The organism is Brevundimonas sp. (genome assembly GCF_029945885.1).
Classification (GTDB): Bacteria; Pseudomonadota; Alphaproteobacteria; order Caulobacterales; family Caulobacteraceae; genus Brevundimonas.
In genome coordinates this window covers 55,263-166,483 of record NZ_JAQSDK010000014.1, presented here as the reverse complement: position 1 = coordinate 166,483, position 111,221 = coordinate 55,263, and the positions used below count along the sequence as shown (strand labels likewise).

Here is a 111,221-nt window from a genome sequence, read left to right as displayed (position 1 = left end):
GTCCAGCAGCAGGCCGGCGGCCAGGCCCAGCAGACCGACCCCGACCAGGGTCACGACACTGCCGATCCCGACCTTCTCGGACCGGGTCAGACGTCGGCGACCGGCGGGATCGATGATCCGGGATTTTCCGCCGCGACGGGCCATCAGGCGGCCATCCGCGCCAGTTTCTTGACCTTGGCCACGGCCCGTTCGCGTCTCAGGCGCGACAGGTGGTCGATGAACAGCACGCCCTCGAGGTGATCCATCTCGTGCTGGATGCAGACGGCGAACAGACCCTCGACCTCTTCCTCGACCGACTTGCCGTCATAGTCGAGGTAGCGGATCCGCACCTTGCCGGGGCGTTCGACCTCGTCGAAATATTCGGGCACCGACAGGCAGCCCTCTTCGTAGGCGTAGATCTCGTCCGAGGCCCAGAGGATCTCGGGATTGACGAAGAAGCGCGGATTGCGGCGCGACAGATCCTCGTCCTCGCCCTCAACCGGTTCGGGGGCCTCGGTCTCGCCGGCATGAGCCCGGTCGCCCAGATCCATGACGATGACACGGCGGGCGTCGCCCACCTGAACGGCGGCCAGGCCGATGCCCGGTGCCGCGTACATGGTCTCGAGCATGTCATCCATCAGGGCGCGCACGTCGGAGTCGACCTCGGCCACGGGGGCGGAAATCTGCTTGAGCACTGCCGTGTCGGCAGCGTTATCGACGGCGAGGATGCGACGGATGGCCATGCCCTGCAGGTAGGTCGCGCGGGGCCAAAGGTCAAGATTTCACGCCTCGAGGCGGATCCCGACGCGTCAGTCCTCGGCCGGCAGGGGGCGCGGTTTTCGATCCTCGCCGATGGCCACATAGGTGAAAACACCGTCGGTGACCCGAACCGACTCGGCCAGATGCTGGCCCCGGGCCCGCTTCCAGGCCTCGACCTTGACCCGCACCGAGGTTCGGCCGGTGTGGATGACCCGGGCATAGATACTGACCTCATCGCCGACCGAGACCGGCTGCAGGAAGACCATGCCGTCGACGGCGATGGTGGCACAGCGGCCCTGGGCGCGCTCGAAGGCCGGGGTCGCGCCGCACAGATCCATATGGGCCAGCAGCCAGCCGCCGAAGATGTCGCCCTCGGGATTGGTGTCGGCCGGCATGGCGATGACGCGACCGACGGGTTCGCCTTCCGGGCGGGCAGGGACGGCGGCGGGATCGGTCACGACAAAGGGTTCCTGTCTGGCGGGGAGGCTCGGTTCCGGGTCATTGCGTAGCCGCAGCGCCTTTGTCCCACTCGCTGGAAGATGGTACCCCGATCCGAACGAATTTCGCCATACGGGTTCACTAGCACCCTCACATTCGGCAGGGTCAGACACCCTGCCCCCAAATTCTGGATTCTGTTTGCATGACGGCTGCCGCGTTTTCGCCCTCGAGCCTCGCCCACTGGGACGAGATTGATCGCGGCAAGTTTCGCAACGAGCATGAGGTCGTGACCGAGCTGCTGGCCCAGGTGCCTCTGACGCCGGCCGAGCGCCAGACTGTGGCGGCCGAGGCGGTCGAACTGGTCGAGCGGGCCCGCAAGGACAACCATCGCCAGGGCGTGGTCGAGAGCTTCCTGCAGGAGTTTTCGCTGGGCACCCGCGAGGGTCTGGCCCTGATGTGTATGGCCGAGGCCCTGCTGCGGATCCCCGACGAGGAGACGCGCGACCGGCTGATTTCGGAAAAGATCCGTTCGGCCGACTGGGCCAAACATCTGGGCCAGTCCGAGAGCCTGTTCGTCAATGCCTCGACCTGGGGGCTGATGCTGACCGGCAAGCTGGTCGAGGTCGACGAGGACGCCAAGCGCGACCTGCCCAGCTTCCTGCGCCGGGTCGCGGGCCGGATCGGCGAGCCGGTGATCCGCCAGGCCGTGGCCGCGGCGGTGCGGATGATGGGCGAGCAGTTCGTCGTCGGCCGCACCATCAAGGGGGCGCTGAAGCGCTCGGCCCGCGAGGGCTGGCTGTGCAGTTTCGACATGCTGGGCGAGGGTGCCCGCACCAGTGAGGACGCGGCCCGCTATGAGGTCGTCTACGCCAAGGCCATCGAGGCCGTCGGCCAGGTGCGGCGCGACACCGAGGGCATGCGCGGGCCGCAGACCGGCCACGGGGTCTCGGTCAAGCTGTCGGCCCTGTGCCCGCGCTATGAGGCGACCCAGGAACCCCGGGTCTGGGACGAACTGTACCCGCGGGTGAAGCGGCTGGCCCTGATCGCGGCGAAATACGACATCAATTTCTGCATGGACGCGGAGGAGGCCGACCGGCTGGCCCTGTCGCTGAAACTGCTGGACCGGCTGGCCAACGACCCCGACCTGGGCGAGTGGAAGGGGCTGGGCCTGGCGGTTCAGGCCTATCAGAAGCGCGCCCCCGAGGTCATCGCCCGGGTCACCGCCCTGGCCGAACAGTCGGGCCGCAGGCTGATGGTCCGGCTGGTCAAGGGGGCCTATTGGGACACCGAGATCAAACGGGCCCAGGTCGCCGGCCGTCCCGACTATCCGGTCTTCACCACCAAGGTGGCCACCGACGTCAACTATCTGGTCTGCGCCCGCGCCATCATCGACGCCGCGCCGCACCTGTACGGCCAGTTCGCCACCCATAACGCCGTGTCCCTGGCCGCCATCCACCGGATGGCCAAGGCCGCCGACGTCAAGATCGAGTTCCAGCGGCTGCACGGCATGGGCGAGCCCCTGTACGACGCCGCCGAGGCGATCTGGAACGACGAGGCGATGTCGATCCGCGCCTATGCCCCCGTCGGCGGGCATGAGGAGCTGCTGCCCTATCTGGTGCGCCGCCTGCTCGAGAACGGGGCCAACTCCTCCTTCGTTCACGCCCTGCTCGACGAGCGGGTCCCCGCCACCACCGTCGCCTTTGATCCCGTCACCGTGCTGGAAGCCCAGCCCGGTCCCCACCCCAAAATTCCGGTCCCCCAGCATATGTACGGAAATCGTCTGAACTCCCTCGGCCGCGACTATTCCCAGGTCGAGGAACGCGAGCGCCACGCCGTGGCCCTGGAGCTGATCGACCGCGAGAAACTCAACTCGGGCCCGATCATCAGCGGCGTGCTGCGCGCCGGTGAAAACCCGAGCGATGTGATCAGCCCGTCGGACCGCAACAGCGTGCTCGGCTATGTGTCCGAAGCCACCGACACCGAGATTCACCAGGCCATCGAACTGGGCGCGCGCGCCCATATCGTCTGGGACCGGGCCGGCGGGGCGGCGCGGGCCGTCGTGCTGCGCAACATGGCCGATGCCCTCGAGGCCGACATGGACCGGTTCGTCGCCCTGCTGGCACGCGAGGCCGGCAAGACACTGAACGACGGCGTCGCCGAGGTGCGCGAGGCCGCCGACTTCTGCCGCTACTACGCCATGCTGGCCGAGACCCAGTTCGCCGGACCCGAGGTCCTGACCGGGCCGGTCGGCGAGACCAACCAGCTGATGTTGCACGGCCGCGGCGTGTTCGCCTGTATCAGCCCGTGGAATTTCCCGCTGGCCATCTTCACCGGCCAGATCGCCGCCGCCCTGGCCGCCGGCAACGCTGTTCTGGCCAAGCCCGCCGAACAGACGCCGCTGGTCGCGGCCGAGGCCGTGCGCCTGTTCCTGAAGGCCGGGCTGCAGCCCGAGCTGATCGCCCTGGTCCCCGGCCGCGGCGAGACCGTGGGCGCGGCCCTGGTCAACCATCCGGGCATCGACGGCATCGCCTTCACCGGCGGGACCAACACGGCCCGGGCCATCAACATCGCCCTGGCCAACCGCCCCGGGGCCATCATCCCCTTCATCGCCGAGACGGGCGGGCTGAACGCCATGTTCGTCGACACCTCCGCCCTGCGCGAACAGGTGCTGGACGACGTGATCAACTCGGCCTTCGGCAGCGCCGGCCAGCGCTGTTCGGCCCTGCGCATCCTCTATGTGCCCAAGGACTCGGCCAAGGGTCTGATCGAGGGGCTGAAGGGCGCGCTGGCGACCCTGGTGGTCGGCGATCCGGCCGACCCGGCCACCGACATCGGCCCGGTCATCGACGCCGAGTCGCGCGGCATCCTCGAGGCCCATCTGGTCCGTCTCGAAAAGGAGGCCACGATCCTGGCCCGGGCCGAGATCGCCGGGACCGCCAATACCGGTCACGGCACGGGCGACTATTTCGCCCCGACCATCGCCGAGATCCCGACGCCCGACTTCCTCGAGGCCGAGGTGTTCGGCCCGATCCTGCACATCTATCGCTATGACCCCGACGACCTGATGACGGTGGCCGGCAAGCTGGCCGGGCGCGGCTTCGGCCTGACCCTGGGCGTGCACAGCCGTATCGAGGCCTTCGCCGAGGATGTGATCCGGCTGGTGCCGGCGGGCAATGTCTATGTGAACCGCAGCATCACCGGGGCCGTGGTCGGGGTCCAGCCGTTCGGCGGCGAGGGCCTGTCGGGCACCGGACCCAAGGCCGGCGGCCCCAACAGCCTGATCCGCTACGCCTCGGAACAGGCGATCAGCGTCAATATCGCGGCCCAGGGCGGCGACCCGGCCCTGCTCAACCTCTAGAAAACGCCTCCTCCCGGTGCCTCAGGGCACCGGGGCGTAGTCGGACGGCGGATGCGGCTTGAGCCCGCCGTCCAGCAGCGCCTGCCAGGTCTCTTCAGCGGTTTCCGCGAAGCGAAACAGGTTGAGATCCGAAGCCGCAATCAGGTCATTGGCGACGAGGGTCTCAAAGCCGACGACCGACCGCCAGTGCGCCTCGTCGACCAGGACCACCGGGATCGGCGGCGACTTTTCGGTCTGGCGCAGGGTCAGGATCTCGAACAGTTCGTCAAAGGTGCCGAAACCGCCGGGAAAGATCACCAGGGCATTGGCGCGCATGGCCAGATGCATCTTGCGCATGGCGAAATAGTGGAAGCGGAAGGTCAGGTCCGGCGTCGACCAGGCGTTGGGTTCCTGCTCATGCGGCAGGGTGATGTTGAAGCCGATCGAAGGGGCCCCGACCTCGGACGCGCCGCGGTTGGCGGCCGCCATGATGCCGGGCCCGCCGCCGGTGGCGATGACGTTGTCCCGGACCTGGCCGATGTCGCGCATGGCCCCGCCGAGTTGCGAGGCGACAGCCCCGAAGCGGCGCGCCTCGGCATACCAGCGGGCGTGATCGGGAGGTCCGTCCTCGCGCACCCGGGCACTGCCGAACACCACGATGGTCGAGCGGACGCCCCAGGCCCGCAGCGCCTGGTCGGCCTTGGCGAACTCCAGCTGGAAGCGCACGCCCCGCATGGAGTCACTGAGCAGGAAGTCCGTATCCAGAGCCGGCAGCCGGTAGGAGGGCGAGGCCTGCTGGGCCCCGTTGGACGGATGATCAGTCATGGGCCCGGTCTCCCGATGTCGCGGCGGGTGGCGCGGTCAGCAGGGCCGCCTTCATCGCCGCGATCACGGCCAGACGCTGTTCGTCGTCCGCCAGGGCCTGCAGGGATTCGTTCATCGTGCTGAGCAGGTCGGCCCGGGCATTGTACCAGTCCGGTCGGGTCGCCGCCCCGGGCAGCATCCGCGCCGCCCGCCCCTCGACCAGGGTCGCCGTCTCCCGCGTCAGGGCGAAGGTCTGGTCCAGTTCGGGCGCGATCACTACCCCGGCCGCCCCCCCGGCCGCGACCAGATGGCCGGACAGGGCGGCCACCGCATCCGGCTCGCCATGGGCCAGAAAGACCTTGCCGGTGACCGGGCCGCGGGCCTGGAACCAGGCCACCAGGGCCGAGGCGTCGGCATGGCCGGAATAGACGTCCAGGGTGCGGATCCTGGCATGGACGCGGATATCGTCGCCCTGGATACGCACCTGGCTGGGCGAGGCCATCAACAGCCGGCCCAGGGTCCCGGCCGCCTGAAAACCGGTGATCAGCAGCGTGGTCTCGCGCCGCCACAGCAGCCGTTTCAGATGTTTGCGGATCCGGCCCGCATCGCACATGCCGCTACCGGCGAGGATGACATGCCAGTCGCGCAGCCGGTCCAGCCGGTCGCTCTCCTGATAGCGCCGCAGATAGTGCAGCCGCGTCGCGTGGCGCAGCACCAGATAGGGATTCTCCGAGGCGTCGATGTTCCAGCCGCGCTGCAGGAAGACCTCGGTCGCCTCGATGGCCAGCGGCGAGTCGAGATAGATTTCCCCGGCCAGTTCGGGCTCCGCCTCCATCACCGCCAGCAGGTCGAGGATCAGGTCCTGGGCCCGGCCAACGGCAAAGGTCGGCATCAGCAGCGGGCCGCCGGCGGCCCTGGCCAGACGCAACTCCTCGGCGAGGGCGGCGCGCCGTTCGACGAGGTCAAGATCGACGCGCTCCCGGTCGCCATAGGTGGCCTCCATCACCAGATGGTCGACCCCGACGGGCCCGTCCGGGGCCGGCAGGAAGGGCTGGTGACCGGAACCAAGATCGCCCGAGAACAGCAGCCGCACCGGCTTGCCCCCGTCCTCGATGACCAGTTCAACCGAGGCGGCCCCCAGCAGATGTCCGGCGGGCCAGTAGCGGGCCGTGATCCCCGGTACGACCTCGACCTCCTCACTGAATTTCACCGTCTCGAACAGGCGCAGGGTCGGCTCGACATCGGCGGTCGAATAGATGGGTTCGACCCGCGGCAGGCCGCGGCGTTCGTTGCGACGGTTCAGATGGGCGACATCCCCCTCCTGGATACCGGCGGCGTCCTCGAGCATCACCGCGCACAGGTCGCGGGTCGGCCGGGTGGCATAGATGGGGCCGCGATAGCCGGCCCGGACCAGCTTCGGCAGCAGGCCGGAATGGTCGATATGGGCATGGGTCAGGAAGACGCCGTCGATGTCGCGGGCCTCGAACGGAAAGTCGCCGTGGTTCAGGGCCTTCAGCGTCTTGGGGCCCTGGAACAGGCCGCAGTCGACCAGGAAGCGGCCGTGATCGGTCTGCAGCAGGGCGCAGAATCCGGTCACGCAACCGGCGGCACCATGGAAGGTCAGGGACAGGCTCATGGGACGGACGCTCCAGCAGGGCTACCGGGGGTGAGGGCCACCCAGACGGCGGCGGCGGCGAGGCCCAGCGCCAGGCCCCGGCGCAGGGTCTTGCGGGCCGGAACCGACAGATGTGCGGCGGCCCCGTCGGTCCCGAAGACGATCGAGAGGTGCACGGCCACGCTGATCAGGATGTGGGTCCCGCCCAGGATTATCATCTGCACCCGGGCGGGGGCGAAACCGGCATGGATGAAGCCGGGCAGGATCACGACATAGAACAGGACGGCCTTGGGATTGAGGACATTGGCGACGATTCCGCGCAGGACCTGGCGGCCGCTCCCAAAGGGGATGATCGGCACCGCCGCACTGCCCGGTCGCTGCGGCAACAGCCCCTCGATCGCCAGCCAGAACATATAGCCGACCCCGGCCCATTTCAGGGCCCACAGGACCGTGGGTGACCCCAGCGGCGTCCGGGTCAGGCCATAGATCGACACGGCCAGATAGAGGCTGAGCCCGATGGTGATCCCGACCACGGTGAGCAGGCCGGCCATCCGGCCCCGCGCCGTCGAGACCAGGGCGAGATAGCCCATATTGGGTCCCGGGGTGAGTTCGATCAGCACCATGGCCAGCAGGAAGGCCGGCAGGATCAACGGGTCGACGGGCCAGAAGGGCGAAACCGGCATCAGTGGGCGAGCAGCAGGCTGGGGCCGTCGACGTCGTCGAGGAAGGCCCGGGTCGCCCCGCCGAAAATCGCCTCCCTGAGCCGCGAATGGCCCCAGGCCCCGGCCACCAGCAGGCCGACGTCATGATCGCGCGTCCCCTTGATAAGGGCCTCACCTGCCGACGGGCCGCTGACCGGAACCGGTCGGCCGGTTCCGACCCCGTGCAGGCGCAGCCAGTCATTGAGCGGTGTCATGCCGGTGGCCCCGTTCGGCGCGACCGCGCCCCGGGGGGATTGCAGCAGGATCAGGTCCGAGCCCATGGCGATCAACGGCAGGGCCCCGTGCACGGCGCGCCCCGCCTCGACACTGCCGTTCCAGGCGATGGCGACGCGGCCGGACAACCGGTCCGGCTTGCCGCGGGCGATCAGCACCGGCGCGCGCTGGTCCAGCAGGACCTGGCCCAGGACGCGGCCGTCGCGTCCGGGCCCGCCCAGATAGTCCTGGCTGACCACCACCAGATCGGCCAGCACCAGGGCGCGCGCCAGGCCCTCGGCCGGCATCACACTGTGCGGATGGACCACCATCCGCGGTCCGCCCTCGCCCTCGCCGAAGACAAGGTCGACATCGGCGGCGGCGGCACGGGCGGCCGAGTCGATCCGCGCCTGGCAGTCACGCTGGGCCTCGGACAGGGCCTGGGTCACCTCCGGCGACAGCGGTGCCCCCAGGGTCAGGCCCAGGGCCACGAGGTCGAGCGCGGCGTCCGGGTGGATCGGCAGGACATGGGCAACGGCATCGTGCTGAACGGCAAGGGCGGCGGCGAAGGCCAGGGTCACCGCGTCTTCGGGGCCACCGCCGGCGAGGGCCATGATGAGTTTGTAGCTCACGACATTCACTCCCGGTTCCACAGCGTCTGCCCGGACCGCCACTGTGTCAAACTGACCTGACGGGCCCGGTCAGGCTTTGATCCAGATCATCGCCGATGGAAAGACGCCGGGTCTTCACTGGAGGTCCCATCCGAGGAGACCGACCATGACCCAATCCGCCGCCGACAAGCTCAACCAGGACGTCCAGGATCTCGTCACGGAGGTGGCCGACAATCTGAAGGCCGCCGCCCAGAAGACCGGCAAGGAGGCCAATGAAGCCCTGCACCGGTCGTCGGAAGCACTGAGCCGGGCCACCGAACGTCTGGTCGGGGAAGCCCGCAAGACCTCGACCGCAGCCGGCAAACAGGTCGTCGACGAGGTCCGCGCCCATCCGGTGACGACTGCGGCCCTGGTCGCCTCGGCCGTCGCCCTGCTGGGCGTCCTGGTCGCGCGCCTCAACGCCGAGAAATAGCGATCCACCCGTGATCGCCGTCCGGGCGGGAGCTGACGGCTAGAACAGCCGCGACACCCCGTCCGGACCCGCCACATCGCCGATCCCCTCGCCGATCGAGAAGGTCTGCGGGCGGCTGCGGCCGTCGGCCACGGCGACCGGGGCGATGATCAGCGGGGCGACATGGATCACGGCGACCGACTCGCCGCTGGGGCAGTAGACATTCACATCAGGATAGCGGGCGGCGACCAGACGGTTGATGCCCGCGATCAGGTCGGGATCCCGCACCTCGGTGGCCCGACCGGCCAGCGACAGGCCAACGGCGTCACCGCGGTCCGCCTCGCTGCGAATGGCGATGGAGACGCGCGGATCGGCCTGGATGTTGGCCAGTTTCTGACTGTCGCGGGCGACGCTCATATAGAGGTTGAGGCCGTCGTTGACGTAGCCGACCGTGGTCACCTGCGGCCAGCCGTCGGGACGGTTGACCCCCAGGGTCAGCAACCGCTGGGAATCCATCAGGGCCACGATCGCCGCCACGGCCCCGCCGTGGATGGGGGTGATGTCCGTCGTCATGCGTGCGTCCTCCGTCAGGCTCCCGGGGCCGGTCAGGGCCGCGGGGTGTCCGTCGCGTCCGGGATCACCGGCTCAGGCTCGGACTGGCCCATGTCGCCCTCGTCGAACAGGCGGAACTCGTGCCAGACGCCATTGAGAACCCCGAAGGCGACGGCGAGGCCGAGGCCGAGAATCCAGGCAAAATACCACATCAGATCAAGTCCTCGGTTCGGTCAGTACAGGTCGGGGTTGGTCTTGAGGGCGGCGGTGCTCGTCCGGCCCCACAGCACCTTATAGACCCAGGCGGTGTAGATCAGGATCAGCGGCAGGAAGACCACCGTGACCCCCAGCATGATGAACAGGGTCAGATGGGTGGAGGAGGAGTTCCACACCGTCAGGCTGGAGGCGGGATCGATCGAGCTGGGCAGGATGAAGGGGAACATCGACAGGCCGACCGTCGAGATGATGCCGATCACCGAAATCGCCGAGCCGGCGAAGGCCAGGGGTTCGGACCGGCGCCACAGGCCGATCAGGGCTGCCACGACGCCGACCAGGCCCAGCACGGGGGCGGCGACCATCCACGGATACAGGCCGTAGTTGTCGAGCCAGGCACCGGGGGCCGAGACCACGGCGGTTCGCAGCGGATTGGACATGCCCGACGGATCGACAGTCCCGACGATACGGAAGCCGAGATCACCCCAGGCCACAAACAGGCCACCGGCGATGAACAGGACGATTCCGAGCAGGCCGGCGACCGTGCCGAAGGTGCGGGCCCGGGCCGCGACCGGGCCGTGCTCGGCCTTGATGCCCAGCCAGGCCGCGCCATGCAACACCAGCATGGCCACCGACAGCAGACCACACAGCAGGCTGAACGGGGTGAACAGACCCAGCAGGGTACCGTCGTAGAAACTGCGCAGGTCACTGTCGAGGCGGAAGGGGGCTCCGATCAGGACGTTGCCGACGGCCACGCCGAACACCAGGGCCGGCACGAAGCCGCCGACGAACAGGGCCCAGTCCCAGAAGCTGCGCCAGGCCTTGCCGGGCCGTTTGGACCGGTATTTGAACGCCACCGGTCGCAGGATCAGCGCCGCCAGCACCAGGAACATGGCCAGGTAGAAGCCGGAGAAGCTGACCGCATAGACGAAGGGCCAGGCGGCAAAGATGGCCCCGCCCCCCAGGATGAACCAGACCTGGTTGCCTTCCCAGGTGGCCCCGACGGTGTTGATCACCATCCGGCGTTCCTCATCGGTCTTCGCGACGAAGGGCAGCAGGGCACCGACACCGAGGTCAAAGCCGTCCGTCAGGGCGAAGGCGATCAGCAGCACGCCCAGCAGGCCCCACCAGATCAGGCGGAGGGTGGCATAGTCGATGGGAAGTTCCATGTTCGGTATCCTGGAGATCGACGGTCAGGCGACGGCGGGCGCGGGGACGGGGGTCGGGGAGTCGGGGTCGGCGAAGGCTTCCTGTTCGGCGAACGGACCCTTCTTGATCGCGTGCAGGATCAACCCGACCTCGACCACGGCCAGCGCCCCGTACAGGACCGTGAAGCCGATGATCGTGCCCCACAGCTGGGAGACGCTCAGGCTGGAGGCCCCGAGGAAGGTGGGCAGCACGCCCTCGACCGCCCAGGGCTGACGTCCGACCTCGGCCAGGATCCAGCCCAGTTCGGTCGAGATCCACGGCAGGGGGATGGCCAGCACGGCCAGCCACAGGAACCAGCGGGTGTCGTGCTTGCGCAGGGTGCACAGCACAAAGGCGGTGGCGAACAGGCCGATCATCAGGAAGCCGATGCCGGCCATGATGCGGAAGGCCCAGAACATCAGCGGCACATTGGGCACGGTGCTCCAGGCGGCCTGGACCACCTGTTCGGGCGTGGCCTGACGCGGGTCGGCGACATAGCGTTTCAGCAGCAGCGCATAGCCCAGGTCGTTGCGGTGGACCTCGAAATCGCCACGGGCGGCGATGTCGGTCGGATCAGCCTTGATCCGCTCGACCGCGTCATAGGCGAGGACGCCGTTCTCGATCCGGGTCTCCGCCGTCGCGACCAGCTGCAGAATGCCCTCGACCGGCGTGTTGATGCTGCGGGTCGAGATCAGGCCCAGGACATAGGGAATCTTGACCTCATAATGGGTTTTGCGGTCCTTCAGGCTGGGAATGCCGAAGGCGGTCAGACCGGCCGGGGCGGGCTCGGTCTCCCACATGGCCTCGAGCGCGGCCAGTTTCATTTTCTGGTTGTCGGTCAGGGCATAGCCGCTCTCGTCGCCGAGCACGACGACCGACAGGGAGGCGGCCAGGCCGAAGGCGGCGGCCACGGTCATCGAGCGTTTGGCGAAGCCGACGTGTTTGCCCTTGAGCAGGTAGAAGGCCGAAACACCCAGCACGAAGACGGCGGCGATCACATAGCCGGCGCTGACCGTATGGACGAATTTGGCCTGGGCCACCGGGTTGAACAGCACGGCCATGAAGTCCGAGACCTCCATCCGCATCGTGTCCGGATTGAAGGTCGAGCCGACCGGATTCTGCATCCAGCCGTTGGCGATCAGGATCCACAGCGCCGAAAGATTGGTACCGAGGGCGACCATGAAGGTCACGAACAGGTGGCCGACCCGGCTCAGCTTGTCCCAGCCGAAGAACATCAGCCCGACGAAGGTGGCCTCAAGGAAGAAGGCCATCAGCCCCTCGATGGCCAGCGGGGCCCCGAAGATGTCGCCGACGTAGTGGCTGTAATACGCCCAGTTCATGCCGAACTGGAATTCCATCGTGATGCCGGTGGCCACGCCGAGGGCGAAATTGATCCCGAACAACAGGCCCCAGAACCGGGTGATGGTCCGCCAGATCGGCCGGCGCGTCATCACATAGATGCTCTCCATGATCACCAGCATGAAGGACAGGCCGAGCGTCAACGGCACGAACAGGAAGTGATACAGCGCCGTCAGGGCGAACTGCAGGCGGGACAGATCGACGACCGCGAGGTCAATCATGGGGCAGGTCTCCTGAGTGCCGATTCGAACGACCGGTTGACGCCCCGTCTAGGGGGCGCTTTAGGTCTGAACCTTGATCTTGATCAAAGTTTACACCGACGCAGGCACTTACCGACAGTCGATGACCACAATTGATGTGACCCCGACCGTCGAACCGAAGCGCTGGCTGGCGGCTGTTGCCCGCCCGTGGCGGCGGCTGAACGGCCTGGCCACGGCCCTGGTCATCGCCGACATCCTGCCAGCCACTGGGTTTGCCCTTGGTCTGGCCATGGCCATCGGGGCCCTGCAGCACACGCCCGCCGCCGCCGTTCCGTGGCTGGCGGTGGCCGGCGTCAGCCTGGCCCTGCGCGGACTGGTCGCACAGGCGGCCGTGATGACGGCCGGTCAGGGGGCCGCCATGGTCAAACGCCGGGTGCGCGGCGACCTGCTGACCCGGCTGTTCGCCGGACAGCGGCCCGCGGGCGACCCGATGACCGCCGTGGTCGACGGGGTCGAGGCGCTGGACGGCTACTATGCCCGGTTCAACCCGGCCCGGCTGGCCGCGGCGGTCGCCCCGGTGGTGGTCATCGCCCTGTGCGCCGTCGCCAGTCCGGTGGCCGCGGGCATCCTGACCCTGACCCTGATCCCCTTCGCCGTCGGCATGATCCTGACCGGCACGGCGGCTGCGGCCGAGAGCCGGCGGCAGTTCCTGGCGCTGGAGCGGCTGTCGGGCCTGTTCCTCGACCGGGTGCGGGCCCTGCCGACCCTGCTGGCCTTCCAGGCCGAGGCTCGCACCACCGGCGAGATCGCCCGCGCCGCCGACGCGCTGGAACGACGTACCGGCCGGGTGCTGAAGATCGCCTTCCTGTCCTCCGGGGTGCTGGAGTTCTTCTCGGCCCTGTCCGTGGCGCTGGTGGCCGTCTATTGCGGCTTCAACCTGCTGCACCTGCTGCCGTTTCCGGTGCCGGAGACCCTGACCCTGTCGCGGGCCTTCTTCGTCCTGGCCATGGCCCCGGAGGTCTATGCCCCGATGCGGCGGCTGGCGGCGGCCTATCACGAGCGCCAGGCGGCCGAGGCCGCGGCCCTGTCCCTGGCCGCGACCGTCACCTCGCCCGAGACCCGCGCCACCCGGCGACCCGTTCCGGCCGGCGCGCCGGCCCCGGCCCTGCGCTTTCGCGGCGTGACCATCACCTATGACGACGGCGTCAGCCCGGTGCGCGACTTCGATCTGGATGTGCCGGCCGGCGCGATCATCGCCCTGGTCGGGCCGAGCGGCTCGGGCAAGAGCAGCCTGCTGCACCTGCTGCTGGGCCTGGCTCCCCTGGCCGCGGGCGAGGTCGAGACCGACGGCCTGACCCTGTCGACGGCCGGCAGTTTCACCGATCGGGTCGGCTGGGCCAGCCAGGCCCCGGTCGTGGTGCCGGGGACCCTCGGCGACAACATCGCCCTGGCCGCGCGCGGGGCCTCGCGTCAGCGGCTGCAGGCCGTCGCGACCCTGGCCGGTCTGGACGGCGACCTCGACCGGATTCTCGACGAACGCGGCGGCGGCCTGTCCGGCGGCGAGCGGCGGCGGCTGGGCCTGGCCCGCGCCCTGTTGAAACCGGCACCGATCCTGCTGCTGGACGAGCCGACCGCCAATCTGGACGCCGCCGCCGAAGCCGCCCTGCTGCCGGTGATCCAGACCGCGGCGCGCGGCCGCACGACCCTGATCGCCACCCATTCGGCGGCGGTCGCCGCCCTGGCCGATGTCGTGGTGCAGCTGTGACCGGTGTCGCCCGCTTCCGCCGGCTGATGCGCGAACAGCGCCGCCGGCAGGGCGGCCGTCTGGCGCTGGCGGCGGCGGCCGGGGCCGTGGTCACCGCCGCCTCGGTGCTGCTGCTGGGCCTGTCCGGCTGGTTCATCACCGGCGCGGCCCTGGCCGGGGTCGCCGGGGGCGCGGCCATCGGGGCCTTCAACTATCTGCTGCCCAGTGCCGCGATCCGCTTCCTGGCCATTGCCCGGACCGGTGCCCGCTATGTCGAACGGGTCAGTGGCCATGCGGCGGCCCTGAAGGCCCTGGCCCGGTTACGGCCGGCCCTGTTCGACGGACTCGCCGCCGCATCGCCGGGCCGGGTGCGGGCCCTGTCCAGCGGCGAGGCCTCGGCCCGGATGATCCAGGACGTGGATGCGATCCAGACCCTGTTCGTGCGGTTGAGCACACCTTGGGCCGCCGGGGCGGGCGGGGCCATCGCCATCGCCCTCGCCGGACTGGCCGGATCCGGGGCGGCCATCACCGTTGGGATCGGGACCGGGTTGGCGGTGCTGGGCGCACTGGCGATCGGCCGGCTGGCCGCCGACCCTGCCGGTGCCCGGGTGCAGGTCGCGACCGGCCGGTTCAAGGACCGGTTCTCGGCCCTGCAGGCCGCCGCGCCGGAATTGCGCGCCTATGGGCTGGAGAGCTGGGCGGTCGAACAGATCGCCGCCGAGGCCCGGACCCTGGACCGCCGCACCATCGACGCCGCCGCCGCGGCCGGCTGGATGACCGCCTGGCAGGGCATGGTCACGGGAGGTACGGTCATCGGGGTGGTGCTGGTCTCCGCCGGCAGCCCCCTGCCGCTGGTGACCCTGGCCGCCCTGGCTGCGGTGACCGGGATCGAGGCCGCCGGGGCCCTGGTGGCCAGCTTCCGTCAGGCCGGGGCCGCCGCCGAGGCGGTCCGGCGGCTGGGAGAGGTGCTGGACGACCCGGTGGCGGAGACCGGGACCGTGCCGACCGGTGATGCGGTCACCCTTGTCGCCCTCGACCTGACCCTCGCGGCTGGACGGCGGCTGGCGGTCACCGGCCCCTCCGGCGCGGGCAAGACAACCCTGATCGAACGACTGATGGCCCTGCGCGACCCGGTTACGGACGAGTTGCGTCTGGGAGACGTCGACCTGACCCACGCGGATGTCCGCGGTGTGCGGGCGCGGTTCGCCTATGCGGCCCAGGACGTGCGGCTGCTGGCGGGAACGGTTCGCGACAACCTGACCCTGGCCCGCGCCGACGCCGGCGAGACCGATCTGTGGGCGGCGCTCGAGACCGCTGATCTGGCTGATCGGGTGCGGGCCATGCCCGCCGGCCTGGATACGCCCCTGGGCGACAACGGCGAGCGGCTGTCCGGCGGCGAACGGCGGCGGCTGGGTCTGGCCCGGGCCTGCCTCAGGCATGCCGCCTGGCTGGTGCTGGACGAGCCTACCGAGGGGCTGGACGCAGCAACCGAAGCCCGGGTGCTGGAGCGGCTGGACCAGAGACTGGCCGCCCTCGGCCAGGGGTTGATCCTGGTCAGCCACCGCCCCGCCCCCCTGGCGCTGTGCGACCGGACGCTGGTTGTCACCGGCCTGGCGGCAGACGGGCGGATCCTGATGGAGTCGATGCCGGCGCGCGTCGCCGCCTGACGGGTTCAGCCGACCCCGTCGGCCAGAGCGCGCAGGACCTCGGGTTGTTCGACCCGCAATTCCGACAGGGAGACCAGGCGGATCACACCCTGGGTCTTGAGCCGGGTCAGGACCCGGCTGACCGTCTCGATGGTCAGACCCAGATAATCGGCGATCTCGGCCCGGGTCATCGGCAGGTGGACATGGCCCGGAGGGATGGTCCGGGCCGGATCGTGCGAAGGCAGGTCCAGCAGGAAGGTGGCGATCCGTTCCAGCGCCGTCTTGCGACCCAGCAGCAGCATCTGGCTCTGGGCCGCCGCCAGCTCGTGATTGGCCCGGTCGAACAGGGTGGCCTCCAGCGTCGGGCAGTCGCGGATCAGGGCCCGGTATTCGGTCTTGCGGAAGCGGCAGGCCGTGGCCGGTTCGACCGCCTCGGCCGAAAACACATAGGTGTCACCGGTGGCCAGGCCGAGAAAGTCGCCGGTGAACAGGAAGCCGGTGATCTGGCGTCGACCGTCGGCCAGCAGCTTGTAGACCCGCACCGAACCTGAGGTGATGTTGAAGACGTGCCGGGCGGGATCGCCCTCGCGGATCAGGACCGATCCGGCGGCGAAGCTGGCATGTTCGGCCATGGCGTCGAGCCGGCCCAGGTCGGTGTCGTCAACACTGCCGCACACGCTGAGCGCGCGCGCGCCGCAGGTGTCGCAAGCTATGCTGCTGCTTCGCCTGAAACAGTTGGACGGAAAGGTTCTGATTTCCAGCATGGGTCAATCCTGGCCTTGATGATCAATCTAAGCGGGATCGGGGGGAACTGCAAACGTAGCTTTTGACAGAGATCAAGGCGGAGCCGGTGAAAATTCCCTGGATAGGCAAAATGCCTATCGTATCCGTTCGACATCTTGTCGCCGACGACATTGACGACGCCTATGTGCTGGTGCGTCTGGGCTATGCTGATCTGTCGCAGGCCGACTGGCGCAGCATGGCCCTGCATCGGATCGAGGCCGATCCGGCCACCGGCGGCATTCTGACGGCCCGCGACAGGACGGGCCGCCTGCGCGGCCTGCTGCTCTATGCGATTGCACCCAAATTCGCCGGCCGACCCAGCTTGCAGATCGACCGGCTGATCAGTTTCGACCTGCTGGATCCGACGGCTGTCGCCGATGCCCTGATCGCCGAGGTTCTGCGCGTGGCCGAGATTCGCGACTGTGACAGCCTCAGCCTGGTGCGGCCCATGGACACCCCGCCGGACACGGCCGCCCTGGTGCTGGCCTCGGGGGCCACGGTGCTGCACCGGGTGTTCTGACAGGCTTGACCTCGATCAATGCGGATGAAGTCCCGGCGCGATTTTCTGGTGCCACAACAGGAGAACCGCCATGCCTGCCCAGGTCGTCCCCATCATCATCGGAACCGTCGCCGTCTTCGCCGCCTTCATCATCGCGGTGGGCTGGGCGGCGCTGAAGACCGCCCTGCCGCGACGCCGTGACGATCCGTCCTGAGCGGCAGCGTTGACGCGCGGGCCCGGCCGCCGTCCCTAGCGGGCGCTGCGGCCGGTGTCCTCAAGGCTCTCGAGATAGGCGATCAAATCCCGGACCTGCTCGGGCTCGAAGGTGAATTCGGGCATCTCCGGATGGGCCGTGACCAGACCTTCCGCGAAGGATTCCTGCAGGCTGCTGACCGGATAGCGGCGGCCCAGCTCGCGGAAGGGCGGGGCCATGGCCAGCGGACTGTCGCCCACAGGCCCGACGGCATGACAGGCGACACAGCGCGTCCGGACCAGGGCGGCCCCCCGGGCGACAGACCCGCCCATCGACGAGTCGGTCACGGCGATCGCTGACCCGGCTCCCGGGCTCGCGGCATCCGTCGCCGGCATCGGGGCGGTGGTGCAGCCGGCCAGCAGGGCCAGGGCGATGAATTTCACTGGTGACATGATCGGTTCCCTCACTTGATATCCTTGTCCCATACGGGACCGGCAGCGGCATTGATCCCGATCAATGCGGCGGCGACCGCGACCCGGTCTGATGGAAAGGAACAGGAGCCCCGCCATGAGCTACAAGACCCTGATGGTCTATGCCGACGAAGGTCTGGACAGTGATACCCGCATCGCCCTGGCCTGTGACCTGGCAAAGGTCTTCGAGGCCCGGCTGATCGGCGTGTCCGGCAGCGCCCCGGTGCCGCCGCCGGTCGGCGACCCCTATCTGGGCGGGGCCATGATGGGCGAGGCCCTGACCCTGTACCGCGACCTGGCGGAGGCCAATGTGACGCGCGCCGAGACCCGGTTTCACGAACTCGCCGACGGTGAATGGCGCGGGCACATCGGCTTCCCGGCTGAACTGATGATCGAACAGTCGCGCGCCGCCGATCTTCTGATCCTCGGTCGTCGCACCGACCGGGCACCGTTCTACGGCCCCGACCCGGCGGATGTGCTGATGGCCGCCGGCCGCCCGGTCATGGTGGTGCCGCCGGCCGCGCCCCGCACGCCGATCGGCTGGCCGGCGGTGATCGCCTGGTCCGACAGTCGCGAGGCCCGGCGCGCGGTGGCGGCCGCCGTACCGATGCTGCGCCAGACCGGCACCGCCCATGTACTGGAAATCTGCGACGACGAGGATACGGCCGAAGCCCGGGCCCGCCTCGCGGACGTCGTGGCCTGGCTGGGCCGTCACGGTATTGCCGCCGAGGGTGCGGTTCGCGGGCGGGGCGAGGAGTCCTGCGCCGATGCCATCCTGAAATTCGCCGACGAAAAATCCGCCGGCCTGATCGTCGCCGGCGGCTACGGCCATGCCCGACTGCGGGAATGGGCGCTGGGCGGGGTGACCCGGGCCCTGCTCGACCACAGCCCCGTCTGCCTTCTGCTCAGCCATTGATCCCGAAAAGGAATCGTCCATGTCCGCCTTCCAGCATATCCGGCTTGAACTGGCCCGTGATGCCGACCACCCCCACGGCGACGGCGGGTCCGGCTATGACCTTGTGGCCCCGCTGGATGCCGAGGGCCGGCTGGACCTGGCCGCGCTGAACGCCGAGCCGGAACGCTGCCACGTGCGCCGCTTCGTCGATGACGCGACGGTGGCGACCGGCCAACTGCGCCACACCACCGGCGACCGCTGGATCCTCGATCTCGATCCGGGTGACACCGAGGACGTGACCGGCTTCCGCCTCGGCGAGGAGACGTTCGTCCTCGGCGAGTATGTGTCGCTGATGACCGCCAGCGGGACCCAGCACACCTATACCGTCAAGCGTCTGCAGCCCGTCTGATCCCCGGGAGGCCCCGTGTCGCAACGCATCGCTCTCATCGACGGCCACCCCGATCCGGACGCGACCCGGTTCGGCCATGCCGTGGCTGACGCCTATGCGAGCGGGGCCGAACAGGCCGGGCATGAGGTCCGGCGTATCCGCCTGGCCGACCTGGCCTTTCCGGTCCTGCGCAGCCGGCACGACTGGGAGATGGGCGCGCCGGCACCGACCGTGGCCTCGGTCCAGGCCGACCTGCTGTGGGCCCGGCACCTGGTGATCATCCACCCGTTGTGGCTGGGGGCGGAACCGGCCCTGCTGAAGGCCTTGCTGGAACAGGTGTTCCGGCCGGGCTTTGCCTTTCCGGTCGGGGAGCCGACGCTGCAGGGCGGACTGCTGAAGGGTCGGACCGCCCGGGTCATCGTCACCATGGGGATGCCCGCCTTCGTCTATCGCACCGTCTTTCTATCGCATTCGCTGAAGAGCCTGAAGCGCAACATCCTCGCCTTCGTCGGCATCAGTCCGACCCGGGAGACGCTGATCGGCAATATCGAGGGGATCGGCGCGGCTGGCCGGCGCGACTGGCTGGACCGGGTCCGGCGACTCGGGGCGCGGGGCGACTGACCGGATGATGGGTCATCGTACGGGCAGCGCCGCCCATCAGGCGAAGATCATGTCGGCCGCAGACGCGGCCCGGTTGATCGCACCCGGCACTACCGTGGGGCTGAGCGGCTTTACGGGGTCCGGCTATCCCAAGGCCGTGCCCCTGGCCCTGGCCGCACGGATCGAGGCCGAACACGCGGCCGGCCGGCCCTTCAGACTGCGCGTCTGGACCGGGGCCTCGACCGGACCCGAACTGGACGGGGCCCTGGCCCGGGCCGACGGCATCGAATTCCGCCTGCCCTATAATTCCGACCCGATCGCCCGCGACCGCATCAATCGCGGCGAGATGGAATATTTCGACATGCATCTGAGCCAGGTGGCCCCGGTCGCCTGGCAGGGCTTCCTCGGGCCACTGGACACGGCGGTGATCGAGATCGCCGGCATCCGTGCCGACGGGGCCCTGGTGCCGTCATCCTCGGTCGGCAACAACAAGACCTGGCTGGACCGGGCCGGTCAGGTGATCCTCGAGGTCAATCGCTGGCAGAACCCGGCCCTTCAGGGCATGCATGACATCTATTACGGCACGGCCCTGCCGCCGAACCGGCTGCCGATCCCGCTGATCCGGCCCGACGACCGCATCGGCGAGACCGTGTTCCGTTGTGACCCGGACCGGATCGTGGCCATCGTCGAGACCGAGACCCCTGACCGCAACGCCGCCTTCCCGGCCCCGCAGGCCGACGACCGGGCCATGGCCGGCCACCTGATCGCATTCCTCGAACACGAGGTGAGGAAGGGACGACTGCCGGCCGAACTGCTGCCCCTGCAGTCCGGGGTGGGCAATACGGCCAATGCCGTGCTGGCCGGACTGATGGACGCGCCGTTCGAGAACCTGACCGCCTATACGGAGGTGATCCAGGACGGGATGCTGGCCCTGATCGAGAGCGGAAAGCTGCGGGTGGCCTCGGCCACCGCCTTCTCGCTCAGTCCCGAGGCCGCCCATGACCTGAACCAGCGGATGGACCTGTTCCACGACCGCATCATCCTGCGGCCGCAGGAGATCAGCAACCACCCCGAACTGATCCGCCGGCTGGGCTGTATCGCCATGAACGGCATGATCGAGGCCGACATCTACGGCAATGTGAACTCGACCCACATCATGGGCTCGCGCATCCAGAACGGCATCGGCGGCTCCGGCGACTTTGCCCGCAACGCCTATTTGTCGATCTTCATGGCCGCCTCGACCGCCAAGGGCGGGAAGATCTCGACCATCGTGCCGCACGCCTCGCACGTCGATCATATCAACCAGGACGTACAGGTTATCGTCACTGAACAGGGCCTGGCCGATCTGCGCGGCCTGTCGCCGAAACAGCGGGCCGAAGTGATCATCGCCAACTGCGCCCACCCCGATTTCCGGCCGCAGCTGGCCGACTATTACCGGCGCGCCCGGGCCGGCTCCTACGGCCTGCAGACGCCGATGCTGCCGGGCGAGGCCCTGTCGTGGCACCAGCGGTTCATCGACACCGGCTCGATGCGCGGCTGAACCGCGCGCCGGTCGTCAGGCGTCCCAGCCACGATCGCCCTGGACCTGCAGGCCCATGCGCACGAGGGCCGACAGGCTGGCCGCCTCGGTCTTGACCATGATCTTGGCCCGGAACACCTCAACCGTGCGGGGGCTGATCTCAAGATCCTGGGCGATTTCCTTGTTCGACTGACCGCGGATCAGCCCGTCGAAGACCTGGGTTTCGCGCGGAGTCAGTCGCTCCAGCCGCTCGACGGTGGCGGCGCGGGACTGCCGTTCGGCATTGACGTCGATCAGGCGGGACAGACAGCTCCTGACAGACGCGACGAGCTGAACCGGATCGATCGGTTTCTCGATGAAATCGACGACCCCGGCCTTCATCAGTCGCACGGCCACAGGAACATCGGCATGGCCGGTGACCACCACGACCGGCCAGACGGGGCCCCGCAGTTCCATCACGCGACGGATCAGTTCGCTGCCATCGATACCCGGCATACGCAGATCAGTGACGACACAGGCCATCACATCATCAGGCAGCCGATCGAAGAAGTCGCCACCGCTCTCGAAGCCGCGCGCCTGAAGGCCCTCACCCCGGAACAGGGTGATGAGGGAATCACGGACATCGGCATCATCGTCGATGACAAAGACAGACGGCGTCATGCCGACACTCCGTGTTCGGCGATCCGCGCAAGGCTGAAATGAAAACCGGCTGCGCCCGCAGCGTTCGAAAGTACGGCAAGGCGACTGTCGTGATATTTCAGGATGGTGCGGGTCACCGACAGGCCGAGCCCGCGACCGTCCAGGGCATTGTCCATCGAGGGATGCAGGGTCTGGTTCCATGCGTCCGGCGTCATCCCGGGGCCGGAATCCTCGACCGTGATCTCGTAGTGGTCGGTGGAAATGGATCGCCCCCTGACGGTCACCGTCCGCTCCGTCTGTCCGGCGACAGAGTCAATCGCGTTGCGGACAAGGTTTAGCATCGCCTGCTGAATCTGGATACCGTCGGCCAGGACCCGGTCATCCCGGGCCTCGACCCGGACGGTCACAGCGACCCCCGCCGCCGCGCCCATCGCCTTCACCACGGGCCTGAGCGTCCGCATCAGATCCGAGACCCGCTCCGGTCGTCGCTCGCCCGGGCCCGGGATCAGCCGTTCGCGCAGCAGGCGCAGGATGTCGCCGGCCCGGTTCAACTGGGTCCTGACCAGTTCAAAGGCCGGGACTGCGTCATGGCCCGCTCCGGCCCGGCCCAGCTGGGTCTGGCCCGCCTGGAGATAGGCGGCGGCCGCCGTCAGGGGCTGGGTCAATTCATGGGCGAGGATGGCGGTCATTTCCCCAAGGGCATTGGCGCGCCAGCGTCGGTCGAGCCGGGCCGCAAGCCGGGCGGCCGGGGCCTCCCGCACCCCGTCGGCGATCAGGCTGAGGAGCAGGGCGGCGGCCACCAGGATCAGGCCGTTGGCCGGGCCATCCATCGCGTCGGCGCCGGGCGCGATCAGCAGGGCGGCGGCTATCGACAGGGCCATGCCGGTCAGGACCGTACCGCGCCCCGGCAGGGCCGCCGGGACCAGGGCCAGGCCGACGAGCGGAAGCATCCAGACCCGGTCGCCGGCAAGCGGAACCAGACGCCCGGCCAGGACCAGGACCAGGGCCGCAAACGCCAGACAGAGCGCGACCCATCGTCGGGTCCAAAGATCGCGATACGGGTAGTTGGCGAAAATCAGCATTCGGTGAGTTTTCGGCAGTCCGGCCGCTAGCACAAGAGGCAAGCCTCCGCAGACGGATCATCGGTATCGAACCGGCGCGACTGCCGGGCCGACAGCCCGACCTTCCCGGGCTCCGGGAAGGTCGGGCAACGTCAACGTCACCCACAACGGCCAGGTCTCGGTCGAGGGCCAGGGCTCGGTCGGCGGACTGGGCCTCCTTCTGACCGTCTGTACCCTTCCAGTGCAGGCCTGGGCCCAGGACCCGGCCGCAGAGGCTTCGGAGCCGCCGCCGGTCGTCGGCCCCGCCGGTCTCAATGTCGGCATTGATGCCGGAACCGCCTACGACGATAATATCGCCGTCACCCGCAACGGCGAGGTCGACGATGTCATGGCCACCGTCCGCCCCTGGTTCTCATACCGGATGGGTCCGGAGTCGGAGTCGGCATCGAGGCCACCGCCAGCGACCGGGGCTTCATCCGGGCTGACTATCTGGTGACATCCTACGAAGACTATGACGTTCCGGCGGGTGGCGGGAAATTCGACGATTTCTCCAACACCGAAGCCCAGTTCCGCATCGGTGGGGGGGCGTTTCCGCGCGCCGGCGACGGACACCCCTGACCGCCGGGCCACGGATTTTTCGGGGCCCTATGTCGGGGTTGCGGCCGGCCATGGTGCCCTTGCCAGCGACAACCAGGGGATCCGCAGCGGCGGCACCCTGCTGGACGCGACCCGCAGCAGCCACGGATCCACGCTGGGAGGCTTCGTCGGCTACGGCATCGAGTCCGGACGCCTGTATGCCGGGGTCGAGATCAGGTCGACCTGTCGGGCGTCAACTGGAACATCGAACGGGATCCGAGCGGCAGGATCTATTCGGCCGAGCACGACAAGTCCGCCGTGATCGCGGTTCGGGGGGCCGGTAGCTCAGCGATTCCACCCTGGTCTATGGCCTGGTCGAGGCTGTACGGACGCGTTTTGACATCGATCATGCCACCTCCGGTGTGACCGTGAATGCCCAGGAAATGCGGACAGGCCTGCGCCTGGGGGGCGGCCTCGAAATCGGTCTCGGCGAGCGGGTCCGGCTGCGGCTGCGGCTGCGGCCGGCCTACAGCGTGACCGGCTACGGGGACTATGAACTTGCGTACGGATTCAGTGCCGACCGGTTCGAACACCGGGAAGGCCTGGCAAGCGGCGGCCTGGCCTGGAGACTATGAATGTCGTGTAACGAACAGAGAAAAAGTCAAAATTCCGATAACAATTGACACAAATCAAGGAATGTTCACTTCAAAATTGAAAAGTTGAACAAGGCTAACTGTTTAAACCTCATCATTTGGAGATAAACATGTCTATCAGCAATACAAACATAAAGTTGATGATCGCCCGGTCCGCTGACGATGCCCGGGCGATCATCAACTTTGTCCACGAATACGCCCCGCCTGCGGAGTCTCTGTAATGACCCGCCCCCTGCCCGCCCCCCTCCGGAAAGCCGGGATCCTGGCCTGCCTGGGCGCAGCCCTCGTTCTCACCGGCTGCACGACCCCGGGCTCAATCTATCATCCAGCCCCGGCCGGCGTCCAAAACGCTACCGGCTATTCAGAGGTGCGGCTCGCGCCGGACCGCTACCGGGTCACGTTCTCGGGCAACAGCTTTACCTCCCGCGATACGGTGGAGGGCTATCTGCTCTACCGTTCGGCCGAACTGACCCTGCAGTCCGGATATGACTGGTTCCGGGTCATCGACCGGGAGGTGGAGCACCAGACAACCCGGCCCGGGACTCCTGATCCGCTCTACAGTCCTTGGTACGGGTCGAGCTACCTCTACTGGCGGCCCTACTGGCGCTACTACGGGCCACGCAACGGCTGGCGCAACTGGTACCCCTACGGAAGCGATCCGTTCTGGGCCACGAGCATCGACATGCGGACCGTGGAACGGTTCGAGGCGTCGGCCGAAATCGTCATGGGCCGGGGTCCCCTGCCTGCCGGCGACGGGCACGTCTTCAGTGCCCGGCAAGTGATCGACCGGCTGGGTCCGACCGTCAGCCGACCCTAGGACCAGACGCAGCCAGAGCCGCCGGCGATCGCGCATCGCCGGCGGCTTTCGTTGCGACCGCCGCCGCCCGCCGACGCGGGCAGGACGGACCGCGCCGGTCGTCGGCGTGTCAGTCGTTCGTACTGAAGAGAAATGGCGCACCCGACAGGATTCGAACCTGTGACCCCTGCCTTCGGAGGGCAGTACTCTATCCAGCTGAGCTACGGGTGCGTTCGGGCGCTACGCGCCGGAGGGCGGTGCTTAGCGCAGGACGGAGGCGGCCTCAATCCCCCATCCGCACCCCGGGGACCGAAGGCCGTCATCGCAGGGCTTGGCCGGGGCACCGGCGGGCCCTAACCTGGGCCGGTCCGCCGTGGAGTCCGCCGATGCGTGTCCTGATCCTGTCCGTCCTGCTGCTGCTCGGAGCCTGCGCCACTGCGCCGATCATCGCCCCCGCCGACAGCCTCGACCGGATCGCCGCCGACTATGTCGCCCTGATCCTCGAGATCGGTGAACACGAGCCGGGCTATGTCGATGCCTATTACGGCCCGCCGGAATGGCAGGAAGCGGCGAAAGCCCATCCGCGCGACATCCCGGCCCTGGCCGAAGGGGCCGTAGCCCTGACGACCCGGCTGAACGCCCTGTCCGTCGCCGGGGCCGACGCCGCCACCGTGCAACGCCGCAAATATCTGCTGGCCCATGTGTCGGCGGCCGCAGCCCGGCTGCGCATGCTGTCCGGCGAGACCATGAGCTTTGCCGACGAGGCCGAGGCCCTGTTCGGCGTCCGGCCCGAACTGGCCCCGCTGTCCAACTACGAACCGGTGCTGGCCGAAATCGACGCCCTGGTCCCCGGCCCGGGGTCGCTGACCGACCGGGTCACGGCCTTCAAGGCCCATTTCGTCATTCCGAAGGACCGGCTGGAGCCGGTGATCAGCGCGGCCATCGCCGAATGCCGGGCCCGCACCGCCGCCCATATCGCCCTGCCGGCCAATGAACGGTTCACCCTGAGCTTCGTCGGCGACAAGGCCTGGTCGGGCTATAATTATTACCTCGGAGACGCGGCCAGCCGCATCGAGATCAATGCCGACTTCCCGATCCACACCGAGCGGGCGATCGATCTGGGCTGCCACGAGGGCTATCCCGGCCACCACGTCTACAATGCCCTGCTGGAACGGACCTTCGTGCGTCAGCGCGGCTGGGTCGAGATGAGCGTCTATCCGCTGTTCTCGCCCATGTCCTTCGTGGCCGAGGGCAGCGCCAACTACGGTATCGACCTGGCCTTCCCCGGCGACGAGGGCACGCGGTTCGAGGCCGAAATGCTGGCCCCGCTGGCCGGGATCGCGGACGCCGACTTCGCGAAAAAGGCCCGGCTGGGGGCGCTGATGCGGCGGCTGGCGCGGGCGGAATACACGATCGCCGACGACTTCCTGTCCGGTCGGGTGGGCCGCGACGCGACCATCGCCCGACTGGCCCAATATTCGCTGACCACCCCGGACAAGGCGGCCCAGCGGCTGCGCTTCATCGAGACCTACCGCAGCTACATCATCAACTACGGCCTGGGTCGCGACACGGTCCAGGCCTGGGTCGAGCGCCAGGGACCGGATCCCTGGGCCGGGATGGAGACGCTGCTGTCGAGCCAGATCCTGCCGGTGGATTTGATGTGAGGGCTTAGGGCTTAGGGCTTAGAAAAGGACGGGCTGGCACTCGCACCCTCAACCCTTCTACCTAAGCCCTACTCCCTAGGCCCTACCTCTCACTGCGCCAGCATGCCGCCGTCGATCTTGAACTCGGCCCCGGTGACGAATTTGCTCTCGTCGGACGCCAGATAGAGGACGCACCAGGCCACATCGTCAGGCTCGCCGATCCGCTTCATAGGAATGCCGCGGGCCAGCTTCTGATGGGCGGTGGCCTCATCGCCGCCCACCATGGCCACGAACGGATCCAGGATCGGGGTCTTGATAAAGACCGGGTGCACCGAGTTACAGCGCACGTTCCAGTCCTGTTTGGCGGCCTCAAGGGCCACGGTCTTGGTGTACATCCACACCGCCGCCTTGGTGGCGTTATAGGCACCCATGCCGGGAGCGGCGGCGAGGCCGGCGACCGAGGAGATATTGATGATGGCGGCCGGGGCGGCGGCGCGCAGATGGGCCATCGCGTGTTTGCAGCCCAGCATGACGCTGTCGAGATTGACCGCCTGGACCCGGTGCCAGTTCTCGAGGGTATCGCTCTCGGCATAGTGGAGTTCGCCGCCGATGCCGGCGTTGTTGACCAGGATCGACAGCCCGCCCATCGCCGCGACGGCCGACTCGACCACGGCGATCCAGTCGGCCTCGCTGGTCACGTCATGGGCAAAGGCAAAGGCCGACCCCGGCAGTTCGGCATTGATGGCCGAGGCCAGGGCCCGGACCCCGTCCAGATTGACGTCGGTCAGGGCGACCTTCGCGCCCTCGCGCGCCAGCATCCAGGCCATGGCCACGCCCAGCCCCCCGGCCGCGCCGGTGATCAGTGCCCGTTTACCGGTGACCCGGCCCTGTCCTGTCGTGCTCATCTCATTGCCCTCCCAGGCGGGCCGCGGTCTCGTCGATGAACCGGGCCATGCGGATGTCGTTGTCGGTGACGCCACCGGCGTCATGGGTGGTCAGCAGGATGTCGACGCGGTTGTAGACATTGGACCATTCCGGATGGTGATCCATCTTGTCGGCCAGCAGGGCCACGGCGGTCATGAAGGCGAAGGCAGCATTAAAGTCGGCGAATTTCAGGGCGCGCGCGATGGCCGGGCGGTCGCCTGGAGCGGCGGCCCAGCCCGGCAGGCCGACCAGGACTTCCGTAAGGTCAAGGGCTTGAAGCGTCATCGGCCGTCTCCTTGTTCAGTCCCTGCCGTATCCCGCCCGCCCCGCCATCACAAGCGTTTGCGGGACCAGGGCGGTCCCGATACGCCGCGACGACGCGGCCCGGTGACGGCGTCGCCGCAAACGGCTAAACCGCGCGGATGACCGACCAGGCCACATCATCCGGCAAGACCTCATCCTTCGGATTCCGCGACGTCGACGCGACCGAAAAGGTGCGCATGGTGCGCGGCGTCTTCGACAGCGTCGCCTCCAGCTACGACCTGATGAACGACGTGATGAGCGTCGGCGTCCATCGTCTGTGGAAGGACGCGGCGGCGGCGAAGCTGAACCCCCGCCCCGGCGAGACCATCCTCGACGTGGCCGGCGGCACCGGCGACATGGCACGACGCTATGCGAAAATGGCGCGCGCCGCCCAGCAGCGGCGCGGCGGCGAGGACGCCTCGGTCATCGTGCTGGACTACAATGCCGAGATGATCATGGCCGGGGTCGACAAGGGCGGCGAGCCCGAGATGTCGTGGACCGTCGGCGATGCCATGGCCCTGCCCCTGCCCGACGCCTCGGTTGACGCCTATTCGATCAGTTTCGGCATCCGCAATGTCGCCGACATCCCCCAGGCCCTGGCCGAGGCCCGACGCGTGCTGAAGCCGGGCGGACGGTTCCTGTGTCTGGAGTTCTCGCGCCCGACCACCGCCCCGGTCCGCTCGGTCTATGACGCCTGGTCGTTCAAGGCCATTCCCCGTATCGGCGGCTGGATCGCCGGCGACCGCGACAGCTATCAGTATCTGGTCGAAAGCATCCGTCGCTTCCCGGACCAGGCGGCGTTCAAGGCCATGATCGAGGCCGCCGGCTTCAGCCGGGTGACGGTGACCAACCTGTCCGGCGGGATCGCGGCCATCCACCACGGGTGGGCGATCTGACCGGCACGGCCCGCTACCGGACGGCCCCGACGCCGCCTGTCGCCCTGCCGGTGCGCGATCCGCTGGGGGCCAGCTGGCGGCTGATCGGCTGGCTGGGTGTGCTGGCGCGCCACGACGCCCTGAGTCCGCGCGAGATCACCGGCCAGCTGCCGGGCTGGGCCCGGCCGATCGCCTGGGGGATCCATCTGTTTGCCCGGCGCGAGGGCCGCGAGGGCCGCCCCGGCCAGCGGCTGGCCCGGGCGTTCGAACATCTCGGCCCGGTGGCGATCAAACTGGGTCAGGTGATGGCCACCCGCGCCGACATCTTCGGGACCGAATTCGCCACCGACCTGGGCCGGCTCAAGGACCGGCTGGAGCCCTTCCCCACCGCCGAGGCCCGGGCCGAGGTGGAACGGTCGCTGGGCCGCCCGCTGGACAGTCTGTTCACCGATTTCGGGGATCCCATCGGGGCCGCCTCCCTGGCCCAGGCGCATCCGGCCTGGCTGGCTGACGGCCGCAAGGTGGCGGTCAAGGTGCTGCGGCCCGGGGTCGAGCGGCGCGTGGCCAAGGGGCTGGAGTCGATGCGGCTGGCCGCGCGGCTGGCCGATCGGTTCGTACCCCTGTCGCGCCGCCTGGAGCCGCGCGCCTTCGTCGAAACCATCGCCCGCGCCCTGCAGCTGGAACTGGACATGCGACTGGAGGCGGCCGCCGCCTCGGAGCTGAAGGACATCATGGAGGCTGGCCTGGCCGAGGGCAGCGGCCATATGTCGGCCCCGGCCGTCGTCTGGGAAGGCGTCGGCAAACGGGTGCTGACGCTGGAATGGGCCGACGGCATGGCCATGACTGATCCGGGGGCCGCCGACCAGCCGGGTCTGGACCGCAACGCCCTGGCCGACAACATCGTGCGCGCCTTTCTGAGCCAGGCGCTGGACCACGGGGCCTTCCACGCCGACCTGCATGAGGGCAATCTGTTCGCCCGTGCACCGGCCGAGGTGGTCGCGGTCGATTTCGGCATCATCGGTCGCCTCGGCCCGTCGGAGCGGCGCTATCTGGCCGAGATCCTCTGGGGATTCCTCCGCCGCGACTACGACCGCATCGCCCGGGTCCATTTCGAGGCCGGCTATGTGCCGCCGCACCATTCGGTCGAGGCCTTCGCCCAGGCCCTGCGCGCGGTCGGAGAACCGGTCATCGGCAAACAGGCGTCGCAGGTGTCGATGGGCCGGCTGCTGGGCCAGCTGTTCGAGATCACGGCCCTGTTCGACATGCATCTGCGGCCGGAACTGATCCTGCTGCAAAAGACCATGGTCTCGGTCGAGGGCGTGGCCCGGCGGCTGAACCCCGACCACGACCTGTGGGCCGCCGCCCAGCCGGTGGTCGAGCGCTGGATCCGCCGCGAACTGGGGCCGCAGGCCCAGGTTCGCGAGGCGGTGGACGAGGTCGTGGCGACGCTGCGCGCCCTGTCGCAATGGGCCCAGCGGCCACCCGAGCCGACGCCGGTCGTGGTGCCGCCGGTCACCTCGCGCTGGGTGGTGGCCGGGGTGGTGCTATCCCTGTGTCTGGCGACCGGTGCCCTTCTTCTGTCGCTTTGGCAGACGATGGTCTGATCCTCACACCGGAGTTTCGACCATGAAGACCGCCCTCCTCGCCGGCCTGGCCCTTCTGCTCAGCCCCGCCGCCGCCATGGCCCAGAGCGGCTCGGCCGCCGCCTCCCTGCCGAACAGCTTCGACCAGACCACCACCGCTCCCGCCGCCCCCGAGATCGTCCAGGCCATGGCCGACGACCGGTCCGAAGACGCCCTGCGCGACTTCATCGCCGGTGCCGCCGCCGGTGACATCGACACCGCCAGCATGTCCGATGATCTGGTCACGGCGATCACGGCCCAGTCTGACCAGGTCTCCGCGCTGATCGCGAGCTACGGAGCCGTCGAGGCCGTCACCTTTTCCGGCAAGCAGAATGGGGCCGACCTGTTCAGCGTCCTGTTCGCCAATGCCGACACCCAGTGGGTGATCGGCTTCAACGAGGCGGGCAAGATCGCCGTCCTGCTGTTCCGGCCCGCACCGGCGCAATAGGCCGCCCTCAGTCCGAGGTGTCCGGCCGCCCCCGGGCCGATTTGATGCCTGACCGCTTGGCCTTGCCCACCAGCCGCCGTTCCTTCGAGGCCCGGGTCGGCCGCGTCGGCACGCGATAGACCGGGGCCACCGAGGCCGCGTCGACCATGGCCTGCAGCCGGGCGATGGCGTCGGCCCGGTTGCGTTCCTGCGAGCGGAACCGCACGGCGGTGATCAGGATGACCCCGTCCAGCGTCAGCCGGCTGCCTGCCAGCTTCATCAGCCGCGCCCGCACCGGTTCGGTCAGGGACGGCGAATTGCGGGCGTCGAACCGCATCTGCACCGAGGTCGAGACCTTGTTGACGTTCTGCCCGCCCGGTCCGCCCGCGCGATAGAAGCGGAACTCCAGCTCGTCCTCGGGAATGACCAGGCTCACGGCAGGCTCCGCCGGGCGCGCACCACCGCCGTGTCCAGCGCCTGAAGGAAGGCCGAGCGGTCCTTGGGGCCGAAAGGCGGCGGGCCCGAGGTGGCGACCCCGATCGACCGCAGATGCTCGCCGACCAGCCGCCCGGCCAGGGCCGAACCGATCGAGTCCGGCGTAAAGGGCTGGCCATTGGGCATCAGCGCCTGGGCACCGGCCTTCAGACAGCGGTCGGCCAGCGGAATGTCCGAGGTGATGACGATATCGCCCGTCACCGCCCGTTCGGCGATCCAGTCATCAGCGATGTCCGGGCCGGCGTCGACGACGACCTGTTCGATCCACGGCGCGCGCCGGGTATTGATCCAGCCGTTGGAGACGACGAAGACCTGCAGGCCATAGCGTTCGGCCACGCGATACACCTCGTCCTTCACCGGACAGGCGTCGGCGTCGATGAACAGGCGGGGGGCGGGTGTGTCGGGCGGGGTCATGCCCCGCCCTTTATCACTGTCCGTAGGCCGGCGGCATCCCGTTGGCCTGTACCCCGCCGGTGCGATAGCGATCGCGCAGCAGGAACTGGCGGCTGGTCATCGGCTGGGCCGCGCCACCGACATAGACGGCCTCGGCCTGGCTGAGGGGTTCCAGCGGGTCGCCGGACCAGATCACCACATCGGCCGCAGCCCCGGCCTTCAGCTCGCCGAACTGGCCGGCCATGCCGAAGATCCGGGCCGGATTGACGGTGATGGCGGCGATGGCGGCGTCATAGGACAGGCCGTGCGAGACGGCGTTGCCGGCGTTGTAGCGGATATCCCGCGCGCGGTGTGTCGAGCCCTCATTGCCCTTGATGGCGATGACCACCCCGGCGGCCTGAAGGGCGGCGGCGTTCTCCATGCGCGCCGCGCGCATCTCGAGACTGCCCGGCAAATTCGAGATCGGGTTGAGCAGGACCGGAACATTGTCGGCGGCGATCTGATCCGCGACCAGCCAGGCCTCTTCGGCCCCGTCGAGGATCAATTTGACCCCCTCTTCGCGGCCGAGGCGCAGGACCTGCTGGATATCGGCCGCGCGATGCACGGTGACGATCAGCGGCATGGTGCCGTTGGCGACCGGGATCAGGGCCTCGAGATCGGCGCGCGACAGGCTGAGATCGCGCAGACCGGCCCGATCATAGGCCGAGCGGTTGCGGGCGAACAGCCGGACCTCGGCCAGGGTTTCCTTGAACTGGATGAACTGGGCCCCGCGGGCCCCGCCGGCGATGCCGGCCCCGGCCTCGCCGAAGGGTGCGACCATGGCCACACGCGCCTTGACCAGGATGTCATTGCCCTGACCGAGGTGGATGACCGCCGCCTGACCGGCGAACAGGCCGGGTGCCTGCAGCCCGCCGTCACCGACCCCGGCGAAATCAGCATCGCCGTCGTCGCGGTGATTGCCGTCGTTGCCACCCGAATGGCTGGGGGTGACGATGGCCCGGGTTACGCCGCCGAGACGGGCGACGGGCAGGGTGAAGGACCAGGGATCGAGTCCGTAGGAGACGTCAAAGGCGGCGCTGACACTGTTGGCGCTGCTGGACAGGTCATTCGAACCGCGGACCGAGGACACTTCGGAGCCCCCGAGGCCGGAGTCGACAGCGACGAAGCCCGGTGCAACGACCTTGCCGGTCGCATCGATGATCCGGGCTCCGGACGGAGCCGCGCCGGTGCCGACCGAGACGATGCGGCCGTTACGCAGGACGACGGTGCCGTTTTCAATCACCGAAGTGCCGGTCAGGACCCGCCCGCCGGTGATTGCGGTCAGTTCCTGGGCGAGGGAGGGGGTGGCCAGGGCGAGGGCGGCCACGGCACCGAGGATGAGGCGGTTGAGGCGCATCAGCGGGCTCCTTCACGGACGTTGGCGGCACTGATGCCATAGCCGGGCTGGCCCAGTTCGAAATCGGACACGGGCTGATAGGCCGGGTTCATGCGGTCGAAGGTCAGGGCTCCGTCGATGAAGACCTGGTCGGCGCGGGCGTAGATGCTGAACGGATCGGCGCTCCAGATCACCACATCGGCGCGTTTACCGGCCTCGAGGGAACCGGTCTGGTCGGCGATGCCGAGCGAACGGGCCGGGTTGAGGGTGATCCAGCTGATGGCCCGCTCTTCGGAGATGTCCATGCCGATGCGACGTCCGGCGGCCAGGGCGGCCGAGGCCTCCTGGTTCAGCCGCTGGGTCAGTTCGGGATCGTCCGAATGGATGACGGCGCACGAGCCCTCGGGGGCGTCGACGAGGGCGGCATTGGCCTCGACGGCGTCCAGCCCCTCCATCTTGAAGCCCCACCAGCCGGTCCACATGTCGGCACAGATGCCTTCACGGGCCAGCATCGGGGCGACCTTGTAGGCTTCAATGGCGTGGTGGAAGGCGGTGATCCGGTAGCCGAACTCCTTGGCGATATCGATCATCACCGCCATCTCGTCGGCCCGGTAGCAGTGGTTCTGCACCAGGATCGTGCCGTCCAGCACCCCGACCAGGGTTTCAAGCTGGAGATTGCGGGTCGGCGGCGACCCTTCGCCGTCCGCACGCCATTTGTCCCATTTGGAGCGGTATTCCTGGGCGGCGATGAAGGCGGCGCGATAGCCGGCGACATTGCCCATGCCGGTGGCCGGCGACTGGTTGCGGCCGCCGTAGACCCGCGACGGGTTCTCGCCGCAGGCCATCTTCAGACCGTAGGGCGCGCCGGGCATCTTCATGCCCTGCATGGTGATCGAGGGCACATTGCGCACGGTGACGCCGCGGCCGCCGAACAGATTGGCCGAGCCCGGCAGGATCTGAAGGGTGGTCACGCCACCGGCGCGGGCGGTGTTGAAGCCGGGGTCCTGGGGCCAGAGCGAATGTTCGGCCCAGACCTGGGCGGTGTTGGGGCTGGTGGCTTCGTTGCCGTCGCTCATCCCCTGGACGCCGGGCGAGGGATAGACGCCGAGGTGGCTGTGGGTGTCGATCACCCCGGGGGTGACATAGCGGCCACGGGCGTCGACGACGCGGAAGCCGGCCGGCACGGGGGTCGAGGCGTCGCCGACTGCGGTGACCCGGCCGTCGGTGACGATGACCACGCCATTGTCGAATTTCGTGCCGGCCCCGGTCAGGACCGTGCCGCCGACAATGGCCATGTTCTCGCGCGGCATCGGCGCATAGGTCGAGGGGAAGGGATCGGGATTGGCGGCATGGTCGAGACCGCGCGCCAGGGTCCGGCCGTTGCTGGCGGGCGTGGCCGCCGCTGTGTCGGTGGTTCCGGTGGTGGCGCAGGCCCCCAGCGACAGCCCACCGGCGAGAACGCAGGTGAGGACAGCGAGGCTCGCGCCCCGCAGGCGATTGACGATCATCGATTACTCCCCAGAGACCCAACCATCGCCGCCCCGGCGATGTGTGATGAGTGGATTGGACGCCCTCGCCGCGCCGACGTCAAAGCGGGATTCATTACAATCCCGTAAGGCGGGCCCGTACGGCCGCATCGGCCAGACCCTCGATATGAATCATCTTGAGCCGCGACTGGCCGCCGCGCTGCAGCGCCACCGCGGATTTCGGCACCTTGAGGGTTTTGGCGAGAAATTTCAGCAGGGCGGCATTGGCCTCGCCCTCGACCGGCCGGGCACGCACCCGAACCTTGAGGACGGGTCGCCCCTCAACGTCGACATCCCAGCCGTCAATGCGGTCGAGGGATGCACCGGGGGTGAGACGAACAGCGAGGCGGGCGGAGTCGGACACGCCGCTCCGCCCGGCCGTCGTCTAGCCCAGGGCCGTCATCAGTTCCGGAACGGCGACCTTGTAGTCGGCGACGATACCGAAATCCGCGACCTGGAAGATCGGGGCGTCGGGATCCTTGTTGATGGCGACGATGATCTTGGAATCCTTCATCCCGGCCAGATGCTGGATCGCGCCGGAGATGCCGATGGCGATGTACAGGGCCGGGGCCACGACCTTGCCGGTCTGGCCGACCTGGTAGTCGTTCGGCGCATAGCCGGCGTCGACGGCGGCGCGCGAGGCCCCGACGGCGGCCCCCAGCTTGTCAGCCAGCGGATCCATCACGGCATGGAATTCCTCGGCCGAGCCCAGGGCGCGCCCGCCGGAGACGACGATCTTGGCAGCCCCCAGTTCCGGACGGTCGGACTTGACCATTTCTTCCGAAACGAAGCTGGCACCGCGGCCGGCGTCGACGACCTTGGCGGCCTCGATCGCGGCCGAACCGCCCTCTTCCGCCGCGGTGAAGGCGGTCGGACGCACGGTGATGACCTTCTTGCCGTCCGAGGACTGGACGGTCTCAAGCGCGTTGCCCGCATAGATCGGGCGCACGAAGGTATCGGTCGAGACGACCTCGATGATGTCCGAGATCGGCGCGACGTCGAGGGCGGCGGCGATCCGGGGCATGAAATTCTTGCCGTCGGTGGTGGCCGGCGAGAGGATGGCGTCATAGCCGGCGGCCAGACCGACCACGGTCGCGGCCACAGCCTCGGCCAGCTGGTGGCCCAGGGCGGGGCTGTCGGCCGACAGGACCTTGCGCACACCCTTGATCTTCGCGGCGGCAGCGGCGGCGGCCTTGGCTCCGTCGCCGAGGACCAGGACGTCGACGTCGCCGGACAGGGCCAGGGCGGCCGTCACGGTCTTGTGGGTGGTGTCGCGGACGGTGTCGCCGTCACGATCGGCGATGACGAGAACGGCCATTAGAGGACCCCCGCGGTCTTGAGCTTGGAAACCAGTTCGGCGGCGTCCGCCACCTTGATGCCGGCCGAACGCTTGGGCGGCTCGGTGACCTTGAGCACCTTCAGCCGGTCGGCGACATCGACGCCGTAGTCGGCGACCGCCTTGACGGCGATCTCCTTCTTCTTGGCCTTCATGATGTTGGGCAGGGAGGCGTAGCGCGGCGTGTTCAGTCGCAGGTCCACCGTCACCACCGCCGGCAGCGGGGCGGCCAGGGTCTGCAGACCGCCGTCGACCTCGCGGGTCACGGTCGCCGTGCCGTCAGCGATGACCAGCTTGCCGGCGAAGGTGGCCTGGGGCCAGTCCAGCAGGGCCGCCAGCATCTGGCCGACGGCATTGTTGTCACCGTCGATCGACTGTTTGCCCAGCAGCACCAGGTCCGGCTTCTCCTCGTCGACCACGGCTTTCAGCAGCTTGGCGACAGCGAGGGGCTCAAGATCGGCGTCGGACTGGATCAGGATGCCGCGGTCGGCCCCCATGGCCAGGGCGGTGCGGATGGTTTCCTGCGCCTGGGTCACACCGATCGAGACCACGACGATCTCGGTGGCGGTGCCGGCGGCATGATGTTCCTTGCCGTCCCGCAGACGCACGGCCTCCTCGACGGCGATTTCGTCGAAGGGGTTCATGCTCATCTTGACGTTGGCCAGATCAACACCGGTCTGGTCCGACTTCACGCGAGCCTTGACGTTATAGTCGATCACCCTTTTGACAGGGACGAGAACCTTCATGAGCCTACCCATACAAGCGCCGGAATGTTGCGGCACGGAATGGAACGGCCAGAAGGGCCTGTCAATGTAACGTCGGGTCAAGTCACCGTGGTGACCGGTCCCGAAACACGCCGGAAAACGCTATGAAACGCCTGTTGACGATGAAGCGGCTGAGCACCCTGTTTCTGGGCCTGTTCGGTGTGCTGGTGGCCGGAGCCTTCGCCCATCAGGCGTTGTGGGCTGAGCCCGGGGAACGCTGCGAGGCCCGTGGACAGTGGTGGGCCGACGAGGGTCGTATCTGCGCCCAGCCGATCTCGATCGCCGAGATCACCGGCCGGCCCAATCCCGGAGAGCGGGCGGCGGCCTCGGCCGAAAAGAACCGGGAACTGGTGCGGATCGAGGATGAAATCGCCGCCCGGAAGCGCGCCCGCGATGCCGATACCGAGGTCCAGCGCGCGCGGCTCGCCGCCAGTCAGGGCCGCTAGAACAGGCGGCTGTCACTCAACGGGTCGCGCCGGGCTTCCACAGTACGTCACCCGCGCCGTTGGCATTGGCCCGACGGGCGGCGACGAACAGATGGTCCGACAGACGGTTGAGATAGCGAACCGCCGCCGGCGTCACCGTCTCGCCGGTCTCGACCAGCCGCACCGCATCGCGCTCGGCCCGCCGGCAGACGGTTCGGGCCAGATGCAGATGCGCCGACAGGGGGGCACCGCCGGACAGGATGAAGCTGTCCAGCGGTTTCAGGCTTTCATTCATCCAGTCGATTTCAGCCTCGATCCGCTCGACCTGGCTGTCGATGATCCGCAACGCTTCCCATTTCGGGGCCGGCTCATGCGGGGTGGACAGGTCCGCGCCCAGGTCGAACAGCTCGTTCTGGATACGGCCGAGCATGGCGTCGATCCGGTCATTCTGTCCGGAGTGCAGCCGGGCAACACCGATGACGGCATTCAACTCGTCGACCGCGCCATAGGCCGCGACCCGGGCGCAGGATTTGGACACGGCTTCCCCGGAGGCGAGCCGCGTGGACCCGTCATCACCGGTGCGGGTGTAGATCTTGTTCAGAACGACCATTGGCTCTTCCCCGGGGCCCTAGCCGCCGTGTGACGTCTTCCACCACAGGCCGGTCATCAGCAGGATGACCGCCACCGCCTGCAGCACGATACGCAGTCGCATCAGCCTGTTCGAATGCGAACGGGCATAGTCCCCGCCCCGGAAGAGCGAATAGATGCCGAAGCCGAGCGTGACACTCACGGCGGCCACGGCCAGCAGGATCAGAACGGTGAAGACGTTTTGCATGGCTTCGTTCTAGTCCCGCGCGCGTCAGGAAACCAGCCGGTGAGTCCAGCGGCCGGGTGCCGCAGCCCTGGCCGCAGGAATCTGTCGCCCGGCTAAGCGATTGGTCACCATTCCCGGTCATGATGGGCGGTGAGGACGGGCATGACCGACAGAACCATTCGCAACCTGGACAACCTGCACCGCTCGGCGTCGACCGCGCGTCTGCTCAACCTGCTCCGGGTGGCGAGCGATCACGGCCACACCCGCGCCTGGGCCGAAGGCCCCCTGTTCGAGACCGCAATCCTGAACCGCGCCATGATCGTCAAACACCGGCTGCGCCGGGACGAACTGGATTGTTTCGTCGGTCGTCGGCACGTGGCGACCAAGATTATCCTGCCGATCGACACGGCAGATTTGCGGGCGGGTGGTCGGTTCACCTTCGTCAACCAGCTCGGCTTCGAGCGGATCATGAAGGAAGGATTCGGCCTGACGCCTGACCATCCGGACGTCGAAACCCTGACCATCATCGATCAGCTGCCTTCGCTGGATCCCTTCCTGCTGCGCGAACGGCTGCGCCGCAGCGGAATCGAACCGGCCCCCTGCTATTTCGCAATCAGCGAGTCTGACCTGGCGCAGATGTCCAGCTTCGTTGAACAGGAAATTCATCCCCTCGTCAGCCTCAGTGTCGGCGACATCGCGATCATGCCGGGCTCCGTCCAGACCCTGGCCGCCAAGATCCTGTCGGGCGAGCCCGGCGAAAACATGGAGGCCCTGCGCGTCACCCTGCGGCTCTCGGCGGACGACTATCAGGAGGGCATCTTCTGCTGGAAGGGGTTCCTCTACTACAAATGGGTGCTGACCAGCCTGGCGACCGAGATCCGCGACGTGTCGGAAGAGGTCGCCAACCTGCGACCCCGCGGCCGGATCGAACCCGGCCTGATGGACTATCTGGCACGCACCCGCGTTCAGCTGCGAAGCCGGATCCTGCGAACCACCGAGGAGGCCCGGCTCACCATCCAGGTCTATGACACGGCCTTCGCCGGCCTGTCGGTCGAGGGGCAGTCAGGGGCGTTCCGGGACTTCCTGATCCAGGCCCCGTCGATGTTCAGCCGGCTCGGGGAACAGCTTGGCGCACTCCAGCATATCGTCAGCTTCTGGCGCTACCGGTTCGCGCCGGGCCGGGCCCCGGTCGGGGTCGGCGAACTGATCGACATCCTGATGGATTTCGAGGCCGGCCTGCTGGGCTACGGCGAAAGCGACAGCGGCCATTACGTCGCCGCCTGAGCCTCGACCGGTCACCGGAGACGCGCCACTACGGAAAAGGGCCGGCGGTTTCCCGCCGGCCCTTGCCGTATCGTCCGGACGCCCGCCGCGCAGCGCGACGGGCAGGACCGGGCCTAGTAGCGGTAGTGGTCCGGCTTGAACGGGCCCTGGGTCGGGACCGAGATATAGTCGGCCTGTTCCTTCGACAGGGTGGTCAGTTTCGCGCCCAGCTTGGCCAGGTGGAGCATGGCGACCTTCTCGTCGAGATGCTTGGGCAGGACATAGACCTGGTTCTCGTATTTCGACTTGTTGGTCCAGAGTTCGATCTGGGCCAGGGTCTGGTTGGTGAAGCTGGCGCTCATCACGAACGACGGGTGGCCGGTGGCATTGCCCAGGTTCACCAGACGGCCTTCAGACAGCAGAATGATCTTCTTGCCGTCCGGGAATTCCACATGGTGGACCTGCGGCTTGATCTCGTCCCATTTGAAATTCTTCAGGCCGGCGACCTGAATCTCGGAATCGAAGTGGCCGATGTTGCAGACGATGGCGTTGTTCTTCATCGCCCGCATGTGATCGACGGTCAGGACGTCCTTGTTGCCGGTGGCGGTGACGAAGATGTCGGCCTCGCCGGCCACGTCCTCGACGGTGACGACCTCATAGCCCTCCATCGCCGCCTGCAGGGCGCAGATCGGATCGACCTCGGTGACCTTCACCCGGGCGCCGCCCTGGCGCAGCGAGGCGGCCGAGCCCTTGCCCACATCGCCATAGCCGCAGACCACGGCGACCTTGCCCGACAGCATGACGTCGGTGCCGCGACGGATGGCGTCGACGAGGCTTTCACGGCAGCCGTACAGGTTGTCGAACTTGGACTTGGTGACGCTGTCGTTGACGTTGATGGCGGGGAAGGGCAGCTCGCCCTTTTCGGCCATCTGGTACAGGCGGTGCACGCCGGTGGTGGTCTCTTCCGACACGCCGCCGATGGCGTCGCGGATGGCCGAATAGAAGCCCGGCTTCTCCTTGATGTAGCGCTTCATCACCGCATAGAGGGCTTCTTCCTCCTCGTTCTGCGGGTTTGACAGCACCGAGATGTCCTTCTCGGCCTTGGGGCCGAGCACGCACAGCAGGGTGGCGTCGCCGCCGTCGTCGAGGATCAGGTTCGGATAGCCGCCGTCGGCCCATTCGAAGATCTTGTGGGCATAGTCCCAGTACTCGACCAGGGTCTCGCCCTTGGTGGCGAACACCGGCGTGCCGGCGGCGGCGATGGCGGCCGCGGCGTGGTCCTGGGTCGAGAAGATGTTGCACGAGGCCCAGCGGACGTCGGCGCCCAGCGCTTCGAGCGTCTGGATCAGCACGGCGGTCTGGATGGTCATGTGCAGGCTGCCGGCGATGCGGGCCCCCTTCAGGGGCTTGCTGGCACCGAATTCGTCACGCAGGGCCATCAGCCCGGGCATTTCGGTTTCGGCGATGGAAATTTCCTTGTTGCCGTAGTCAGCCAGGGAAATGTCGCGGACGATATAGTCGGTCATGCGGAAACGCTCTTTCGCCAATTGGGAGGATTGGCGGAGCCTATAGCCCGACGAACCTCAGGGGGCAATGCTCATATAAGGATATCCTTATATGATTGGCCGATCGATCGGGGCAGGATTTCGGCATGGGGCGCTTGGCGCGTCGGCGGTGAGCCGCTAGTCAGCGTCCATGGCTGATGACACCGCAATGAACCGTTCCGCCGCTATCGACATGAGCGTTCCGCGCCATGACTGGACCCTCGACGAGGTCGAGGCCCTGTTCGCCCGGCCCTTCATGGACCTGGTGTTCGAGGCCGCCTCCGTGCACCGGGCGGCGTTCAATCCGTCCGAGGTCCAGAAGAGTCAGCTGTTGTCGATCAAGACCGGCGGCTGTGCCGAGAACTGCGGCTACTGCAGCCAGTCGGCCAGTTTCGACACCGGGCTGAAGGCCGAAAAGCTGATGGACGCGACCGCGGTGATCGCCGAGGCCATGGCCGCCAAAGCCGGCGGGGCCAGCCGCTTTTGCATGGGGGCGGCCTGGCGCGAACTGAAGGATCGCGACACGCCGAAGCTGGCCACCATGATTGCGGGGGTCAAGGCCCTGGGCCTCGAGACCTGCGCCACCCTGGGCATGTTGAACGCGGACCAGGCACGCCAGCTCAAGGACGCCGGGCTCGACTTCTATAATCACAACCTCGACACCGGCCCGGAGTATTACGCCCAGGTCGTCACCACCCGGACGTATCAGGACCGGCTGGACACCCTGAAGCACGTCCGTGACGCGGGCATGAGCACCTGCTGCGGCGGCATCGTCGGCATGGGCGAAGCCCGGCGCGACCGGGCCAGCCTGCTGCACGCCCTGGCCACCCTGCCCGAACATCCCGACAGCCTGCCGGTCAACGCCCTGGTTCCGGTGACCGGAACCCCGCTGGGCGACCGGGTACTGAAGACGGGCGAGATCGATCCGATCGAATTCGTCCGCACCGTCGCCGTGGCCCGCCTGGTCTGCCCGCGGGCGATGGTGCGGCTGTCCGCCGGTCGCGAGACGATGAGCGCCGAGATGCAGGCCCTGTGTTTCCTCGCCGGAGCGAATTCCATCTTCGTCGGCGGCAAGCTGCTGACCACACCCAATCCGGAACAGGATGAGGATGCGGCCCTGTTCGCCCTGCTGGACCTGAAGCCGATGGCCGCAGGCGGCGTCCGCGCGGCGGCCTGACGACAGGTCTGCCGGCGTAACCGGACCTTAAGCGGCCGGCCCTATCGTCGCGGCATGGATCGTCGCGCACTTCTCGGGCTTGCCGCCCTGACCGTCACCGCCGCCTCGACGGCAGCCGCACCGGCCCTCGCCCGCAGTGAAGGCGGCGGCGGCGGCTCGACCTCCAGCTTCATCCGCTTCCCGACGGTGACCGCCACCATCCTGCGCCCGAACGGTCGGCGCGGGGTGCTCACGGTCGAGACCGGCGTCGATGTTGCGGACGCTGGACTGCGCGCCCGGGCCGAACACTCCGCGCCGCGTCTGCGCGCCGCCTACAATACTGTGGTCCAGCAGATCGCCGGCCTCATGCTGCCCGGTGCGCCGCCCGACGTCGAACGCATGGTGCGTCAGCTTCAGGCCGTGACGGACGCCACCCTCGGCCGTCCCGGGGCCCGTCTGCTTATCGGCACGGTCATGGTGGCCTGATCCGGCGGGTAGCCCGCGCCGGATCTAGTCCTGCGTCGGACTGACCTGGGCCGTGTCGCCATAGGTCAGGGCCAGGAAGACGTCCTCCAGGTCCGGGTCCTCAGTCGTGATGTCGGCGATGGTGATCCCGGCCGCGCGCACCGCCGCCAGCACCTGTTCAACCGAGGACCTGCCCTTGCGATAGGTCACGGCGAAGGCCCCGTTCGGTCGCGCCGCCACCTCGAACCCTTCCAGCACCGGCGGCGGCGTCTGGGCGATGTCCGGCGTGACGATGACATTGCGGGTGTCCAGCCGGCGCAGCAGTTGCGGTGTCGGCTCACAGGCCACCACCTCACCCCGGTTCATGATGGCGATGGTATCGCAGAGCTCCTGGGCCTCCTCCAGATAGTGGGTGGTCAGCAGGATGGTCACGCCCTCGGCATTGATGCGGCGGACATATTCCCACAGCTGGCGACGCAGTTCGACGTCGACCCCGGCCGTGGGCTCGTCGAGGATCAGGACCGGCGGATTGTGCACCAGCGCCTTGGCCACCATCAGCCGGCGCTTCATGCCGCCGGACAGGGCGCGGACATAGGCGTGGGCCTTGTCGGACAGTCCCAGCGCCGCCAGCAGCTCATCCGATCGGCGCTCGTTGGCCGGCACGCCATAGAATCCGGCCTGGACTTCCAGCGCCTCGCGCGGGGTGAAGAAGACGTCGGCGACGATCTCCTGGGGCACCACGCCGAGGGCGGCGCGGGCGTCACGCGGGTCGCGGTCGATGTCCCGCCCCCAGATGGCCGCTGTCCCGCCGGTCTTGTTGACCACCCCGGCCAGGATATTGATCAGGGTCGACTTGCCTGCCCCGTTCGGTCCCAGCAGGCCGAACATGGAGCCACGCGGTATGACCAGATCGACGCCGCGCAGGGCCGTCTTCGGCGGGGCCTTGCGGGAGCCCGCATAGGTCTTCTCCAGACCGTGAACCTCGATGGCGTTGACGGGCAGGGCTTCAGGTTTGGTCATCAACTGTCCATGCTTCACGGCCCTGATCAGCGCGACGCGCGGCCAGCCACCAATAAATTGACGCCTGTCGGCGTGACGCATAGGTATGCGCGGCGATCCTTTCCGCCAAGGTCACGAGCCGAAAATGCCCCCGCGCCATATCACTGCGATCATCCCGCCACCCGAACAAATCGTGGTCGCCGCCAAACGTGTCGCCTGTGACGGCGGCGGCGGAGCCCTCGGCCACCCGCTGGTCTATATGGATATGGGTGACGGGAATTTCGTCGAATGCGCCTATTGCGACCGCCGCTTCGTGCTTTCGGACCATCCGGTGCCCGAGAATGAGTATCTCGATCCGGCCGCCCGGTCGCCCGAAGCTCACTGAGTCGGCGGAGTCCGGATGCGCTTTCTGCACACCATGGTCCGCGTCGCCGACCTTGACGCCTCGCTGAAATTCTACTGCGACCTGCTGGGTCTGACCGAGGTCCGGCGGATGGAGAATGAGCCGGGCCGGTTCACCCTGATCTTTCTGGCCGCGCCCGCCGACGCCGACCGCTCGGCGGCCGAGCGCTCGCCCGAGCTGGAACTGACCTTCAACTGGGATCCCGCCACCTATGACGGCGGCCGCAATTTCGGCCACCTCGCCTACAAGGTCGCGGACATCCACGCCGCCTGCCAGCGGCTGATGGACGGGGGTGTGATCATCAACCGCCCCCCCCGCGACGGCCGCATGGCCTTCGTCCGATCGCCCGACGGCATTTCGATCGAACTGCTGCAGGAAGGCCCGGCCCTGGATCCGGTCGAGCCCTGGCTGTCCATGCCCAATACCGGAACCTGGTAGGTTGAACCTGCGGATTCTGACGGCCGCGGTAAGCCTGGCCGCCCTGGGGGCTGGCTGCGCCTCCACCGTCGAGACCGCGCCGGCGCGCAGCGCGACCGAACAACTGCTGGTCGCCCGTGCCGCCGACCGCGCGGTCGAGGGCCTGGTCCTGCCGCTTCCGGCCGGCGCGAAGGTTTTCGTCGATGACAGCTATTTCCGCGCCGAAAGCGCCGCCTATGCGGTCAGTGCCGTGCGCGCAGCCCTGTCCGGTGCCGGCTATGCCCTGAGTCCGGACAAGGCCCGGGCCGATGCGGTTCTGGAACTGCGCGCCGGGGCCCTGTCGCTGGAGCAGATGCGGCGGGTGTTCGGCCTGCCGGAGATGCGTATCCCGATCAACGGCAACCTGAATGTCGTCTCCCTTCCTGAACTGTCGGTCTACAGCCGACGGGATCGCGTTGGCGTGGCCGAGTTCTCGGGCTTTCTCTACGACCCGGAGAACGGTGCCCCGCTGGGGGCCGTCGCGGCGATGACCGGCGAGTTCCGTATCCGCAGTCACCGGCTGCTGATGATCGTCGCCTGGGGCCAGCAGAACGTCCAGCCCGGCGAGCGCGACGTCGGTGTCAGCTGGCGCCAGTTCTGATCATCACGCTCCGGGCCTGATCGCCCGTCGAAGACGATGACGTCGCCGCATGTGACGCCTATGGTCGCGCCATGAGCGCCACCGAAACCGACACCCCGACCGCGACCCCGATGCGCCTGTGGCTGATCGACGCCTCGGCCTACATCTTCCGCGCCTATCACGCCCTGCCGCCCCTCACGAGAAAGTCGGACGGGCTGCCGGTGGGGGCGGTGCAGGGGTACTGCAACATGCTGTGGAAGCTGTTGCAGGACATGAAGGGGCGGGACGGGCCGACGCATCTGGTGGCGGTGTTCGATCATTCGGAGCGGACGTTCCGGAGCGAGATGTTCCCGGCCTACAAGGCGCATCGGCCGCCGGCGCCGGAGGATCTGGTGCCGCAGTTCGCGCTGGTGCGGCAGGCGACGGCGGCGTTCGGGGTGCATGGGGTCGAGCTGGCGGGGTATGAGGCCGACGATCTGATCGCCACCTATGCCTGTCGGGTCCGGGAGGCGGGGGGCGAGGCGGTCATCGTCTCCAGCGACAAGGACCTGATGCAGCTGATCGGCGGCGGGGTCGTGATGTACGACCCGATGAAGGACCGGCGGCTGGAAGAGGACGCGGTGTTCGACAAATTCGGGGTCACCCCCGACCGGGTCATCGATGTCCAGGCCCTGATCGGCGACACCTCGGACAATATTCCCGGCGCCCCCGGCATCGGGGTCAAGACGGCGGCCCAGCTGATCCTGGAATACGGCGACCTGGACAGTCTGCTGGCCCGGGCGGCGGAGATCAAACAGCCGAAACGGCGCGAGACCCTGATCGATTTCGCCGACCAGATCCGCATGAGCCGCGACCTGGTCACCCTGGTGTGCGACCTGCCCCTGCCCGCCCCGGTCGCGGAGTTCGCCGTGCGCGACCCCGACCCGGCCACCCTGTCGGCCTTTCTGGAGCTGATGGAGTTCCGCAGCCTGGCGCGCCGCGTCGGTGACGGCAAGGCCAGCGCCCATGACGGCTCGGCCTTCGAGCCCAAATCGGCCCAGGGCGCCGCTGCCCCCCTCCCCGGCACCCTGTCCGCCCCGGTCGCCAGCCCCCGCCACGGGCCACAGCCGGTCAGACCCGACGTCGCCGCTCAGAGCATCGACACCAGCGTCTATGACTGCGTGCAGACGCTGGAACAGCTGGACGGCTGGATCACCCGGGCGCGCGACGCCGGGATCATCGGTTTCGACACCGAGACCGACGCCCTGTCGGCCACCCACGCGGGCCTGTGCGGCCTGTCGCTGGCGATCGGGCCCAACCAGGCCTGCTATATCCCGCTGAGCCATGCCCATCCCGAGATGGCCGGGGCCGGCGGGCTGGATTTCGGCGACACCCCCGACACCCGCGCCCCCATCGTCCAGATCGACAAGGCCGAGGCCCTGGCCCGGCTCAAGCCCCTGCTGGAAGACCCGGCGGTGCTGAAGGTCGGCCAGAACATCAAATACGACCTGGCGGTGATGGCGCGCCACGGTGTGAACGTCGGGCCGATCGCCGACACCATGCTGATCTCATACGTGCTGGAGGGCGGGCTGCACGGCCACGGCATGGACGAGCTGTCGCGCCTGCACCTGGGGCATGAGCCGATCCCGTTCAAAGCGGTGTGCGGCACCGGCAAGGCCCAGATCTCGTTCCGGCATGTGCCGCTGGAACCGGCCACCGCCTATGCGGCCGAGGATGCGGACGTGACCCTGCGCCTCTTCAACATTCTGTATCCGCGCCTGGCCCCGGCCGGGCTGATGACCGTCTATCAGACGCTGGAGCGCGGCATGCCGGCGGTGCTGGCGCGGATGGAGCTGCACGGCATTCGCGTCGACCCGGCGCGGCTGAAACGGCTCAGCCATGAGTTCGGGCTGAAGATGGTCGAGCTGGAGGCCCGGGCCCACACCCTGGCCGGGCGGCCGTTCAATGTCGGCAGCCCCAAACAGCTGGGCGAGATCCTGTTCGGGGAGATGGCCCTGCCCGGCGGCAAGAAGACGGCCGGGGGCCAGTGGGCCACCGACGCCGCCGTTCTGGACGAGCTGGCGCTGAGCCATGAGCTGCCGCGCGTGCTGCTGGACTGGCGCCAGCTGGCCAAGCTGAAGGGCACCTATACCGATGCGCTGAGCGCGGCGCTGGACCCCGGCACCGACCGGGTCCACACCAGCTATCAGCTGGCCGCGGCCAGCACCGGGCGGCTGGCCAGTTCCGACCCCAATCTGCAGAACATCCCGATCCGCACCGGGATCGGCCGCCAGATCCGCCAGGCCTTCATCGCCGCCCCCGGCCATGTGCTGATCAGCGCCGACTATTCCCAGATCGAGCTGCGGCTGCTGGCCCATATCGGCGACATTCCCGAGCTGAAACGCGCCTTCAAGGCGGGGCTGGACATTCACGCCGCCACCGCCAGCGAGATGTTCGGCGTCCCGGTCGAGGGCATGCCGGCCGAGACGCGCCGCCGCGCCAAGGCCATCAATTTCGGCATCGTCTACGGCATCAGCGCCTTCGGCCTGGCGGCCCAGCTGAACATCCCGAGGGAAGAGGCCGGGGCCTATATCAAGACCTATTTCGACCGCTTCCCCGGCATCCGCGACTATATGGAGGCGATCAAGGCCGAGGTGCGCGAGGCCGGCCATGTCTCGACCGTGTTCGGCCGCCGCATCCACATCCCCGCCATCCATTCCAAGTCCGGAGCCGAGCGCCAGTTCGGCGAACGCGCCGCCATCAACGCCCCGATCCAGGGGGCGGCCGCCGACATCATCCGCCGCGCGATGATGCGGATGCCCGGAGCCCTGGTCGAGGCCGGGTTCGGCCCGGGGTCAGGGTCGGGGTCAGAGGTGAAGATGCTGCTGCAGGTGCACGACGAACTGGTGTTCGAGGCCCCCGAGGGGGTGGCGGACCGGGCCATCGCCGTGATCAAACGGGTGATGGAGGGGGCGGGGGACCCGGCGGTGGCGTTGAGCGTGCCGCTGGTGGTGGACGCGCGGGCGGCGGGGAACTGGGATGAGGCGCATTAGGGGGGGCTCCCATTAGCCATAGTTTAGAGTAAGCAGCGTATCGCTCAGCGCTTTCTGCAGAACCCTCGTTTCCCCCTTCTTCGATCTAGGCAAACGAGTATAGCTCTGCCCTTTTAGGTTTATACCATTCAGGAGCGCCTTGATATCTGAACGAACCTCTTCGGACAAATCATCGATGTGCACCTCTACAAAATCTCCGATAAGCGGCACAGATCGATAGAGATAGATAATCTCGCCACCTGATTTATCCAGCAATCCCACCAAGTCTTTAATGGCGGTTAATATTTCAGAACGCCTAAACGCCACTCCAGATTTAGTATTCTTCATGAAGAAAAGACGAGCCCTCTGATCCAATATTTGGAACGGGGAATAACTAGCGCCACGCTCATTAGCCAATCCAAGCGCAGTGTTTAAATATGTTTCTGCGTTTGAGAAATCAAGAATCTCCATTCTTGACATCGCATACTGCAACCAGAACTGAGGGTTGTTCCGAATGAGTCTTGCTTTAGACAAACGGCTGTAAACTGCGCTAATCAACTTCACAGCCGACTCCCCCTCCCCAAACAGCCGGGTGAGGAATCGGAACTTCATTAATTCTTTCAAATTTTCTCGGAAATTGGACCCCAAGTAACTGTCACTCGCGCTGTCCGCAGTTGAAAGCACGATTGTCGAAAATACGTCGACCAATGTATCGCGATCAAATTCAACGTATTTCGTCCGAAGAATGTATTCGGCAAGCTGCGCAGAGGTAAAAGCGTTCCAATCTCGACCGTTAACGAACAGGGCAGAAACTTCGCTTTCGCTGAGATCCTTTCTGAGGCGACCCTCGTCTAAACCAAGCCATGACACAAGACTTTCCCAAGACACGTGCTGTTGGCAAAGAGATGATATCAGTAGCGCAGCAAATGTTCGTTGGTGATGACCGTGATTAACGAAGAACGAAACGATCTGATCAATCTTGGTGGCAATCCGAGAGCTTCGGAACAAAGAAAGTACGATCGAGCGGTTTTCCGAAGCGCACTGCTGCGTCAGAAACGCTAGGCGTTGATCCGATGTGTCGCCCCTACGCTCTTCCCACAAACCCCATCGTTCTAATACAGCATCCCACGTCTTAACCTCCTCCGCGCTTAGTCGATTTAGGTCGATAACACGAGACGCACCGCCCAGGGACTGCTCCAATTCACGAAACGCCAACTCGCCAGGATCGCCGCGGACCGCACAGACCAAGATGCTCAGAGCGTTCAGACGAGCACCAACAAATTTGGCCGCATCACGATGCCTGATCACGTCGTCGATAAGGAAAGCCATAGGTTGTCGCGTGCTCAGCGCGAGTTCAATTTCCTCAAATACCTCAGATAGATTCGAAGAAATGCGGAAGACTCTCACCCCACTGACCAAAAGCTCTTCAGAGAGCTGGTCTAGGAACAACGATTTTCCATTCCCCAGATCAGAAGAAATTACGTACCGGCATACTCCGGCGGGCGACCTCTGAAGAACGGCATCAAGAGCTTCTCCACGGCGAATGCAATACATCTCCGGGCTCGATGGAGACTGCTGCATTTGAGTTTGATATTTTTCGCGAGAAAAAGATCCAGTCAGTATTAATCTTATGAAGTCGTCGCCCTCGATAACCTCAGCCGGATTTACTGGCTCCAGCGCATCAATAAACTGGAAGCTGTTTTCCTTCGCTTTCGCCGCGTCGACGGTTGCCCCGCTAAAATGCGCCGCTAATCCATCAATACCGATAGGCAGGACTTCACCGAATTTTTTCAAGCGGGATAGCGCCATCGGCGTTTCGTGAGCGCCGCATATAATGATCGTCTTATTTCTGAATGGCTGACCGCCATCGATCAGCATTGACGCAACTTCGAGATCGCGCAGAGAATACCCCGCAATAACTATGAGGTTCGCACAAAATAATTCGTTTTTGAGCCTAGCGTACAGCGACCGATTATCATCGTGCAGTTGTAGGTAATTTCGTTCCGATATTACAAATCGAGGGTCTGTATCGGTTTCTAGAAGATCCAGCGCCCGACCGTGAATGTAGTACACGGGAACTTTTCCAATTACATGAGTAGCGGGCTCGATCGTTGGGGTTATTACTTGATATGAATTGGCGTCGATTGACCGCTCAACCAAATCATCAAAGTTTGTTGTAAAAATCGACCGCCAGGGCAGGCGCGTAACAGTCTTTTGGTTTTCGCTTGGGTTGCATAGCGTTAATCTACCAAGCATTATTTTCCGCAATAACTGCTGACGCTCTGGAACCTCTTCACAGTATTCCGCAATATCTGAAAGGCTCGCGTATTCGGCATCGCTAATTCCAACCGCAGATTTGATCTCTTTGATCAATTCGGTCGTGTTCGGAACCGGCCGTCCACCTTGATCGGTCGCCTCAATGGAATATCCGGCCCCTAAAAGGCAGACCGCGCCTCCGGTCAAAACGGTTTCCGTAAGGCGATCGCCTATCGACTCTTTCATTCTCAAGGCCCTCCGAGAGTCTTGATAGGTGAAGTTGGCGGGCGTTGCCAACAATTCAGGCTAAAGCTGCAGCGGATTTACGATACAAGGCGTGACTACACATGCGTGGCGCGGCACTCCGGGAACAGGGCGCAGCCTGCTTCCCTCCACCGCTTCGCGGTCCCCCTCCCCATGGAATGGGGAGGAGACGGGGGGCGGTGCCGCCGGTGTCAGCCGCATTCTTGCTGGGCGCTAGCGCTCGCCGCGCGACGGCTCGCTGCTTCAGCGCGGCGCGCCGCGCCACCCCATCCTCCTGAGATCGATGCCTGCCGCCTTTTGCAGGATGGCGTCGGGGGCCGCGCGTTCGATCTCGACCGGCGCGGCACCCGGGTCGGTGCGCGCCTCGACGGAAATCACAGCATCGCGCCCCGCGAAACTGGACTCCCGCATCGGTTGCTGACTAGCTGTTTCCCAACCTTGGAGGGGCAGATGGATCTTCAATCGCGGCTGGCGGAGCTGGCCAAACGAACCCACGAACATCGCGAAGTGCTGCTGACCGAGGAGGCGGCCAAGAACGCGCTGATCATGCCGTTCATCCAGGCCCTCGGCTACGATGTGTTCAATCCGTCTGAGGTCGTGCCGGAATACACCGCCGACGTCGGGATCAAGAAGGGCGAGAAGGTCGACTACGCCATCTGTGACGGCGGCAAGATTCGCATTCTGGTCGAGTGCAAACCCAGCACCGCGCCCCTGAACCTGAACCATGCCAGCCAGTTGTTCCGCTATTTCAGCGTGACGGAGGCGCGGCTGGCGATCTTGACCAACGGGGTGGTCTATCAATTCTATTCGGACGTCGAAGCGCCCAACAAGATGGACGACAAGCCGTTCTTCACCTTCAGCATGGACGCGTTGAAGCCGGCCGACGCGCGCACCATCGAGAAATTCACCAAACAGACGTTCGATATCGACAAGATCGTCCAGGAAGCCGGGCTGCTGAAGCTGCAGTCGCTGCTGCGCAAGGAACTGGAGAAGGAGATGGCCGAGCCCTCGGAAGAGGTGGTGCGGCTGTTGGCCAGCCGGGTTCAGGGCGGGCGGGTCACCGCTCAGGTCCGGGACAGTTTCAGCCGGATGATCGTCTCGACCTTCTCGGCCATCATTCGCGACAAGGTCAATGAACGCCTGTCGACCGCGCTGAATGCCGCCGCGCCGTCGGCCTCCGACGACACGGATGCGGATGGTGATGACGATGTGATCGTGACCACCGCCGAGGAAATCGCCGGATTTCACATCATCCAGGCCATCGCGGCCAAGTTGGTGAAGCCGACCCGGGTGGTGATGCGGGACGCGAAATCCTATTGCGCGGTCCTGCTGGACGACAACAACCGCAAGACCATCGCGCGGCTCCACTTCAACGGCCTGACGAACAAATACGTCGGGACGTTCACCGACAAGGCGGAGGAGCGCCACCTGATCTCCGACATGACCGATATCTATCAGCTGTCGGGTGCGATCGAGGCCCGGATCAAGGAGCTGGACAGCTAGCCCCCGGCCTTCATCGGTCCGGCGCGGCGGCTAGCGCCCCTCCACCGCTTCGCGGTCCCCCTCCCCATGGAATGGGGAGGAGACGGCGCGGCCCCGCCGGTGTCAGCCGCATTCTTGCTGGGCGCTAGCGCTCGCGACGCGGTCGCTCGCTGCTTGAGCGCGGCGCGGCGCGCCGCGCCACCCCATCCGCCTGAGATCGATGCCCGCTGCCTTTTGCAGGATGGCGTCGGGGGCGGCGCGTTCGATCTCGGCCAGCAATGTGCCCAGGCCGGCGCGGCCGTCGGCGCTGGTCAGGTCCAGGCCGCGCAGGGCCTCGAGCAGACGGGTGGCGGCGTCGGGGTCTGACATCTGAAAACTTCCTGGACTGTGGGACCGACCCCGGGGGGAGGATGCGCATTGACCCGGGCGGGGGGCAAGGGAATGTTCCGGGTTTGTTCTTATTGTGCACAGGGATGGGTGTGCCCGTCTCCTCCCCATTCCATGGGGAGGGGGACCGCCGAAGGCGGTGGAGGGGAACTAGCCCCGGCACGGACCCAGCCCGTTTCACCCCGTCACCCATTGCACGGGACCGTGGGGCCGCTAGCGCCCCTCCACCGCTTCGCGGTCCCCCTCCCCACGAAGTGGGGAGGAGACTCGGGGGTCACCGCTCGCGGGCCGACCGCCGCCCTGCTAGACGACGGCCATGACCAAAGAGACCTATGACACCCTGATCGTCGGGGCCGGGGCGGCCGGGATGATGTGCGCGATCGAGGCGGGGCGGCGCGGGCGGCGGGTGCTGGTGGTCGACCATGCCCGGGCCCCGGGCGAGAAGATCCGCATCTCGGGCGGGGGGCGCTGTAATTTCACCAATACGGGCACGGGGCCGGCGAATTTCCTCGGCGAGAACCCACGCTTCGCCACCTCGGCGCTGAGGCGGTTTTCGCAGCATGATTTTGTCAAGCGGGTGGATCAGGCGGGCATCGCCTGGCACGAGAAGACCCTGGGCCAGCTGTTCTGTGATGACTCGGCGAAGCTGATCGTCCGTATGCTGACGGACGGGATGCGTGAGGCCGGGGTGGTGTTGCGGACGGGGACCGGGGTGGCCTCGGTGGATCGGGCCGGGGACGGGTTCGCGGCAGTGCTGTCGGACGGGACGGCGGTGACGGCGACCTCGCTGGTGCTGGCCAGCGGCGGGCGCTCGATCCCCAAGATGGGGGCCACCGGCTGGGCCTGTGACACCGCGCGGGCGTTCGGCCTGCGGGTGACCGAGACGCGGCCGGCCCTGGTGCCCCTGACCTTCGAGACCGGCCTGCTGGAGACCCTGCTGCCGCTGGCGGGGGTGGCGGTGGATGTGGTGGTCAAAAACCGGCCCGAACCCACCAACACCCCCACCGACAATCCGGCCTCAAGTAGCCCGAAGGGCGATAGGCCCAACGTCATGGCCTCAAGTTGCGCGGAGCGCGGTAGGCCCAACCTCATGGCCTCAAGTAGCCCGAAGGGCGATAGGCCCAACATCATGCCCTCAAGTAGCGCGGAGCGCGGTAGGCCCCAAAAAGAGATCGGCTTCGCCGAAGCCATGCTGTTCACCCATCGCGGCCTGTCGGGGCCGGCGATATTGCAGATCAGCTCCTACTGGCGCGAGGGCGAGGCGATCACGGTCAGCATGGCCCCGGGCGTCGATGTGCTGGCCCGGCTGAAGGCGGCGCGCGAGGAGAACGGCGGCAAGGCGGCGGTGCATACGGCGCTGGGTCATATCGTGCCGCGGCGGCTGGCCGAGAGCCTGTGCGAACGGGAACAGGTGTCGGGCAAACTGGCCGAGGTCGGGGGCAAGGCGTTGGCGCGGCTGGATCAGGCGGTCAACGCCTGGACGGTCAAGCCGGTCGGGTCCGAGGGCTATCGCACGGCCGAGGTCACCCTGGGCGGGGTGGCCACCGACCAGCTGGACCAGCAGACGATGGCGGTGAAGACCGTGCCCGGCCTGTATGTGATCGGCGAGGCGGTCGACATCACCGGCTGGCTGGGCGGCTATAATTTCCAGTGGGCCTGGTCGTCGGGCTGGGCCGCCGGACAGGTCTGCTAGGCCTGCGACCTTTCGGACTCTTGCCGTGCGCAGGTCGCGGCCTCAGCGTGAAACGGCGGGACGGGCCCCTCTGGCGCGGCCGCTGTCGGTTTCCTCCAAAACCGTCGGTGGCGCGTGATGTCGGACCGCATCGGGCGCCCTGGCGTTCGACTCTGGCCCCCCCAAGCGGTGCTGGAGCGCCCGATCCCTTCTGCATTCCGATCAGAGAGATCCGCCCCATGCCGCTACTGATGTGCCCCAACGACGACAATCCGATGCAGACGCTGGAGCGGAACGGCGTTCAGTTCGACATGTGCCCGACCTGCCGCGGCGTCTGGCTGGACCGGGGCGAGCTGGAGAAGCTGATGGCCGGTGCCGCCGAGACCGGCCGCGCCTCGGCCCCGCCGCCGCAACCCGCCGCGCCCCAGCCATGGGGTCATCAGCCGCAGCAGGCCTATCGCGAACCGCCGCGCTACCGCGACGACGATCAAAAATACCGCAAGAAGAAGCGCGACAGCATCTTCGACATCTTCGACTGAAGCCTTTCGGTGGCCGTCAACCTGACCCTTCGGGACCGGTCTGACGGCCTCTAGGCCGCCAGACCGGCCGCCTGCATCAGGGTGCGCAGCGGGGCCAGGGCGGCGGGATCGGCGGCCAGGGTGGCGCGCGAGTCCGGGGCCCTGAGCAGCCGCAGGGCCTCGACTTTCGCCCGGTCGGCGGCCGGGCCCAGTGGCGCGGTCTCGCCGGTGGCCAGTCGCAGCAGCAGGGTCAGCTTCTGCTGGATCGGAGCCGGGGCCCGGGCCAGTTGCAGGGCCAGTTTGGCCTCGGACTCGACCACCCCGCCGACTGTGCCGATGGTGCCGCCGATAACCTCGGTGTCGCGTTCGTTCAGCATGGCCCCGCGCACCGACCGCTGCAGTCGCGCGAGGATGGACAGCTTCTGGGCCGCCGACAGGCCGGGGGCGCGCATCTCGGACTCGAAGCGCAGGGAGCCGACGCAGGCCGCCAGCCAGCGCGCCGCGGCCCGTTTGTTGGCCGAGCCGGTGACGTTCTCGCACAGCCGCACCAGATGCTCGGCCTCGCACAGGATCGTCTCGCAATGCTGGACATAGGCCCCGACGAAATCGGCGATGACCAGACCCTTGGAGCGTTCGACGAAGGCGGACTGCACCTCCTCGAGGGTCAGCAGCCGGCCGGCCGCCGAGGTCAGGGCCATGGCCAGGGTGCGCAGGATCTCGATCTCGCCCGGCGCATCATTGGGGCGCAGCCGACGCGGTGACACCAGTTCGCGCACCACCATCCGCGACAGGGCCGCGGCCAGCAGCGGAAATTCATTGGCCTCGAGCCGCGCGCTCAGCCGGGCCGCGGGGCCGGACACCGGCGGAATATGCAGGGCGATCCGCGCATCATGGGCGACCAGGGCGGCGACCTCGCGCGGGGCGACCATATGGACCACGGCGGCGAGACTGGACCCCTGGTCCAGCGCCGGGCCGAGAATATCGGCCAGATTGGTGCGCACGGCGACGGTCTCGCACAGCACCTGTTCGATGGCGACCATGACCAGGGCCCGGGGCGAGCCCTCCATCGGGGCGCGTTCCGCCAGGTCCATCAGCTTGTCCAGACGCAGCCGTCCGCCGCGGATGTCGGTCAGGGCCCGGGCGATGACACCGCCGATGATCAGCCCCCGCTCCGGGGAGGCCGAGATGCGATGGGCGATATCCGCCAGGGAATGGGACTCGAGGTCGGGGAACAGGCCGCGACGACCGGCCGAGACCAGACGTTCGATGGCCGCATCGCTGAGGCGCTGATAGTGGCGCAACAGGTCGTGCACCGTCTGGCCAACCGCCTGGCTCTCGGGAACGGCGACCTTCTGGATCGCGTGCTGCAGTTCGGTGCCCCCCGTTTCCAGCCGTTCGGCCAGGTCGGGACGGTGCAGCAGTTCAAAGGCCGTCACCCCCTGGCGGCCCAGCCAGTCCTCGAGCACCCGGCCGATGATCTCCCGGGCATAGGGGCTGTAGAGGTCCTCGGGCCCGTTGCAGCGCGGCCCCGCGTCATCGGCGGCCACGACCCGCTTCTGCTTCACCTCCGGGGCCCCGCGCGTCATCAGGGTGACGCTGGAGAACTCCATCGTGCCCTGGTCGAGCATCTCCTTGGTCACGCGCACGGCCGCGGCCCGGCGATCCGCAAGCAGGTCCTCGGCCGTCTCGATCGCCCTGGCCCGGTCTTCGGTCGCCATCAGCAGCGACCAGGGCGCGGGAGCGGTCTTTCGAATATAGACTTCGTAGTGGACGGGACCGGCCATCGGGTACTCACACAGGGAACAACCCGCACCGTCGCACAAAGGCTTTAAGGGGGCGTTGCGACGACACGACTGGCGGCGCAGGGGCGGTGGCCGTATTGTCAACGCGATTTCGGAGAACGGTTACGCTTGTGGCGCGTTCCCGGTTCAGGCCGCGAGCGTCGCGACCCCCAGGCCGCGTATTGAGGAGAGCCCATTGGCGAACATCACCCTGGTCGACGATGACGAGAACATCGTCGCCTCCGTGTCCCTGGCGCTGGAAAGCCATGGCCACAAGATCACGGCCTATCATGACGGGGCCGCCGGGCTGGAAGCGCTCGAGTCCGATCCGCCGGACCTGGTTATCCTGGACGTCAAGATGCCGCGCATGGACGGGATGGAGGTGTTGCGCCGCCTGCGCCAGACCTCGCAGATCCCGGTCATCATGCTGACCTCCAAGGACGAGGAGATCGACGAGATCCTGGGCTTCAACCTCGGGGCCGACGACTACATCCACAAGCCGTTCAGCCAGCGCCTGCTGATTGAACGGGTCAAGGCGCTGCTGCGCCGGACCGGGGCCGACGGCCAGGAGGCGGAACCGTCGCTGGAGAATTCGTCCAAGGCCATTCGCCGCGGCAAGCTGACCATGGACCCGGCCCGTCACGAGAGCACCTGGGAGGGCAAGCCGGTCAAGCTGACCGTCACCGAATTCCTGCTGCTGCAGGCCCTGGCCCAGCGCCCCGGCTTCGTGAAGAGCCGCGACAACCTCATGGACGCCGCCTACGACGATCAGGTCTATGTCGACGACCGCACGATCGACAGCCACGTCAAACGGATGCGCAAGAAATTCCGGGTCGTCGATCCCGAGTTCGACGCGATCGAGACCCTGTATGGCGTCGGTTACCGCTATCGCGAAAGCTGACCGGAACGACCCTCCCGGCGACACCGTCGCCGGGGAGGCCGCCCCCGGGAAGGCCGCCCGCCTGCGTCGCCGGCTGGTCCATTTCGGGGGGTCGCGGCTCGGCGCGCTGATTCTGGCGCTCAACCTGCTCAGTCTGCTGATCCTGTTCGGCGGGGCCCTGGCCCTGAACGAATGGAAACGCGGCCTTGTCGAGGCCAAGCAGGAGTCCCTGTCGGTCCAGGCTGAACTGCTGTCCAACGTCCTCGGCCAGCTGGGCATTACCCGGGGTGAGCCGCGGCCCGAGCTCGACGCGATCCAGGCGTCGAAATGGCTGCGCGACAATTTCATCCCGACCGGCCAACGGGCGCGGCTGTACGATATCGACGGCCTGCCCGTAACCGACAGCTATTTCGTCACCGAGGCCATTCCCGGCGAGGCCCTTCCCCCGGCCCGCCCGGCGGGAACCCCCGTGACCCGCCCCGACGCGGCCGTGACCCGACGCACGACCGAACGCCAGGATCGGGCCGCCGCCGCCCTGACCCATGAGGTCGACCTGGCCCTGGCCGGCCAGCCCCAGGCCGGGGTGCGGGTCTCGGAAAGCGGCGACCGGGTGGTGTCGGTCTCCGTGCCGATCCGTCACGTCGAAAAGGTCCTGGGCGTGCTGACCCTGGAGGCGGGCGATGTGGACGCCATCCTGGCCGCCCAGCGGCGGGCCCTGATGCCCTTCGCCCTGGTGGCCCTGGTCGTGTCGCTGCTGTCATCCCTGCTGCTGCATCTGTTCGTGGCCCGGCCGGTGCTGCGACTGGCGGCGGCGGCGGACCAGGTGCGGCTGCAGCGTGCCCGCGCCATCTCCCTGCCCGACCTCGAGGGTCGGCGCGACGAGATCGGCGACCTGGCCCGGTCGCTGGAGACGATGACCGAGACCCTGTCGGACCGGATGGACGCGATCGAACGGTTCGCCGCCGACGTCTCGCACGAGATCAAGAATCCGCTGACCTCGATCCGCTCGGCGCTGGAAACCCTGCCCCTGGTCAAGACCGAGGTCCAGCGCGAGCGACTGACGACCCTGCTGCAACAGGACGTCCGGCGGCTGGACCGGCTGATCACCGACATCTCCAATGCCTCGCGTCTCGATGCCGAACTGTCGCGCGACCGGCCGCGACCGGTCGATGTCGCGACCCTGCTGTCGGATATCGTCAGCGTCTATGCAGCCAGCCTGAAGCCCGGCGAGGCCCCGGTGCGACTGACCGCCGGGACCGAACCGGCCATGGTCAGCGGCCGCGACGGCCCGATGGGCCAGGTGTTCCGCAACCTGATCGACAACGCCCGCTCGTTCAGCCCGGCCGGCGGCGAGGTTCGCGTCAGCCTGGCCCGGGACGGGGCCGATCCGCAGCGGCCGCTGGTGGTCCGGGTCGAGGACGACGGCCCGGGCATCCCGGACGACAATCTGGAGACGGTGTTCGAACGTTTCTACACCTCCCGCCCCAAGGGCACGGCCTTCGGCTCCAACTCCGGCCTCGGCCTGTCGATCGTGCGCCAGATCGTCGCGGCCCACGGCGGGTCGGTCCGGGCCGAAAACCGCACCGGCCCGGATGGCACGGTGCTCGGGGCCCGGTTCGAGGTCGCCCTGCCGCTGGCCGGCCGCCAGACGTGAGCCTGGTCCACGCCACCACGGTGGCCTGCTGGGTGCCGGCGACCGGCTGGACCGGCGTGATGATCAGCGGCCCCTCCGGGTCGGGCAAGAGCGACCTGGCCCTGCGACTGATCGGCCGGGGCTGGCAGCTGGTGGCCGACGACTACAGCCATGTCTTCGCCTCGGCCGGGGCCCTGTATGCCGCGCCTCCGGCCCGGATCGCCGGGCGGATCGAGGCACGCGGCCTCGGAATCGTCGCCGTCCGTCATCTCGGACTCGCACGGCTGGTGCTGGCGGTCGACTGTGGGGTCCAGGCCCCGGAGCGGCTGCCGGAGCCGGACCGGGTCACCGTGGCCGGCCTGGACCTGCCCCGGTTGAAGCTGATCGCCCGACATGCCTCGGCGGTTGAAATTATCGCCGCAGCGACGGCTGCGCTTTAATCCCCGGCCGGATTGGGCTATCTCGCGCGGCTTGCGGTCCGTTCGGACAAGGTCCGACGTGGCGGACGACGCGGGGGCGTTGAGTTGGTGAAGCCTTCATGATCGGGCTGGTGATCGTCACCCACGGCGGGCTGGCGGCTGAATTTCTCTCCGCCATGGAGCATGTGGTCGGTCCGCAGCGCGGAGTCGCGGCCATCTGCATCGGGCCGGAGGACGACATGGAGCGGCGCCGCCGCGACATCGTCGATGCCTGCCGCGCCGTCGATGACGGCAATGGCGTCATCCTGCTGACCGACATGTTCGGCGGCACCCCCTCGAACCTGGCCATTTCGGTGATGGCCGAGACCCAGGCCGAGGTGATCGCCGGGCTCAACCTGCCGATGTTGATCAAACTGGCCAGTGTGCGCGGACGCGAGCCGCTGGAGGCCTGTGTCGCCCACGCCCAGGACGCCGGTCGCAAATATATCTCGGTCGCCTCCTGGGTCCTGTCGGGAGAGAAATGAGCCCGTCCGTCCCGACTCCGGCCCAGGCCACTGTCGACATCTGCAACGCCCGCGGCCTGCACGCCCGGGCCTCGGCCAAATTCGTCAAACTGGCCTCGACCTTCGACGCCGAGATCCAGGTCAGCCGCGAAGGCACCTCGGTCAACGCCCTGTCGATCATGGGGCTGCTGATGCTGGGGGCGGGCATCGGCTCGACCATCGAGATCACCGCCACCGGCCCCGACGCCGCGGCGGCCGTGACCGCCCTGGCCGAACTGGTGGCCCTGCGCTTCGAGGAAGACCAGTAGGGCGGCAGGGCGCGAACGCGGTTAGGTCACCCCTTCCCATTGCCTCCAAACCGGGCAAGGGTGCGGCAGGGGCAATCCCGACATCGGAGTCCGGCCGGGTGCGGCCGCTGGCCGTGTTCATTCACGACTGCCGGCAGACCCGAGAGGACATCCCGTTGAAGCAACCGTCCATCAGAACCCTCGGCCGGGATATCGAGCTCGGCACCCGGCACTACCGGGATCGCTTCTTCGATGCCCTCGCAGCCACCCCCTATGTGCGACGGGCCCTGTATCGGTCGATTTCCCGGTCCGGAAAGCTGGTCTTCTGCCGGTTCAACGATCACGACATCGTTGTGGATCCGAATGATCTGGTGGGTCGCACCCTGATTGAACACGGCAATTTCGATCGCGAGAGAACCGAGGCCGTGGCCCGGCGGGCCAACGCCCTCGGCAGCGGCAGGGTCGTCATCGAGATCGGGGCCAATATCGGCAGCCAGACCGTCTATTTCCTGACCACCGGCCATTTCGACAGCGCGGTCTGCCTGGAGCCCGACCCCGCCAATGTCCGCATGCTGGAGACCAACCTGCATCTGAACCGGCTGGACGGGAGGGTGACGCTTCTGCCGGTCGGGGCCGGCGACCGGAGCGGCGTCCTGCACCTGCGGCGGGATGCGGGCAATTCCGGTGGTTCGACCCTGCGATCCGAGCGGGTGGTCGACAATGTCGCGACGGACATCCTGGTCCCCGTCATCACGATCGACAGCCTGGTCGAGAACGGGACGGTCGACCCCGACACCGTCGGCCTGCTGTGGATCGACGCCGAAGGGTTCGAGGAGGAGATTTTCGCCGGGTGCCGGATCCTCATTGAGCGCAAGGTGCCGATCGCCTTCGAATTCAGCACCGCCTTCTACAACACCGAAAAGATCGGCCGGATCGTGGACCTGATCTTCGCCCACTACACGGACGTCAGCATCGTCGACGACACAGGGTTCAGACCCGTCACCCGCGCCGAAATGATGCGGCTGACGCGCCAGGTGGACATTTTCTGCAGTCGCTGACGCGCAGCCGATACGACAACGCCCCGGAGCGAGCCCCGGGGCGTTGCCTTGATACGGACCGGTCAGACCGGATTCAGGGAGTCTCGGTGATCAGCAGGGTGGCCGGAGCCGTATCGGTGCCGAAGGCCCCGACCCAGATGTCATAGGTGCCGCTCTGCGGCCGGTTGAACCGGACCTCGGCGTCGCCGTCGCCGAAACTGTCGTCATCGCAGGACCAGCTGCCGTCCGGGCCGTTGATGACCAGGGTGGTGTCGACCGAGGAGACGGTGCGGAACACCAGCGGCAGGCTCCCGGCCGAATAGGTGACCTGGAAGTCGGGCGCATCGCTGACATGGCCGACGCAGGCCTGCGGCAGGGGCGTGTCGGCATAGACGTCGATCCCGCCCCCGGCCACGACCGAGACGCGATAGGGATCGGGCGTGAAGCCGCTGCGCAGCGAAATTTCACCGAAATTGGCCGTCAGGCCGGCATTCTGGGCCAGGGCCGCGCCCGGCAGGGCCACGGCGGCCGCCAGGGCCAGCCCAAACATCATGGTTTTCATCGTCAATTCCTTCGATCGCCACACCGGCGAAGCTCCCCCGTAACGCAGGTCTCTCACCCTCGTCGCTCACGGTCAAGCTTGGTCACCGTCCCAATCGCGGGACAGGGCCCGCGCCGGCGAGGAGGGACCACGGGTGAACCGGAAACGCCTGGTGGAGCCGAGGGGAGTCGAACCCCTGACCTCGTCATTGCGAACGACGCGCTCTACCAACTGAGCTACGGCCCCGATCCGGGACAGGCGAGCGCGGGACATAGGCGGCGGGTCCGGTCAGTGTCAACCGGGCCCCGGTGACGCCGGGAAACATTGGCGTTCTGCGCCTGCCGGGCTAGAAGCAGGACGCAACATCTTACGGAGTTAGGGTTCATGGGCACCGCCATTGTCTGGCTGGTCGACGCGATCGTCACACTGCTGATCTGGATGATCATCGCCTCGGCCATCCTGAGCTGGCTGTTCGCCTTCGACGTGATCAACCACCGCAACCGGTTCGTGAACCAGCTGGCGTCGTTCCTCGACGCGGTGACCGCGCCGCTGCTGGCCCCGTTCCGCCGGGTGATCCCGCCGCTGGGCGGCATGGACATCAGCCCGATCGTGCTGCTGCTGCTGCTCAATTTCGCCCGGATTCTGTTCATGCAGACCCTGGCCCTGCCGCTGATCACCCTGCTCGGCTAGGCCGCCACCGCCCCGCGGACTTGCACCGGGAGCACAGGCTCCTAAGCTGCCGCTCCCGTTTCCTCCCGCTTGCCGACAGACCGCTCACCCATGACCACGATCCGCACAGTCGCCATCATCGGGGCCGGACAGATGGGGGCCGGCATCGCCCAGACCGTCGCCGCCGGCGGCTATACGGTCCGGCTGTACGACGCCTCGTCCGAACGCCCGCCGCTGGCCCAGGCCGCGATCGCCGCCACCCTGGCCCGCCAGGTCGAGCGCGACATCACCGCCCAGGCCGAGGCGGACGCCATCATGGGCCGGATCAGCATCGCCGCCGACCTGGCCCAGGTCGGGGCGTCGGACCTGATCATCGAGGCCGCGGTCGAGGACGAGGCGGTCAAGAAGGCCATCTTCAGCGAACTGACGCCCTATCTGGCCCCCCAGACCCTGCTGGCCTCCAATACCTCGTCGATCTCGATCACCCGGCTGGCCGCGGCCACCGACCGGCCCGAGCGGTTCATCGGCCTGCATTTCATGAAGCCGGCCCCGGTGATGAAACTGGTCGAGATCATCCGCGGCATCGCCACCTCGGCCGACACCTATGCGATCGCCGTGGCCTTCGCCGAAAGCCTGGGCAAGACCACCACCAACGCCGAGGACTTCCCCGCCTTCATCGTCAACCGCATCCTGGTGCCGATGATCAACGAGGCGATCTTCACCCTGTACGAGGGCGTCGGGAACGTCGCCTCGATCGACACGGCGCTGAAGCTGGGGGCCAACCATCCGATGGGGCCGCTGGAGCTGGCCGACTTCATGGGGCTGGACGTGGTCCTGGCCATCATGAACGTGCTGTACGACGGCCTGGCCGACAGCAAATACCGGCCCTGCCCGCTGCTGGTGAAATATGTCGAGGCCGGCTGGCTGGGCAAGAAGAGCGGCCGCGGCTTCTATGACTATGCCGGGGACACCCCGGTACCGACCCGGTGATGCGCCGCTTCGATATCCCGGCCGACCTGCCCGGGCAGGAGCCGGTCGCCTGGCACAAATCCCCGGGCCGGATCATGGCCGCCGTCGCCCTGGCCGCGGCCTGGCCGCCGCTGATCGTGACCCTGCTGGTCTGGCCGCCGCAGCACTGGCCGCCCGCCGGTGACCTGGACTGGCGACTGGGTGTTCTGGTCATCGGCCTGCTGGCCGTGCCGGGCGGCCTGTGGCTGCTGGCGCGGGAACGGCGGGCCACCGGCCGGCCGGGCACCCGGCTGGGCGTGGTCTGGCGCTTTATTTTCTACGGCGGCCTGCTGGCCGCGGCCCTGCAGGGCCTGCTGGCGATCGGGGTGTCGGTGATGGGCTGGTTCGAGGCCGGGGGCGTCGGCCAGGCGGCCGGGGCCACCGAGACCAGCCTGCTGATCTATGGCGTGATGGGCCTGCCGGTCGCCATCCTGGTGGGTGTCTCCTATGCGCTGTGGGCCGGCCTGTGCGTGGCCTTCGTCGCCTTCGAGCACCGGCCGCATGTGCGGGACCGGCTGGGTCTGATGGAAGGCACCGGGCCGGACTTGCCCCGACAACCATAAGCGGTCAGGCTCGCCCCCTGACCCGGGGGGACCAGACATGACCACCAGTAGCGCCGACACCATGCCGCCCGCCCGGGCGGATTCCAGCCTGGCCCCGGTCGCGCCGGGCGACCGGATCTTCAACCTGGACATGCTGCGCGGCTGGGCCATCCTGGGAATCCTGGCGGTCAATGCGATGGCCTTCGCCTGGCCGATCGCGGTCGAGTTCGCGACCGGGGCCCGGCCATTTGCGATGGACATGGCCAATACGACCGGCGACTGGGTCACCACCGTCTTCTTCCAGGACAAGTTCCGCACCCTGTTCACCATGCTGTTCGGGGTGTCGATCTTCCTCGTCGGCGGCGCGCGCGACGATGAGGCGCGCAACGCCCTGCTGCGCCGCCGGCTGCTGTGGCTGGGGCTGTTCGGCCTGATCCATGGCCTGGCCTTCTGGTACGGCGACATCCTGCTGCACTATGCCTATTGCGGGGCGCTGATGCTGCTGATGCGAGCCTGGCCGGCGCGACGGCTGCTGTGGATCGGCGGCGGGGTCACCGCCCTGTGGTCCGTGCTGACGGTTGCCGGCGCGCTGCTGGGGCCGGTGGTGATGGCGGCCGTCGGGCCGGAGTTCGCCACCAAGGCCGCCGCCAGCGGCCCGATGGCCACCCCGGCCGAGGTCATGGCCATCGTCGAACAGGTGCGCGGCGGCTACGGCGCGGCCCTGCTGCAGAACCTGCAGGCCTGGGTGATGGTCCAGGGCTTCAGCCTGTTTCTGATCCCGGCGTCGGTGCCGCTGATGATGATCGGCCTGGGCCTGTTCAAATCCGGCTATCTGGAGGGGCGCGCCCCGGCCTGGCTGTATGGTCTGATGACCCTGATCGGGGCCGCCAATCTGGCGCTGCTCGGCTATGCCGAGGGGATGGTGGTCACCGGCGGGGCCCTGCCGGTCGAGGGCCTGGCCACCGCCGCGGCCGGATGCGCGACCCTGATCACCCTGGGCTATGTCAGCCTGCTGATCCTGATGACCCGGTTCGGCCTGAAACCCCTGACGGCGGTGCTGGTGCCGGTCGGGCAGATGGCCTTCACCAACTATCTGACCCAGACCCTGATCATGGCCAGCCTGTTCTACATGCCGTGGGGACCGCTGTGGTACGGGACCATGGGCCCCGGGGCCCTGTGGGGCGTGGTCGCGGCCGTATGGCTGAGCCAGCTGATCTGGTCGCCGCTGTGGCTGTCGCGCTTCCGGATGGGGCCGCTGGAGTGGCTGTGGCGCTGCCTGAGCTATGGCCGCTGGGTCCCGCTGCTGCGGACGGCGGCCTGAGACGCGACGCGGCGGCGTTGCCCCGCCGGGGCCGATGGCGTAAGCGCGCGCCATGACCGACGCCACCACGCCCCCCCGCCCAGAAGCCCGCAACCCGCGCGGATTCGCCGACCGTCGCGGCCGCGATCTGGTCGCCGAACGCCGCCTCGTGACCCGGGTGTCCGAGGTCTATGAGCGCTGGGGCTTCGAGCCGCTGGAGACCGGGGCCTTCGAATATGCCGACGCACTCGGCAAATTCCTGCCCGACGCCGACCGTCCGAACGCGGGCGTGTTCGCCCTGCAGGACGACGACGACCAGTGGATGGCGCTGCGCTATGACCTGACCGCCCCCCTGGCCCGGTTCGCGGCCCAGTCCTGGGAGACCCTGCCCAAGCCGTTCCGCCGCTATGCCTACGGGCCGGTGTGGCGCAACGAGAAGCCGGGTCCGGGCCGCTTCCGCGAATTCGTCCAGTGCGACGCCGACACCGTCGGCTCGGACCGGCCCGAGGCCGATGCCGAGATCATCGCCATGGCCGTCGAGGGCCTGCAGGCGGCGGGCCTCAAGCCCGACCAGGCGGTCATCCGCGTCTCCAACCGCAAATTGTTCGACGGCCTGTTCGCCGCCGGTGACATCACCGACCCGGGCCAGAAGCTGACGGCCCTGCGCGCCATCGACAAATTCGACCGCCTCGGCTGGGAGGGCGTCGCTGCCCTGCTGGGCGAGGGCCGGCTGGACGAATCCGGCGACTATACCAAGGGGGCGCGCCTGCCGACCCCGGTCATCACCACCATCGAGGGCTTCCTCGGTGCCGTCGCCGACGACAGTCCGGGCCGGGCCGCGACCCTCGACGCCGTGTCGCGCCTCGGCGGGCTGGGCGAGATCGGCGAGGCCGCCCTGAACGAGCTGGCGGCCATCGACCGCGCCCTGGCGGCGATGAAGGTCGGCGAGGCCGCGGTGCGGTTCGACCCGACCATCGTGCGCGGGCTGGAATACTATACCGGGGCCGTGTTCGAGGCCGAACTGCTGCTGGAGACGGTCGACGACAAGGGCCGGGCCGTGCGCTTCGGCTCGATCGGTGGCGGCGGACGCTATGACGACCTGGTCGCCCGGTTCACCGGCCAGCCCCTGCCCGCCACCGGCTTCTCGTTCGGGGTGTCACGCCTGGCCTCGGCCCTGAAGGCGGCCGGCCACGCGGCCGGTGAGGCCGTGCGCGGTCCGGTGGTGGTCATCGTCTTCGCCGAGACCGACATGGGCCATTATCTCGAGGCCGTGGCCGAGCTGCGCAACGCCGGCATCGCCGCCGAACTCTATCTGGGCCGGGCCGGGATGAAGGCGCAGATGAAATACGCCGACCGACGCGGGTCGCCGGCCGCCATCATGCTGGGCGGCGACGAGATCGCGGCCGGTCAGGTGACGATCAAGGACCTCGACGCCGGGCGCGCCCTGGCCGCCGGCGTGGCCGACAATGAGGCCTGGAAGGCCGCGCGACCCGGCCAGTCGGTGGTGGCCCGCGCCGACCTGGTGGCGACGGTCCGGACCATCCTCGCCGCCGCCGGGTGACCTACACGCACAACGGCGTGAGTTATCATTGATAAGTCAGGGATTTTCGCCCCCGTGGCGTGTGGCAGATTGACTTTGGGGCCGCGCTGTCGTCATTCTGACGCACTCGAGAGGCGCAGCGTTCCGACGCAGCAGCCGCTTGGAGGCGTTTCGGGGAGGAAACGTCCGCTCGTCAAAGAGCGAGGAAAAGCCCGCTGCGATGTATCCCCCGCAGCGGGCTTTTTCATGCCCGGTGTTCAGCGACCGGCACCGCCAGAAAAAAGGGCCGCAGCGGATGCTGCGGCCCCTTTCGTTTCGATCCTGAACGGACCTACCAGATGCGAACCCGGTCGGCCGGAGCCAGATAGTATTTCGACTCCGGGCCGACGCCAAAGGCATCGTACCAGGCGTCGAGATTGCGCAGCGGGCCGATGACCCGGAACTCGGCCGGGCTGTGCGGATCGGTGGCGACCTGCTGTTTGAGGGCCTCGTCACGGATCTTCTGCTGCCAGACCTGGGCCCAGCCGTAGAAGAAGCGCTGGTCGCCGGTGGTGCCGTCCAGCACCGGGGCCGGCTGGCCGTTCAGCGACAGGTGATAGGCCTCGAGACCGACGGCCACGCCGGCGGCATCGCCGATGTTCTCGCCCATCGTGAGCCCGCCCTGCACATGGTAGCCGGGCAGCGGCTCATAGGTGTCGTACTGGGCCCCCAGGCGGGTGGTCAGGGCCTCGAAATTGGTCTTGTCGGTCGGGGTCCACCAGTTGCGCAGCACACCGTCGCCGTCGGACTTGGAGCCCTGGTCGTCGAAGCCGTGGCCGATCTCGTGGCCGATGACGCCGCCGATGCCACCGTAGTTGACGGCCGGGTCGGCGTCGGGATCGAAGAAGGGCGGCTGCAGGATGGCCGCCGGGAAGACGATCTCGTTATTGGCCGAGTTGTAATAGGCGTTCACGGTCTGGGGCGTCATGCCCCACTCGGCCTTGTCGACCGGGCCGTTCATCCGATTCAGCTGGAACTGCCAGTTGAAGGTGCCGGCGCGCTCGGTATTGCCGAACAGATCGTCGGCGCGGACCTCGAGGGCCGAATAGTCACGCCATGTGTCGGGATAGCCGATCTTGACCGTGAATTTGGCCAGCTTCTCCTGGGCCGCGGCCCGGGTTTCCGGACCCATCCAGCTCAGGTTGTCGATGCGATGGCTGAGGGCGATGCGCAGGTTGGCGACCAGCTCTTCCATCTGGTCCTTGGACGCGGCCGGGAAATAGTCGGCCACATACTGACGGCCGACGGCCTCGCCCAGGGTGCGTTCAGCGAAGCTGATGCCGCGCTTGTCGCGGCTGCGCTGTTCGGGCTGGCCCGACAGGTCACGCGAGTTGAACTCCCATTCGGCATCGGCGAAGCGACGCGACAGGCGACCGGCGGAATCGTCGGTCGTGTGGAAGGCCTGCCAGGCCTGAAGGGTCTCGACCGGTGCCTCGGCGAAGATGGCGGCGATCTTCGGCAGGGCCGTGTCCTGGCGCACGATCATGCGATCGATACTGCCCAGACCGGCGGCGCTGAAATAGCCGGCCCAGTCGAATCCGGGCGCGTCAGCGATCAGTGAGGCGGGGGTGTATTCATTGTAGGTCTCGTCGCGGTTGCGGTTCTGGATCGGAGTCCAGTGCGCCTCGGCGATCTGCGTCTCCATGGCGACGATGGCGTCGGCATTGGCGGCCGGGTTGTCCCAGCCGATCATCGTCAGCATGCGTTCGACATAGGCCCGGTACAGGACCAGTTTGTCGGCGTAGCGGGCATCCAGATAGTAGTCGCGGTTGGGCAGGCCCAGGCCCGACTGGCCGACCGAGGTGACATATCGATCGGGATGTTTCTGGTCGATCGAAATGCCGGTCCCGAACATGGATCCGCCCGGGAGTCCCTGGGTTGCGCCCATATAGGCCGCGATCTTGTCATGGGTGTCGGCAGCCCGAATGGCGGCGAGGTAGGGCTGCAGCGGCTTGTCATCGAGCGCCTCGATGCGGGCCTCGTCCATATAGCTGCGATACAGGTCGGCGATCTTGCGCTCATCGGAGCCGGGGGCCAGGTCGGTGCGGGCCACGAGGCCGGCGATCATCGCCTTCATCCGGTTGTCCGACAGTTCACGCAGCAGGTCGAACGAGCCGTACCGGGTACGGTCGGAGGGAATCTGGAGTCCCTCGAGGGCCGTGCCGTTGGCATAGCGGAAGAAACTCTCACCCGGGGCGACCGATGTGTCGCGTCCATCCAGACCGAAACCCCAGGTGCCGTAGCTGGGGGCTTCGGTACCCTGATAGCCCGTGGCGCCTTCGGCTTCGTCGAACAGGGCGAAGACGGTGCAGGCCTCGTCGACGCAGGCATGGTCATGGCCGTCACCGGCCAGGGCGGCGGAAGCGGGCAGGAGCAGGGCACCGACAGCGGCACCGATCAGCAATTTCTTCACAGGACATCCTTGTCTTGGGAACACAATGGAACAGGTCTGCCGCGATCCTACGCCGCGCGCGGGCGGCGCAGTCTAAAATATTTGTCATGTAGCGGCTCGCCCGGCTCGCAATGGGCACGCGTTCCGCGCGACAATGGCGCAACAGCCCGAAACACGCACGACGGAACGAACGACATGACGCCAGGCCACGGCGGCGGCGAATACAAGGATCTGGTGGTCTTCCTGGCGGCGGCCGGCGTGGTCGTGCCCCTGTTCAATCGATTCAAGATCAGCCCGGTGCTGGGCTTCCTCGCGGCCGGGGTCCTGCTCGGTCCCGACGGCCTGGGCCGTATCGCCGTTGATGCCCGCTGGCTGACGTGGCTGACCATCAGCGACCCGACCCAGATCCGGCAGCTGGCCGAACTGGGCGTCTCCTTCCTGCTGTTCATGATCGGTCTCGAACTGTCGTGGGAGCGGCTCAAGGCGATGCGGCGGCTGGTGTTCGGCTTCGGCCTGTCGCAGGTCGTGGTCTGCACAGTGGCCCTGTCGGCCCTGTTCATGGTCATGGGCCAGACCCTGGTGTCGGCGGCGGTACTGGGCATGGGCCTGGCCCTGTCCTCGACCGCCGTGGTCATGCCGGTGATGGCCGAGCGCGGGCGGCTCAAGGCCCTGGCGGGCCGGGCCACCTTCTCGGTGCTGCTGGCCCAGGACCTGTCCGTGGCCCCGATCCTGATCACCATCACCGTGCTGGCCGCCCTGGGCCAGAGCGGCGGCGACCTGAGTCCGGCCCTGCTGGGTTCGGCCCTGTTCACCCTGATCCCCGCCGCCGTCGGCCTGGCCATGCTGGTGCTGCTGGGGCGTCTGGTGCTGCGGCCGATGTTCCGCTCGGTGGCGCGCGCCCGCGGCCGCGGCCAGGGCCAGGAGATGTTCATCGCCACCTGTCTGCTGGTGGTGGTCGGGGCCGGGGTCGCGGCCCAGGCCGCCGGCCTGTCGATGAGCCTCGGTGCGCTGATCGCCGGCCTGCTGTTGGCCGAAACCGAATTCCGGCGCGAGATCGAGGTCTCGATCGAACCCTTCAAGGGCCTGTTGCTGGGGGTCTTCTTCGTCGGCGTCGGCATTTCGCTGGACCTGGACGCGGTCGCCGCCAATCCGGTCGGGGTCTTCGCCCTGGCCGCCGGCCTCATCACCCTGAAGGCGGCCATCATCTTCGGCCTGGCGCGAAAATGGGGCCTGGGGGCCCGCACCGCGATCGAGACCGCCCTGGTCCTGGGCCCGGCCGGGGAGTTCGCCTTCGTCATCCTCGGCACCGGCATGGCCGAGGGGGTGGTCGATCCGGCCTTCGCCCGCACCCTGATGCTGGCGGCGACGATCAGCATCTTCACCGTGCCGCTGATGGCCATGCTGGGCCACAAATTCCTCAAGGAGGCGGGCCGGATGGTGCCGGACATGCTGCCGCCCGAGGCGCTGGAACCCCCGCGGGCCCAGGGCCTGGTGCTGATCGTCGGCTTCGGCCGGGTCGGCCGGCTGGTCGGCGAAATGCTGACCGAGCACGGCCAGGGCTTCGTCGCGGTGGACGCCGATCCGGCCACGGTGGCGACCGGCCGGCGCGACGGCTTCAACGTCTATTACGGCGACGCCGGTCGTCAGGACCTGCTGGCGCGCTGCGGCATCGACGAGATGCGGGCCCTGGTGGTGACCATGGACGCGCCCGGCAAGGTCGATGAGGTGGTGATCGCCGCCCGGGCCCTGCGTCAGGATCTGGTGCTGATCGCCCGGGCCCGCGACGATCGCCATGCGGTGCGGCTGTACCGGCTGGGGGTCACCGATGCGGTGCCGGAAACCACCGAGGCCAGCCTGCAGCTGGCCGAGAATACCCTGGTCGATCTGGGCGTGCCGATGGGGCTGGTGCTGGCCTCCATCCATGAGCGCCGGGCCCGGTTCCGCACCGTCTTCCAGGCGGCCATGCCCGAGGGGGTCAAGCGACGGCCGGCCCGGGCCCTGCGGGCGGCGACCCGCACCGGCTCGCTGCGCCCCGACGGCTGATCCGGGGCAAAACGCCGCAGGGTCGGGAGGGGGCGTTAATCTCCACACCCCATTTTGGTCATCGTTCCATGATGAAAGCCGCCCCTTCGTTCGTCGCCGAACCCGGGCCTGCCCGTCTGCGCCCGACCGACCACCCTGTTGCCGACCCGCCCCTCCCTCCCCGGAGCGCGGCCTCCCTTTCCAGTCGAGTCATCCAATCCATGCGTAACCCCGATCCGTCCCCCGCCACCGAAGCCGACATGACCCAGCCGCGCCTGAACCGGCGCCAGGCGGCCAAGGTGCGCACGCGGCAGAAGGTGCTGGACGCCGCCCGGACCCTGTTCGCCGAGCGCGGCTACGACGCGGCCACGATCCGCGACATCGCCAAGGGTGCCGGTATGTCGACCGGGGCCGTCTTCGCCAATTTCCAGGACAAGGCCGAGCTGTTCGAAGCGGTCCTCGGTCAGGACATGGCCCGGCTGACCGATATCCTGAAGGGCGGGGTCGTCGCCGACGCCCCGTTGCGCGCCCGGCTGCTGGGGGCGATGAGCGCCGGCTACCACGCCTCGCTGGACCAGCTGCCGCTGGTGCAGGCGGTCGTGGCCCGGTCGTGGTTCCAGCCCCAGGCCGCCGAGCTGCGCACCCGGGTCGCCATCAAGGGGCTGGTGATGGTGATCAGCGACGTGCTGCAATCGGGTATCGGTGGCGGCGAGCTGAAGCAGGACACCGATGTCCGCCTCGTCAGCGAACTGGTGTGGGACGCCTTCCTGTCGAATTTCCGCCGCGCCGCCTATGACGGCTGGACGCTGGAGCAGCTGACGACCCGGGCCGGCAAACAGCTGGACCTGATCCTCGCCGGCGTCCTGATCCGGCAATAGGCCGGTCGGGCCCGCCTAGCTCTTCCAGCGCAGGACGGCCGGTTTGACCGGATTGGCGAAGGGGCGGCCCTCGGCCCGGCTCTTCGTCCATTCACGTTTCAGCTGCTGGTACCATTTGGCCTGTTTGTCGGCGTCGTCGATCCAGATCAGGGCCGGGTCGTAGCGCAGGCCCTCGTTCTGCAGGTTCACCATACCGCCGTCCTGCTGCAGGAAGGCGCGCACGCCCAGCCGCAGGAAGGGCCGGGCCAGGGCGAAGACCCAGTGGTCGGACCAGAAGATCTGGGTGATCCGGGTGCGGCTGTCATCCAGCGGCGTCAGGCAGGTCAGGGCCAGCACCTGTTTCGGCCCCACCTGGATATGTTCCCAGCGATAGCCCGGCAGGCGGAAGGTGATCTCGGTCGCCGGGGCCCCGCCGAGGATGCGATAGGCGCGGCTGTTCGACGACGGGGCATGGCGCACCATGGCAAAGCCCTGGTCGCGCGGCTCGAAGGCCTTGGCCTTTTCATGCATCGAACCGGTCGAGCGCCACCACCATTGCTGATGCACATAGGGGCCGTGGGCCGGATCCATCAGACCGACGACGGCATGGTCGATATGGGCGTCGAAATCCATCGACTCGACCAGTTTCGCCCCGCCCCCGACAATGCCGGGGAAGAGCGGCGGTTCGTGATCGGGCTCGGCCGCGACCCGCGGATCGGCGGCCATCCAGACGAAGATCATCCCCTGGCTCTCGCGCACCGGATAGGCCCGCACCCGGATGCGGTCGGCCTCATAGGGCTGGTCCTCGACCAGGGAGGGGATGGCGGCGCAGACCCCGTCGGGGCGGAAACGCCAGCCGTGGTAGCAGCACTCGACCGTCTCGCCCTCGCCCGGATGCTCGACCAGTTTCCCGGCCGACAGCGGCGCGGCGCGGTGCGGGCAGATGTCCCGCAGCGCATAGACCTGACCGGCCCGGGTGCGGCCGACCAGCACCGGCTCGCCCAGCAGCATGTGGCGGGCCAGGGCGGCGGGGGCCACATCGCGGGCCAGGGCGACGAAATACCAGCTATCGCGGACAAAGCCCGTGCCGAAGGCGGTCGGCGGGGCCTTGGCGGCGTCGCGGGGCTGGACCGGATCGGCGGCTGATGTCTTCATACCCCTCTGTATCAAGCTGCGCCGCTGTCGCCGAGGGGGGACCGGTCAGATTTCAACAAAGCACTTTACGTCCCAAAGCAGATGGGACACTATGACGTCTCAGTCAGGGAAACCATCATGATCCGCACCGCCCTTCTCGCCTCCGCCTGCCTCATTCTGTCGGCCCCCGCCGCCCTGGCCCAGAGTCATGGTGCCGGCCACGGCACAGAGGCTGCAGCCCCGGCCGGCCACGGCCACCACCATGCCGATTTCGAGTCGGGCCGGTTCCATGTGCGCGTCGACGGCGCGGGACCGGACGTGATCCTGATCCCGGGCCTGAGTTCCTCACCCGCAGTCTGGGACGGCACCGTTGCCGCCCTCGGCGGCCACTACCGCGTCCACCGGCTGCACATCCAGGGCTTTGCCGGGGCCGCGGCGATGGACAATACCGAGGGTCCGGTCGCCGCCCCCGTCGCCGAGGAGCTGGCCCGCTACATCCGCGAACAGGGTCTGGACCGGCCCGTGGTCATCGGCCATTCGATGGGCGGAACCATCGCCATGATGCTGGCCGCGCGCCATCCCGACCTGGTCGGCAAGCTGATGGTCGTCGACATGGTGCCCTTCATGGGGGCGATGTTCGGCGCGCCGGGGGCCACCCCGGAGTCGGTGGCCCCGGTGGCCGACCAGATTTTCGAAGGCATGGCCAGCGGGCCCGAGGCGGCCTACCGGACCCGGCTGGAAGAAACCATCGACGGCATGATCCTGACCGAAGACCGGCGCGCCGGGCCGCTGGAGGACAGTCTGACCTCGGACCGCAGGGTCGCCGCAGCCGCCTATCGCGAGCTGATCGTCACCGACCTGGGCCCGGAACTGGAGCGGATCACCGCCCCGACCGAGGTCCTCTATGTTAAATTCAACGATCCGCGGATGACCGTGGCGATGGTCGACGGCATCTATGCCGCCGCCTTCGCCCGCCTGCCCGGCGTGACCCTGAAGCGGATCGACGACAGCGCCCATTTCATCATGCTGGACCAGCCTGACCGCTTCGCCGCCGAGGTTGAGGCCTTCCTGCAGTAGGCCGCTGAACCGGTCGGGCCGGATCCGCCCGGCCGGTTCGCCCCGGACGTGAACGCATTTTTAGAATCATCGCCGCCAAGGTCATGGTTTCGGCGGATTGCCCCGTCACCGTCCGCAGACGGACGCGGGGGCGTTTGCGTGTTGCGTCGAATGGTCTAGGACCGAACGACGGTTGGCGAGAGGGTGTTCATGGCGGGTCCAGGGTCTGGGCGTTGGTTCGGGCTCGGTCCCGGCAAGGACGGCAGTGCCGGGCGCACGCCGCTGCAACGCCTGTTGTACTGGGGCATGGTGCTGGCCATCTGGGGGGCCATCTTCCTGCTGGTCTTCTTCGCCGTGTTCGCGCGCGACCTGCCCGACACCTCGGCCCTGTACGAAATCGACCGTCAGCCCTCGATCACCTATCTGGATCGCAACGGGGCCCTGATCGCGGTGCGCGGCACCCAGCAGGCCCCGCCGGCGGACCTCGACGCCCTGCCCGACTATGTCCCGGCCGCCTTTGTCGCCATCGAGGACCGCCGTTTCTATATGCACCCGGGCTTCGACCCGATCGGCATGTCGCGCGCCATGGCCGCCAACATGCGCGCCGGACGCGTGGTCCAGGGCGGCTCGACCCTGACCCAGCAGCTGGCCAAGAACCTGTTCCTGACCCCGGACCAGAACCTGAAGCGCAAGGTCCAGGAACTGATGCTGGCCGTCTGGCTGGAGATGAAATTCTCCAAGAAGGAGATCCTCGCCCTCTATCTGAACCGGGTCTATTTCGGAGCCGGGGCCTATGGCATCGAATCCGCCTCCCAGCGCTATTTCGACAAGGGGGCCAAGGACCTGACGGTCGGCGAGGCCGCCCTTCTGGCCGGCCTGCTGAAGGCCCCGTCGCGCTATTCGCCGGTGTCCGAGAGCGAACGCGCCGCCACCCGCGCCACCGTCGTCCTCAACGAGATGGAAAGCGCCGGGGTCATCACGCCGGAACAACGCGCCGCCGCCGTGCTGGAACCGGTCCGGGTCTCGCGCACCCTGGCGACCCAGCACGCCCAGTATTTCGTCGACTGGCTCGACAAACAGATCCGCGGCCTCGTCGGTGAGCCGACCGAGGACATGATCGTCGAGACCACCCTCGACCTGACGCTGCAGACCGCCGCCGAACGCTCGGTGCGCCGCATCCTCGACCGCGACGCCTCGCGCGGCGTCGAACAGGCCGCCCTCGTCGCCCTGGACGGCGACGGCCGGGTCCGGGCCATGATCGGCGGGGCCTCCTATGCGGACAGCCAGTTCAACCGCGCCGTCGACGCCCGTCGCCAGGCCGGTTCGGCCTTCAAACCCTTCGTCTATCTGGCGGCGATGGAGGCCGGCTATACGCCCGAGTCCCGCGTCGTCGACGAGCCGGTCCGCATCGGCAACTGGTCGCCGCGCAACTATTCCGGAAATTTCATCGGCGAGACGAGCCTGGCCAATGCCGTGGCCCAGTCGACCAACACCGTCGCTGCCGCCATCGCCGACCAGATCGGCCGCGACAATGTCGCCCGCGTCGCCCACCGCCTGGGCATCACCACCCGCATCGGCCTGGAGCCGGCCATGGCCCTGGGCGCGGTCGAGGTGTCGCCGATCGAAATGGCCCAGGCCTTCGACGCCTTCGCCAATGGCGGCCAGCGCGCCACGGCCTATGGCATCAGCCGCATCCGCACGCCGCGCGGCCGGGTCATCTATCAACGCGCCGCCCGCGAAGGCCGCGCCCAGCAGGTGATCAACAATCCGCCGCTCTACTATATGAACCAGATGCTGCGCGGCGTGGTCACCGGCGGTACCGGCCGTTCGGCCGCCATCGCCGGGCGCGACATCGCCGGCAAGACCGGCACGACCTCGGACTACAAGGACGCCTGGTTCGTCGGCTACACCGGCGGCTTCGTCACCGCCGTCTGGGTCGGCAAGGACGACGCCACCCCGATGCGCGGCGTCACCGGCGGCGCCGCCCCGGCCGCCATCTGGAAGAGCTTTATGGAGGCGGCCCTGCCGCGCCTGAACGTGATGCCCATCCCCAACGGCCCGCCGATGCCCGAGGGCTGGCAGGCGGCCAATCCGGTGGAGGACCTGATCAGTTCGGTCGGTGACCTGTTCGGTGACGCCCCGCCGCTCACCGACGAGTCGCCGCCGCCGGTCGACACCCCGGTCCGCCCGGCCCCGACCCAGCCTGTGGTGCGTCCAACCGCGCCCCAGCCGGCCCAGCGCCGCGAGGACTTGCCCGTGCAGCGCCCCGAACCGGCCCCGCCGCCGGAGCGCAAGGCCGAGCCCCTGTTCTTCTAGGGGCCTAGCGGCCGACCGCGTGCAGGCTCGCCCCGTGGTCGCGCAGCCAGCGCCGGTGCGGCGACGGGTCGCCGATCAGGTCGTGGACCACCGCCCAGTAGGCCGGGCTGTGGTTGGCGTGGACCAGATGGGCCACCTCATGGGCGGCCAGATAGTCGAGCACGGCGGGCGGGGCCATCACCACGCGCCAGGAATAGCGGATGGTGCGGTTGTGCGGGCTGCATGAGCCCCAGCGTGAGCGGCCGTCGGCGATCGAGACCTGGACCGGCTTCTGGCCGAGCGTGCGCAGATGCACCTCGGTGCGCGCGATCAGGGCCCGGCGCGCCTCGCGCTTCAGCAGATTCTGGACCCGGCGGGAAAAGGCCTCGCCCTCGCCCCCGGAAATGATGATCGGGCCGTCCCCGTCGGTCGACAGCCGCGCCGCCCCGGCCCCGCCCCCGGCCACCAGTCGCATCGGCTGACCCGACAGGGAGACGGTGCCGCCGGGCTGCAGCGGCAGACCCGCCGGCCGCGCCGTCAGCCGGTCCAGAATCCAGGTGTTCCGCGTCCGGGCAAAGGCCACGGCGTCACCGAGGCGGCGCTCGCTGGGGGCCACGGCCACGGCTTCGCCCGCCCGCGCGTCGATGCGGATCGAGATGCGACGGGCGCGGGGATTGACCGACAGGCGGAGGGCCAGGCCCTCGCCGTCAAGCGGCAGTCTTTGACCGTTGCGGTACTGCACAGAGGGTCTCGTTGGCGGTGATGAAGTCGCGCACCCGGGGATAGATCTCGTCCCGGAAGCGGCGACCGTTGAACACACCATAGTGTCCGACGTCCGGCTGAACATAGAGGACGCGACGATCGTCGGCGATATTCGGGGTCAGGCCGTGCGCCGCCTGGGTCTGGCCGACGCCGGAGATGTCGTCCTTCTCGCCCTCGACCGTCATCAGGCCGATGTCGGTGATCTTCGTCAGATCGACCCTGCGCCCGCGATGCTCCAGCAGGCCGCGCGGCAACAGATGCTGCTGGAAGACGGTGTCGATGGTCTGGAGATAGAATTCCTCGGTCAGGTCCAGCACCGACAGATATTCGTCGTAGAATTCCTCGTGCCGGGTGGTCTCGTCGCCGTCACCGTTCACCAGATGTGAGAAATACTGGCGGTGGGCGTCGATATGTTTGTCCTCGTTCATCGACATGAAGCTGAACAGCTGGACGAAGCCCGGATAGACGCGCCGGCCGAAGCCCGGATAGGGCCAGGGCACGGTGTGGATCATATTCGACTTGAACCAGGCGAAGGGCCGCTCCTCGGCCAGCTGATTGGTCACGGTCGGCGACAGGCGGGCGTCGATCGGCGAGCCCATGAAGGTCATGGAGGCGGGCCGGTTGGGGTCATTGTCCTCGGCCATCATTGCGCAGGCGGCCAGAACCGGCGGGCCCGGCTGGCAGACACCGACGACATGGGCGCGCGGGCCGATCACGGCCAGCATCTCGCGGACGTGGTCGATATAGTCGGAAAAGTCGAACCGGCCTTCCAGCATCGGCACCTGACGGGCGTTGACCCAGTCGGCGACATAGACGTCGTGATCCTGCAGGAAGCCCTCGACCGTGCCGCGCAACAGGGTGGCATAGTGGCCCGACAGCGGGGCGACGATCAGCACCGCCGGGGCGGCGGCGGGCTTGCCGGCCCGTTTCAGGTCGCCGATATGGCGGGCGAACCGGACCAGTCGCACCCAGGGTGACGACCAGACCACCTGTTCGGTGGTGCGGACCTTGTGGTCATTGATCGTGATGGATTCCAGACCCCAGGCCGGCTTGCCGTAACGGCGCGTCAGTCCCTCGAACAGCTCGGCCGAGGCGAAGGCGGTGCGGCCGATGGCCGTGTCCGAGGCCGGGTTGAGCGGCGAATTCCAGAACTGCCGGGCCATCTGGGCCCCGATCCGGAACGGCGAGGCCGAGTGATAGGCGAGCTCGTGGAGGGAATAGAGCATGGAATCCTGGGGTCGACACCGCACTGAATGCGGCAGTGCACCATACAACGCATGGCCCTGAAAAAGGGTTATCAATTTTAACGTGATCCCGGCCCGCGCATCACCGCCATTGAACCGCCCGCCCGCCCGGGTGCACCTCTATGGCAACGGAGGGATACCGGGACGATGATCCGGACGAGGGCACAGGCGTTCGACGACTATCTGGTGGCGGCCGCGCGCACCGGGGATCGCAAGGCCTTCGGCCTGCTGGCCCGGCGCTGGCAGGGGCGGCTGCTGGCCCACGCCTGGCGGCTGACCGGCGATGTCGACCTGGCCCGCGAGGCGGCCCAGGACGGCTGGATCGAGATCGTGCGCGGCCTCGGCCGGTTGCGTGACGACCAGGCCTTCCCCGCCTGGGCCTATCAGATCGTGTCGCGCCGCTGCACCCGACGCATCGGCCAGCGGCAGCGCGGGCGCGCCCTGGTCGCGGCGGTGACCGTCGAGACGGCGCCGGACAGCGGCACGAGTGACGGCAGCGACACCGTCGCCACCCCGGCCCTGGCCCGGGCCCTCGCGGCCCTGCCCCCGGAGCAGCGCGCGGCCGTGGCCCTGTTCCACCTCGAGGATATGAGCATCGCCGAGACGGCGATCGCCCTGAACGTGCCGGCGGGCACGGTGAAGACCCGCCTGATGCATGCCCGGCGCAAATTGCGCGCGGCACTGGAAGGAGACCTGTGATGCAGGATATCGACCGGATGATCGACGAGGCCCTTGAGGGCGAGAACCAGACCCTGTTCCGCGAAACCGCCCACGAGCCCGGCTATTTCAACCAGGCCCTCGGCATCTTTGGCGGCAGTATGGGCTGGGCCAATGCGGTGCTGATGGTGACCCAGGGGGTGATCTTCATCGCCGGGGTCTGGGCCGGCTGGCGCTTCTTCCAGGCGGACGACACCCTGTCGGCCCTGCACTGGGGCCTGCCGGCGGCCGTGCTGGTGCTGATGGCCACCGTACTGAAGACGGCCCTGATGCCGGCCATCCAGGCCAACCGCGTCATGCGCGAACTGAAACGGCTCGAGCTTCAGATCGCCCTGATGCGCGCAGGCTGAGCGACCGGGGCTAGCCCCGGTCCATCGCCCGGAGGATCACGTCGGCCGAACGATCGGGGCCGAGATCGCCGCCGAGGGCGTTACGGAATTTGCCGTCCGGTCCCATCAGATAGACGGTCAGGGAGTGGTCCATCGTATAGGCCTCGCCCTCGCCGACCTTCTGGTAATAGGCGCGATAGGCGTCGGCGGCGGCGCGGATCTGGGCCGGGGTGCCGGTCAGGCCGATGACCCCCTCGGGGAAGCCGTCGCTGGACAGATAGTCCTTCAACACCTGCGGGCGGTCACGCTCGGGATCGACGCTGATGAAGACGATCTGCAGATTGTCGGCCCGGTCGCCCAGCCGGTCCTGGGTCGCCTTCAGCGCCGCCAGGGTGGTGGGGCAATAGTCCGGGCACCAGGTGAAGCCGAAGAAGACCAGGGTCCATTTGCCGTCCAGCAGCGTCTGGTCGACCGGATGACCGTCCTGGTCGATCAGATTGAATGGTCCGCCGACACTGGGCTGGCCGGTCGAGGCCACGGTCTGGCTGCCCGTCGGGACGCGGTCACGGCCCCCGACCACGACCAGGGTGGTGATGGCGACGACGAGGGCGGCGACCAGGACCAGGCCGCCGAACAGCAGGACAGAACGACGCGGCATCCGGACTCCTCGGGAAATCGCCGACAGGCGGGTACGGGCAGTCTATAGAAGACCGGTGAGCCCGACCCAAGACCCCGCATCGTCGCACGCGACCGGCCGTTTCGCCGGATGGCGCAACCTGTCCCGGCGCAGTCGTGGCCTGTCGCTGCGCACCCTGGTCATCCTGCGCTGGCTGGCCATCGCCGGACAGAGCGCCACCATCCTGGTGGCCACCGCCTTCCTGCATTTCGACCTGCCCCTGTGGCCCTGCCTGGCGGTGATCGCCACCAGTGTGGCCATGAACCTGTGGGCCGGGGCCCGGCTGAAGCCGACCGACGGCCGCTTCAGCGACGGCAGCGCCACCGCCGCCCACCTGGGCTTCGACATCCTGCAGCTGACCGCCCTGCTGGCCCTGACCGGCGGCCTGCAGAACCCCTTCTGCCTGCTGCTGGTCGCTCCGGTGACGGTCTCGGCCGCCTCCCTGCCGGCGCGTCAGGCCATCCTGCTGGGTCTGCTGGTGCTGCTGGCGACCGTCGGCCTGTTCTTCTGGGCCCTGCCCCTGCCGTGGCAGGCGGGGACCGAACTGAACCTGCCGCCCCTGTACCGGTTCGGCACCGGCCTGGCCCTGATCACCGGCGTGGTCTTCACGGCCACCTATGCCTGGCGGGTTGCCACCGAGGCCGAGAAGCTGGAACTGGCCCTGGCCACCACCCAGGACGTGTTGCAGCGCGAACAGCGGCTGGCGGCCCTGGGCGGGCTGGCGGCGGCGGCGGCGCATGAGCTGGGCACACCGCTGGCCACCATCCAGGTGGTGGCGCGCGAACTGCTGCGGGCCTCAACGCCCGGGAGCGGGGCGGCCGAGGACGCGGCCCTGATCGTGCAGCAGGCCGAACGCTGTCGCGGCATCCTCAAGAAGCTGTCGCAACAGCCCGAGGCGGGCGACGCCCTCTATGCCGACGTCGGGCTGGAGGCCCTGCTGGAAGAGGTGGTCGAGCCTCATCGCGGTTTCGACCTCGACTTCACCGTCGGGGTCCGCACGCCGGAAGACACGGACGCGGACGCGCTCCGGGTGCGACGCCTGCCGGAGGTTATTCACGGCCTGTCGGCCCTGGTCGAGAACGCCGCCGATTTCGCCAACAGCCGGGTTCGGGTCCAGGCCCTGGTCGAGGCGGACACCATCACCATCGAAGTGGTCGACGACGGCCCGGGCTTCGCCGGCGAAATCCTGCCGCGCCTGGGCGAGCCCTATGTGACCAGCCGGCCCCAGGGCAAGGCCCGCCAGGCCCTGGCGGCCCAGATCGCCGCGGCCGCCCGCCCGGCCCTGCCCGGCCGCAAAAGCCGCAAGCAGGCCAGGCACGCGCCGATCCCCGAGATCGCGCCCAGCCAGGGCGGGATGGGTCTGGGATTCTTTATCGCCCGGACCCTGCTGGAGCGGACCGGAGGCACGGTCACCGTCGGCACCGGCGACGGCGAAAAGGGCCAGCCGAAGGGGGCAAGGGTGACGATTCGCTGGCCCCGCGCCGCCCTCGAAATGGCGGTTGGCGACAATGCCACCTTGACCATAGGCGCGGCGCACCCAAGTTGAGGGCAGGAGACCACGCATGACTGACCTCGAAGCCCGGATTGCCGCAGCGCCGGACAAGACCCTTCTGCTGCTGGACGATGATCAGGCCCTGCGCACGCGACTGGGCCGCGCCCTCGAAAGCCGGGGCTTCGTCGTCACCACCGCCGGGTCGGTGGCCGAGGCCCGCGAGGCCCTGAAGGTCTCGGTCCCGGCCTTCGCCGTACTGGACATGCGGCTGGAGGACGGCAACGGCCTGCGGGTGGTCGAGGCCATTCGCGAACGGCGCGAGGACGCCCGGATCGTCATGCTGACCGGCTACGGGGCCATCGCCACCGCCGTGGCGGCGGTCAAGGCGGGGGCCGTCGACTATCTGCAGAAACCGGCCGACGCCGACGATGTGTTCAAGGCCCTGATGGCCGCCGGCGAGACGGCCGAACCGCCCGACAATCCGATGAGCGCCGACCGGGTGCGCTGGGAACATATCCAGCGCGTCTATGAGCTGTGCGACCACAATGTCTCGGAGACCGCCCGCCGCCTGGGCATGCACCGCCGCACCCTGCAGCGGATTCTGGCCAAACGCGCACCCCGCTGAACGCTGGAGCGTTCAGCTTGTTGTTTGATGGGCCTATCGCACTTCGCGCTACTTGAGGCCCGCTGACGGGAGGGCAGCCTCCTCCCGCAGCGTCCGCATGGCGGCGAGCCGGGCAAAAGCGAGCGTCAGCGCCTTGCGGCGGGCCGGAGCCAGGGGCGTTGAGGGGGCCTCTCTGACCACCGCCCCGCCGAAGCCGTCGGCGACGATCAGCCCGGGCTCGTCGGGCAGGACCCCCTCGGGGAATTCCGGGGCCACGGCGAAGAAGAAGGCGTCGCAGAACGGGCCGTACTCGCCCCATTTGCGGTCGACGCGATAGTCGTCCAGCCCCGACTTGACCTCGCAGATGATGATGTCGCCGCGCCGGCCCAGGGCCATGACATCGGCGCGCCGCCCGTTGGGCAGCCCCACCTCCAGCAGCGGCGCATAGCCCATATGGCGCAGCAGCCGTCCCGCCCCGCGCGTGACCGCCAGGGTGGTCTCCGGACGGCTGAAGACGAGATCGATTTGCAGAAGGGCGGCGGCCATCAGCCCACTATGTTCGCCTTGCGTTCACGGGGCAAGAGGGGCTCACCGGCCGGTGTGCACCGGATTGGCCGTGTCGAATCCGAGGGCCGAGGCCCGGGCCAGCAACTGTCTGCGGGTCGATTCCGACGGACTCTGGCTGCGGTTCCAGATCCACCAGCCCGACTTGTCCGGCAGGCCCATGATGACCCAGCTGTAGTCGGGGGCATGGTCCCAGACCCAGTAGTTCTGTCCGGCCAGGCCGCCGAAACTGAGCAGGCCGGCCAGGGTGAAGCGGAAGCGGGCATTGGTCGTCGTGTCGGTGACCCGGGCATTGGCCCGCAGGGTCTCGACCCCGCCGTCGGCGCGGCGGGTACAGGTCACCAGCAGGCCGTAACGGTCGGCGCGCGACTGCGGCGTAAAGTCGATCTGGGCCCGGCGGCAGTCCTTCTGCACGTCATTGGGATTGCGCGCGATCTCGAACCAGCGGCCGTCGAACCGGTCCAGATCGACGTCACGCGACTGGGCCGCCACCGGACCGGCGGTCAGGACAAGCGCCGCTGTCAGGATGGCAAGGCGGCTGGGAAGGGTCGAGGGCATCCGGGTCTCCTGTCACAACGGTCCCGACAGATACGGCCGGGACCACCGTTCGGTTGCCTCAGCCCGCCGCGAGGAGACGCCGGCGATTGACCCGCCACTCGTCCCGGCTCTGGCCCCACAGGTCGATGGCGGAGTCCTGGAACGGGGCCGGCAGCTGGCCCGGCCCCCGGCTGCGCGAGCCCAGCCGTTCGGCCAGCCGGATCGAGGGGCCGTTGTCGGGGGCGATACAGTGGATCACATCGGTCCAGCCCAGATGGTCAAAGGCATGGTCCAGGGCGGCCACGGCCGCCTCCAGCGCATAGCCCTTGCCGGCGGCGTCGCGATGCAGGCTCCAGCCGACCTCGGTGCCGGGCCAGCCGTGCGGCTGCCACGGACCGATACGGCCGATCCACTGACCGCTCGATTTCTCGATCACCGAGAACATCGCCACCCCGCTCAGGGTCCAGGCCCCGGCCATGGCCATCATCGAGCGCCACACCTGGGACGGGGCCTGGACCCCGCCGATGAAGCGCGCCGTCTCTTCATCGGCCATGAAATCGCACCAGCGGTCGAAATCGGCCATGGCCGTGGGGCGCAGGATCAACCGGTCAGTCTCGATCGTCGGGCCGGGGGCGGGGCTGGTCACAGCGGAAACTCCTGTTCGAGGGTGTAGTGGCTGCCGCGCTCCGACAGGACACTGGACCACAGGCCGAAGCGGTCGATGCGGATCGGGGGCGACTGCAGCAGATTGTGGCCGGCCATCCAGGCGGCGATCCGGGCCGGGTCGGCGTGGGGCTTGAGATAGGCGAGGGTAACGTGGGGTTTGTAGGCCCGGCGCTCCATGGTGATCCCGGCGCGCTCGGCCGCGGTGCGGCAGCGCCCGGCCAGGGTGGTCAGCCGCTCGCTCGGCGCGACCCCGGCCCACAGGGTCTGGCTGCGATGGGTGTCACCGAAGGCCCCGACCCCGGCCAGGCTGATCTCGAACGGCCCGCCGCTGGCCGCCCGGCCCAGTTCGGCGATCAGATCATCGGCGCGGCGCTCGTCGACATCGCCATAGAAGGCCAGGGTCACATGCAGGGCCTCGGACGGTCGCCAGCGCGCGCCGGGCAGGCCGGTCTGGCGGCGCGCCAGGGTCTCGGCCACGTCGTACGGAATGGGCAGGGCGGCGAACAGGCGGATCATAGGCCTTTGGTAGCGATCATCGGTCGCAGTCGAAAGCCCGGAATCCCTTGCATCCGGGGGTTTCGATCCCGATATTCATTCGCAAGCCGGGGTTTGACCCGGTCCCGATTTGGAGACGGTTCGCGATGAGCGATTTCAGAGGCGGTTTTTCAAGACCCGCGCCGGCGACGGCCGACATGGCCGTGGATACCGGCCTGCGCGGCTTCATGCTGGGTGTTTACAACAAGCTGGCGCTCGGCCTCGTCGTGGCCGGGGCCCTGGCCTATGTCACCGGCAATGTGCCCGAGGTCCAGGCCCTGCTGTTCCAGCAGGCCGCCGACGGCCGCATCGGCCTGACCATGCTGGGCATGATCGTGCAGTTCTCGCCCCTGGTGATGCTGTTCGGCTCGATGTTCTTCATGAAGAACCCCACGGCCGGCGGGGTGAACCTGCTGTACTGGGCCGTGGTCGCGACCATCGGCGCGGGCATGGGTATCCTGTTCCTGCGCTATACCGGCACCTCGATCGCCACGACCTTCTTCGTCACGGCGGCGGCGTTCGGCGGCCTCAGCCTGTTCGGCTACACGACCAAGAAGGACATGTCCGGCATGGGCACCTTCCTGATCATGGGAGTGATCGGCCTGGTCATCGCCATGGTGGTCAACATGTTCCTGCAGTCCGGCATGATGGCCCTGGTCATCTCGGGCCTGGGCGTGCTGATCTTCTCGGGCCTGATCGCCTATGACACCCAGCGCCTGAAGATGACCTACTATGCGCTGGGCGGGAACGAGGCGGCGATGGGTGTGGCCACCGGCTTCGGTGCCCTCAGCCTGTTCATCAATTTCGTCAACCTGTTCCAGTTCCTGCTGATGTTCATGGGCGGCAGCCGCAACTAGGGCGAAATCGGTTTGGGCGCGATCGCGCCCAGACCCGGATCCTCGCTCCAGGGCCATGCCGGACCTGCTGACGCCGACAAACGAAACGGGGCCCCGGTGGAAACGCCGGGGCCTTTTTCTATTTGACGACGGCGAAGCGGCGGCTGTCGAAGACGCGCAGCACCCGGGCCAGGTCGCGGCCGCGCTTCAGCACCAGCCCGCCCTCGCCGATCACCGCCCATTGACCCTGTTTCAGCCGCAGGGCCGGGCGTTTCTCGATCCGGCAGGCGGGGGCGTCGCCCGAGCGGCGGAAGGCGGCGAATTCGGCGACGTCGCCATGGCCGACCATCGCATAGTCGCGCCACTCTCCGGCGGCGACCATCCGGCCATAGACCCGCAGGATCAGGTCCAGTTCGGGCCGGTCAAAGAAGACGGGGGCGGTGCCGGAGGGCCGGCTGCCGCCGCTGGCGGACTCATCGTTCATCGCCGGTCAGACTAGAGTATTTTCGCGCCCGGCAAACCCGGCCTGACGCCGGATCCGTTCCGGACGATCCGGCCGCTCCCCGGCCCCCGCGACCGTGCGTCGCAGACGGTCCGGCCAGGAATTCGCACCCGACACGAAATCGCCCCCTTTCGGTCCAGCACCCGCCCGTTTGGGGGTCGACACAGGAGTCATCGGCCTGTCGGAGTTCGGAGCGGTCCCGGATCCTGAACAGCCCCCCCAGCCCCCCTGGATTTCTCCACCAAGGGCTCTGACGGGCCGGTGCTTTCAAAGCGAGACGCCCGCTCAGCCACCCTCCCCCCCTCCGGCAGAGCGGGCGTTTTGCTGTCCGGCGTCCCGTTCGGCGCTCAGCCGACCAGGGCGATCGTCTCCGCTTCGCCGTCACGCAACACCGTCAGGCTGATGCCGTCCGTCGCCGCCGACAAGGCCGCGGCCAGGGTCTGGATGTCGGCCACCGCCACATCGCCGACCGCCGTCACCACATCCCCGGCCCGCAGTTGCTGCATGGCCGCGATCGAGCCGCCCTCGACCGCCGTGACCAGGACGCCGTCCTGGGTCACGCCGTCGCCGGGCCGCAGATTGCGGAAGCCGGCCCCATAGGCCTGGACCGCGGCCGCGCCGAGCACGACCGGATCGGGACCGGTGACCTCGACCTGCAGGACCGTCGTCTGTTCATGCCCGCCGCGCAGATAGACCAGCGGCAGCCGGGCCCCGGGGGCGGCGATACCGATCGTGGCCCGGACCGACCCGGCATTGGCGACCGGGCGGTTCTGGATCCGGGTGATGATGTCATTGCGCTGCAGACCCGCGGCTTCCGCCGAAGAGCCGGGGGCGACGTCGTCGACGACGGCCCCGCGCACGATGCTCAGCCCCAGGGTCCGGGCCCGCTCGGCGTTGAGCGAGCCGAAGATGGCCCCGGTGCTGCCGCGACGGACCTCGCCGAACTCGCGCAGCTGGCCGACCACATACAGCATGATGCGGCTGGGCACGGCGAAGGCGATGCCGTCATTGCCGCCGCCGCCGCCCGACAGGATCGAGGTGTTGATACCGATCAGCCGGCCCAGACTGTCCAGCAGCGGGCCGCCGGAATTGCCGGAATTCACCGCCGCGTCGGTCTGGATATAGTCCTCGACCGAATCGCCCATGCCCGACCGCCCCAGACCCGAGATCACCCCCATGGTCAGGGTCTGGTCCAGGCCCAGCGGGTAGCCGACGGCAAAGGCCAGGTCGCCGCTGCGCAGGGCGTCGGAATCGGCAACCGCCACCTGGGACAGGCCGGTGGCCTCGATGCGCAGCACGGCGATGTCGGTGGCCTTGTCGGCCCCGATCAGCACGGCGTCGACCAGTCGGCCGTCCAGCATGTCGACGGTGAATTTGCTGCCGCCTTCAACCACATGGTTGTTGGTGACGATAATCCCGGCGGCGGCGTCGAGGATGACGCCGGATCCGGTGGCCAGAGGCAGGGGTTCATTGTCGCCGCTGCGCGGCCCCTCGGACCGGCCCAGGGTCGTCACCTGGACCACGGCGGGCAGCGACCGTTCCAGTTGCGAGGCGAAGCTGAACACGCCACGGCGCGTGTCGAAGGGGATGGGGGTGATCGCCGCCGCCCGGGCGCGGGCCGGCGCGGGTTCATAGGGAGTCTGGGCCTGGGCCGGCAGGCCGGCCATCAGGGCAAGGACCGCCGCCAGAACCACGGTCCGGCCGGTGGAAACCACCAGCATCGACCGGGACCCATCCCGGAAATTGACACGCCGCATCATCGCCCCCCTGTGAACCCCGTGACCCTAGCGTGAGATGCAGCCCGTGACGATGCCCCTGTTGCAGCGGCCCTAGAAGGCGCTTTCGCCGGTGATGGCCCGACCCAGGATCAGGGCGTGGACGTCGTGGGCACCCTCATAGGTGTTGACCGTCTCGAGGTTCATCGCGTGGCGCATCACATGCATCTCGCCGGTGATGCCGGCCCCGCCGTGCATGTCGCGGGCGACGCGGGCGATATCCAGCGCCTTGCCGCAGTTGTTGCGCTTCATCATCGAGATGGCCTCGGGGACCCAGGCCCCCTGGTCCAGCAGCCGGCCCAGCGCCAGCGCCCCCTCGAAGCCGAGGAAGATCTCGGTCTGCATGTCGGCCAGCTTCTTCTGCACCAGCTGGCGCGACGACAGCGGCCGGCCGAACAGCATCCGCTCGCCGACATAGTCGCGCGTCAGGTGGAAGCAGGACTCGGCCGCGCCCATGGCCCCCCAGGCGATGCCGTACCGGGCCTTGTTCAGGCAGGAGAAGGGACCGCGAAGGCCTTTCACGCCGGGCAGGAGGTTCTCTTCCGGCACGAACACGTCATTCAGGCCGATGTCGCCGGTGATCGAGGCGCGCAGGGACAGTTTGTCGCCGATCTTGTCGGTGGTGAAGCCGTCGAAATCCCGCTCGACGATGAAGCCGCGGATGACGTCATCCAGCTTGGCCCAGACGATGGCCAGGTCACTGATCGGGCTGTTGGTGATCCAGTATTTGGCCCCGTTCAGCCGGTAGCCGCCCTCGACGGCAACCGCCTTGGTCTTCATGGAAGCCGGGTCCGAGCCGCCGTCGGCCTCGGTCAGGCCGAAACAGCCGATCAGTTCACCGGCCGCCATCCTCGGCAGAAACCGCATCTTCTGCTCCTCGGAGCCGAAGGCGTAGATCGGATACATGGCCAGGGACGACTGGACGCTCATGGCCGAACGATAGCCGCTGTCGACCGCCTCGATCTCGCGCGCGATCAGGCCGTAGGCGACGTGGCTGACGGAAGAGCCGCCATACTGTTCCGGCAGCATGGCCCCGAGGAAGCCCATGGCCCCCATCTCGGTCATGATGGCGCGGTCGAAGGTCTCGTCCCGGAAGGCGGCAACCACGCGCGGCAGCAGGGACTCGCGGGCGTAGGACCGGGCCGCGTCCTGGATCATCCGCTCGTCATCGGTCAGCCGGCCGGACAGGTCCAGCGGATCGTCCCAGCGGAAGGTCTTGTGCGGAGCGGTGGAGCCGTCGGCCATGTCGGATGTCTTCCTGCGCGTGACGGGGGCCTGACGGTCCGCCACGCCCTGGTGACGGCACCCCCCCGGGGTTAGGGCGGCGGTTTAGGCCAAAATCGCGGGGTCGGGTAGGGGGCGGTCGCCGCTGCGGACCGCGCCAGCGGAATATGAAACCTGTGTTGCCGCCACCAGCGCCCGCTGCCCGACCACCCGCTTCGGTTGCGAGTCGGCCATACGCCCGGACCGGACGGGCCCGCCAGCCGCCCCGGCGATGTCACAAAAAACATACGAAAACAACGCCGGTCTTCACCTTTTGTACCCCTTGCGGGACACCGGATTCAGCGTGGCGGCAAACCCGCCCTCCTACTGCAAGTAGTGTCGCTGCCGTTATTCTAACAAGAACTTCATGATTGACGTTTCACGGGAATACTTTTTTGTTTCACAGAGAGGCGCGAAACACACATCCGTCCTCAGTGACGAAATTGCAGCACAATCATGTCAAAATCGCTGGAAGCGCCCAATAGCCGTGCAAGATTGTTGCGAACCGCCCCGGACATCTTAATAGCGATCAATCGCACTCAAACAGGCGAACGGACGCATTGGGCGTCGTCGAGGGGAAGATGAGAAATACAAAATCACTGTTGCTGGGCACCTCTTTGCTCGCAGGCCTGTCCGCCGCTGCGGTAATCAGCGTCGCACCGACAATGGTCATGGCCCAGAGCGTCGGACCGGATAACATTGATGACGTGGTCATCACCGGTTCGCGTATCCGCCGGGACCCCACCAATTCGCCGACCCCGCTGATCCAGATCAGCCAGGAGGAACTCCTCCAGTCGGGTGAAGCCAACGTCGTCGACTTCCTGGCCGACATCCCGGCCCTGTCGACCTCGGTGGTGCCGGAAGACACGACCGGTTCGAACCTGAACGACGGCGGCCTGTCGCTGCTGAGCCTGCGCGCCCTCGGTTCGGTCCGCACCCTGACCCTGGTCGACGGTCGTCGCCACGTCGGGTCCAGCCCCGGCACCCTGTCGGTCGACGTCGACACCATCCCGCGCCTGCTGGTCGAAAGCACCGAGATCATCACCGGTGGCGCGGCTGCCGTTTACGGTGCCGACGCCGTCTCGGGCGTGGTCAACTTCATCCTGAAGACCGATTTTGACGGTCTGGAAATCGACGCCTCGGTCGCCGAGGTCAACCAGGACGGCCAACTGAGCCAGCGCCTGTCGATGCTGTGGGGCCAGAACCTCATGGACGGCCGCCTGAACTACTATGTGTCGGGTGAATTCCAGCGCAACGACGAAGTGCTGGACAGCGACGTCGACTGGCGTCGTGAGTCCTGGGCCCTGATCAGCAATGACGTCGATCCGGCCTCGGCCCCGAACGACGGCGTGCCGGACCTGATCCTGATCCGCGACGCCCGCACCTATATCCGCGGCACCAATTTCGGTGGCGTGACCATCCTGGCCACCGGCGTCCAGCCGAGCCCGGCCAGCGACCCGGACGTTCCGTTCGGCACCTGCTCGACGGCCAGCTTCTCGTCGAACTGCTTCTCGCTGGCCCCGGCCAACCGTCTGAACAACGGCTTCCTGTACACCGACACCGGTGCCTCGCAGCCCGTCGTGTTCGGTCCGATCCGTCAGGGTGCCGGCTTCACGCGCAACACCAGCAACGGCGGCCTCGGCCAGGTCCAGAACACCGAACAGGGCCAGTCCAGCCGTCTGCCGGAATCGACCAACTGGCGCTTCCAGACCGGCTTCAACTTCGACCTGACCGACTCCATTAATGTGTTCGGTGAAGCCAAATACGTCGAGGAAGAGACCTACGACGCCGGCCAGCGCGTGTTCCACGACATGAACATCCGCCAGTTCGCGCCCAACACGGTCGGGGCCATCACCGGCACCACCGCGTTCGAAATCGGCCTGGACAACGCCTATCTGCCGGCCGACGTTCGCCTTGCCATCCAGAACAACCGCCGCGACATCTACAACTCGGCCGGCGTCATCACCAACAACGTCGCCGACCCCCGCGCCCAGCACAAGCTGTACGGCCCGGTCCGCAACCAGCTGAACAACCGCGACCTGCAACGCTATGTCGTGGGTATTCGCGGCGACGCCGGCGACATCGGCTTCTTCCGCAATGTGAACTGGGAAGCCGGCTACACCTACGGCGAGATGAACAACACCAACCGCGAACAGGCGGTCGACGTCGTCCGCTACCAGGCCGCGGCCGATGCGGTCGTCGACACCCTGGGTGAGGTCAACGGCCGGGCCGGTGAAATCGTCTGCCGTATCCAGTTGCTGGACGCCCAGGGCACGGCCGTGCCGAACGCGGTCGTCAGCGGAAACACCTATTCGCGCCAGGGCGACGTCATCGACAAATGCGTCCCGATCCGCGTCTTCGGTGGTGGCGGCTTCAGCGACGAAGCGCTCGACTATCTGACGGCGGCCGTCACGGTCACCGACCAGAACAAGCAGCACGACTTCCTGACCTTCGCCTCCGGCGATCTGTGGGACCTGTGGGGCGCAGGCCCGATCGGTGCGTCGATCGGCTATGAGTACCGCAAGGAAATCACCAGCGGCAAAGGCCGTGACGCCGACGCCGCAGGGCGTTTCCTGTTCCTGAACGGCGGCGGCGACTTCGCCGAGGCCAGCTATTACACCAATGACGTCTTCGCCGAACTGCGCGTACCGCTGTTCGTCGACAGCTGGATGGGTCGTTCGGCGGAAATCAGCGGGGCCTATCGCCACTCTGACTATTCCAACGTCGGCAAACAGGACACCTACAGCGTCCTGGCCCAATGGCGTCCGGTGGATCAGCTGATGTTCCGCGCCACGACCGCCACGGCGATCCGGGTGCCGAACCTGAGCGAAACCAACGATCCGCTGACGCAGACCTTCGCCAACGGTTTCAGCGATCCCTGCAGCGCCACGGTCATCAACGGTCTCGCCGATCCGCAGGTCCGGACCAACCGCATCGCCAACTGCGGCCAGCTGGCCGCCGATGCCGGCTTCCCGAACCTGGTCTTCAACACGACGGCGGACCCCGACTCCTACCTGCCCAACTACGGCAGCGGCTCGGTTCCCGGTCAGGCCGGGGGTAACCCCTTCCTGAAGCCGGAAACCTCGGACAGCTTCACCGTCGGTGCCGTCTGGACGCCCGACTATCTGATCCCGAACCTGTCGATCGTCGTGGACTACTACGACATCGAGATCACCGACGCGATCGCGGCGGTGTCGGCCCAGAACGCCGCCAACCAGTGCGTCAGCGGCGACAGCCTCAATACCGCCGTCTGCCTGACCCAGACGCGGAGCCCGACCACCTTCCAGGTGACGAGCTTCATCCAGGGCTCGCTCAACTATGCGTCCCTGACCGCCAAGGGTGTCGACTTCACGACCCGCTACAGCTTCAACCTGCCGGAATGGTTCGGCATGGACTGGGGCAAGTTCAGCCACGCCATCCGGGGGAACTGGCTGATCGAGCAGAACGACTACGTCAACATCGTCGACCCGACCGATCCGAGCATCTTTGCGGACACGGTCGGCATGCCGCGGGTTCGTTTCCTGTCGACGGTCAACTGGTCGCCGACGCCTGACCTGGCCTTCACCTGGGACTGGGACTGGCAGGCAAGCCAGGAGATCGAGGACATCAACAACCTCACCGCCAACCTCGATCGCTATGAAGACCTGCGCTACACGCAGACCGGCGACTTCTCGCAGCACGATTTCGCTGTGCGCTGGCAGGCCCGGGACGACGTCACGATCCGCGCCGGCGTCGTCAACGCCTTCGACGCCGAGCCGGCTCGCTGGCTGGGCGGCACCTCGGCCGACAATTTCGACCTGTTCGGCCGTCGCTTCTTCCTGAGCGTCAACTACCGTCCGTTCTGATCCCTTCGGAACGACCTGCTGAAGGGGGCGGCGGACTTCGGTCCGCCGCCCTTTTTGCTGCCCGGTCGACCGGCTGGCCGGTCCGCCGCCGCCCCGGCGGGATTGGCGCGCCGACCCGGCCGCGTTAAGCGATGGGACCCGGAGGGTTTGCAGCCCCGGACAGCGGAACCGACCATCGCCATGACCCAGACTCCAGGCCCCCTCTCCGGCGTTCGCGTCCTCGACCTGTCACGGGTCCTGGCCGGACCCTGGGCGACCCAGACCCTGGCCGACCTCGGGGCCGAGGTGATCAAGATCGAACGCCCCGGCCTCGGCGACGACACCCGCCAGTGGGGCCCGCCCTTCACGACGAAGGCCGACGGCACGCCCGGCGACGCCGCCTATTTCCTGTGCGCCAACCGGGGCAAGAAGTCCGTCGCCCTCGATATCGCCACGCCGGAGGGGGCCGACGCCGTGCGCGACCTGGCCAAGACCTGCGATGTGGTGGTCGAGAATTTCAAGACCGGGGGACTGGCGAAATACGGCCTCAACCATGCCGCGCTCGCGGCGATCAACCCGAAGCTGGTCTATTGTTCGATCACCGGCTTCGGTCAGGACGGGCCCGACGCCCCCCGCGCCGGCTATGACTATATGATCCAGGCCATGGGCGGGCTGATGAGCGTCACCGGCCAGGCCGACGGCGCGCCGGGGGCCGAGCCGATGAAGGTCGGGGTCGCGGTCGTCGACCTGTTCACCGGCCTGTACGCCTCCAACGCCATCCTCGCCGCCCTGCTGCACGCCCGGGCGACCGGCGAGGGCCAGTCTATCGATATCGCCCTGTTCGACGTCCAGGCCGCCATGCTGGCCAACCAGGCGACCAATTTCTTCGTCTCCGGCAAGGTCCCGACGCGGATGGGCAATGCCCATCCCAACCTGGCCCCCTACCAGCCCTTTCCCTGCACCGACGGCAGGGTGGTGATCGCCGTCGGCAATGACGGCCAGTTCCGCGCCCTCGGCCAGGCCCTGGGGGCCGCCGGACTGGGCACCGACCCGCGCTTCCTGACCAATGCCCTGCGCATCGAACACCGCGCCGCCCTGTCGGCCGAGGTCTCGGCCCTGACGGCGGGCCTGACGATGGCGGACCTGATGGCGGCGCTCGAGACGGGCGGCGTGCCCTGCGGCCCGGTCAATACGGTGGATCAGGTGTTCCAGGAGCCGCAGGCCGTGCATCGCGGTCTGGTGGTCGAACAGACCCGCCCCGACCTCGACGGCCCGGTCCGCACCGTCGCCTCACCGATCCGGATGTCGAAAACGCCGGTGCGCTATGACCGGCCGCCGCCGGCGCTGGGGCAGGACACGGATGCGGTGCTGAAAGCGCTGCGCCCTGATGGTTAGTGAGGCCGTCAGCCTCGGAAGATCGCCATGAATAGCCAGAAGGCGACGGACCCGCCGAACACGGTGATGATCAGGATCCGGGTGAGCGACTTCATCGACCCGATGACCCCGTAAACCTCGCTGTCGTCGAGCTCACCGAACCGGCCCGGCGTATGGTCGGTCATCCACCCGTCGTCCTCGCCGTCATCGTCGCCGTCGAACTCCCCGGCCCGGACCCGCTTGATGAGATCCCGCGCCTGAACGATCTGGAAGTCGGGGGCGGTCACGCGCAGTCCCCCGAGCGCGAACTGCAGGTGCGGCGCACTGTTGGCCATTTCGCGGTCAGCAACCTGTGCATCCACGCCGTGACGCTTCAGCAGGCCCACGGCCATTTCGGCTTCAGGCAGGCTGGAAAACCGCGCGACTTCCAGACGATCCATTCACGCCCCCCGGCAGATCGCCCCTACAGGTCCAGCAGGGCCCGCGCCGGGTCTTCCAGCAGTTCCTTGATGCGGACGAGGAAGGTCACCGCCTCCTTGCCGTCGACGATGCGGTGATCATAGCTCAGGGCCAGATACATCATCGGCCGGATCACCACCTGGCCGTTCACCGCCATCGGGCGCTGGACGATGTTGTGCATGCCCAGGATGCCCGACTGCGGCGCATTCAGGATCGGCGTCGACATCAGTGAGCCATAGGTGCCGCCGTTGGTGATGGTGAAGGTGCCGCCCTGCAGCTGGTCCAGGGTCAGGTCGCCGTCACGGGCGGCCTTGCCCAGGGCGGCGATGCCCTTTTCGATGCCCGCCAGCGACAGGGTGTCGGCGTCGCGCAGGACCGGAACCACCAGACCCTTTTCGGTGCCGACGGCGACGCCGATGTCATAGTGGTTCTTGTAGATGATGTCGGTGCCGTCGATCTCGGCGTTGACGGCCGGGATCTCCTGCAGGGCCGCGACCACGGCGCGGGTGAAGAAGGACATGAAGCCCAGTTTCACCCCGTGGCGCTTCTCGAACACCTCCTTGTACTGGCTGCGCAGGGCCATGACATTGGTCATGTCCACCTCGTTGAAGGTGGTCAGCTGGGCGGCGGAGTTCTGCGACTCCTTCAGGCGGCGGGCGATGGTCTGGCGCAGCCGGGTCATCTTGACCCGGTTCTCGCGCGGACCGGTCTCGCGCGGAGCCGAGGCGGCCACCGGAGCGGCGGCGGGGGTCGCGGCGGCGGGGGCGGCCGGAGCCGGAGCCGCGGCGGCCTCCAGCGCGTCACCCTTCAGGATACGGCCGTCCTTGCCCGAGCCCTGGATGGCCTTCGGGTCGAGGTTGTTCTCGGCGACGATACGCTGCACCGACGGCGACAGCGGGATGTCGCCGGCGGCGGCCTTGGCGGGCACCGGAGCGGCGGCGGCGGCCGGAGCCGGGGCGGCAGCGGCACCGGAACCCGAGATCCGGCCGATGGCCTGGCCGGGGGTGACGGTGGCCCCTTCGGCCTCGACGATTTCCAGCACGCCGTCGGCGGGGGCGACGATCTCGACCGCGACCTTGTCGGTCTCGATCTCGACCAGCAGGTCATCCTTCTTGACCGCGTCACCGGACTTGCGGTGCCAGGTGCCGATCGAGCCCTCGGCGACGCTCTCGCCCATGGTCGGGACGGCGATGGTCACCGAGCCGGTTGCGGCCGGAGCAGCAGCCGGGGCCGCGGCGGCGGGTGCCGGCGCGGCGGCGGCGGCCTTGGGAGCGGCGGCCTTGGGGGCCTCGGCGGCAGGGGCGGCGGGGGCGGCGGGGGCGGACGCCCCCTCGGTCACCACGCCCAGCACGGCGCCGGGGATCACGGTGTCACCCTCGGCGGCCCGGATCTCGGCCAGGACGCCGTCGGCCGGCGAGACGACCTCCAGCGAGACCTTGTCGGTCTCCAGCTCGACCAGCATCTCGTCCTTCCTGACGGCGTCACCCGCCTTCTTGGTCCATTTGGCGATGGTCGCTTCGGCAACGGATTCACCGAGGGCGGGGGTCAGAATGTCGGCCATGAGGTATCCAGATTCTTGTCTTGGTTCGTCGTGATCAGACGGCGAAGGCGTCGTTCAGGAAGGTTTCGAGTTCTTTCAGGTGCCGGCTCATCAGGCCCGCCGCCGTGGAGGCGGAGGCCGGACGACCGACGTAGCGGGCGCGGGTCGCGGCAAGGTCGAGCTTCTCGAGCGTCAGTTCAAGCCACGGATCGACGAAGGTCCAGCCGCCCATGTTCTTGGGCTCTTCCTGGCACCAGACCAGCTCGGCCCTGGGGAAGCGGACCAGTTCGGTCATCAGCGACTTCAGCGGCCAGGGATAGAACTGCTCCAGCCGCATCAGATAGACGTCGTCGACCGTCTCGCCGGCCTTGAACCGCACCTCGCGCGACTCCAGCAGGTCATAATAGACCTTGCCCGAGCACAGCACGACGCGGCGGATGTCCTTGTCGGGCTTCAGGGTCAGGCCGGCGACGTCGGGACGGCGCTCGGCGTCGTCGTGCAGCACCCGGTGGAAGGAGCTGCCCTCGGCCATGTCGGCCAGGGACGAGACCGCCTTCTTGTGCCGCAGCAGGCTCTTGGGTGTCATCAGGATCAGCGGCTTGCGGAAATGCCGCTGCATCTGACGGCGCAGGATGTGGAAATAGTTGGCCGGGGTGGTGCAGTTGGCGACCTGCATATTGTCCTCGGCGCACTGCTGCAGGAAGCGCTCCAGCCGGGCCGAGGAATGTTCCGGTCCCTGGCCCTCATAGCCGTGCGGCAGCAGCATGGTCAGGCCGCACATACGCAGCCATTTGCGCTCGCCCGACGAGATGAACTGGTCGATCACCACCTGGGCCCCGTTGACGAAATCGCCGAACTGGGCCTCCCACATCACCAGGGTATTGGGGTCGGTGACAGCATAGCCGTATTCGAAGCCCAGCACCGCCTCTTCCGACAGGGCCGAGTCGATGACCTCGAACTCGGCCTGGCCCTCGCGCAGGTTGTTGAGCGGGATGTAGCGTTCCTCGGTGGTCTGGTCGATGACCCCCGAATGGCGCTGGCTGAAGGTGCCGCGCACCGAATCCTGGCCGGACAGCCGGACCGGGAAGCCCTCGTCCAGCAGGGTGGCGAAGGCCAGGCTCTCGGCCGTGGCCCAGTCGATATTCTCGCCGGTGGTGATGGTCTCGCGACGGCCCTCCATGACGCGCTTCAGCGTCCGGTGGATGTCGATCTGGTTCGGCACCGTGGTCAGCCGGGTGCCGAGGTCGATCAGCTTTTCGGCCGGCACATCGGTCTTGCCGCGACGCTCGTCACCCTCGGGCAGGCCGATGCCCTGCCACTGGCCGTCCATCCAGTCGGCCTTGTCGGCCTCGAAGGTCTTGCCGGCCTCGAACTGGGCGTCGAGGAAGGCGTCGAAATCGGCGATGGCCGCGTCGACCGCGGCGGCGTCGATCACCCCCTCGTCGATCAGGCGCTGGGAATAGATCTCCCGCGTCGACGGCTGGGCCTTGATCCTGGCGTACATCAGCGGCTGGGTGAAGGTCGGGTCGTCGCCCTCATTGTGGCCGAAGCGGCGGTAGCAGAACATGTCCACCACCACGTCCTTGTGGAATTTCTGGCGGAATTCGGTGGCCACCTTGGCGGCGAAGACCACGGCTTCCGGATCGTCGCCGTTGACGTGGAAGATCGGGGCCTGGACCATCAGGGCCACATCCGACGGATAGGGCGAGCTGCGGCTGTTGCGCGGGCTGGTGGTGAAACCGATCTGGTTGTTGACCACGAAATGCATGGTCCCGCCGGTGCGGTAGCCCTTCAGCCCCATCAGGGCGAAACATTCGGCGACCACGCCCTGGCCGGCGAAGGCGGCGTCGCCGTGGATCAGCACGGGCATGACCTTGGACCGGTCCAGCGCCCATTCGGCCTCGGGCTTGCCGGCGTTGGCGGCGCGGATGTCGAACGCCTGTTTGGCGCGCGACTTGCCCAGCACCACCGGGTTGACGATCTCGAGGTGGGACGGGTTGGCGGTCAGCGACAGGTGGACGTGGTTGCCGTCGAACTCACGATTCGAGCTGGCCCCCATATGGTATTTGACGTCGCCCGACCCCTCGATGTCGCTGGGCACGCTGGAGCCGCCCTGGAACTCGTGGAAGATGGCCCTGTAGGGTTTGGCCATCACCGCCGCGAGCATGTTCAGACGGCCGCGGTGGGCCATGCCGAACACCATTTCGTCGACGCCCAGGGCCCCGCCGCGCTTGATGATCTGCTCCATGGCCGGAACCATGGCCTCACCGCCGTCCAGGCCGAACCGCTTGGTGCCGGGGAAGCGTTTATGCAGGAAGCGTTCGAAACCCTCGGCCTCGATCAGCTTGTTCAGGATCGCCAGCTTGCCCTCGCGGGTGAAGGCGTTCTGCTCGAACTTGTCCGGACCCTCGATGCGCGCCTGCAGCCAGGACTTCTCCTCGGGCTCGGCGATATGCATGTACTGGATGCCGATGGTGCCGCAGTAGGTGCGTTCCAGCAGGGCCATGACCTCGCGGACCGTACCGGTCTGCAGGCCCAGCACGCCGTCCAGATAGATCGGCCGGTCCAGGTCGGCCTCGGAGAAGCCGTAGAATTCGGGGGTCAGCTCGGGATTGTCGATCGGCTGTTCGATGCCCAGCGGGTCCAGCTTGGCATGCAGGTGACCGCGGACGCGATAGCTGCGGATCAGCATCAGCACCCGGATGGAATCATGGGCGGCGGCGCGGACCTCGTCGACCGTGGCCCCCGGCGTGGCGGCGGCGGCGGCAACGGCGGCGGCGACCGGGGCAGACCCCTTGCCCGGCACGGGGCGCGGCGTCGGCCAGCGACCGTCGAACACGCCCGTCTCCTCGGACGGTTCGGTGACGGTGCCGCGACCCCAGGCCCCGGCGTCGGCCGCGGCCTTCACCGTGGCGGCACTGTCGCGCAACTGGTCAAAGAAGGCGCGCCATTCACCCGAGACCGAGGCCGGATCATTGGCCCATTTCTCGTGCAGATCCTCGATGAACGAGGCGTTTGCGCCATACAGGAAGCTGGTCTCGGCAAAGACCTGGTTCAGCCGACCGGCATCGTCCGCCATCGTTTTTCGTCAGTCCCATGGGCCCGGCGCGCGCAGCTGCGCGACAGGCGGCGACGCCCATATAAGCGGTGTTTCCTTATGGGTCATGACCGAATGGGGGCGAAAGCGAGAGAATTCGCTTTCCGGGGGACAAAAAGTCCCTCTCCCGCCGGGAGAGGGACCCGATTTGTCAGCCCTTGAGGACCTCGACCAGGGTCGTGCCGAGACGCGCCGGCGACGGCGAGACGGTGATCCCGGCCTGCTGCATGGCGGCGATCTTGGATTCCGCATCGCCCTTGCCGCCCGAAACCACGGCCCCGGCATGGCCCATGGTGCGGCCCTTGGGCGCGGTGACGCCGGCGATGAAGCCGACCATCGGCTTCTTGCGGCCCTTCTTCGCCTCGTCGATCAGGAATTGCGCCGCCTCTTCCTCGGCCCCGCCGCCGATCTCGCCGATCATGACGATGGAATGGGTCTCGGGGTCGGCCAGGAACATTTCCAGCACGTCGATGAACTCGGTGCCCTTGACCGGATCGCCGCCGATGCCGACGGCCGTGGTCTGGCCCAGGCCCTCGTTGGTGGTCTGGAACACGGCCTCATAGGTGAGGGTACCCGAGCGCGAGACGATGCCGACATTGCCCTTCTTGAAGATGGAGCCGGGCATGATGCCGATCTTGCACTCGTCGGGCGTCATGATGCCGGGGCAGTTGGGGCCCAGCAGGCGCGATTTCGACCCATCGAGGCGACGCTTGACCTGGACCATGTCCAGCACCGGGATGCCTTCGGTGATGCAGGTGATGAAGGGGATCTCCGCCTCGATGGCCTCGATGATGGCGGCGGCGGCCCCCGACGGCGGCACATAGATGACCGAGGCGTCGGCCCCGGTGGCCTCCCTGGCCTCGGCGACCGTGGCGTAGATCGGCAGGGTCTCGCCGTGCGAGCCGGTCCAGGTCTGGCCGCCCTTGGTCGGGTGAACCCCGCCCAGCATCCGGGTGCCGTGATAGGCCAGCGCCTGTTCGGTGTGGAAGCCGCCGGTCTTGCCGGTCAGGCCCTGGACGATGATCTTGGTGTTGCGGTCGACGAGAATGGACATTTGAAGGGTATCCGGAAGGCGAAAGAGGGAAGCGCGCGACGGGTCAGTCGAGGTGAGGCAGGAAGTAAATCAGGGTCGATCCGGGGCCGGAGCGTTCCAGGCCCACCATCCGCATCTGGCCGGTCGCGGCCATGGAGATGAACTGCGGTTCGCTGAGGCTGCGGGCCGGGGCCCGGCCCTCGGGCGTCTGCAGCCAGGCATAGGCATCCATGCTGGAGTCCCGGACGGGGGGAAACCCCATCGCGGTCCGCAGCCGGGCGTCCAGCGCCCGATGATCGGTGGGACGGGCGCTGACACCGCAGAACTCCAGAACCGCCCGTTCGCGCCCCAGGCGCCGGGTCATCTTTCCGGTCATCACGATGGTGATGTCAGCCGAATTGGTGCGCATGAAGGCGGTAACCTCCGAGCTGTTGCGGAGCCGGGGTCGGAAACTGTCGGGCACAGGCGAAAATCCCGCCTCAGCAGCCAGGGCGGCCGCGCGGGCGCGATCGCCCTGGGCCACCACGCAGACCCGGTCCAGCAAGGCGATCAGGTCGACCGGCGCATCCGGCGATTCCGCCTGCGCCCAGCCCACACCGGGCAGCACCATCAGGGCCGCCGAAATCACCGCCGCAAAGGGTCGGCGAAACGCCATCACCCCACCGCCGCGACAATCTTCTGGGCGGCGTCATCGAGGTCGTCGGCCGCGGTGATGGCCAGGCCGGACTCGTTGAGGATCTTCTTGCCCAGGGCGACATTGGTGCCCTCGAGCCGGACGACCAGCGGCACCTTCAGGCCCACCTCCTTGACGGCCGCGACCACGCCCTCGGCGATGACGTCACACTTCATGATGCCGCCGAAGATGTTGACCAGGATGCCCTTCACCTTCGGATCGGCGGTGATGATCTTGAAGGCCGCGGTGACCTTGGCCTTGTCGGCACCGCCACCGACGTCGAGGAAGTTGGCGGGCTCTTTGCCGTACAGCTTGATGATGTCCATCGTCGCCATGGCCAGGCCGGCACCGTTGACCATGCAGCCGATGTCGCCATCGAGAGCCACATAGGCCAGGTCGTGCTTGGAGGCCTCGATCTCCTTGGCGTCTTCCTCGCTCTCGTCGCGCAGCGCCTTGATGTCCGGGTGGCGGAACAGGGCATTGCCGTCGAAACTGACCTTGGCGTCCAGCACCCGCAGGTGACCGTCCTTCATCACGATCAGCGGATTGATCTCCAGCATGGCCATGTCGGTGTCGACGAAGGCCTTGTAGAGGATCGGGAACAGGGTCTTGCCGTCGGCGGCCGCGTCACCGGTCAGGGCCAGGGCGGTGTTCAGCTTGGCGATATCGGCCTCGGTAACGCCGGTGGCCGGGTCGATGACGATGGTCTGGATCTTGTCGGGGGTGTCATGGGCGACGGCCTCGATGTCCATGCCGCCCTCGGTCGAGACGACGAAGGCGATGCGGCCATACTGGCGATCGACCAGCAGCGAGCAATACAGTTCGCGCTCGATGTCGGCCCCGTCCTCGATATAGAGGCGGTTGACCTGTTTGCCGGCGTCGCCCGTCTGGGCGGTGACCAGGGTGTTGCCCAGCATCTCCTTCGCATGGGCCACGGCCTCCTCGACCGAGAAGGCCAGGCGGACGCCGCCCTTGGCGTCGGGGCCCAGTTCCCTGAACTTGCCCTTGCCGCGGCCACCGGCGTGGATCTGCGACTTGACCACATACAGCGGACCCGGCAGCGACCGCGCGGCGGCCTCGACCTGGTCGACGCTGGTGACGGCGACGCCGGCGGCGACCGGGGCACCGAAGCCCTTCAGGACCTGTTTGGCCTGGTATTCGTGGATATTCATGGGAGGCACCGCCGAAACGCTGGGGAGGAAGTGCTGCGCTTATAGGCAGCCAGCCTTCGCAGGTGCAACCATTCCGCTCCCGATCAGTCGACCCAGTCCCTCTTCAGCGTCCGCGAAGCCCCGATCAGCAGGACGGCGGCCAGCACATAGAACCCCATGCCGGTATAGATGGCCCATCGCAGGCTCTCGTCGCCGAAGACCGGGCGCAGCTGGTCGCTCATCCAGCCGAAATAATAGAAGCCGACGGCCAGGCCGAGCAGGTTGTTGATCAGCAGGAACAGGGCCGAGGCGGTCGAGCGCATCGGGGCCGGGACCAGATGCTGGATCGAGGCCGTGATCGGCCCCAGCCAGGCCAGGTTGAGGCCGGTCGGGATCAGGAAGATCAGAAAGGCCAGGATCAGCTGCTGGGCATTGGTCCCGCCGCCGGGAATGACCAGGCCGATCAGCCAGGGCGAATTCATCGCCAGGATGAACATCGGGGCCGAGATCAGGAAGGCGATCGCCGGCGTCAGCGGATAGGCACCCTTGCCGCGCTTCGACAATTTGTCGGCGATGGCGCCGCCCAGCCAGATGCCGAGGGTGCCGCCGATCAGGGCGATGCCGGCATAGTACCAGCTGGTCTGGGTCAGGGTCAGGCCGAAGCTGCGCATGAAGAACAGGGGCAGCCAGCCGGCGACGCCGTAGCCGCACACCGAGGACGAGGCCGCGCCCAGCGCCAGCAGCCAGAAACTGGGCTTGGGAATGACCGCCGAGGCGGTGCGACGCGCGATCGCCAGGGAGATGCCGATCACCGTGGCCAGCAGGCCGCCGAAGGCGAACACCAGCGGATTGCCCAGGCTCAGACCGCCGAACCGGATCAGGGCCGCCAGCGCCAGCGCCCCCGCGCCGATGCCCAGCATGATCAGGCTCGCGATCGCCCCGGACCGGCCCGAGCCGACCACGGGCGCGGCGGCGATGACGGCCAGTTCGGCCTCGGTCTTGATGGTGTCGGTGCCGCCCCGTTTCGGATTGCGCACGGTGAACAGCAGCAGGGGGGCCAGGATCAGCCCCAACAGGCCGACAGCGACAAAGGCCGTGCGCCAGCCGTAGGCGGCCGCCAGCAGGCCGCCGACCAGGGTCCCCGCCGCGGTGCCCAGTGGGATGCCGAAGGCGAAGGCCGCCAGGGCCCGCGCCCGCTGATGCGGCGGGAAATAGTCGGCGATCAGCGAATAGGCCGGGGCCACGCCGCCCGCCTCGCCGACGCCGACCCCCATGCGAAACAGGAACAGCTGGCCGAACGAGCCGGCGACGCCGCACAGGGCGGTGAATCCGCTCCACACCGCCAGGGCCCCGGTCATGATCCAGACCCGGCTGTAGCGGTCCGCCAGCCAGGCCAGCGGAATGGCCAGGGTCGAATAGACCGAGGCAAAGGCGATACCGCCCAGCAGGCCGAACTGACTGTCGGTCAGGCCGAACTCCGCCTTCAGCGGACCCGCCAGGATGCCGATAATCTGTCGGTCCAGGAAGTTCAGCATGTAGACGAGAATCAGAATCGCCAGGACGTAGAAGCGATATCCAGGCCTTACGGCCGGCGCGGCGGCGTCCGTGGCAGTCATGGCGTTTCCCTCGACGTGATCGTCTTGATTGGACGGAACGGTAGCGGCGCTTTCCGGCAGCGCCAAAGAAAAAGGGCGGCGGCCCAGGAGAACCGCCGCCCCTTGATCCGTGAGGATCAGGCTTTCAGCTGATCAATGATGATCAGAACTTGACCTGCAGCATGGCCGAGACGGTCCGCGGCGGGCCGTAGTAGCCGATGATCGAGTTGTTGAAGGCCGCGCCCGGGAAGTTGTAGCCGCCGATGCGGTACTCTTCGTCGGTCAGGTTCTTGCCGTACAGGCCGAGCGTCAGCTTGTCGTTCGGCGCGGTCCAGACCATCGACAGATCGACCAGCGAATAGGCCTTCTGGTCGAGGATCGGGTTCGGGAACTCGAACTGGCTGTAGTCATCGCGATAGCTGATGGACGGCGTGACGGCCAGCGCCCCGCCAGCCACCTGGCCGCGCCAGGTCAGGCCGAAATAGCCGGTGTATTTCGGCGCATTCTGCAGCACCACCTGGTCGGCGATGTTCTCGTACTGGGCGGTGCCGAGGTTGTAGCGCTGGAACTCGTCGAAGGTGGCGTCCAGGTAGCCGATGGCGAAATTGGCCGTCAGCGAGTCCATGATGTGCAGCGTGCCTTCGAACTCGGCCCCCGAGATGGTCGAGGAGCCGACGTTGTCGACAAAGCTGGCGATACCGCCCACGGCGGGCACCTGGGTGGTGACCTGCTGGTCCTGGTACTCGTTGTAGAAGACGGCCGAGCTGAACGACAGGCGGCGGTTGAACGCCGAACCCTTCAGGCCGATCTCATAGGAGTCGACCGTCTCGGGATTGTAGCCGTTGACCGTGTCCGGGGTCAGGATGGCGTCGCCGCGCATGTCGAAGCCGCCCGACTTGAAGCCGGTCGAGAACGAGGCGTAGCCGGTGATCCGGTCACTGAAGTCATACGACAGGGCGAAACGCGGCGAGATGTCGTTGAAGTCGCGGCTGTTCGTATAGTCGGTGCGAACCAGGGTCGGGGCGCGCGCCGTACCACCCAGCAGCGGACTGCGGGTCGCCGTGGCGTAGTTGGCGCGGAAGACGTCGCCGGTCTTGCTGTCCTGGGTGTAGCGCAGGCCGATCGACAGGTGCATCCGGTCGGTCAGGTCGGCGTTGACGTCGGAGAACAGCGAGAAGCTCTCGGTCTCGACAAAGCCGCCGGTGCCGATGACGAAGCCGAAGTTGCCGAGGATGGTGTCGAAGGCCCCCGAGGCCTTGGCGTTCAGATAGTAGGCACCGACGACGCCCTGGATCCGGTCACCCTCGAACTGGACCTGGAACTCCTGGGTGAACTGGTGGTCGCCGTAGATGGCCGGGATGTCGAGCGTCGGGGCCGGGGTGTTGTCGAAATCGATGACCGTGTCGGTCTCGCCGCTGCGATAGGCGGTGATTGATTTGAAGGTCAGACCGTCGTTGATGTAGAATTCGCCGGTCAGGGACACGCCCTCGGTGATGACCGAGTTCTCGTCGCCGACGCCGGCATAGGTGTCATAGACATTGGCATTGACGCCCGATCCGGCACCGACGCCGGCCACTTCACGGTGGCCGTGACGCGGGTTGGAGTTGTCTTCGGTCCGGTCATAGGCGAGGCGGAAGAAGCTGTTGTCGGTCGGCTGGAATTCGACGCTCAGTCGGCCGGCCAGGACGTCCTTGTTGTAGGACTCGGCACCGGTGGTCAGGTTGGTGCCGTAGCCGTCGCGGTTGTAGCTGGCGATGGCACCGCCGATGCGCAGCGTGTCGCCGAGCGGCAGGCTGCCGCTGGCCAGCAGATCCATCTGGTTATAGCTGCCGTAGGTGCCGCGCAGGGTCATTTCCGGCGTGTCGGACAGGTGCGAGGTCACATATTTGATCGCGCCGCCGATGGTGTTGCGGCCGTACAGCGTGCCCTGGGGCCCACGCAGGACCTCGATGCGCTGGATATCGAACACGTCGAGCACGGCCCCCTGCGGGCGGGCGACATAGACGTCGTCGATATAGAGGCCCACGCCGGGCTCGAAGCCCCAGAGCGGATCCTGCTGGCCGACGCCGCGGACGAAGGAGATCAGGGTCGAGTTCGAACCGCGTGCGGGCTGGACCGTGGCGTTCGGGGTCTGCTGCTGCAGGGCGGTGATGTCCGACGCGCCGGTTTCCTCGAGGCGCTCGGCCCCCAGGGCGGTCACGGCGACCGGGACATCCTTCAGCTGCTCGTCGCGACGACGGGCGGTGATGATGACGTCATCGATCGAGGAGGCCTGCGGTCCGGACGCCATGGCGCCCGTATCCTGGGCCATGGCCGCGGTGGACAGTGCGCTCAAGGCGGCACCCGCCAGCAAGGCGGTCTTCACGATTCTGTTCATTTGATACCCCAAATTCCTGTGTTTCGACCCGTGGACGCTTTTATTCAGCGTTCAATGATTTTCACGGAACCTATCCGGTTTCCCCGGCCTGTCAAACAACCTGACCGGTGGGCCGCACCAAATCCCCAGCCTGTGGCGCCGTTGCACAGGGCCGGTCCGGCGGCCTAGCCTAGGGGAATGACCAGGCCCCATGCTCCCGAGCCCGTTTCCGACGACGCCATCGCGGTTCCGCCCGCCGGGGCCGTCAGCGGCCCTGCACGCCGCGGACGCCCGTCCAAGGCCCGTTCCGCCGGGGCCGGAGTCACGCGCGAGGCCATCCTCGACGCGGCCGAGGACCTGTTCTCCAAACACGGATTCTACGGCGTCACCATCCGCGAGGTGGCGCGCGAGGCCGGGGTCGATACCGCCCTGGTCCATTATTATTTCGGGGCCAAACGGGCCCTGTTCGACTCCGTCTTCCTGCGCCGGGCCGAGATCTGGAACAATGAACGGGCCGACGCCATCAACCGCTATGCCCGCGACGCCGGCGACGCCATGACGCTGGAGGGGCTGCTCGAAGCCTTCCTGCGGCCGCCGTTCCAGTGGTCGCTCAAGGGCGGTCCGGGCTGGAAACACTATTGCGCCCTGGTGGCCCAGACCAATGCCAACCCGACCTTCGGCGGCGAGACCATGGCCCGCTATTTCGACCCCGCCATCCGCCGCCTGCTGGAGCTGGTGCATGAGGTCCTGCCCGGGGCCAGTGACACCGACGTCTACTGGGCCTGGCACAATCTGTCGGGGGCCCTGACCCTGACTCTCGGCGAGACCGGCCGCCTGGACCGGCTGTCGGACGGCCTGTGCCGCTCGGGTGATCTGGAAAGCGCCTGCGACTATATGGTGCGGTTCGCCTCGGCGGGCTTCCGCGCCGTCTGCGCCCCGCGCCCCGATACGGCCCCCACCACCTAGTCCGGCGCGACGCCCGCTTCAGTGGCGGCCCGATTCATGGTTTCAAGGCAGGACGCGCCCTGGGGGAACAGATGAGCCGGTCCGACGCCAAGCCTGAACGCTCGTCCCTGCGGCGGGGGATCGTCGTCGCCGTGGTGGCCGGAATCTTCCTCGCCGTCAGCGGGGCCTTCATCCAGGGCCCGGCCCCCCTGGTCCACCGCCTCGCCTACTGGGTGCCGATGATGGTCGTCGGCAGCCTCTGGGGCCATTTTTGCGCGGCGATGATCAGCCGCCGGATCGACGCCGACCGCCACCCCTGGCTGACGATCGGCCTGCTGACCGCCGCCATTTCGGGCCCGCTGACGGTGGGCGTCTGGGCCCTGACCGGCCCGGCCTTCGGCGAGGGCCTCTATCGCCTGGACCTGCTTCCCCGGTTTCTGGTGCCCGTCACCGTGGTCACGGCGGTGATGACCACCCTCTATATCTTCCTCGACCGCGCCCGGCCGACCGAGACCCATGCGGCCGCCCCCGGGGCACCCCAGGCCCGGTTTCCCGACCGGCTGCCGCCCCGATTGCGCGGGGCCGCCCTGCTCGCCGTCCAGGCCGAGGACCACTATCTGCGCATCCATACCGACCGCGGCTCCGACCTGATCCTGATGCGGCTGTCCGACGCCCTGGCGGAACTGGAGGGGCTGGAGGGGGCCCGGACCCATCGCAGCTGGTGGGTGGCGCGCGCCGCCGTGCGCGACGTGAACCGCGGCGACGGCCGGGCCCTGCTGACCCTGGACGGGGGGCTGACCGCCCCGGTCAGCCGCCGCTACGCCCCCGGACTGCGCAAGGCGGGCTGGTACTAGAGCGAACTCGGCTCAGATTTCGCTCCAGCCTCAGCCCGCCCAGACTCCGTGAAAGCCGGCCGGCAGGGCCACGTCGGCGCGCCAGCTGGCGATCGGGCCGTCGGCCACCCGCCCGGCGTCGAAGGCGTGCAGTTCGGTCACCCCCTCGGCCAGGTTGATCGACGGCGCGATCAGCCAGGCCTCGGCCTCGCCCGACCGCCCCGGTCGGGGCACGAACACCGCCTCCTCGATGATGACCCGGTCGCCGAAATCAAACGCGTCCGACCGCCCCGTCTCCCAGTCGTGAACGGCCAGGCCGGTCGCCAGCGGCCGGCCACCGGTCTCCCCGGCGACGTGAACGGTCAGACGGCGCGACTGACCCGCGCGCCGCGGATCGCTGCGGGGGAATTCGGCGGTCACCCCCGACGAGACCATGTCGGCGCGGCCATCGGGGTGCAGGGTGATCAGGGCCAGCACCGCCGGGTCGCCCGGGACCGTCCCGCGCTGTTCGACCAGAACCCGGGCCCCCTCGACGGCAAAGGCGACATCCTTGCCGGCGGCGACGTCGAACCGGATCGTCCCCGACGCGTCTTCCCAGGCATCGCCGAGATGGAAATAGCTGAAGGTCGGCAGTTCATAGATCCGGCGGCGCGACAGGTCGGCCTTGTCGATCACCAGGACCTGGGTCCCCAGTTCGGGCTTCCACGCGAACTGGGCGGCATAGGGCATGCCGCTGTGATCGAAGACCCAGGGCTGAAGCACCAGGATCAGGTGCCGGGCCGTGGCCGTGAAATCATGCATATAGCTGGCCCGCGGCAGGGCGATGACCTCGGCCGCCTGCAGGCTGCGGTCGGCGTTCAGGTGCCAGACCACCGCCCGCCCGCCGTTCAGGCCGATATTCCAGATCGTGCCGTCGGGGTCGTAGCGGGGGTGGGCCTGGAACGGCATGCCCTTCAGGTCGTCGCGCAGGGTGACGAACCCCTGTGTCGACAGGTCCGACGCCGCCAAGGCCAGGGGCGCGCCGCCCTCCCACAGGGCCCAGACCGCGTCGCCGGCCACCATGACGGCGGTGTTGGCGGCATTGGCGTCCTCGACCGAGCCGACCCGCGCCCGGTCGTCGCCGGCGGTGCCGAAGCCCGCCGTGACCACCGCATTGATCTCGCTTTCCCAGCGCCGCTTGGGCGTGTCGGCGAAGCGGGCGTCCAGCGTCACCTGCCCCTCCCGGATACGGAAGGCCCGCATCAGGCCGTCGCCGTCGAACCAGTGGGTGGCCGAGCCGCCGGGACGACGGAATTTGGCCGGACCGTTGCGGAACAGCGTCCCGGTCAGGTCCGCCGGGGCCCGGCCATGGATCAGCCGCAGGGCCCGGGGGGCGACGTCGGCCTCCAGATCGGCGGTGGCCAGGGCCCAGTCGGCGGCCACCTGCTGGGCCGCCATGGCCCGGACGGTCTCGGGCGTGATGACGGCGGCCGACAGGGCGGCGGCCCCCATCAGGAAGTTTCGGCGGGAAGCGAGCATGGAAGGTCTCCGTGAGAGCGTTGTTTCGGCGCGGCCTCAAGCAGCGAGCCGCCGCGCGGTGAGCGCTAGGCCCCTTCGAAAATGAAGCGCGGCCTCAAGCAGCGAGCCGCCGCGCGGTGAGCGCTAGGCCCCTTCGAAAATGAAGCGCGGCCTCAAGCAGGGAGCCGCCGCGCGGCGAACGACAGGCCGCTCAGCGAATGACAATGCTCTGGGTGACCGCGCCAGAGACGGTGACGCGGGCCTGGCCCCAGCGCGCCGGGCCCATATTGCCGACCGCATTGTTGGAGAAGGCATAGGGTTCGACCGGCATGCCGAACGGGTTGGTGTTCATCGTCCCGTCGCCGTTGACGTCATGAAACGCCTTCATGCCGTAGTCGCCGGCGGGCAGGTCGTTGAAGATGGCGGTCCGTTGTCCGGCGGCGACATCGATACGGGCGCTGCGCACCGGGGCTCCGCCCGTCCAGGCCGCCTCGCTGTCATACAGGGCGACCATCACCGCGCCGGTCGAGGCCCCGGTGTCGAAGGTCAGGGTCAGGCTGGACGGATCAGCCGCGAGGGCCGGGGCGGCGACAGACAGGGCCAGGGCGGCGAGGGCGGCGGCGAGGGTCTTCATGGCGGACATCCTGTTCAGGCAAGGCCCGATCGCCGGGCCCCGATGTCCTGACCCTCAGCCCGTCCCGCCGACGGGGCCAGCGCGATTACGGCGATGCACGGCCCGGGTTCGCCAACGACCAGACGATGCCACTGGCGACGCGTGAACGACCGCGCGATCAGTCGGCCGAGTCCTCGATGTGGTGGATCGCGTCGTCGTCGAGGCCGAAATGGTGGCCGATCTCGTGGACCAGCACATGGCTGATGATCTCGTACAGGCCGACATCGCCCCGTTCGCACCATTCATCGAGGATCGGCCGCCGGTACAGGAAGATGCGCGACGCCTCGGGGGCCGGGCCCAGCCCCTCGCGGCGGCCGATATCGACCCCGTGATACAGGCCGCTCAGCTCGAACGGGTCCTCGATGTCCAGCGCCGCCAGGGTCTCGTCATCGGCAAAATCATCGATGCGCAGCACCACATCCCCGGCCAGGGACCGGAACGGTTCGGGCAGGGCCTCCAGCGCCGCGCGGGCCAGCCGGGCGAAGTCCTCGAGGTCGGGGGCGGTCTGATCGGTCCAGGTCGGGGTCATGGCGTCCATATCGGCCCGACCGGTCTCTGCGGCAATCGCGTTCGCCGGGCGTGGCTTTTTCCCAGCTTGCGCTATGGTAGCCGTGCGAGTCAGCACGAACCGGCGGATAGATCTGCGAAATGGCCGAGGCCGATATTGCCTATGTAGCGACCGCGGGAGCGGCAGGCCTGGCCGTGGCGGTCAGCGCCTGGGCGTGGCGACTGCGTGCCCGCCTGTCGTCGCGGGAACGGCACGGCGGCAATGAACTGGACGCTACCCGCACCGCCCTGGCCCATTACGAGGGGGCCCTGGCCGCCTTCGATGATGCCCGGCTGTCGCTCGACTCGACCGGGGTGACCGGGGTGATCGGCGGCTCCGGGGTCTGGAGCGCCATGGCCCAGGACCTGCCCGGGGCTGAACACCATCCGATTGATGCCGTGCTCGCGGCGCTGCGCGAGGCCGCCGGCCCGCGGCTCGAGACCCTGATTGCCGCCGGTGAACCGTTCGACCAGGTGCTGGACCTGCCGTCCGGGGCCTGGCGTATCGACGGCCGCCCCTCGGCCGGGATCGCCTGGCTGCGCCTGTCGCGTCTCGGCGGCGTGACCCAGGTGGCCGAGAGCGGTCTGGGCCTGCTGGCCGATTCCTCACCGGCCCCGACCTGGATCGTCGATCCGGCCGGACGCCTGGCCTGGGCCAATCGCGCCTGGCTGGCCGAGATGAAGGCCGACAGTCTCGAGGATGCGCTCGAACGGTCGCTGAGCTTCGATCGCGGGGCCGACGCCATCGTCGCCGAGGCCGGACGGGCCCACACGCGGCAGGAGGGCTTCCGCTGGACCACCGGCGGCGGCCGGCGGCGCGCCTGGCGGATCATTGCCGAACCGGCCCCCGGCGGCGGCGGGGCCGTGGTCGCCTTCGCCATCGACATGACCGAGGCCGAGGAGACGCGCGACACCCTGCGCCGCCACGT

At 67.9% G+C, this 111,221-nt stretch carries 109 protein-coding genes, 2 tRNA genes and 1 pseudogene (2 of these 112 cut by a window edge); 53 read left to right on the top strand and 59 right to left on the bottom strand.

The genetic code is table 11. From position 1 onward, the window contains the following. From PSV00_RS08575 to PSV00_RS08565, 3 genes are all read right to left on the bottom strand, one after another. On the bottom strand, positions 1-144 hold the 5' portion of the coding sequence (locus tag PSV00_RS08575; RefSeq protein ID WP_300446108.1) for a hypothetical protein. The gene continues 81 nt to the left of window position 1, outside the view; 144 of the gene's 225 nt are visible here — the first part of the coding sequence; its start codon is at positions 142-144; its stop codon lies beyond the left edge, outside the window. Continuing rightward, positions 144-722 carry a peptide deformylase gene (gene def, locus PSV00_RS08570; RefSeq protein ID WP_300446107.1) on the bottom strand — a complete coding sequence of 193 codons (579 nt, stop codon included), beginning with the start codon at positions 720-722 and terminating at the stop codon, positions 144-146. The genes PSV00_RS08575 and def overlap by 1 nt, the downstream gene beginning before the upstream one ends. A gap of 66 nt (positions 723-788) precedes the next feature. Continuing rightward, positions 789-1,133, bottom strand: coding sequence for an acyl-CoA thioesterase (locus tag PSV00_RS08565; protein ID WP_300446210.1), 345 nt, complete (start codon positions 1,131-1,133; stop codon positions 789-791). 245 nt (positions 1,134-1,378) lie between these two features. Between PSV00_RS08565 and putA the strand changes: the two genes are divergently transcribed. Beyond that, a complete protein-coding gene (gene putA / locus PSV00_RS08560; protein ID WP_300446105.1) occupies positions 1,379-4,534 on the top strand; it encodes a bifunctional proline dehydrogenase/L-glutamate gamma-semialdehyde dehydrogenase PutA in 3,156 nt (1,051 codons plus the stop codon). Positions 4,535-4,555: 21 nt separating this feature from the next. On the opposite strand, the gene PSV00_RS08555 is transcribed toward putA, so the two are convergent. Genes PSV00_RS08555 through PSV00_RS08540 form a run of 4 tightly spaced genes read right to left on the bottom strand, consistent with a single transcriptional unit; the run spans position 4,556 to position 8,478 of the window. After that, complete coding sequence (locus PSV00_RS08555; protein WP_300446103.1) at positions 4,556-5,338, bottom strand: LOG family protein; 783 nt, start codon at positions 5,336-5,338, stop codon at positions 4,556-4,558. Then, positions 5,331-6,953 (bottom strand): MBL fold metallo-hydrolase, encoded by a 1,623-nt coding sequence (locus PSV00_RS08550; protein WP_300446102.1) that lies wholly within the window; start codon positions 6,951-6,953, stop codon positions 5,331-5,333. Before PSV00_RS08550 ends, PSV00_RS08555 begins: the two co-directional genes overlap by 8 nt. Then, the gene (locus PSV00_RS08545; RefSeq protein WP_300446101.1) at positions 6,950-7,615 is read right to left on the bottom strand and encodes a LysE family translocator; all 666 of its coding nucleotides are present in this window, start codon (positions 7,613-7,615) and stop codon (positions 6,950-6,952) included. The genes PSV00_RS08550 and PSV00_RS08545 overlap by 4 nt, the downstream gene beginning before the upstream one ends. Further along, positions 7,615-8,478 (bottom strand): universal stress protein, encoded by an 864-nt coding sequence (locus PSV00_RS08540; protein ID WP_300446100.1) that lies wholly within the window; start codon positions 8,476-8,478, stop codon positions 7,615-7,617. Before PSV00_RS08540 ends, PSV00_RS08545 begins: the two co-directional genes overlap by 1 nt. A 145-nt stretch (positions 8,479-8,623) precedes the next feature. Between PSV00_RS08540 and PSV00_RS08535 the strand changes: the two genes are divergently transcribed. Next, complete coding sequence (locus PSV00_RS08535; protein ID WP_300446099.1) at positions 8,624-8,929, top strand: hypothetical protein; 306 nt, start codon at positions 8,624-8,626, stop codon at positions 8,927-8,929. A 39-nt stretch (positions 8,930-8,968) separates the two neighbouring features. Here PSV00_RS08535 and PSV00_RS08530 read toward each other — a convergent pair whose 3' ends face one another. Genes PSV00_RS08530 through PSV00_RS08515 form a run of 4 tightly spaced genes read right to left on the bottom strand, consistent with a single transcriptional unit; the run spans position 8,969 to position 12,438 of the window. After that, positions 8,969-9,481 carry a pyridoxamine 5'-phosphate oxidase family protein gene (locus PSV00_RS08530; protein ID WP_300446098.1) on the bottom strand — a complete coding sequence of 171 codons (513 nt, stop codon included), beginning with the start codon at positions 9,479-9,481 and terminating at the stop codon, positions 8,969-8,971. Between the two features lie 32 nt (positions 9,482-9,513). Further along, positions 9,514-9,672, bottom strand: a complete 159-nt coding sequence (gene cydX / locus PSV00_RS08525) for a cytochrome bd-I oxidase subunit CydX (protein WP_300446097.1) — start codon at positions 9,670-9,672, stop codon at positions 9,514-9,516. 21 nt (positions 9,673-9,693) lie between these two features. Further along, a complete protein-coding gene (gene cydB, locus PSV00_RS08520) occupies positions 9,694-10,842 on the bottom strand; it encodes a cytochrome d ubiquinol oxidase subunit II (protein ID WP_300446096.1) in 1,149 nt (382 codons plus the stop codon). Between the two features lie 24 nt (positions 10,843-10,866). After that, positions 10,867-12,438, bottom strand: coding sequence for a cytochrome ubiquinol oxidase subunit I (locus tag PSV00_RS08515; RefSeq protein WP_300446208.1), 1,572 nt, complete (start codon positions 12,436-12,438; stop codon positions 10,867-10,869). A gap of 124 nt (positions 12,439-12,562) precedes the next feature. Here PSV00_RS08515 and cydD point away from each other — a divergent pair, with 124 nt between their 5' ends. Both cydD and PSV00_RS08505 read left to right on the top strand, forming a co-directional pair. Beyond that, complete coding sequence (gene cydD / locus PSV00_RS08510; RefSeq protein ID WP_300446095.1) at positions 12,563-14,185, top strand: thiol reductant ABC exporter subunit CydD; 1,623 nt, start codon at positions 12,563-12,565, stop codon at positions 14,183-14,185. Then, the gene (locus tag PSV00_RS08505) at positions 14,182-15,831 is read left to right on the top strand and encodes an ATP-binding cassette domain-containing protein (protein ID WP_300446094.1); all 1,650 of its coding nucleotides are present in this window, start codon (positions 14,182-14,184) and stop codon (positions 15,829-15,831) included. The genes cydD and PSV00_RS08505 overlap by 4 nt, the downstream gene beginning before the upstream one ends. A gap of 5 nt (positions 15,832-15,836) precedes the next feature. Here PSV00_RS08505 and PSV00_RS08500 read toward each other — a convergent pair whose 3' ends face one another. Continuing rightward, positions 15,837-16,574 carry a helix-turn-helix domain-containing protein gene (locus tag PSV00_RS08500; protein ID WP_300446093.1) on the bottom strand — a complete coding sequence of 246 codons (738 nt, stop codon included), beginning with the start codon at positions 16,572-16,574 and terminating at the stop codon, positions 15,837-15,839. Positions 16,575-16,684: 110 nt separating this feature from the next. On the opposite strand from PSV00_RS08500, the gene PSV00_RS08495 reads away from it, so the two are divergent. Both PSV00_RS08495 and PSV00_RS08490 read left to right on the top strand, forming a co-directional pair. Further along, positions 16,685-17,113, top strand: coding sequence for a hypothetical protein (locus PSV00_RS08495; RefSeq protein WP_300446092.1), 429 nt, complete (start codon positions 16,685-16,687; stop codon positions 17,111-17,113). 70 nt (positions 17,114-17,183) lie between these two features. Continuing rightward, positions 17,184-17,306 (top strand): hypothetical protein, encoded by a 123-nt coding sequence (locus PSV00_RS08490; RefSeq protein ID WP_300446091.1) that lies wholly within the window; start codon positions 17,184-17,186, stop codon positions 17,304-17,306. Positions 17,307-17,341: 35 nt separating this feature from the next. Here PSV00_RS08490 and PSV00_RS08485 read toward each other — a convergent pair whose 3' ends face one another. Further along, positions 17,342-17,737 (bottom strand): cytochrome c, encoded by a 396-nt coding sequence (locus PSV00_RS08485; RefSeq protein ID WP_300446090.1) that lies wholly within the window; start codon positions 17,735-17,737, stop codon positions 17,342-17,344. Positions 17,738-17,852: 115 nt separating this feature from the next. Here PSV00_RS08485 and PSV00_RS08480 point away from each other — a divergent pair, with 115 nt between their 5' ends. The 4 genes from PSV00_RS08480 to PSV00_RS08465 are packed head-to-tail and all read left to right on the top strand — an operon-like array spanning position 17,853 to position 21,178. Continuing rightward, the gene (locus PSV00_RS08480) at positions 17,853-18,671 is read left to right on the top strand and encodes a universal stress protein (RefSeq protein ID WP_300446089.1); all 819 of its coding nucleotides are present in this window, start codon (positions 17,853-17,855) and stop codon (positions 18,669-18,671) included. Positions 18,672-18,690: 19 nt separating this feature from the next. Continuing rightward, positions 18,691-19,059 (top strand): hypothetical protein, encoded by a 369-nt coding sequence (locus PSV00_RS08475; RefSeq protein WP_300446088.1) that lies wholly within the window; start codon positions 18,691-18,693, stop codon positions 19,057-19,059. Positions 19,060-19,074: 15 nt separating this feature from the next. After that, positions 19,075-19,659 carry an NAD(P)H-dependent oxidoreductase gene (locus tag PSV00_RS08470; RefSeq protein ID WP_300446087.1) on the top strand — a complete coding sequence of 195 codons (585 nt, stop codon included), beginning with the start codon at positions 19,075-19,077 and terminating at the stop codon, positions 19,657-19,659. Positions 19,660-19,663: 4 nt separating this feature from the next. Further along, positions 19,664-21,178: an acetyl-CoA hydrolase/transferase family protein gene (locus PSV00_RS08465; protein WP_300446086.1), complete on the top strand. Its 1,515-nt coding sequence runs from the start codon at positions 19,664-19,666 to the stop codon at positions 21,176-21,178. A 15-nt stretch (positions 21,179-21,193) separates the two neighbouring features. On the opposite strand, the gene PSV00_RS08460 is transcribed toward PSV00_RS08465, so the two are convergent. Next, the gene (locus tag PSV00_RS08460; RefSeq protein ID WP_300446085.1) at positions 21,194-21,817 is read right to left on the bottom strand and encodes a response regulator; all 624 of its coding nucleotides are present in this window, start codon (positions 21,815-21,817) and stop codon (positions 21,194-21,196) included. Further along, a complete protein-coding gene (locus PSV00_RS08455) occupies positions 21,814-22,878 on the bottom strand; it encodes an ATP-binding protein (RefSeq protein WP_300446084.1) in 1,065 nt (354 codons plus the stop codon). Before PSV00_RS08455 ends, PSV00_RS08460 begins: the two co-directional genes overlap by 4 nt. A gap of 471 nt (positions 22,879-23,349) precedes the next feature. Between PSV00_RS08455 and PSV00_RS08450 the strand changes: the two genes are divergently transcribed. The 3 genes from PSV00_RS08450 to PSV00_RS08440 all read left to right on the top strand — a co-directional run bounded on the left by PSV00_RS08450 (position 23,350) and on the right by PSV00_RS08440 (position 24,903). Continuing rightward, a complete protein-coding gene (locus PSV00_RS08450; protein ID WP_300446083.1) occupies positions 23,350-23,475 on the top strand; it encodes a hypothetical protein in 126 nt (41 codons plus the stop codon). Between the two features lie 386 nt (positions 23,476-23,861). Beyond that, positions 23,862-24,068 (top strand): hypothetical protein, encoded by a 207-nt coding sequence (locus tag PSV00_RS08445; RefSeq protein ID WP_300446082.1) that lies wholly within the window; start codon positions 23,862-23,864, stop codon positions 24,066-24,068. Positions 24,069-24,306: 238 nt separating this feature from the next. After that, entirely contained in the window at positions 24,307-24,903 is a 597-nt protein-coding gene (locus PSV00_RS08440; protein ID WP_300446081.1) for a hypothetical protein, read from the top strand. Between the two features lie 133 nt (positions 24,904-25,036). On the opposite strand, the gene PSV00_RS08435 is transcribed toward PSV00_RS08440, so the two are convergent. Continuing rightward, positions 25,037-25,113 (bottom strand) — tRNA-Arg (locus tag PSV00_RS08435). 155 nt (positions 25,114-25,268) lie between these two features. On the opposite strand from PSV00_RS08435, the gene PSV00_RS08430 reads away from it, so the two are divergent. Continuing rightward, positions 25,269-26,546, top strand: coding sequence for a hypothetical protein (locus tag PSV00_RS08430; protein ID WP_300446080.1), 1,278 nt, complete (start codon positions 25,269-25,271; stop codon positions 26,544-26,546). 89 nt (positions 26,547-26,635) lie between these two features. Here the strand turns inward: PSV00_RS08430 and PSV00_RS08425 are convergent, their stop codons facing one another. Then, on the bottom strand, positions 26,636-27,430 hold the full coding sequence (locus tag PSV00_RS08425; protein WP_300446079.1) for an SDR family oxidoreductase: 795 nt from the start codon (positions 27,428-27,430) through the stop codon (positions 26,636-26,638). Between the two features lies 1 nt (position 27,431). Then, complete coding sequence (locus PSV00_RS08420; protein ID WP_300446078.1) at positions 27,432-27,734, bottom strand: 4a-hydroxytetrahydrobiopterin dehydratase; 303 nt, start codon at positions 27,732-27,734, stop codon at positions 27,432-27,434. A gap of 137 nt (positions 27,735-27,871) precedes the next feature. Here PSV00_RS08420 and ubiE point away from each other — a divergent pair, with 137 nt between their 5' ends. From ubiE to PSV00_RS08405, 3 genes are read left to right on the top strand one after another with little or no spacing between them, the layout of a single operon-like run. Then, a complete protein-coding gene (gene ubiE, locus PSV00_RS08415) occupies positions 27,872-28,648 on the top strand; it encodes a bifunctional demethylmenaquinone methyltransferase/2-methoxy-6-polyprenyl-1,4-benzoquinol methylase UbiE (RefSeq protein ID WP_300446077.1) in 777 nt (258 codons plus the stop codon). Then, on the top strand, positions 28,636-30,231 hold the full coding sequence (ubiB, locus tag PSV00_RS08410; RefSeq protein ID WP_300446076.1) for a 2-polyprenylphenol 6-hydroxylase: 1,596 nt from the start codon (positions 28,636-28,638) through the stop codon (positions 30,229-30,231). The genes ubiE and ubiB overlap by 13 nt, the downstream gene beginning before the upstream one ends. A gap of 22 nt (positions 30,232-30,253) precedes the next feature. Next, positions 30,254-30,697, top strand: a complete 444-nt coding sequence (locus PSV00_RS08405) for a hypothetical protein (RefSeq protein ID WP_300446075.1) — start codon at positions 30,254-30,256, stop codon at positions 30,695-30,697. Between the two features lie 7 nt (positions 30,698-30,704). On the opposite strand, the gene arfB is transcribed toward PSV00_RS08405, so the two are convergent. The 7 genes from arfB to PSV00_RS08370 form a co-directional block, all read right to left on the bottom strand. Further along, on the bottom strand, positions 30,705-31,112 hold the full coding sequence (gene arfB / locus PSV00_RS08400; protein WP_300446074.1) for an alternative ribosome rescue aminoacyl-tRNA hydrolase ArfB: 408 nt from the start codon (positions 31,110-31,112) through the stop codon (positions 30,705-30,707). Then, positions 31,109-31,585: a YaiI/YqxD family protein gene (locus PSV00_RS08395; RefSeq protein ID WP_300446073.1), complete on the bottom strand. Its 477-nt coding sequence runs from the start codon at positions 31,583-31,585 to the stop codon at positions 31,109-31,111. The genes arfB and PSV00_RS08395 overlap by 4 nt, the downstream gene beginning before the upstream one ends. A 13-nt stretch (positions 31,586-31,598) precedes the next feature. Next, positions 31,599-32,960, bottom strand: a complete 1,362-nt coding sequence (locus PSV00_RS08390; protein ID WP_300446072.1) for an amidohydrolase family protein — start codon at positions 32,958-32,960, stop codon at positions 31,599-31,601. Next, positions 32,960-34,447, bottom strand: a complete 1,488-nt coding sequence (locus PSV00_RS08385; RefSeq protein WP_300446071.1) for an amidohydrolase — start codon at positions 34,445-34,447, stop codon at positions 32,960-32,962. The genes PSV00_RS08390 and PSV00_RS08385 overlap by 1 nt, the downstream gene beginning before the upstream one ends. A 94-nt stretch (positions 34,448-34,541) precedes the next feature. Continuing rightward, positions 34,542-34,829 (bottom strand): DUF167 domain-containing protein, encoded by a 288-nt coding sequence (locus tag PSV00_RS08380; protein WP_300446070.1) that lies wholly within the window; start codon positions 34,827-34,829, stop codon positions 34,542-34,544. Positions 34,830-34,850: 21 nt separating this feature from the next. Then, positions 34,851-35,783: an electron transfer flavoprotein subunit alpha/FixB family protein gene (locus PSV00_RS08375; protein ID WP_300446069.1), complete on the bottom strand. Its 933-nt coding sequence runs from the start codon at positions 35,781-35,783 to the stop codon at positions 34,851-34,853. Next, a complete protein-coding gene (locus PSV00_RS08370) occupies positions 35,783-36,547 on the bottom strand; it encodes an electron transfer flavoprotein subunit beta/FixA family protein (RefSeq protein ID WP_300446068.1) in 765 nt (254 codons plus the stop codon). The genes PSV00_RS08375 and PSV00_RS08370 overlap by 1 nt, the downstream gene beginning before the upstream one ends. 122 nt (positions 36,548-36,669) lie before the next feature. Here PSV00_RS08370 and PSV00_RS08365 point away from each other — a divergent pair, with 122 nt between their 5' ends. Continuing rightward, a complete protein-coding gene (locus tag PSV00_RS08365) occupies positions 36,670-37,011 on the top strand; it encodes a hypothetical protein (RefSeq protein ID WP_300446067.1) in 342 nt (113 codons plus the stop codon). A gap of 16 nt (positions 37,012-37,027) precedes the next feature. On the opposite strand, the gene PSV00_RS08360 is transcribed toward PSV00_RS08365, so the two are convergent. Both PSV00_RS08360 and PSV00_RS08355 read right to left on the bottom strand, forming a co-directional pair. Next, entirely contained in the window at positions 37,028-37,600 is a 573-nt protein-coding gene (locus PSV00_RS08360; protein ID WP_300446066.1) for a cob(I)yrinic acid a,c-diamide adenosyltransferase, read from the bottom strand. 18 nt (positions 37,601-37,618) lie between these two features. Next, complete coding sequence (locus PSV00_RS08355; protein WP_300446065.1) at positions 37,619-37,825, bottom strand: twin transmembrane helix small protein; 207 nt, start codon at positions 37,823-37,825, stop codon at positions 37,619-37,621. A gap of 141 nt (positions 37,826-37,966) precedes the next feature. Here PSV00_RS08355 and PSV00_RS08350 point away from each other — a divergent pair, with 141 nt between their 5' ends. Continuing rightward, positions 37,967-39,088: a hypothetical protein gene (locus tag PSV00_RS08350; protein WP_300446064.1), complete on the top strand. Its 1,122-nt coding sequence runs from the start codon at positions 37,967-37,969 to the stop codon at positions 39,086-39,088. Between the two features lie 113 nt (positions 39,089-39,201). On the opposite strand, the gene ahcY is transcribed toward PSV00_RS08350, so the two are convergent. Then, complete coding sequence (gene ahcY, locus PSV00_RS08345; RefSeq protein ID WP_300446063.1) at positions 39,202-40,593, bottom strand: adenosylhomocysteinase; 1,392 nt, start codon at positions 40,591-40,593, stop codon at positions 39,202-39,204. Positions 40,594-40,804: 211 nt separating this feature from the next. Here ahcY and bioB point away from each other — a divergent pair, with 211 nt between their 5' ends. Then, positions 40,805-41,788: a biotin synthase BioB gene (gene bioB, locus PSV00_RS08340; protein WP_300446206.1), complete on the top strand. Its 984-nt coding sequence runs from the start codon at positions 40,805-40,807 to the stop codon at positions 41,786-41,788. 54 nt (positions 41,789-41,842) lie between these two features. Then, positions 41,843-42,253 carry a Tat pathway signal protein gene (locus tag PSV00_RS08335; RefSeq protein ID WP_300446062.1) on the top strand — a complete coding sequence of 137 codons (411 nt, stop codon included), beginning with the start codon at positions 41,843-41,845 and terminating at the stop codon, positions 42,251-42,253. Between the two features lie 24 nt (positions 42,254-42,277). Here the strand turns inward: PSV00_RS08335 and PSV00_RS08330 are convergent, their stop codons facing one another. Next, on the bottom strand, positions 42,278-43,252 hold the full coding sequence (locus PSV00_RS08330; RefSeq protein WP_300446061.1) for an ABC transporter ATP-binding protein: 975 nt from the start codon (positions 43,250-43,252) through the stop codon (positions 42,278-42,280). 124 nt (positions 43,253-43,376) lie between these two features. Between PSV00_RS08330 and PSV00_RS08325 the strand changes: the two genes are divergently transcribed. The 4 genes from PSV00_RS08325 to polA all read left to right on the top strand — a co-directional run bounded on the left by PSV00_RS08325 (position 43,377) and on the right by polA (position 47,702). Continuing rightward, the gene (locus PSV00_RS08325) at positions 43,377-43,616 is read left to right on the top strand and encodes a zinc-finger domain-containing protein (protein ID WP_300446060.1); all 240 of its coding nucleotides are present in this window, start codon (positions 43,377-43,379) and stop codon (positions 43,614-43,616) included. Positions 43,617-43,631: 15 nt separating this feature from the next. Next, positions 43,632-44,072, top strand: coding sequence for a VOC family protein (locus PSV00_RS08320; RefSeq protein ID WP_300446059.1), 441 nt, complete (start codon positions 43,632-43,634; stop codon positions 44,070-44,072). 1 nt (position 44,073) lies between these two features. Further along, entirely contained in the window at positions 44,074-44,691 is a 618-nt protein-coding gene (locus PSV00_RS08315) for a DUF6655 family protein (RefSeq protein ID WP_300446058.1), read from the top strand. 71 nt (positions 44,692-44,762) lie between these two features. Next, entirely contained in the window at positions 44,763-47,702 is a 2,940-nt protein-coding gene (gene polA / locus PSV00_RS08310; protein WP_300446057.1) for a DNA polymerase I, read from the top strand. A 12-nt stretch (positions 47,703-47,714) separates the two neighbouring features. Here polA and PSV00_RS08305 read toward each other — a convergent pair whose 3' ends face one another. Together PSV00_RS08305 and PSV00_RS08300 are read right to left on the bottom strand one after the other, a co-directional pair. Continuing rightward, positions 47,715-50,183, bottom strand: coding sequence for an SIR2 family protein (locus PSV00_RS08305; RefSeq protein ID WP_300446056.1), 2,469 nt, complete (start codon positions 50,181-50,183; stop codon positions 47,715-47,717). Between the two features lie 261 nt (positions 50,184-50,444). Continuing rightward, the gene (locus tag PSV00_RS08300; RefSeq protein ID WP_300446055.1) at positions 50,445-50,663 is read right to left on the bottom strand and encodes a hypothetical protein; all 219 of its coding nucleotides are present in this window, start codon (positions 50,661-50,663) and stop codon (positions 50,445-50,447) included. Here PSV00_RS08300 and PSV00_RS08295 point away from each other — a divergent pair. Next, positions 50,652-51,704 (top strand): type I restriction enzyme HsdR N-terminal domain-containing protein, encoded by a 1,053-nt coding sequence (locus tag PSV00_RS08295; RefSeq protein ID WP_300446054.1) that lies wholly within the window; start codon positions 50,652-50,654, stop codon positions 51,702-51,704. The two genes, PSV00_RS08300 and PSV00_RS08295, sit on opposite strands and share 12 nt — an antisense overlap. A gap of 102 nt (positions 51,705-51,806) precedes the next feature. On the opposite strand, the gene PSV00_RS08290 is transcribed toward PSV00_RS08295, so the two are convergent. After that, positions 51,807-52,052 carry a hypothetical protein gene (locus PSV00_RS08290; protein ID WP_300446053.1) on the bottom strand — a complete coding sequence of 82 codons (246 nt, stop codon included), beginning with the start codon at positions 52,050-52,052 and terminating at the stop codon, positions 51,807-51,809. Between the two features lie 334 nt (positions 52,053-52,386). Here PSV00_RS08290 and PSV00_RS08285 point away from each other — a divergent pair, with 334 nt between their 5' ends. Next, positions 52,387-53,763 (top strand): NAD(P)/FAD-dependent oxidoreductase, encoded by a 1,377-nt coding sequence (locus PSV00_RS08285; protein WP_300446052.1) that lies wholly within the window; start codon positions 52,387-52,389, stop codon positions 53,761-53,763. A 218-nt stretch (positions 53,764-53,981) separates the two neighbouring features. Next, positions 53,982-54,281: a zf-TFIIB domain-containing protein gene (locus tag PSV00_RS08280; protein ID WP_300446051.1), complete on the top strand. Its 300-nt coding sequence runs from the start codon at positions 53,982-53,984 to the stop codon at positions 54,279-54,281. A 50-nt stretch (positions 54,282-54,331) separates the two neighbouring features. Here PSV00_RS08280 and PSV00_RS08275 read toward each other — a convergent pair whose 3' ends face one another. Beyond that, positions 54,332-56,044, bottom strand: a complete 1,713-nt coding sequence (locus tag PSV00_RS08275) for a hypothetical protein (protein ID WP_300446050.1) — start codon at positions 56,042-56,044, stop codon at positions 54,332-54,334. A 193-nt stretch (positions 56,045-56,237) separates the two neighbouring features. Between PSV00_RS08275 and PSV00_RS08270 the strand changes: the two genes are divergently transcribed. The 6 genes from PSV00_RS08270 (at position 56,238) to PSV00_RS08245 (ending at position 60,821) form a co-directional block, all read left to right on the top strand. Then, positions 56,238-56,942 carry a response regulator transcription factor gene (locus tag PSV00_RS08270; protein WP_300446049.1) on the top strand — a complete coding sequence of 235 codons (705 nt, stop codon included), beginning with the start codon at positions 56,238-56,240 and terminating at the stop codon, positions 56,940-56,942. Next, the gene (locus PSV00_RS08265) at positions 56,911-58,575 is read left to right on the top strand and encodes an ATP-binding protein (protein ID WP_300446048.1); all 1,665 of its coding nucleotides are present in this window, start codon (positions 56,911-56,913) and stop codon (positions 58,573-58,575) included. The genes PSV00_RS08270 and PSV00_RS08265 overlap by 32 nt, the downstream gene beginning before the upstream one ends. After that, positions 58,572-58,994 (top strand): serine kinase, encoded by a 423-nt coding sequence (locus PSV00_RS08260; protein WP_300446047.1) that lies wholly within the window; start codon positions 58,572-58,574, stop codon positions 58,992-58,994. Before PSV00_RS08265 ends, PSV00_RS08260 begins: the two co-directional genes overlap by 4 nt. Positions 58,995-59,092: 98 nt before the next feature. Beyond that, positions 59,093-59,497, top strand: a complete 405-nt coding sequence (locus PSV00_RS08255) for a PTS sugar transporter subunit IIA (RefSeq protein WP_300446046.1) — start codon at positions 59,093-59,095, stop codon at positions 59,495-59,497. Continuing rightward, positions 59,494-59,784: an HPr family phosphocarrier protein gene (locus tag PSV00_RS08250; RefSeq protein WP_300446045.1), complete on the top strand. Its 291-nt coding sequence runs from the start codon at positions 59,494-59,496 to the stop codon at positions 59,782-59,784. The genes PSV00_RS08255 and PSV00_RS08250 overlap by 4 nt, the downstream gene beginning before the upstream one ends. A 155-nt stretch (positions 59,785-59,939) precedes the next feature. Continuing rightward, positions 59,940-60,821: an FkbM family methyltransferase gene (locus PSV00_RS08245; protein WP_300446044.1), complete on the top strand. Its 882-nt coding sequence runs from the start codon at positions 59,940-59,942 to the stop codon at positions 60,819-60,821. Positions 60,822-60,894: 73 nt separating this feature from the next. Here PSV00_RS08245 and PSV00_RS08240 read toward each other — a convergent pair whose 3' ends face one another. After that, a complete protein-coding gene (locus PSV00_RS08240) occupies positions 60,895-61,362 on the bottom strand; it encodes a peptidase S1 (RefSeq protein ID WP_300446043.1) in 468 nt (155 codons plus the stop codon). Between the two features lie 149 nt (positions 61,363-61,511). Continuing rightward, positions 61,512-61,587 (bottom strand) — tRNA-Ala (locus PSV00_RS08235). A gap of 138 nt (positions 61,588-61,725) precedes the next feature. Here PSV00_RS08235 and PSV00_RS08230 point away from each other — a divergent pair. From PSV00_RS08230 to hisS, 5 genes are all read left to right on the top strand, one after another. Further along, the gene (locus PSV00_RS08230; RefSeq protein WP_300446042.1) at positions 61,726-62,031 is read left to right on the top strand and encodes a YggT family protein; all 306 of its coding nucleotides are present in this window, start codon (positions 61,726-61,728) and stop codon (positions 62,029-62,031) included. A gap of 90 nt (positions 62,032-62,121) precedes the next feature. After that, positions 62,122-63,000, top strand: coding sequence for a 3-hydroxybutyryl-CoA dehydrogenase (locus PSV00_RS08225; protein ID WP_300446041.1), 879 nt, complete (start codon positions 62,122-62,124; stop codon positions 62,998-63,000). Then, entirely contained in the window at positions 63,000-63,581 is a 582-nt protein-coding gene (locus tag PSV00_RS08220; RefSeq protein ID WP_300446040.1) for a phthalate transporter, read from the top strand. Before PSV00_RS08225 ends, PSV00_RS08220 begins: the two co-directional genes overlap by 1 nt. Before the next feature lie 37 nt (positions 63,582-63,618). Then, positions 63,619-64,881, top strand: coding sequence for a DUF418 domain-containing protein (locus tag PSV00_RS08215; protein ID WP_300446039.1), 1,263 nt, complete (start codon positions 63,619-63,621; stop codon positions 64,879-64,881). A 52-nt stretch (positions 64,882-64,933) separates the two neighbouring features. Beyond that, positions 64,934-66,421, top strand: coding sequence for a histidine--tRNA ligase (hisS, locus tag PSV00_RS08210; RefSeq protein WP_300446038.1), 1,488 nt, complete (start codon positions 64,934-64,936; stop codon positions 66,419-66,421). A 310-nt stretch (positions 66,422-66,731) separates the two neighbouring features. Here the strand turns inward: hisS and PSV00_RS08205 are convergent, their stop codons facing one another. Next, entirely contained in the window at positions 66,732-68,852 is a 2,121-nt protein-coding gene (locus PSV00_RS08205; RefSeq protein ID WP_300446037.1) for a M13-type metalloendopeptidase, read from the bottom strand. A 174-nt stretch (positions 68,853-69,026) separates the two neighbouring features. Here PSV00_RS08205 and PSV00_RS08200 point away from each other — a divergent pair, with 174 nt between their 5' ends. Together PSV00_RS08200 and PSV00_RS08195 are read left to right on the top strand one after the other, a co-directional pair. Continuing rightward, a complete protein-coding gene (locus PSV00_RS08200; protein WP_300446036.1) occupies positions 69,027-70,874 on the top strand; it encodes a cation:proton antiporter in 1,848 nt (615 codons plus the stop codon). Between the two features lie 239 nt (positions 70,875-71,113). Further along, positions 71,114-71,731, top strand: coding sequence for a TetR/AcrR family transcriptional regulator (locus PSV00_RS08195; protein ID WP_300446035.1), 618 nt, complete (start codon positions 71,114-71,116; stop codon positions 71,729-71,731). Positions 71,732-71,746: 15 nt separating this feature from the next. On the opposite strand, the gene PSV00_RS08190 is transcribed toward PSV00_RS08195, so the two are convergent. Beyond that, positions 71,747-72,865: an aromatic ring-hydroxylating dioxygenase subunit alpha gene (locus tag PSV00_RS08190; RefSeq protein WP_300446034.1), complete on the bottom strand. Its 1,119-nt coding sequence runs from the start codon at positions 72,863-72,865 to the stop codon at positions 71,747-71,749. A gap of 117 nt (positions 72,866-72,982) precedes the next feature. On the opposite strand from PSV00_RS08190, the gene PSV00_RS08185 reads away from it, so the two are divergent. Then, positions 72,983-73,921, top strand: a complete 939-nt coding sequence (locus PSV00_RS08185) for an alpha/beta hydrolase (RefSeq protein WP_300446033.1) — start codon at positions 72,983-72,985, stop codon at positions 73,919-73,921. Positions 73,922-74,206: 285 nt separating this feature from the next. Next, on the top strand, positions 74,207-76,216 hold the full coding sequence (locus PSV00_RS08180; RefSeq protein WP_300446204.1) for a PBP1A family penicillin-binding protein: 2,010 nt from the start codon (positions 74,207-74,209) through the stop codon (positions 76,214-76,216). Positions 76,217-76,220: 4 nt separating this feature from the next. On the opposite strand, the gene PSV00_RS08175 is transcribed toward PSV00_RS08180, so the two are convergent. Together PSV00_RS08175 and phaZ are read right to left on the bottom strand one after the other, a co-directional pair. After that, the gene (locus PSV00_RS08175) at positions 76,221-76,937 is read right to left on the bottom strand and encodes a SprT family zinc-dependent metalloprotease (RefSeq protein ID WP_300446032.1); all 717 of its coding nucleotides are present in this window, start codon (positions 76,935-76,937) and stop codon (positions 76,221-76,223) included. Next, entirely contained in the window at positions 76,903-78,183 is a 1,281-nt protein-coding gene (gene phaZ / locus PSV00_RS08170; RefSeq protein ID WP_300446031.1) for a polyhydroxyalkanoate depolymerase, read from the bottom strand. The genes PSV00_RS08175 and phaZ overlap by 35 nt, the downstream gene beginning before the upstream one ends. 165 nt (positions 78,184-78,348) lie before the next feature. On the opposite strand from phaZ, the gene PSV00_RS08165 reads away from it, so the two are divergent. Together PSV00_RS08165 and PSV00_RS08160 are read left to right on the top strand one after the other, a co-directional pair. Beyond that, a complete protein-coding gene (locus PSV00_RS08165; RefSeq protein WP_300446030.1) occupies positions 78,349-78,900 on the top strand; it encodes an RNA polymerase sigma factor in 552 nt (183 codons plus the stop codon). After that, the gene (locus PSV00_RS08160) at positions 78,900-79,268 is read left to right on the top strand and encodes a DUF6768 family protein (protein WP_300446029.1); all 369 of its coding nucleotides are present in this window, start codon (positions 78,900-78,902) and stop codon (positions 79,266-79,268) included. The genes PSV00_RS08165 and PSV00_RS08160 overlap by 1 nt, the downstream gene beginning before the upstream one ends. Positions 79,269-79,278: 10 nt before the next feature. Here PSV00_RS08160 and PSV00_RS08155 read toward each other — a convergent pair whose 3' ends face one another. Next, a complete protein-coding gene (locus PSV00_RS08155) occupies positions 79,279-79,905 on the bottom strand; it encodes an SCO family protein (protein ID WP_300446028.1) in 627 nt (208 codons plus the stop codon). Positions 79,906-79,960: 55 nt separating this feature from the next. On the opposite strand from PSV00_RS08155, the gene PSV00_RS08150 reads away from it, so the two are divergent. Further along, positions 79,961-81,469 (top strand): ActS/PrrB/RegB family redox-sensitive histidine kinase, encoded by a 1,509-nt coding sequence (locus PSV00_RS08150; RefSeq protein WP_300446027.1) that lies wholly within the window; start codon positions 79,961-79,963, stop codon positions 81,467-81,469. 16 nt (positions 81,470-81,485) lie between these two features. Continuing rightward, a complete protein-coding gene (locus PSV00_RS08145) occupies positions 81,486-82,040 on the top strand; it encodes an ActR/PrrA/RegA family redox response regulator transcription factor (protein ID WP_300446026.1) in 555 nt (184 codons plus the stop codon). Between the two features lie 48 nt (positions 82,041-82,088). On the opposite strand, the gene mmcB is transcribed toward PSV00_RS08145, so the two are convergent. The 4 genes from mmcB to thpR are packed head-to-tail and all read right to left on the bottom strand — an operon-like array spanning position 82,089 to position 84,302. Beyond that, positions 82,089-82,565, bottom strand: coding sequence for a DNA repair putative endonuclease MmcB (gene mmcB / locus PSV00_RS08140; protein ID WP_300446025.1), 477 nt, complete (start codon positions 82,563-82,565; stop codon positions 82,089-82,091). Positions 82,566-82,607: 42 nt separating this feature from the next. Further along, on the bottom strand, positions 82,608-83,141 hold the full coding sequence (locus tag PSV00_RS08135; RefSeq protein ID WP_300446024.1) for a lipocalin family protein: 534 nt from the start codon (positions 83,139-83,141) through the stop codon (positions 82,608-82,610). A gap of 58 nt (positions 83,142-83,199) precedes the next feature. After that, positions 83,200-83,766, bottom strand: coding sequence for a GNAT family N-acetyltransferase (locus tag PSV00_RS08130; protein WP_300446023.1), 567 nt, complete (start codon positions 83,764-83,766; stop codon positions 83,200-83,202). Beyond that, on the bottom strand, positions 83,763-84,302 hold the full coding sequence (gene thpR, locus PSV00_RS08125; protein WP_300446022.1) for an RNA 2',3'-cyclic phosphodiesterase: 540 nt from the start codon (positions 84,300-84,302) through the stop codon (positions 83,763-83,765). Before thpR ends, PSV00_RS08130 begins: the two co-directional genes overlap by 4 nt. Positions 84,303-84,427: 125 nt before the next feature. Here thpR and PSV00_RS08120 point away from each other — a divergent pair, with 125 nt between their 5' ends. Next, entirely contained in the window at positions 84,428-85,177 is a 750-nt protein-coding gene (locus tag PSV00_RS08120) for a Bax inhibitor-1/YccA family protein (protein ID WP_300446021.1), read from the top strand. Positions 85,178-85,295: 118 nt separating this feature from the next. On the opposite strand, the gene PSV00_RS08115 is transcribed toward PSV00_RS08120, so the two are convergent. From PSV00_RS08115 to PSV00_RS08105, 3 genes are all read right to left on the bottom strand, one after another. After that, positions 85,296-85,640: a DUF2794 domain-containing protein gene (locus PSV00_RS08115; protein ID WP_300446020.1), complete on the bottom strand. Its 345-nt coding sequence runs from the start codon at positions 85,638-85,640 to the stop codon at positions 85,296-85,298. 365 nt (positions 85,641-86,005) lie between these two features. Further along, entirely contained in the window at positions 86,006-87,379 is a 1,374-nt protein-coding gene (locus tag PSV00_RS08110; RefSeq protein ID WP_300446019.1) for a trypsin-like peptidase domain-containing protein, read from the bottom strand. Between the two features lie 108 nt (positions 87,380-87,487). Beyond that, on the bottom strand, positions 87,488-88,678 hold the full coding sequence (locus PSV00_RS08105; protein WP_300446018.1) for an acyl-CoA dehydrogenase: 1,191 nt from the start codon (positions 88,676-88,678) through the stop codon (positions 87,488-87,490). Between the two features lie 599 nt (positions 88,679-89,277). On the opposite strand from PSV00_RS08105, the gene PSV00_RS08100 reads away from it, so the two are divergent. Further along, the gene (locus PSV00_RS08100) at positions 89,278-92,541 is read left to right on the top strand and encodes a TonB-dependent receptor (RefSeq protein ID WP_300446017.1); all 3,264 of its coding nucleotides are present in this window, start codon (positions 89,278-89,280) and stop codon (positions 92,539-92,541) included. A gap of 180 nt (positions 92,542-92,721) precedes the next feature. Next, entirely contained in the window at positions 92,722-93,915 is a 1,194-nt protein-coding gene (locus PSV00_RS08095; RefSeq protein ID WP_300446016.1) for a CaiB/BaiF CoA-transferase family protein, read from the top strand. 8 nt (positions 93,916-93,923) lie between these two features. Here the strand turns inward: PSV00_RS08095 and PSV00_RS08090 are convergent, their stop codons facing one another. The 9 genes and pseudogenes from PSV00_RS08090 to PSV00_RS08050 form a co-directional block, all read right to left on the bottom strand. Then, a complete protein-coding gene (locus tag PSV00_RS08090; protein ID WP_300446015.1) occupies positions 93,924-94,334 on the bottom strand; it encodes a DUF2007 domain-containing protein in 411 nt (136 codons plus the stop codon). Between the two features lie 23 nt (positions 94,335-94,357). Then, complete coding sequence (gene odhB, locus PSV00_RS08085; protein WP_300446202.1) at positions 94,358-95,551, bottom strand: 2-oxoglutarate dehydrogenase complex dihydrolipoyllysine-residue succinyltransferase; 1,194 nt, start codon at positions 95,549-95,551, stop codon at positions 94,358-94,360. A gap of 156 nt (positions 95,552-95,707) precedes the next feature. Further along, positions 95,708-95,914 (bottom strand): annotated as a pseudogene (locus PSV00_RS08080) (biotin/lipoyl-containing protein); the annotation flags it as partial. 34 nt (positions 95,915-95,948) lie between these two features. Further along, entirely contained in the window at positions 95,949-98,972 is a 3,024-nt protein-coding gene (locus PSV00_RS08075; RefSeq protein ID WP_300446014.1) for a 2-oxoglutarate dehydrogenase E1 component, read from the bottom strand. A gap of 169 nt (positions 98,973-99,141) precedes the next feature. Beyond that, positions 99,142-100,044, bottom strand: coding sequence for a succinate--CoA ligase subunit alpha (gene sucD, locus PSV00_RS08070; RefSeq protein WP_300446013.1), 903 nt, complete (start codon positions 100,042-100,044; stop codon positions 99,142-99,144). Between the two features lie 43 nt (positions 100,045-100,087). Continuing rightward, positions 100,088-100,678 (bottom strand): hypothetical protein, encoded by a 591-nt coding sequence (locus PSV00_RS08065; protein WP_300446012.1) that lies wholly within the window; start codon positions 100,676-100,678, stop codon positions 100,088-100,090. Next, a complete protein-coding gene (sucC, locus tag PSV00_RS08060) occupies positions 100,678-101,868 on the bottom strand; it encodes an ADP-forming succinate--CoA ligase subunit beta (RefSeq protein ID WP_300446011.1) in 1,191 nt (396 codons plus the stop codon). The genes PSV00_RS08065 and sucC overlap by 1 nt, the downstream gene beginning before the upstream one ends. A gap of 83 nt (positions 101,869-101,951) precedes the next feature. After that, complete coding sequence (locus PSV00_RS08055) at positions 101,952-103,463, bottom strand: MFS transporter (protein ID WP_300446010.1); 1,512 nt, start codon at positions 103,461-103,463, stop codon at positions 101,952-101,954. Positions 103,464-103,605: 142 nt separating this feature from the next. After that, the gene (locus PSV00_RS08050) at positions 103,606-105,819 is read right to left on the bottom strand and encodes a TonB-dependent receptor (RefSeq protein WP_300446009.1); all 2,214 of its coding nucleotides are present in this window, start codon (positions 105,817-105,819) and stop codon (positions 103,606-103,608) included. A gap of 177 nt (positions 105,820-105,996) precedes the next feature. Between PSV00_RS08050 and PSV00_RS08045 the strand changes: the two genes are divergently transcribed. Together PSV00_RS08045 and PSV00_RS08040 are read left to right on the top strand one after the other, a co-directional pair. Further along, positions 105,997-106,764, top strand: a complete 768-nt coding sequence (locus tag PSV00_RS08045) for a TetR/AcrR family transcriptional regulator (protein ID WP_300446008.1) — start codon at positions 105,997-105,999, stop codon at positions 106,762-106,764. 71 nt (positions 106,765-106,835) lie between these two features. Beyond that, positions 106,836-107,597: a LytTR family DNA-binding domain-containing protein gene (locus PSV00_RS08040; RefSeq protein WP_300446007.1), complete on the top strand. Its 762-nt coding sequence runs from the start codon at positions 106,836-106,838 to the stop codon at positions 107,595-107,597. A gap of 30 nt (positions 107,598-107,627) precedes the next feature. Here PSV00_RS08040 and PSV00_RS08035 read toward each other — a convergent pair whose 3' ends face one another. From PSV00_RS08035 to PSV00_RS08025, 3 genes are all read right to left on the bottom strand, one after another. Then, complete coding sequence (locus PSV00_RS08035; protein ID WP_300446006.1) at positions 107,628-109,094, bottom strand: carotenoid oxygenase family protein; 1,467 nt, start codon at positions 109,092-109,094, stop codon at positions 107,628-107,630. A gap of 190 nt (positions 109,095-109,284) precedes the next feature. Next, positions 109,285-109,707, bottom strand: coding sequence for a DUF2141 domain-containing protein (locus PSV00_RS08030; RefSeq protein ID WP_300446005.1), 423 nt, complete (start codon positions 109,705-109,707; stop codon positions 109,285-109,287). A 157-nt stretch (positions 109,708-109,864) separates the two neighbouring features. Beyond that, entirely contained in the window at positions 109,865-110,275 is a 411-nt protein-coding gene (locus PSV00_RS08025) for a metallopeptidase family protein (RefSeq protein WP_300446004.1), read from the bottom strand. A gap of 119 nt (positions 110,276-110,394) precedes the next feature. Here PSV00_RS08025 and PSV00_RS08020 point away from each other — a divergent pair, with 119 nt between their 5' ends. After that, positions 110,395-111,221, top strand: the beginning of a protein-coding gene (locus PSV00_RS08020) for an ATP-binding protein (protein ID WP_300446003.1). The gene runs 1,507 nt beyond the window's last position; only the first 827 of its 2,334 coding nucleotides appear in the window; it begins with the start codon at positions 110,395-110,397; the stop codon falls past the right edge of the window.

Excerpts from the sequence above, each read along its gene's own strand:
- PSV00_RS08265 (WP_300446048.1), top strand. The coding sequence starts at position 56,911 with ATGGCGTCGGTTACCGCTATCGCGAAAGCTGACCGGAACGACCCTCCC.
- PSV00_RS08090 (WP_300446015.1), bottom strand. The coding sequence starts at position 94,334 with ATGGATCGTCTGGAAGTCGCGCGGTTTTCCAGCCTGCCTGAAGCCGAA.
- polA (WP_300446057.1), top strand. The coding sequence starts at position 44,763 with ATGAGCGCCACCGAAACCGACACCCCGACCGCGACCCCGATGCGCCTG.
- PSV00_RS08350 (WP_300446064.1), top strand. The coding sequence starts at position 37,967 with ATGACCGACAGAACCATTCGCAACCTGGACAACCTGCACCGCTCGGCG.
- PSV00_RS08475 (WP_300446088.1), top strand. The coding sequence starts at position 18,691 with ATGTCCGCCTTCCAGCATATCCGGCTTGAACTGGCCCGTGATGCCGAC.
- PSV00_RS08025 (WP_300446004.1), bottom strand. The coding sequence starts at position 110,275 with ATGACCCCGACCTGGACCGATCAGACCGCCCCCGACCTCGAGGACTTC.
- cydX (WP_300446097.1), bottom strand. The coding sequence starts at position 9,672 with ATGTGGTATTTTGCCTGGATTCTCGGCCTCGGCCTCGCCGTCGCCTTC.
- PSV00_RS08385 (WP_300446071.1), bottom strand. The coding sequence starts at position 34,447 with ATGATCGTCAATCGCCTGCGGGGCGCGAGCCTCGCTGTCCTCACCTGC.
- PSV00_RS08335 (WP_300446062.1), top strand. The coding sequence starts at position 41,843 with ATGGATCGTCGCGCACTTCTCGGGCTTGCCGCCCTGACCGTCACCGCC.
- PSV00_RS08460 (WP_300446085.1), bottom strand. The coding sequence starts at position 21,817 with ATGACGCCGTCTGTCTTTGTCATCGACGATGATGCCGATGTCCGTGAT.
- PSV00_RS08110 (WP_300446019.1), bottom strand. The coding sequence starts at position 87,379 with ATGCTGGTGGTTTCCACCGGCCGGACCGTGGTTCTGGCGGCGGTCCTT.
- PSV00_RS08155 (WP_300446028.1), bottom strand. The coding sequence starts at position 79,905 with ATGCCGCGTCGTTCTGTCCTGCTGTTCGGCGGCCTGGTCCTGGTCGCC.
- hisS (WP_300446038.1), top strand. The coding sequence starts at position 64,934 with ATGACCGACGCCACCACGCCCCCCCGCCCAGAAGCCCGCAACCCGCGC.
- PSV00_RS08240 (WP_300446043.1), bottom strand. The coding sequence starts at position 61,362 with ATGAAAACCATGATGTTTGGGCTGGCCCTGGCGGCCGCCGTGGCCCTG.
- PSV00_RS08100 (WP_300446017.1), top strand. The coding sequence starts at position 89,278 with ATGAGAAATACAAAATCACTGTTGCTGGGCACCTCTTTGCTCGCAGGC.
- PSV00_RS08395 (WP_300446073.1), bottom strand. The coding sequence starts at position 31,585 with ATGACCCCGCCCGACACACCCGCCCCCCGCCTGTTCATCGACGCCGAC.
- PSV00_RS08030 (WP_300446005.1), bottom strand. The coding sequence starts at position 109,707 with ATGAAGACCCTCGCCGCCGCCCTCGCCGCCCTGGCCCTGTCTGTCGCC.
- PSV00_RS08530 (WP_300446098.1), bottom strand. The coding sequence starts at position 9,481 with ATGACGACGGACATCACCCCCATCCACGGCGGGGCCGTGGCGGCGATC.
- PSV00_RS08065 (WP_300446012.1), bottom strand. The coding sequence starts at position 100,678 with ATGGCGTTTCGCCGACCCTTTGCGGCGGTGATTTCGGCGGCCCTGATG.
- PSV00_RS08215 (WP_300446039.1), top strand. The coding sequence starts at position 63,619 with ATGACCACCAGTAGCGCCGACACCATGCCGCCCGCCCGGGCGGATTCC.
- PSV00_RS08305 (WP_300446056.1), bottom strand. The coding sequence starts at position 50,183 with ATGAAAGAGTCGATAGGCGATCGCCTTACGGAAACCGTTTTGACCGGA.
- PSV00_RS08045 (WP_300446008.1), top strand. The coding sequence starts at position 105,997 with ATGACCAGGCCCCATGCTCCCGAGCCCGTTTCCGACGACGCCATCGCG.
- PSV00_RS08405 (WP_300446075.1), top strand. The coding sequence starts at position 30,254 with ATGAAGACCGCCCTCCTCGCCGGCCTGGCCCTTCTGCTCAGCCCCGCC.
- PSV00_RS08355 (WP_300446065.1), bottom strand. The coding sequence starts at position 37,825 with ATGCAAAACGTCTTCACCGTTCTGATCCTGCTGGCCGTGGCCGCCGTG.
- PSV00_RS08055 (WP_300446010.1), bottom strand. The coding sequence starts at position 103,463 with ATGACTGCCACGGACGCCGCCGCGCCGGCCGTAAGGCCTGGATATCGC.
- PSV00_RS08035 (WP_300446006.1), bottom strand. The coding sequence starts at position 109,094 with ATGCTCGCTTCCCGCCGAAACTTCCTGATGGGGGCCGCCGCCCTGTCG.
- PSV00_RS08390 (WP_300446072.1), bottom strand. The coding sequence starts at position 32,960 with ATGCGCCTCAACCGCCTCATCCTCGGTGCCGTGGCCGCCCTCGCCCTG.
- phaZ (WP_300446031.1), bottom strand. The coding sequence starts at position 78,183 with ATGCTCTATTCCCTCCACGAGCTCGCCTATCACTCGGCCTCGCCGTTC.
- PSV00_RS08290 (WP_300446053.1), bottom strand. The coding sequence starts at position 52,052 with ATGTCAGACCCCGACGCCGCCACCCGTCTGCTCGAGGCCCTGCGCGGC.
- putA (WP_300446105.1), top strand. The coding sequence starts at position 1,379 with ATGACGGCTGCCGCGTTTTCGCCCTCGAGCCTCGCCCACTGGGACGAG.
- PSV00_RS08365 (WP_300446067.1), top strand. The coding sequence starts at position 36,670 with ATGAAACGCCTGTTGACGATGAAGCGGCTGAGCACCCTGTTTCTGGGC.
- thpR (WP_300446022.1), bottom strand. The coding sequence starts at position 84,302 with ATGATCCGCCTGTTCGCCGCCCTGCCCATTCCGTACGACGTGGCCGAG.
- PSV00_RS08425 (WP_300446079.1), bottom strand. The coding sequence starts at position 27,430 with ATGAGCACGACAGGACAGGGCCGGGTCACCGGTAAACGGGCACTGATC.
- PSV00_RS08495 (WP_300446092.1), top strand. The coding sequence starts at position 16,685 with ATGCCTATCGTATCCGTTCGACATCTTGTCGCCGACGACATTGACGAC.
- PSV00_RS08145 (WP_300446026.1), top strand. The coding sequence starts at position 81,486 with ATGACTGACCTCGAAGCCCGGATTGCCGCAGCGCCGGACAAGACCCTT.
- PSV00_RS08075 (WP_300446014.1), bottom strand. The coding sequence starts at position 98,972 with ATGGCGGACGATGCCGGTCGGCTGAACCAGGTCTTTGCCGAGACCAGC.
- PSV00_RS08250 (WP_300446045.1), top strand. The coding sequence starts at position 59,494 with ATGAGCCCGTCCGTCCCGACTCCGGCCCAGGCCACTGTCGACATCTGC.
- PSV00_RS08285 (WP_300446052.1), top strand. The coding sequence starts at position 52,387 with ATGACCAAAGAGACCTATGACACCCTGATCGTCGGGGCCGGGGCGGCC.
- PSV00_RS08275 (WP_300446050.1), bottom strand. The coding sequence starts at position 56,044 with ATGGCCGGTCCCGTCCACTACGAAGTCTATATTCGAAAGACCGCTCCC.
- PSV00_RS08330 (WP_300446061.1), bottom strand. The coding sequence starts at position 43,252 with ATGACCAAACCTGAAGCCCTGCCCGTCAACGCCATCGAGGTTCACGGT.
- ahcY (WP_300446063.1), bottom strand. The coding sequence starts at position 40,593 with ATGACCGACTATATCGTCCGCGACATTTCCCTGGCTGACTACGGCAAC.
- PSV00_RS08280 (WP_300446051.1), top strand. The coding sequence starts at position 53,982 with ATGCCGCTACTGATGTGCCCCAACGACGACAATCCGATGCAGACGCTG.
- PSV00_RS08555 (WP_300446103.1), bottom strand. The coding sequence starts at position 5,338 with ATGACTGATCATCCGTCCAACGGGGCCCAGCAGGCCTCGCCCTCCTAC.
- ubiE (WP_300446077.1), top strand. The coding sequence starts at position 27,872 with ATGACCGACCAGGCCACATCATCCGGCAAGACCTCATCCTTCGGATTC.
- PSV00_RS08255 (WP_300446046.1), top strand. The coding sequence starts at position 59,093 with ATGATCGGGCTGGTGATCGTCACCCACGGCGGGCTGGCGGCTGAATTT.
- PSV00_RS08500 (WP_300446093.1), bottom strand. The coding sequence starts at position 16,574 with ATGCTGGAAATCAGAACCTTTCCGTCCAACTGTTTCAGGCGAAGCAGC.
- PSV00_RS08050 (WP_300446009.1), bottom strand. The coding sequence starts at position 105,819 with ATGAACAGAATCGTGAAGACCGCCTTGCTGGCGGGTGCCGCCTTGAGC.
- PSV00_RS08165 (WP_300446030.1), top strand. The coding sequence starts at position 78,349 with ATGATCCGGACGAGGGCACAGGCGTTCGACGACTATCTGGTGGCGGCC.
- PSV00_RS08115 (WP_300446020.1), bottom strand. The coding sequence starts at position 85,640 with ATGAACGATGAGTCCGCCAGCGGCGGCAGCCGGCCCTCCGGCACCGCC.
- PSV00_RS08430 (WP_300446080.1), top strand. The coding sequence starts at position 25,269 with ATGCGTGTCCTGATCCTGTCCGTCCTGCTGCTGCTCGGAGCCTGCGCC.
- sucD (WP_300446013.1), bottom strand. The coding sequence starts at position 100,044 with ATGTCCATTCTCGTCGACCGCAACACCAAGATCATCGTCCAGGGCCTG.
- def (WP_300446107.1), bottom strand. The coding sequence starts at position 722 with ATGGCCATCCGTCGCATCCTCGCCGTCGATAACGCTGCCGACACGGCA.
- PSV00_RS08490 (WP_300446091.1), top strand. The coding sequence starts at position 17,184 with ATGCCTGCCCAGGTCGTCCCCATCATCATCGGAACCGTCGCCGTCTTC.
- PSV00_RS08295 (WP_300446054.1), top strand. The coding sequence starts at position 50,652 with ATGGATCTTCAATCGCGGCTGGCGGAGCTGGCCAAACGAACCCACGAA.
- PSV00_RS08455 (WP_300446084.1), bottom strand. The coding sequence starts at position 22,878 with ATGCTGATTTTCGCCAACTACCCGTATCGCGATCTTTGGACCCGACGA.
- PSV00_RS08120 (WP_300446021.1), top strand. The coding sequence starts at position 84,428 with ATGAGCGATTTCAGAGGCGGTTTTTCAAGACCCGCGCCGGCGACGGCC.
- PSV00_RS08325 (WP_300446060.1), top strand. The coding sequence starts at position 43,377 with ATGCCCCCGCGCCATATCACTGCGATCATCCCGCCACCCGAACAAATC.
- PSV00_RS08095 (WP_300446016.1), top strand. The coding sequence starts at position 92,722 with ATGACCCAGACTCCAGGCCCCCTCTCCGGCGTTCGCGTCCTCGACCTG.
- PSV00_RS08565 (WP_300446210.1), bottom strand. The coding sequence starts at position 1,133 with ATGCCGGCCGACACCAATCCCGAGGGCGACATCTTCGGCGGCTGGCTG.
- PSV00_RS08225 (WP_300446041.1), top strand. The coding sequence starts at position 62,122 with ATGACCACGATCCGCACAGTCGCCATCATCGGGGCCGGACAGATGGGG.
- PSV00_RS08220 (WP_300446040.1), top strand. The coding sequence starts at position 63,000 with ATGCGCCGCTTCGATATCCCGGCCGACCTGCCCGGGCAGGAGCCGGTC.
- PSV00_RS08200 (WP_300446036.1), top strand. The coding sequence starts at position 69,027 with ATGACGCCAGGCCACGGCGGCGGCGAATACAAGGATCTGGTGGTCTTC.
- sucC (WP_300446011.1), bottom strand. The coding sequence starts at position 101,868 with ATGAATATCCACGAATACCAGGCCAAACAGGTCCTGAAGGGCTTCGGT.
- PSV00_RS08370 (WP_300446068.1), bottom strand. The coding sequence starts at position 36,547 with ATGAAGGTTCTCGTCCCTGTCAAAAGGGTGATCGACTATAACGTCAAG.
- PSV00_RS08195 (WP_300446035.1), top strand. The coding sequence starts at position 71,114 with ATGACCCAGCCGCGCCTGAACCGGCGCCAGGCGGCCAAGGTGCGCACG.
- PSV00_RS08185 (WP_300446033.1), top strand. The coding sequence starts at position 72,983 with ATGATCCGCACCGCCCTTCTCGCCTCCGCCTGCCTCATTCTGTCGGCC.
- PSV00_RS08040 (WP_300446007.1), top strand. The coding sequence starts at position 106,836 with ATGAGCCGGTCCGACGCCAAGCCTGAACGCTCGTCCCTGCGGCGGGGG.
- PSV00_RS08375 (WP_300446069.1), bottom strand. The coding sequence starts at position 35,783 with ATGGCCGTTCTCGTCATCGCCGATCGTGACGGCGACACCGTCCGCGAC.
- cydD (WP_300446095.1), top strand. The coding sequence starts at position 12,563 with ATGACCACAATTGATGTGACCCCGACCGTCGAACCGAAGCGCTGGCTG.
- mmcB (WP_300446025.1), bottom strand. The coding sequence starts at position 82,565 with ATGGCCGCCGCCCTTCTGCAAATCGATCTCGTCTTCAGCCGTCCGGAG.
- PSV00_RS08535 (WP_300446099.1), top strand. The coding sequence starts at position 8,624 with ATGACCCAATCCGCCGCCGACAAGCTCAACCAGGACGTCCAGGATCTC.
- PSV00_RS08105 (WP_300446018.1), bottom strand. The coding sequence starts at position 88,678 with ATGGCCGACGGCTCCACCGCTCCGCACAAGACCTTCCGCTGGGACGAT.
- PSV00_RS08180 (WP_300446204.1), top strand. The coding sequence starts at position 74,207 with ATGGTGCTGGCCATCTGGGGGGCCATCTTCCTGCTGGTCTTCTTCGCC.
- PSV00_RS08485 (WP_300446090.1), bottom strand. The coding sequence starts at position 17,737 with ATGTCACCAGTGAAATTCATCGCCCTGGCCCTGCTGGCCGGCTGCACC.
- PSV00_RS08420 (WP_300446078.1), bottom strand. The coding sequence starts at position 27,734 with ATGACGCTTCAAGCCCTTGACCTTACGGAAGTCCTGGTCGGCCTGCCG.
- cydB (WP_300446096.1), bottom strand. The coding sequence starts at position 10,842 with ATGGAACTTCCCATCGACTATGCCACCCTCCGCCTGATCTGGTGGGGC.
- bioB (WP_300446206.1), top strand. The coding sequence starts at position 40,805 with ATGAGCGTTCCGCGCCATGACTGGACCCTCGACGAGGTCGAGGCCCTG.
- PSV00_RS08480 (WP_300446089.1), top strand. The coding sequence starts at position 17,853 with ATGAGCTACAAGACCCTGATGGTCTATGCCGACGAAGGTCTGGACAGT.
- PSV00_RS08230 (WP_300446042.1), top strand. The coding sequence starts at position 61,726 with ATGGGCACCGCCATTGTCTGGCTGGTCGACGCGATCGTCACACTGCTG.
- PSV00_RS08320 (WP_300446059.1), top strand. The coding sequence starts at position 43,632 with ATGCGCTTTCTGCACACCATGGTCCGCGTCGCCGACCTTGACGCCTCG.
- PSV00_RS08550 (WP_300446102.1), bottom strand. The coding sequence starts at position 6,953 with ATGAGCCTGTCCCTGACCTTCCATGGTGCCGCCGGTTGCGTGACCGGA.
- PSV00_RS08545 (WP_300446101.1), bottom strand. The coding sequence starts at position 7,615 with ATGCCGGTTTCGCCCTTCTGGCCCGTCGACCCGTTGATCCTGCCGGCC.
- PSV00_RS08465 (WP_300446086.1), top strand. The coding sequence starts at position 19,664 with ATGATGGGTCATCGTACGGGCAGCGCCGCCCATCAGGCGAAGATCATG.
- PSV00_RS08360 (WP_300446066.1), bottom strand. The coding sequence starts at position 37,600 with ATGGTCGTTCTGAACAAGATCTACACCCGCACCGGTGATGACGGGTCC.
- PSV00_RS08190 (WP_300446034.1), bottom strand. The coding sequence starts at position 72,865 with ATGAAGACATCAGCCGCCGATCCGGTCCAGCCCCGCGACGCCGCCAAG.
- PSV00_RS08160 (WP_300446029.1), top strand. The coding sequence starts at position 78,900 with ATGCAGGATATCGACCGGATGATCGACGAGGCCCTTGAGGGCGAGAAC.
- PSV00_RS08440 (WP_300446081.1), top strand. The coding sequence starts at position 24,307 with ATGACCCGCCCCCTGCCCGCCCCCCTCCGGAAAGCCGGGATCCTGGCC.
- PSV00_RS08135 (WP_300446024.1), bottom strand. The coding sequence starts at position 83,141 with ATGCCCTCGACCCTTCCCAGCCGCCTTGCCATCCTGACAGCGGCGCTT.